This window comes from Streptomyces lincolnensis (assembly GCF_021173675.1).
In the GTDB taxonomy this organism is placed as follows: domain Bacteria; phylum Actinomycetota; class Actinomycetes; order Streptomycetales; family Streptomycetaceae; genus Streptomyces; species Streptomyces lincolnensis_B.
In genome coordinates, this window is record NZ_JAIHON010000015.1 from 166,688 (window position 1) to 248,317 (window position 81,630).

Below are 81,630 nucleotides of genomic sequence, written 5' to 3' on the forward strand. Positions count from 1 at the left end.
CCACTGCCTTTGCACAGCCCCCACACCGTCCCCTCCCCACAACTGCCCGCCTCGGACCACGGACCGGCCGCGCCGAGTTTGCTCCCTGCTTTGCGTGACGAGGCGTCAGGCGCCAGTGACAGCACCTGGTCCGCGCTCCAGCGCACCCCCTGCTGAGTCATGTCATCGAAAGTAGATCCCCCCACTGACAATCGCCCCGGGCGAGCGCGTTCGCGCAGGTCAGAACGGATTGTCAGTGGCGTGGTGCACGGTGGACACCAGATCCGAACCGGCCGAGCTGGAGGGGGCCTCAGCCATGTCTGTGTCCGTAGAGCCGAAGTCTGTCGAAGTGCCCGAGGGGGAGACCGCCGACGCGTTGCGGCCGCATGCCGAGAACGCCTTCGCGGGCGAACTCGCCGCGCTCGCCGCGCAGGACGACCGGCCGCGCCCGGCCCGCTGGAAGCTCTCGCCGTGGGCGGTGGCCACCTATCTCCTCGGAGGCACCCTGCCCGACGGCACGGTGATCACGCCGAAGTACGTGGGCCCGCGCCGTCTCGTCGAGGTCGCCGTCACCACCCTCGCCACCGACCGCGCCCTGCTCCTGCTCGGCGTGCCCGGCACCGCGAAGACCTGGGTGTCCGAGCACCTGGCCGCGGCGGTCAGCGGCGACTCCACCCTGTTGGTGCAGGGCACGGCCGGCACCCCGGAGGAGGCGATCCGGTACGGCTGGAACTACGCGCAGCTGCTCGCGCACGGCCCGAGCCGTGACGCCCTCGTCCCCAGCCCCGTCATGCGGGCGATGGCCGAGGGGATGACGGCCCGCGTCGAGGAACTGACCCGTATCCCCGCCGACGTCCAGGACACGCTCATCACGATCCTGTCGGAGAAGACGCTGCCCATACCGGAACTGGGCCAGGAGGTGCAGGCGGTCCGCGGGTTCAACCTGATCGCGACGGCCAACGACCGCGACCGCGGGGTCAACGACCTGTCCAGCGCCCTGCGCCGCCGTTTCAACACGGTCGTGCTGCCGCTGCCGGAGAGCGTCGAGGCCGAGGTCGACATCGTCTCGCGGCGCGTCGACCAGATCGGCCGCTCCCTCGACCTGCCGGCCGTGCCCGACGGCATCGCCGAGATCCGCCGTGTCGTGACCGTCTTCCGTGAACTGCGCGACGGCGTCACCGCCGACGGCCGGACCAAGCTGAAGTCGCCCAGCGGCACGCTGTCCACGGCGGAGGCCATCTCCGTCGTCACCAGCGGACTGGCGCTGGCGGCGCACTTCGGCGACGGCGTCCTGCGAGCCGGTGACGTCGCCGCGGGCATCCTCGGCGCCGTCGTCCGCGATCCGGCGGCCGACCGGGTCATCTGGCAGGAGTACCTGGAGGCGGTCGTCCGTGAACGCGACGGCTGGAAGGACTTCTACCGGGCCTGCCGCGAGGTGAGCGCGTGAACGACACCGGGCGGCACCGGAGCGTGGAGAGGAGGGGACGGCGTGACCGGAGTTGAGGAGACCGCGGGACGGTGGCCCGGGCGGGGGCCGCTGCTGCTGGGGGTGCGGCACCACGGGCCGGGGTCCGCGCGCGCGGTGCGGGCGGCGTTGGCCGCCGCCCGGCCCGAGGTCGTGCTGATCGAGGGGCCGCCCGAGGCCGACGCCCTGATCCCGCTGGCCGCCGACGAGGACATGCGGCCCCCGGTCGCGCTCCTCGCCCACGCCGTGGACGAGCCGGGCCGCTCGGCGTTCTGGCCGCTGGCCGAGTTCTCCCCGGAGTGGGTCGCGATCCGCTGGGCCCTGGAGCACGAGGTCCCGGCCCGCTTCATCGACCTGCCGGCCGCGCACACCCTCGCGTGGGGGAGCGACGCGGCCACCGAGCCCGAGGACGGGACCTCGGCCGGTGCCGACGCGCCCGTGCCCGACGCCCAGGTGCGGGTCGATCCGCTGGCCGTGCTCGCCGAGACCGCCGGGTACGACGACCCGGAGCGGTGGTGGGAGGACGTCGTCGAGCACCGGGGCGGGACAGCGGGGACGGAGGGGGACACGGGGGATCCCTTCGCGCCGTTCACCGTGCTGGAAGAGGCCATGGGAGCGCTGCGGGAGGCCTTCGGGACCGGGGGACACGACAAGGATCTCGTGCGGGAGGCGTACATGCGGCTCCAGACGCGGGCGGCGCAGCGCGAGTTCGGGGACGCGGTGGCCGTGGTGTGCGGGGCCTGGCACGTGCCCGCGTTGCGGCGCAGGACCACCGTGGCCGCCGACAAGGGGCTGCTGAAGGGGCTGCCCAAGGTCAGGACGGACATGACCTGGGTGCCGTGGACGCACCGCCGGCTGGCACGGCACAGCGGGTACGGCGCGGGCATCGACTCCCCGGGCTGGTACGGCCATCTGTTCGGCGCGCCGGACCGGCCGGTCGAGCGATGGCTGACCAAGGTGGCGGGACTCCTGCGGGAGGAGGACCGGATGGTGTCCTCGGCGCACGTCATCGAGGCGGTGCGGCTGGCGGAGACGCTCGCGGCGATGCGGGGCCGCCCGCTGGCGGGGCTGACCGAGACGACCGACGCCGTACGGGCGGTGATGTGCGAGGGCTCGGACGTGCCGCTGGCCCTGGTGCACGACCGGCTCGTGGTGGGGGACGTACTGGGGGAGGTGCCGCAGGCTGCGCCCGCGGTGCCGTTGCAGCGGGACCTCGACCGGATCCAGCGGCGGCTGCGGCTCAAACCGGAGGCGCTGGAGCGGGAGTTGGAGCTCGACCTGCGCAAGGACACCGACGCGGAGCGCAGCCGGCTGCTGCACCGGCTGACGCTGCTGGGCGTGGCGTGGGGCGAGCCGGTCGCCTCGCGGGGCAGCACGGGCACCTTCCGGGAGACCTGGCGGCTGCGCTGGGAGCCGGAGCTGGCCGTGCGGGTCGCGGAGGCGGGGGTGTGGGGGACGACCGTCCTCGCCGCGGCGACCGCCAAGGCGGAGTCCGACGCCGTCGCGGCACCGGGCCTCGCCGATGTCACTGGGCTCGCCGAGCGCTGCCTGCTGGCCGAACTGCCGGACGCGCTGCCCACGGTGACGCGGGTCCTCACCGACCGGGCGGCCCTCGACACCGACGTCGGCCATCTCGCCCAGGCCCTGCCCGCCCTGGTCCGTTCCCTGCGCTACGGCGACGTGCGCGGCACGGACACGGGAGCGCTGACGGAGGTCGCCGCGGGCCTCGCCGAGCGGATCTTCGTCGGCCTGCCCCCGGCCTGTACCGCTCTGGACACGGACGCCGCCGAGGAGATGCGCCGCCATGTCGACGCGGTGCACTCGGCGGTGGGGCTGCTGGGCGAGGCGCCCGCCGCGGCCCACGCGGACCTGCGGCAGCGTTGGCACGCGGTGCTGCGGGTGCTGTCCGCGCGGGACACCATGCCCGGCGTGATCCGAGGCCGTGCCGTACGACTGCTGCTGGACGGCGGGGAGTTGGCCCAGGACGAGGCGGCGCGGCTCATGGGACTCGTGCTGTCGCCGGGAACACCGCCGGCGGACGCGGCCGCCTGGATCGAGGGCTTCGTGGGCGGCGGCTCCGGCGGCGGGATGCTGCTCGTCCACGACGAACGGCTGCTCGCACTGGTCGACGCCTGGCTCACCGGGGTGCCGGCGGAGGCGTTCACCGACGTCCTGCCCCTGCTGCGGCGCACCTTCTCCGCGTACGAGCCGGGCGTCCGCCGGACCCTCGGCGAACTGGTCCGACGCGGGCCGGGGAGCACCAGGAGGACGGCGAGCACCGGGACGGGCATACCCGGTTTCGCTCCCGACCTCGACAGCGGGCGCGCGGACGCCGTGCTGCCGGTGCTGCGGCTGCTGCTGGGGCCGGACGCGGCGGAAAAGGGCGCCGACAACGACCTTGTGGGGGTGACGCGATGACGACCGAGAGGGAGAGGGCGGGAGAGGACGTGGCGACTCCGGGAGCAGTGGATGTCATGGAGGCAGGGGTAGCGGAGGCGGTGGAGGCAGCGGAGATCGTGAAGACCGGTACCGAGGGCTACGGGGACCGGCCGGCGCTCCGGCGGCGGACTTCCGCGTTCGGCCACGGCCCGACGACGACCGTGCCGGTGATCCCTCTCTGGGACCGGCTGCCCGTGGGGGTGTGCTGATGACGACCGAGACGAGCAATCAGGCGGACCCGGCCGGTCCGGTCGACCCCGCGCAGGAGCGGCTGCGGCGTTGGCGGCTCGTGCTCGGGGGTGAGGAGGCCGACGGCACGGGGTGCCGGCTGTCCGGGCAGGACGCGGCGATGGACGGGGCGTTGACCGCGCTCTACGGCAAGGGGGAGGGGCAGGGCCGGGCCGGGCGGGACCGTTCGGCGGGGCTGGGGTCGTCGGCGCCGTCGGTGGCGCGTTGGCTCGGGGACATCCGGACGTACTTCCCCTCCTCCGTGGTCCAGGTCATGCAGCGCGACGCCATCGACCGGCTCGGGCTGTCCACGCTGCTGCTCGAACCGGAGATGCTGGAGGCGGTGGAGGCCGATGTGCACCTGGTCGGCACGCTGCTCTCCCTCAACAAGGCGATGCCGGAGACGACGAAGGAGACGGCGCGGGCGGTCGTGCGCAAGGTCGTCGAGGACCTGGAGAAGCGGCTCGCCACCCGCACCCGGGCCACGCTCACGGGGGCGCTCGACCGCAGCGCCCGTATCAACCGGCCGCGCCACCACGACATCGACTGGAACCGCACGATCGCGGCCAACCTCAAGCACTACCTGCCGGAGTACCGCACGATCGTGCCGGAGCGGTTGGTCGGCTATGGGCGGGCGTCCCGGTCGGTGAAGAAGGAGGTCGTGCTCTGCATCGACCAGTCGGGATCGATGGCGGCGTCCGTCGTCTACGCCTCGGTGTTCGGGGCGGTGCTGGCGTCCATGCGGTCGATCACCACACGGCTCGTCGTCTTCGACACGGCGGTCGTCGACCTCACTGACCAGCTCGACGACCCGGTCGACGTGCTGTTCGGCACGCAGCTGGGCGGTGGGACGGACATCAACCGGGCGCTCGCGTACTGCCAGTCGCAGATCACGCGGCCCTCGGAGACGGTGGTCGTGCTGATCAGTGATCTGTACGAGGGCGGCATCCGCAACGAGATGCTCAAGCGGGTCGCGGCGATGAAGGCGTCGGGGGTGCAGTTCGTGACGCTGCTCGCACTCTCCGACGAAGGGGCTCCCGCCTACGACCGGGAGCACGCGTCGGCGCTCGCCGCGCTCGGCGCACCGGCCTTCGCGTGTACGCCCGACCTCTTCCCCGACGTGATGGCGGCGGCCATCGAGAAGCGGCCGCTTCCGACACCGGAGACGGCCTGAGGCCGCCTGAGACGACCTGAGACGGTCTGAGACCGGCCGACCGGGCGGAAATCGACGGGGATTTGTCGACCCACTGACGTGGACTCGGCCCAGCAAAACGGACATGAGTACGCATCGGGAGCGAGGGGCTTGCGCAACCTCGGGCGTCGCGTGCGAGGATCGGCGACCGTCAGCGGTGCGACTCGCTTTCCTCGCTCGCACCCGCGTACCTCGTTCCGCCACATGGGAGGACTCTCCCCATCTTGACCTGGGCTGCCGTGTTTCCCGATGCCGCTCTGCGCGTGATGCGTACGGCGGCCGGGCGGTATGCGCTGCGAGTGGCGGTGCTGGTGGGCGGTTTGTTCGCGCTCGGTCTCCTCTGCGGGGAGCAGGCACACGCGGTGGACGGGGTGCCGTCGGCTCCCCCGAAGACCGTGCGGTCGTCGACGACGGATGCGCTCGGCGGGGTGACGCGCTCCGGCATCACCGACCCCAAGCCGTCTGCCGTCGGCACGAACGTGGACGTCAAGGACCCTGTGCCGGGTCCCGTGGTGCGGCAGGTCGTCCGGTCCGTGGGGACCCGGGTCGTCCGGCCCGTCGGTGATGTCGCCGAGAAGGTGACCGAGGTGGTGGCCGACGCGCAGGCGAAGTTGCCGCCGTCGGTATCGCTGCCGGGCTTGCCGAGCCTGCCGGGCAAGCCGGGCTTGCCGAGCCTGCCGGATATGCCGGAGTCGAGCCTCCCGGGCTTCCCGCACGCCCCGAGCTGGCCCGAGTCGCCGAGTTGGCCGGAAGCCCCGTCCTGGCCGGGCCTGCCGACGCCGCCCGGTGCTCCCGAGCTACCCGGTCTGCCCGGTGTTCCGGCTGTTCCGGGGGAGACGTTGCCCGCGCCGGTGAGTTCCGTGCCGGTCACGCCCGCGCCGCAGCCGGGCGCGGGGGCGACCTCGCCGGGGGCGAAGGGTGAGGATTCCGGGGGGCGTTCAGCCGTAGAGGCGCCTTCCGTCCACGGGCCCCGATTCATGGACGGCGCCGTGGCGAGCAGCGGTGCGGCGTCGGCAGCCACGCACCGGGCCGCTCCCGCCGGGCCCGTCCCCGCGCCCCAGTCGCCCGGTTCCCCGGGTGGCGCCCTGCTCGGCAAGTCGGCGATGGACAGCGGCACTTCGCGGCACGGCGGTGACGCCAACGCGGTCACCCTCGATCACCGGGCGCCGTTGCGGCTCGTGCCCGGCGCGGCCGTCGGCGTCGACGCCGACGGGACCCGGAACAGGCACCGGGACATTCCGGTCTCTCCGGCCTAGGCAGGACATCCCCCGCAGCAGACCTGCCGCGCGGGGGCGGAACAGGTCTGTCCGCCCGTCCGGATCCCCCTCGATCACCGGATCACCAGATCATCGGATCTCTTGATCTCCCGATCTCCGGACGAAGCCCCGGCGCCTTTCTCCAGGCACCGGATGTCCCAGCCTTCCCAGGTCCCGAGGCCCCGACGGCTCCGCCGTGGCGCTTCGGAACTTCCGAGGATCTAAGGATCTGACGCACACCATGAACAAGAACATCCGCCGTTCCATCGTGATAGCCGCCGGTGTCACGGGCGCTTGGGCGCTCGGCTCCGCCGTGGCCAACGCGGACGAACTGCCCGCGTCCTCCCTCTCCACGCCGGACGCGACGACCGACACCGTCGGCGCCACCGTCACTGACACCGCCACGGCCACGGCCACGAGCACCGACACCTCCCGGACGGCCTCCACCGCCGACCAGGCCCGCCGTTACGTCGACGCGAAGGTCACCGCGCCGAAGGCCTCCAAGGTCAGGGGCGCCGCCGCGATCCAGGGCGCCAAGGCGGCCCGCGCGGCGCAGGCCGAGGCGGGCGCCGTCACCGCCGAGACCGTCACCGGCGTCCGGAACACCGTCTCCGACGCGAGCGCGCCCCAGGACGAGGTCGACTACCTTTTCGGCCCCCTCTCCGTCTTCGCCCCCGAGTTGGAGCAGGCGCCGGACACGGCCGTCGGCGCGGGACGCACCGCGGTCGACGCCACCGGCACGGTCACGAGCGCCGCGCACACCACGGTCACCGGCACCGTCACCGGCGCCGAGGCCCGGATCGGCGGCGCGACGGGGGCCCTCCAGGGCGAGGCCGGCACCGTCACGGGCGCTGCCACCGCCACCGTCTCCGGCGTCCCCAGCCACCTCACCGGCACCGTCACCGGCGTAGAACAGCGGGTCGTCGGCACGGTCGCGAGCGTGCCAGGGACCGTCACCCCGGTCCTCGACCAGACCGCGGCCGCGGCCGTGCCGCCGGTGGCGTACACCGCGGTGGCCGGTGCGGTGCCGGTCGCAGAGCGGGCCGTGGGCGGGGCGACCCCTGTCGTCGGCGGCGCCGCGGCCGGGGTGGCGGGAACCGCCGGGCACACCGTCGACGCCGCCGGCGCACTGGCGTACGGGGTCGTCGCCGAGGTCCAGCCGGTCGTCACCGGCGCGGTGAGCGGTGTGCGGCCGGTCGCCACGGGCGCGGTCGGCCAGGCGCGGCAGACGGCGTACGGCGTGGTCGCGGACGTTCCGCCGTACGCCACCGGCGTGGTCGCGGACGTTCCGCCGTACGCCACCGGCGTGGTCGCGGACGTTCCGCCGTACGCCACCGGTCTGGTCGGCCGGATCGCCGCCGACACCGCCGACTCGGTCCTGCCGCCCGTCGTGAACACCGCCGTGCGCGGCGTGGTCCCGGCCGCCGGGCAGGCCGTCGAGGACGCGGGCGCGCTGGCGTACGGCGTCACGCGGGAGGTCGGTCCCTTCGCCGGAGGTGTCGTCGGTGAGACGGCCCCGCTCGCGGAGGACGTCTCCGGTCACGCGACCCACCTCGGCCACGACGTCGCCGGCCACGCGACCCACCTCGGCCACGGCGTGACCGGACAGGTGCCCCCCTTCGCGGAGGGCGTCACCGGCGCCGTCCGGCCGGTCGTGGACACGGTCGTCGAGACGGTCCGCCCGGTCGTGGAGGGCGTCGGCGGCAGCGCCACGACGCTGGCGTACGGCGTGACCGGCTCCGCGACCGATCTGGCGTACGGAGTCACCGGTGACCTCGCGCCCTTCGCGCAGGGCGTCACGGGAGAGGTGGCCCCGTTCGCGTACGGCGTCGCCGGCCAGGTCGCCCCCTTCGCGCAGGACCTGACCGGGACGGTCCGGCAGAGCGCGGACCCGCTGGCCGGTCATGCCCTCTCCGGTGTGGAGGGCGTGGCCGACTCGGCCACCCCGGGCTATGCGCAGGACGTACAGAACGCCCAGGGCGTGCACCTCGGCGGCGCGTACGGCGTCTGACGCTCCCGCACCCACCCATGCGCCGCCGCCGGAGGGGGAACGACCCGGCGGCGGACGACCGACTCCATGAGGGTCCCGGCCACGGACGGCCGAAAGCCGTCGGTCTGTCCGGCCGGCACCTCGTGGACGGGACGGACTGGTCCCCATTGGGGTGGGGACCGCCCGTCCTGAGCCCCTGAGGGGCTGCTCAGGGGACCTCACCGGGTCAACCCCAACCCGGTGAGGTCTCTCCCCGACGGCACGCCGTGCCAGTGATCCCGGCATCATGTGACAGGTATCACCGCTCAGGTGTGACTCGCGATTTAGAGGCCCCCCGCAAGCAGCGATAACCTGCGAGACGGACATGCCGCGCGCTCGGACACCGTGTGCGCCACCCTTGTGACAGACAGCGGACGTCACGTTGCCCTCGCGGCACGCCCACGCAGACAACGAACCGCGAGATCACTGATAGGGACGGAAGCGCGTGGACCTGTTCGAGTACCAGGCGAGGGACCTCTTCGCCAAGCACGATGTACCGGTGCTGGCCGGTGAAGTCATCGACACGCCTGAGGCGGCCCGCGCAGCCACCGAGCGTCTTGGTGGCAAGTCCGTCGTCAAGGCCCAGGTGAAGGTCGGCGGCCGTGGCAAGGCCGGCGGCGTGAAGCTCGCCGCCACCCCCGACGAGGCGGTCGAGCACGCGACCAACATCCTCGGCATGGACATCAAGGGCCACACGGTCCACAAGGTGATGATCGCCGAGACGGCCCCGGAGATCGTGGAGGAGTACTACGTCTCCTTCCTCCTGGACCGTGCCAACCGCACCTTCCTCTCCATCGCGTCCGTCGAGGGCGGCATGGAGATCGAGGAGGTGGCGGAGACCCGCCCCGAGGCCGTCGCCAAGACGCCGATCGACGCCAACGAGGGTGTCACCGAGGCCAAGGCCCGCGAGATCGTCGAGGCCGCCAAGTTCCCGGCCGAGGTCGCGGACAAGGTCGTCAACGTCCTTGTCAAGCTGTGGGACACCTTCATCAAGGAGGACGCCCTCCTGGTCGAGGTCAACCCGCTGGCGAAGGTCGCCTCCGGCGAGGTCATCGCCCTGGACGGCAAGGTCTCCCTCGACGAGAACGCCGAGTTCCGTCAGCCGGAGCACGAGGCCCTCCAGGACAAGGACGCGGCCAACCCGCTGGAGGCCGCCGCCAAGGAGAAGAACCTCAACTACGTCAAGCTCGACGGCGAGGTCGGCATCATCGGCAACGGCGCGGGTCTCGTCATGAGCACCCTGGACGTCGTCGCGTACGCCGGTGAGGCGCACGGCGGGGTCAAGCCCGCCAACTTCCTCGACATCGGTGGCGGCGCCTCCGCCGCCGTCATGGCGAACGGCCTGGAGATCATCCTCGGTGACCCGGACGTCAAGTCCGTCTTCGTCAACGTCTTCGGTGGCATCACCGCCTGCGACGAGGTCGCCAACGGCATCGTCCAGGCGCTGCAGCTGCTCGCGGACAAGGGCGAGGAAGTCACCAAGCCGCTGGTCGTCCGTCTGGACGGCAACAACGCCGAGCTGGGTCGCAAGATCCTCTCCGACGCCAACCACCCGCTGGTGCAGCGCGTGGACACCATGGACGGCGCGGCCGACAAGGCCGCCGAGCTCGCGGCTGCGAAGTAAGGGACGAGGGACAGAACAGCCATGGCTATCTTCCTCAACAAGGACTCCAAGGTCATCGTCCAGGGCATGACCGGTGCCACGGGCATGAAGCACACCAAGCTCATGCTGGCCGACGGCACGAACATCGTCGGTGGCGTGAACCCCCGCAAGGCGGGCACGTCCGTCGACATCGACGGCACCGAGATCCCGGTCTTCGGCACGGTCGCCGAGGCGATCGAGAAGACGGGCGCGAACGTATCCGTCCTCTTCGTACCCCCGGCCTTCGCGAAGGCCGCCGTCGTCGAGGCCATCGACGCCGAGATCCCGCTCGCGGTCGTCATCACCGAGGGCATCGCCGTCCACGACTCGGCCGCGTTCTACGCCTACGCCGTGTCCCAGGGCAACAAGACCCGGATCATCGGCCCCAACTGCCCGGGTCTCATCACCCCCGGCCAGTCCAACGCCGGCATCATCCCGGGCGACATCACCAAGCCGGGCCGCATCGGCCTGGTCTCGAAGTCCGGCACGCTGACGTACCAGATGATGTACGAGCTGCGGGACATCGGCTTCTCGTCGGCCGTGGGCATCGGTGGCGACCCCGTCATCGGCACGACCCACATCGACGCGCTGGCCGCCTTCGAGGCCGACCCCGACACCGACCTGATCGTCATGATCGGTGAGATCGGCGGCGACGCGGAGGAGCGTGCGGCGGACTACATCGCGAAGAACGTGACCAAGCCGGTCGTCGGCTACGTCGCGGGCTTCACCGCGCCCGAGGGCAAGACCATGGGCCACGCCGGTGCCATCGTCTCCGGCTCCTCCGGTACGGCCGCGGCGAAGAAGGAGGCCCTTGAGGCCGCCGGCGTCAAGGTCGGCAAGACGCCGACCGAGACGGCGAAGCTGGCGCGGGAGATTCTGGCCGGCTGAGGTTTCTGAGCTGATCGTCGGTGGGTCCGTTCCCTGGGTGGGGGCGGGCCCATCGGCGCGTTCTGGGGTGCCGGGTTCGGTTGTTCGGCGGGTGCGGGTGGGTCGTGGCTGGTCGCGCAGTTCCCCGCGCCCCTTAAAAGCAGGCTTGCCACGCGCGCCCCAAGCTTTTAGGGGCGCGGGGCTGTATCAATATGCGGCTCCGCCGCGGGGCGCGACCAGCCCCCACCGGCCCGCAGCTAACGAACCAGCGGCACCAACCTCTCCGGCCCCCTCACCGCCGCACCCCGCAGCTTGGCCCTGAGCGCCACCTCCGCCTCCGACAACGGCCCCGGAGCCACCCTGGGCGGCACCCCCTGCACCGTCTCCCCCGGAGGGACCGGTGGCTCGTACTGCGTCGGCGCGGTCCGTACCGTGAGGGCCGTCGTGCCGATCAGGGCGACGGTGAAGGCGATCGCGGCCCGGGTCCAGAAGCGGGCCCGGCGTTCGCCGCCGGTGCGGACAGTAGGGGGCTTGGCGGCACGGAGGCGTTCCGTGGAGGCCAGTTCGGCGAGGCGTCGGTGCAGCTCGGAGGGGTCGGACAGGGCCGGCAGGCGGGCGGCGATCGCGGCGCGGGCGTGGAGGAGTCGGTTCGCCGTCACCGGGGTGCTCGCCTCGGTCTCGGCCGCCGTCTCGGGCAGGTCGAGGCCGACACCGTCGTAGAGCAGGAGAGTGCGGCGTCGCGGTGGCGGGAGGCGCAGGAGCGCGGCCATCAGCGCGCGGTCCGCCGCGTCCGCGGGGGGTGGCTCGGGGTGTCGGAAGCGTGGGCGGAAGCGGTGCCAGGGGGAGAGCGCGTACTCGTACGCCGTCGCGCGGACCCAGCCCGCCGGGTCCCGGTCGCGGGCCACCTCGGGCCAGCGCTGCCAGGCGAGTTGGAAGGCCCGCTCGACGGACTCGCGCGCCAGCTCGCGCCGCCCGGTGAGCAGGTACGCCTGCCGGACCAGGGCGGGGGCGCAGAACGCGTACAGCGCGTCGAAGGCCTGAGCGGGCGTCAGGGGGGCCGCGGGCGCCTCGGGTCGGGGCTCCGACGGCGGCGGCGGGACGGGCACCGGGGCCGCCGTGCGTACGGGCAGGTCGGCCGCGCCGGTCGCGAGTTCGGCCAGCAGGCTCGCGTACGCCTCCCGTTTCCGGCCGCGCGGTGTCGTACGGCCGGTCTCCCACGCGCGTACCGTCTCGCGGGCGACGCCCACCCGGGCCGCGACCTGAGCCTGCGTCAACGACCCCGCCTCGCGCAGGCGTCGGCGTTCGGTGGGCGGGGGGAGCGGGGGTGCAGGGCTCTGCGTCACCGGGTGCCCCTTCGCACAAAAAAGTACATAAAACGTATATTGAGCGACACATCGGAGGTTCGCCTGTTACGACGGGAAAGCGCGTGTCGTTGGGAGCATGGCGGGCGTGATCCAGATGACCGCTCGTCGACCGCTGTTGTCGTCCCTGCTCACCCGGATGCGCGACCGATCGCCCGGAGTGGCCGCCGGCCTCCTGGGTGGCGCCGTCGCCGCCGGGCTGGGGCTCGGTTCGTTCGCCGTGCTCGTGATGGTGCTGTGGATCAGCTCGCCGTACCCCGACAGCGGGCCGAGCGGCGCGCTGCGTGTCGCCGCCGCCCTGTGGCTGCTGGCGCACGGTGCCGAACTGGTCCGCACCGACACGCTCTCCGGCGTCCCCGCGCCCGTCGGCGTCACCCCGCTGCTCCTCCTCGCCCTGCCGGTGTGGCTCGTGCACCGGGCGGCGCGGGACGCGGTGGACGCGGCGGGGGCCGATGGGGCGGAGGCCGACGCGGCGGAGGCCGAGGGGCCGCCTCCGGTACCCGCCCGTACGGCGTGGACCGGCGTCGTCCTCGGCTACCTCGCCGTCGGCTCGGCCGCCGCGGGGTACGCCTCGGGCGGTGATCTGCGGCCCGCCTGGGCGTGGACCTGCGTCTGCCTCCCGCTGGTCGTCATGGCGGCCGCGGGAGCGGGGGTCTGGACGGCGTACGGGCGTCCGCGCGCGGCCGTCGACAGCGTGCTGATCCTGCTGCCGGGCGGCCTGCGACGGCTCCTCCTCGGGCCGGACGCGCGGGACCGGCTCGGCACGGCCGCCCGTGCCGCCGGGGCCGGGGCGGCGGTCCTGGTCGGGGGCGGGGCGGCGCTGCTCGCGGTGTCGCTGGTGTGGCACGGAACCGGCACCCGGGAGTCCTTCCTGCACCTCACCGAGGGGTGGTCCGGCCGGTTTGCGGTCCTGCTCCTCTGCCTGGCCCTCGTCCCGAACGCGGCGGTATGGGCGGCCGCCTACGCCCTCGGCCCCGGCTTCACCCTCGGCGCCGGTCACGCCGTCACCCCGCTCGTCTCCGCCCCGGCCCCCTTGCTCCCCCCGTTCCCGCTCCTCTCGGCGGTACCGGACCCGGGTCTGGCCACACCGCTGAACTGGGCGGCCGGACTGGTGCCGGTGGTGGCCGGGGTGACGGTGGGCTGGTTCACGGGGCGGGGCGCGGTGGCCAGGGCGCGCGAAGCGGCGTCCGGCGGGACGGGGGCCGCTGCCTGGTCGCGCGGGCGGACCGCGGGGGTCGCCGCTCTGGCCGCCCTCCTGTGCGCGGGGCTGGTCTGCGCGCTGGCCGCCCTCGCCGGAGGGCCCCTCGGGGTCGGTGCGCTCTCCCGCTTCGGGCCGGTGTGGTGGCAGACGGGAGGCGCGGCCCTCGCCTGGATCGCGGCCACGGCCGTCCCGACGGCGCTGGGCCTGCGGGCGTGGCGCTGCCGCGAGCGGCGAGCCCGGCGCGAGGGCGACGAGAACGGGGCGACGATCGGCAGGCCGAGGGTGGAGAAGGCGGCGGCGGAAACGGCGGCGCGGGTGCCCGGGGACGGGACAGCGGGACTGCCGGGCGGGAGCGGGGGCGAGGACGCGGCGTCGGTGCCGATGCCGGACGGCGGGGCGGCCGGGTCGACCGCGGCCGCCGGCCCGAGCGCCACCGTGCCCTCCCCGCCCTACGGGACCGACACGGCGGACCCGGCCGACCGCACCTTCGAGCCCTACGTCTCCTACGCCGCCGACAGCGCCGACAACGTCTTCGAGCCCTACGTGTCCTACGTCACCGACAACGCCTTCGAGCCCTACGACTTCCTGCCCGCCGACGCCCCCCAGACCCCCTGGGACGAGGGCGACGCCGCCAGGAAGGCCCGCTGGGCGGCACTCCGAGAAGCCTCGGGGGACCCGGCGGAGCCACCGCCGACGCCCTGAGGAGCCGACCGGAGTCGGGACGGCCTCGCCCCGTCAGGCGCCCGGTCAGGCGCCCGGCGTCCCCGTCGGGGCCGTCAGCTGTCCGTGCCCAGGACCCCGCGGAGTTCCTTCGGGAGGTGGTCCGTGCAGGCCTGCTTCGCCTCGTTGGTGAGGGCGTCGTTGGTGCAGGTGTAGTAGTCGCTGTAGACCAGCTTCGCGGCGAAGCCGGCGGCGACGAGGGTGATGGCGAGGGAGGCGGTGACCAGGCCGCTGATGGCGGCCGTGGTCTGGGGGCGGCCGGTCTGGGCGGGCGCGGGCGTGTTGGGGTCGGAGGCGCGGACCGGCTGGGCGCGCAGGGCGCTGATGGACCAGTACAGGGCCAGCGCACCGAGCAGCAGCGCCACCGAGGGCCAGCTGAAGAGGGCGAAGAAGAAGGCCCACATACCGCTCAGCAGGGCGTACCGCGCGCGCCGCTGGGCGGGGTCGGTCGGGTCCCAGCGCATACCGGTGCCGGGGCCGCCGCCTGGTCCCTCGGGACCGCCGCCCGGGGCGCCACCGCCCGGACGCTCGCCGAAGCCGCCGGGGGAGCGGCCGGGCTGGCGGTCGCTCCACTGGTTGCCCCAGGGCGAGTCACCGGAACCCTGGCCCTGGCCCTGGTCCGGGCCTTGTCCCTGGTCGGAGTCGCCGCCCTGCGGGTGCCGCGGCTGCCAGGGGCGGTCCGGTGAGCCCTCGGGGGGCGGGGCGAACGGGTTGTCGTCCTGGGTGCCCTGCGGTGTGCCGCCCTGCCCGGCGCCGCCCTGGCCGCCCGAGGGGGTGTTGTCGGACGACGCGTCCGGAGGCGAGGCGGGGCGCTCCCGCAGCAGCACGCCGCTGCGCTCCCCTCCCTGTGAGGACTGCGGGGGGAGCGTGAGGAGTCGCAGACTGCGGTCCGGCATCAAGTGAGCGTCTTCCCCTAGGTGATTCGGCTGTGTGGCCTGTCTGGTGCGAGCTGTCACTCGGGAAACGCACCGCACGACGACCGCGTTCCCGAGTCCGCTCGTCCCAGACGCTACCTTCCGGCCACGCCCCCGTCCCGTGGGGGCCGTCCGGTGTGCCGGTATCGTTGCTGACGGTCGGCCGCTTCGTAGACTTCCCCGTATCCCGGGGCGCGAAGCATTCGTATGAATGCACAGGCGTACGAGTGCTGAATGCACAGACGTACGGCTGCGCGGCCGTCCGTACACACGCACCCCCGAGAAAGGGCCCCCGCCGTGGCCGCCAAGCCCGTGGCCAAGCCGGCCAAGCGCCTTGTCGTGCTGGTCTCCGGATCCGGTACGAACCTCCAGGCGCTGCTCGACGCCATCGAGACCGTCGGATCCGAGGCCTACGGAGCCGAGATCGTGGCCGTCGGAGCCGACCGCGAGGGCATCGAGGGGCTCGCGCGGGCCGAGCGGGCCGGGCTGCCGACCTTCGTGTGCAAGGTCAGGGACTACGGGACCCGTGAGGAGTGGGACGCGGCGCTCGCCGAGGCGACCGCCGCCCACGAGCCGGACCTCGTCGTCTCCGCCGGGTTCATGAAGATCGTGGGCAAGGAGTTCCTCGCGCGCTTCGGCGGGCGGTTCGTGAACACCCACCCGGCGCTCCTGCCCAGCTTTCCCGGCGCCCACGGCGTCCGTGACGCGCTCGCGTACGGAGCCAGGGTCACGGGCTGCACCGTCCACTTCGTCGACGACGGCGTCGACACCGGACCGATCATCGCCCAGGGCGTGGTGGAGATCCGGGACGAGGACGACGAGAGCGCTCTGCACGAGCGCATCAAGGAAGTCGAGCGAAGGCTGCTCGTCGAGGTCGTGGGGCGGCTCGCCCGCAACGGCTATCGCATCGAGGGACGAAAGGTAGTTATCCAGTGACCGCCGACAGCACTGTCACGGCCGAGAGTGGCAACGGGAGCACCAAGCGGGCCATCCGTCGCGCGCTCGTCAGCGTCTACGACAAGACCGGGCTCGAAGACCTGGCGCGCGGCCTGCACGAGGCGGGCGTGGAGCTCGTCTCCACCGGGTCCACCGCCGGCCGTATCGCCGCCGCGGGCGTGCCCGTCACCAAGGTCGAGGAGCTCACCGGCTTCCCCGAGTGCCTGGACGGCCGCGTCAAGACGCTGCACCCCAAGGTGCACGCCGGCATCCTCGCGGACCTGCGCCTGGAGGACCACCGCAACCAGCTCGCCGAGCTGGGCGTGGAGCCGTTCGACCTGGTCGTCGTCAACCTGTACCCCTTCCGCGAGACCGTCGCCTCGGGCGCCACCCCGGACGAGTGCGTCGAGCAGATCGACATCGGCGGCCCCTCGATGGTCCGCGCCGCCGCCAAGAACCACCCCTCGGTCGCGGTCGTCACCAGCCCCGCCCGGTACGCGGACGTCCTGGCCGCCGTACAGGACGGCGGTTTCGACCTCGCGACCCGCAAGCGGCTGGCCGCCGAGGCCTTCCGGCACACCGCCGAGTACGACATCGCGGTCTCCTCCTGGTTCGCCTCCGCCTACGCGCCGGCCGACGACTCCCCCTTCCCCTCCTTCCTCGCCACCAGCCTGGAGCGCTCGCACACCCTGCGCTACGGCGAGAACCCGCACCAGCCCGCCGCCCTGTACACCGCGGGCACGGGCGGTCTGGCGGAGGCCGAGCAGCTGCACGGCAAGGAGATGTCGTTCAACAACTTCACGGACACGGACGCCGCCCGCCGTGCCGCGTACGACCACGCCGAGCCGTGTGTCGCGATCATCAAGCACGCCAACCCGTGCGGCATCGCGATCGGCGCGGACGTCGCCGAGGCGCACCGCAAGGCGCACGCCTGTGACCCGCTGTCGGCGTTCGGCGGCGTGATCGCCGTCAACCGCCCGGTCAGCAAGGAGATGGCCGAGCAGGTCGCCGAGATCTTCACCGAGGTCATCGTCGCGCCCGACTACGAGGACGGCGCCCTCGAAGCCCTCGCCAGGAAGAAGAACATCCGCGTGCTGCGCGTCCCGGACGGCCTCGGCCACCCGATCGACGTCAAGCCGATCGACGGCGGCGCGCTCCTCCAGATCACCGACCGCCTCCAGGCCGAGGGCGACGACCCGGCGAACTGGACGCTGGCGACCGGTGAGGCGCTGAGCGAGGCCGAGCTGGCCGAGTTGTCCTTCGCCTGGAAGGCCTGCCGTGCCGTGAAGTCCAACGCGATCCTCCTCGCCAAGGACGGCGCCTCGGTGGGCGTGGGCATGGGGCAGGTCAACCGGGTGGACTCCGCGAAGCTGGCCGTGGAACGCGCGGGCGCCGAGCGCGCCGCCGGTTCCTACGCCGCCTCCGACGCCTTCTTCCCCTTCCCCGACGGCCTGGAGATCCTCGTCGAGGCCGGCGTGAAGGCGGTCGTCCAGCCCGGCGGTTCGGTCCGTGACGAACTCGTCGTCGAGGCCGCGAAGAAGGCCGGCGTCACGATGTACTTCACGGGGACGCGGCACTTCTTCCACTGAGCCGTGCCAGTGAGCGGGCCGGGCCCTCGGACGCGCGTCCGAGGGCCCGGCCCGCTCCTCATCGGCCTACGTCGAACTGCGCAGCGCCGCCCAGGTCTTGGCGCCCACGTCCCCGTCCACGGCCAGCCCCTTGTCGCTCTGGAACAGCTTCACCGCGGACACCGTGTCCGCGCCGAACTGTCCGTCCACGCCCGAGCCGCCGACGCTGTAGCCGCGCTGGGTGAGCATGCACTGGACCTGGACGACGCGTTGGCCCTTGTCGCCGCGGGTGGTGAGTTCGGTGCCGGAGTAGTAGGTGCACTGGGAGATCCAGGGCGGGGTGGCGGGCTCGGTCGCGGTCCTGGTGGGGGTGGGACTGGGGGCGCTGCCGCCGCCGTCGCCGGTCGTGGCGGTGGGGTCGGGATCCGGGGTGACCCGTTCCCCGCCCGCTCCGGACGAGCCGCCGTCCGCGCCGGGCGACTCGTCGTCCCCCGCCTTCTCCTCGCCCGTCTCCTTTCCTCCCGTCCCCTTCTTCTCCTTCTCGTTCTGCGCCACCTTGCTCGGGGAGGCGGTGGGCAGGACCGAGGCCGCCGCGCCGTCGGGCGTGTCGTGGGCGGAGGCCGTGGGGGCGCCGGAGGCCGTGTCGGCGGGGGAGGGGCGGGTGAACAGGAAGGCGCCCGCGATCACGGCGATCACGGCGATGCCCGCCGCGACGGCCAGGTACGCCTTCCTCCGGGAACGCCGGCGGCGGCCCTCGTCGGCCGGCAGAGGCGCCAGGGGCGTGACGGGCGTGACGGGCGCGTACGGGGCGGCGGGCGTGGGCATGCCGCCGTACTGTCCGGGAGGGGTGGGAGCGCCGCCGTACTGTCCGGGAGGCGTGGGCGTGCCGCCGCCGTACGGACCGGCCGGGGTGGAGCCGCCCGCGTACGCGCCGGGCGGGACCGCCGGACCGAACACCGGGCCCGCGCCCGGCCCCGCGGCGAAACCCGAGCCGGATCCCGGACCGGATCCCGAGCCGACCTCCGAGCCGGACCCGGCAGCCGTCCCCGTTTTCGTCCCCGCCCCCGCCCCCGTCCGCTCCTGCGAGGCACGGAAGTGGTCGGTCTGCTGTGCGGAGGCGTTCTCCAGGAGGGCGGCGCCCTGGTGCCGGTCGTGGAGGCGGGTGGCGAGGGGCTCGTGCCAGGCGGGGGCGGGGCCGTGCCCGGCGGCCGTGGCGGCGTCGGTCAGCTGTCGCGGGGTGGGGCGGTCGGCCGGGTCCTTGGCGAGGCAGTCGGAAAGCAGGGCGGCCAACGCGGGGTGCACGGCCGCGAGGTCCTCCATGACCTCCGGCCTGGGCTCCTCGAAGGCCACCCGGTGCATGACGTCGACGCCGGTGCCGTCGCCGAACGGGGCGTGCCCGGTGGCGGCGTAGACGATCGAGCTCGCGAGCGAGAAGACGTCGGAGGCGGTGTCGCAGCGGCCCTCGCGCAGATACTCGGGTGACATGAAGGCCGGCGTGCCGACCCGGCTGCCGGTGCCGGTGATCGCGCTGCTGTCGGCGGCCTGCGAGATCCCGAAGTCGATGACGTGCGCGCCCTGTCGGGACAGGACGACGTTCGACGGCTTGAGGTCCCGGTGGACGACCCCGGCGGCGGCCAGCGCCGACAGTGCCTGCCCGAGCTCGCCCACCAGCCGCCACACGCCCGCCGGTTCCAGCGGCCCGCACTCCTTGACCGCGTCGGCGAGGTTCAGGCCCGGCAGGTACTGCGTCGCCATCCACAGCAGCTCGCCCTCGAACCCGCTTCCGAGCAACTCCGGCGTGTGCGGTGTGCGGACCCGCCCGTGCACCGCCGCCTCCCGCTCGAACCGTCGCCGGAACTGCGGGTCCTCGGCGTACTCGGGCCGGATCACCTTCACCGCCGCGAGCCCCGGCCGGTCGTCGGCGGGCCGCGCGAGGAAGACCCGCCCCATCCCGCCGCTGCCGAGCCGCCCGAGCGGGAGGTACGGCCCGATCCGGGCGGGGTCGGCGGGCTGCAGGGGCGTGGCGCCCGTCTGCCTCAGAGCGGCGCCACCGGCGGCCGGTGTGTACGCCGGTGGCGTGGGCCGCCACTGGTCCGTCATGGGTCCCCCGTGGTGCTGTGCTTCCGCAACGTACTGATGTGCAGGGCAAGTTGGTGCGAGGCTACCGTGTCGGGGCGGGAGAGACCCCGGAGGTTCCTGAGACGTGCGGACACTGTGACTGTGACTGTGACTGTGACTGTGACTGTGACGGAGACGGAGACGTGGGCCTCGGAGCGGGGCCGCGCCCCCGTACGCGGCCCCGCTCCGTCGTCCGAGCCGGCTCCCCCCTGGGGCGGCCCGGGGTCACGCGGTGCTCAGTCGGCGAGATCACCCTTGAACGTGTTGCTGGCGTAGTCCATGGAGACGCGGTACTTGGTGCCGTCCTTGACGTCGGTGGCGATCACGCGCCAGTCGTTCAGGTCGGACTTGGTGAACTGCTTCCAGGAGTTGCAGCTCGACCCGCCGGAGGTCGGGTAGAAGCACACCCGCACCATCAGCGGATTGGCGTTGCCCCAGCTGGTGATCCGCAGGTTGATGTCGTTGCACCGGGACGTGGTCGTGTAGGGACCGAAGCGATGCTCGGCCTCGTCCGATCCCATGGCGAAGGTCTCGCTGGTCGCGCTTCCCTTGCAGGTCGCCGCCGCCGCGTTCGAGGCGGTGCCGACCGTGAGCGCGCCGGCCGCCAGGACGAGCCCTCCTGTGACTGCCGCCAGCCGCTTCGTCGTCGTCTTCATGTGCTGTCTTCTCCTGGTGTCGGTCGCGGGTGATCGGTGAACGAGGGTGTCTCGGAAGGCTGAGCGGTGTCGGAGGGCCTGCTCAGGCGGCGTAGTCGGCCTGCACCCATGCCGTGCTCTCGAAGTAGAACCGGAACTTGGTGCCGTCCCGCACGTCCGAGGCGACGACCTTCCAGTCGCTGGTGGCCGTCGTGTAGCTGCTCTGGCAGTACGCGGGCTGCGAGCTCGGGTAGAAGCACACCTTGACCTTGCGGGAGGGCGTGATGAGGAGGTTCAGGATCTTGATGTTGATGTCGTTGCAGCGCGAGGACGTGGTGAACGTGCCGGAGCTCGGGTGGTAGTTGCTCTCGCCGGAGAAGTAGACCGCGCCGCCGTAGCAGGTCGCGGAACTGGCGGCGCTCGCGGTGGGAGCGCCGGCCAGTACCCCTCCGCCCGCGAGTGTGGCCGCCGCCAGGAGCGTGGACGCCGCCTTGCGTACCGTTCGTCTGGGCATGATGCTTTCCCCTGTTTTCGACGGAGTTGTTCCGGTCTGTGCCGTTGACCGTGCTCAGACTAGGCAACTCGGTGCCGAAGGGGTCCCTGTAACTTTTCAGGGTGCGCTGCGCAACGCCCTCCACGTCGGGGTGTCGACGACCCCGTCAGCGGTCAGGCCTGTGCGCTTCTGCAGGGTGACGACCGCCTCGTGGGTCTTGGGACCGAAGATGCCGTCCGCCTCGCCGACCCCTGTGATGCCGTGCAGATGGCGGAGCAGGCACTGGAGTTCCCGGACCTGGCTGCCGCCCTCGCCCTGCTTGACCGTGAAGTCCCAGGTGCCGCTCCAGCCCGCCGTGTATCCGCGGCCGTACCGCGCGTCCTCGTAGGGCATCGGACGCTCGCAGGTCGGCGGGGCCGAGGCGGCCGTCGCCTCCTGGTCGCGCAGGGTGTACGCGGCCGTCGCCGTCCCCAGGAGTACGGCTGCCAGCGCGGCCGCGAGGACCGGGCGGCGCCACCGCCGGGGGCGCAGGCGGGGCAGCCGGGGGGAGGGGGAGGTGCCCGCGGTCTCCTCCACCCGGCGGAGCAGCGCCTGCGTGGTGACCCGCTCGGCGTGGGTGGGGGCCAGACAGTCCCGGATGATATCCCGCCAGGTGTCCGGGAGTTCGGCGGACAGGCGCAGCTCCTCGGTGCCGCGCGCGTAACGGGCCGTCGCGTCGGTGCGGGCCTCCGTCGTGCCGCCGGGCATCGGGAAGGTCCCGGTCAGCACGGTGTGGGCGAGGACGCCGAACGCCCAGATGTCGGCCGAGGGACGGATACGGGTGCCCCGCTCGTCGATCTCGGGCCAGAGCAGCTCGGGGGCCGTGTAGTCGGGGGTGGAGAAGGCGGGGGCGTAGGCGTGGGTGCCCTCCAGCTCCGCGGCCATGTTGAAGTCGGCCAGCCGTACCGAACCGTCCTTCATCAGCAGGACGTTGGCCGGTTTGAGGTCGCCGTGCACCCAGCCCGCGTGGTGCAGCTGGTGCAGTCCCTCGCAGATCTGCGCCAGCAGGGCCGGGCCGGACTCCGGGCGGGGCTCGGCGGCCAGCAGCCGGTCCAGGGAGGCTTCCGCCTTCTCCAGGACGAGGACGGTGGCGCCGTCCAGCTCCGGGTGGTCCGGGTCGTCGACGGTGAGGGTGTCGTACATGCGGATCAGGCGGGGCGCGCGGAGTCGGGCCAGCAACTCCACCTCCCGCTCGGCCAGATCACGCAGATGACTCAGCTGACGCGGGGTGCGGGTGCCGGTGGGCAGGAACTTGAGGGCGGCCACCGAGGGCTGCCCGTCCCGCTGCCGTCCCCCGTACACGCTGCCGAACGCCCCCGCGGCGATCGGCTCGCGCACCTCCCATGCGCCGACCCGGTAGCCCTTCGGGACGGGGACGGCGTACGACTGCCGCTCGGTCATCGGGACACCCCGCTGGGCGAGGGCGAGTCCGCGGGGACGGGCGCGAGCATGACGAGGTCGTCCTCGCGGACGAGGTCGAAGCGGAGCGCCAGGGACACCAGGGACTCCTTCTTGCCGTTGACCCGCCGGCCGGGCTCGGCCGTCTCCGGGCCCGGCCGCAGGCGCAGTTTCACGGTCAGGTAGTCGATGTTCCAGTTGACGGCGGAGCTGCTCACCTCGGGCCAGCCGGACCGGAGCCGGTCCACCAGCTGTTCGGTGGTGGGCAGCGGGGCGTGCGGCTCACCGCGCAGTCGGGGCTCGCACAGAGCGGCCAGGACCGCGAAGTACCGGGTGGTGCGGTCCAGCACGAACGCCGGCGTCGTCATGGTCCCGGACAGGACCTGGCGGTCGGCGCTGCGGAAGGCGTGCCGCGGGGCCCAGACGTCGAAGGTGAGCAGGTCTCCCGCCGCGGGCAGCACCACCCGCGAGAACTCGAACGGCACCGGCGCCTCCACCCGGCCCGGCGCGACCTTGATGAGCTCGCCCGCGCCCTCCGGGTTCTCCACCACGTAGGTCTGGTCCGCGCTGAGGTTGCTCAGCAGCCAGAAGCTCCGGTGTGCCGTGATCTCCCCGGCGACGCGGGCCACCCCGGCGTGCGCGATGGTGAGGCCGTTGTCCCGCGCCGCCCGGCCGAAGACGAGCCGCTCTCCGGAAGCGATCCTGATCTGGTCCTCAGGACCCTCGCACGACGGTGGCACGACGATGACGCTGTACATGGAGTTTCCCCCTCCTCGCACGCCATGGGGGAGCTCCCCCGGTCGACCCAACGGCAGAGTAAGGGGAGCCTTATTGCAATGGCGAATCTTTCCGATGTGTCGGCGGGGCGCCGAGGGACCTCGGTCCCCGGAGCGGAACCTCAGACCTGTGAGGGTCACTTCCTGTCGGGTGGCGTGTACTCCTTGAGGTAGTGGGCGACGCGGGTGGCGTAGTCGTGGACGTTCGGGGGAACGCCACCCGCGGCGTTCACCTTCTTGGTCGAGGTGCGGTAGGCGGCGGCCAGCAGCACCCGCCGGTCGCCGGACAGGCCGGTGGCGTCCAGGCGCGGTTCCATGAAGCAGAGATAGCGGCCGACGGCGGGGATGGACTCGGCGGGGGTGATCGGGGGCCTCGGTGTCTCCTCGGCCGGGAGACCGTCCCCGCGGATGTACCAGCGCAGGATGCCGGGCGTCCAGCGGGCGATGCCGTACTCGCCCGTGCCGGGGTCGGACAGGTCGGGGTCGAAGTTGCTCTCCGCCTTCAGGATCGCGGCGATCAGCGCGGGGGTGACCTCCGGCTGGACGCAGTCGTGGGCGGAGTCGACGATCAGCCGCCGGTAGGCCGCCGGGACGCCCTTGTCCGTACGGAGTTCGGCGGCGCCGTAGGTGGCCGCGGTGACCTTCTGGCTTCCGGACCCGCCCGGCTCCTCGCCGTCCGCGCCGGAGCCGGTCCAGGCGCTGATGCCGTAACCGAGGACCGCCACGGCGACCGTCGCGGCCACCGCGGCCCCCACCGTCGTACGGCGGGAGCGGCGGTGCGGGAGCAGGGTGCGGGGCAGCCGGGGGGAGCGGCCGCTGCCGGCGGCGGCCTCCACCTGTCTCAGCAGGTCGTCGGTGGTGACGCGGTCGGCGTGCGTACGGGCCAGACAGCGGCGCACGATCTCCCGCCAGGCGGCGGGCAGTTCGGGGGAGAGCCGCAGCTCGTCGGTGCCGCGGGCGTACGCGGCGGCCGCGTCCCGGCGGGCGGTCGGCGTGCCGCCGGGCAGCGGGAAGGAGTCGGTGAGGACGAGGTGGGCGAGGACGCCGAAGGCCCAGACGTCGGCGGAGGGGCGGATCCGGCGGCCGCGTTCGCCGATCTCCGACCACAGCAGTTCCGGCGGGGTGTAGTCCGGGGTGGAGAACGCCGGCGTGTAGGCGTGGGTGCCCTCCATCTCGGCGGCCATGTTGAAGTCGGCGAGCCGGGCCGAACCGTCCTTCATCAGCAGCACGTTGGCCGGTTTCAGATCCCCGTGCACCCAGCCCGCCCGGTGCAGCTGGGCCAGCCCCTCGCAGATCTGCGCGAGCAGCGCGGCGCCGCCGGCGGGGCGGGGCGCGTCGGCGAGCAGCGCGGACAGCGACCGCTCCGCCTTCTCCAGGACGAGGACCGTGGCGCCGTCCAGCTCCGGGCGCCCGGGATCGTCGACGGTGATGCTGTCGTACATCCGGATCAGGCGGGGCCGCTTGAGCCGGCGGTACAGCTCCACCTCCCGGTCGATCAGCTCGCGCAGGTGGGCCAGTTGCCGGGGGGTGCCGGTGCCGGTCGGCAGGAACTTCAGGGCCGCGGTGCGCGGCAGCTCCACGCCGTCGGCGGCGACGGCGTCCGCGGTGCGTCCGGCCTCGTAGACGCTGCCGAACGCGCCCGTCGCGAGCGGCTCGCGGACCTCCCAGACGCCGACCCGGTAGCCGCGCGGCACCGGTACGGCGTACGGCTCGGTCATCGTGTCCCCCGGGGGGCCGGGGCGGTGAGGACGACGAGGTCGTCCTCGCGGACCAGGTCGAAGCGGAGCGCCAGAGACACCAGCGACTCCTTCTTGCCGTTGAGCCGCGGGCCGGTGTCCGCGGTCTCCGGGCCGGGCTTGAGGCGCAGCTTCACGGCCAGGTAGTCGATGTTCCACTGCACGGACGTGCGGGACGCGGCCGGCCAGTTCGGGCGCAGCCGCTCGACGACCTGCTCGACGGTGGGCAGGGGCGCGTGCGGCTCCCCGCGCAGCCGCGGTTCGCAGAGCGCGGCGAGGACCGCGAAGTAGCGTTTCGTACGGTCCACCGAGAAGGCCGGTGTGGTGGTGTCCCCGTCCCCGTACTCCTCGCCGCGCAGATAGTCGTGGCGTGGCGCCCACACCTCGATCGGCAGCAGATCGCCCGCGGCGGGCAGCACGATCCGCGAGAACTCGAAGGGCACCGGCGCGTCCAGCCGCCCCGGTCCCACCTTGATGTGCTCGCCCGCGCCCTCCGGGTTCTCCACGACGTACGTCTGTCCGCCGGAGAGGTTGCTGAGGGTCCAGAAGGCGCCCTGCGCGCTGATCACGCCGGCTCTGCGGGACACCCCGTCGTGCGGGACGATCAGGTCGTTGGCATGGCGGGTGGAGCGGCCGAAGACCAGCCGCTCGCCGGGCGCCAGTCGTCGTTGGGTCCGGTTCGGGTCGTCCTCCGTGGTCGGCGGAGGTACCACGATGATGCTGTACAAGGTGCTTCTCCCCGTGCCTGGCGGCTACAGGGGTCAGAGTAGGGCCGACGCACCAGGGCCGTGTCCCCCTCGTGCGGGTGAGACACGGCCCTTGGGCAGGAATGGCGCGAACTGTTCAGTCGCGACGGGGGGCGCTCAGTAACGGGCGCGGTTGAACCAGGCCTTGCCGTTGGCGTTGCCGGCGAAGACGGCGATCAGGATGCCGAGCACCAGGTGGACGATGCCCACGAGGGTGAACGGGTAGATGCCGAGGACCGCGGTGATGATGCCGAAGACCAGGATGGTGACGCGGGTGCCGTTGGTGCCGCTGTTGAACTTCGTCGCGAGGATCGCCGCCCACACCAGCCAGGCCAGCGCGAAGACCGCGAAGCCCCACAGCACGCCGGTCGGGTAGTCGGCGAAGGCCTCGAACTGGGCGTCGTCCTTGGCCTGGTCGATGGCCACGGCGCTGAAGGCGAACACCAGCGCGCCGATGACCTGGAGGCCCACGATCACCCACAGCAGGATGCGGGCCGTGTTCACGGTGCCCGGCATCTGCGTCATCGGGGCGCCGCCACCGTAGGACTGCTGGACCGGCGGGGCCTGCGGGTAGCCGTAGCCGGGCGCCTGGGGCTGCTGCTGCGGGTAGCCGTAGCCCTGCTGCTGCGGCGGCTGCTGGGGCTGGCCCTGCGGGCTGCCGTAGGGGTTGTTCGGGTCGCCGTAACTCATGGCGGGGTTTCCTCCGTTGTTTCCAAGTGCGGGGACGTCACGCGCGGCACCGTACGGAGGAAAGTCTTCAGATGCGGTTGTCCCCCCGATGAGCTGCCCGCGGCACTGTGCGTGCCATCGTTCTTCACGCTCGTCTTACTTGTCCAGCGGCATTCCTCATGTGTTGTGCAAGTGCAACATCACGGATCATGAGGGACAGAGGGGCACGGAGAGGGACGGGACGGGGGCAGGGGCGGGGCACCCCGGATTGGAACCGGGACCCGGTCATCCGCGAGGATGGGTCCATGACCGCCCAGATTCTCGATGGCAAGGCCACCGCAGCCGCGATCAAGTCCGATCTGACCGCCCGCGTGGCGGCGCTGAAGGAGAAGGGCGTCACGCCCGGCCTCGGCACGATCCTCGTCGGGACCGACCCCGGCAGCCAGAAGTACGTCGCGGGCAAGCACCGCGACTGCGCCGAGGTGGGCATCGCCTCCATCCAGCGCGAGCTGCCGGCCACGGCGACGCAGGAGGAGATCGAGGCGGCCGTCCGCGAACTGAACGAGGACCCCGCCTGCACCGGTTACATCGTCCAGCTGCCGCTGCCCAAGGGCATCGACGAGAACCGCATCCTGGAGCTGATGGACCCGGACAAGGACGCCGACGGCCTGCACCCGATGAACCTCGGCCGTCTCGTCCTGAACGAGCCGGCCCCGCTGCCCTGCACCCCGAACGGCGTCCTCACCCTGCTGCGTCGCTACGGCGTGGAGATCAAGGGCGCCGAGGTCGTCGTCGTCGGCCGTGGCGTGACCATCGGCCGGCCGATGCCGCTGCTGCTGACCCGGCGCAGCGAGAACGCCACGGTGACCCAGTGCCACACCGGCACCCGTGACCTGTCCGCGCACCTCAAGCGCGCCGACATCATCGTCGCCGCCGCGGGTTCGGCCCATCTGATCCGCGCCGAGGACGTCAAGCCGGGCGCGGCCGTCCTCGACGTCGGCGTCTCGCGCAACGCCGAGGGGAAGATCGTCGGCGATGTCCACCCGGACGTCGCCGAGGTGGCCGCCTGGATCTCCCCGAACCCGGGCGGCGTCGGACCGATGACCCGGGCCCAGCTGCTCGTCAACGTGGTCGAGGCGGCGGAGCGCAGTGTCGGCTGAGACGAGGCCCGAGAAGGGCGAGCGGGCGGTGGAGCCGGTGGAGCCGGTGGAGAGCGCCGAGTCCGCGGGATCCGGTGCCTCCGCCGGGCGCACCGGGTCCGTCGAGGACATCGAGGTCCGTGACCCCGTCAGCGCTCCCGACGCCGAGGGCAGGCCGCGCCGGACGACGCGCCGCTTCCCGCTGTTCACCCGGGACACCGCGCGCCCCGAGGGCGGCGGCCGGGCCGCGCCGAGAGACGCCCCGGCGCCCGCGCGGCAGTGGCCGGTTCTCGCCGTCCTGGGCATGGTCGCCGTCGGACTGCTGCTGAGCGCCCTGGACCTGTTCCGCATCGGCACCCTGCTGATCGGCGTCGCCCTGCTGGTCGGCGGTGTGCTGCGCTGGATCCTGCCGGACGTCGGCATGCTCGCCGTCCGCTCCCGCTTCACCGACATCGTCACGTACGGGGTGCTCGGCCTCGCGATCGCCCTGCTGGCGATGATGGTGCAGCCGAACCCCTGGCTGGTCATCCCGTTCCTCAAGGACACCCTGCACTTCACGGTCAGCACCTGAGCCCGCACCGCGGTCGTGCGGACGGCGGCCCGTCCTCTCCCCCGAGCAAGGACGGGCCGCCGCCGTGCGTCCACCTTCCTGCACGGTGAAGCGGCTGTTCAACCGCTGTCAGTCCGCTGTGGCACGGAGGTGACCGTTCCGCCACGGTGTCCGCGCTCCGCGACAGGCGTGATCAGGAAGGGAACCGATCGCCGCTCTCGTGTCGTCCCTCGTTCGGACCGGTGGAACCAGGACATGAACCCGGACATGAACCCGGACATGAACCCGGACATGAGGGACGCCGTGGAGGTGGGCGATGGGCGGCTGGCAGCCGTTGCCGGACGATCTGCCGCCGGAGGTGCGGCACTTCGTGGAACAGCTGCGGCTCCTGAAGGACCGCACGGGGCTCAGCCTGGTCGCGCTCGGCGCCCGCACCGCCTACAGCAAGTCCTCCTGGCACCGCTATCTCAACGCCGGCCAGCCGCCGCCCCGGCAGGCGGTCGCCGCGCTGTGCCGGATCGCCGGGCTCGCCGACACCGAGGCCGAACGCTTCACCGTCCGCTGGGAGATGGCCGTCCAGGCCTGGCCCCGCCCGGCGACGGTCCCCGCGACCCCGGGCGGCGCTGCGGAGGAGAGGGGCGACGGCGGCCCGGCCGGTGAGGAGTACGAGGACGACCCCACCCTGCCGTGGTGGGACACCCCGCCCGAGGAGAGCGCGCGCGGCAGGGGCGGGTGGCTGCTGTGGACCGCCGTGCTGCTGCTCCTGCTCACCGTCCTGGTCGGGGTCGTCGGAACCGTTGCCTTTGGGTGAGCCTGACACTGCCGTGACGGGCGTTATTTCCGGTGTGTGGTACCTGTGACGATGTATTGACAAGTTCGCGGATTTGATACGAAGCCGTTCGATATCGCCACTAGCGTGGGCTCTCTGCCGGCGGACCACTGGACCTCGACCGGGCGGGCGTGCAACGGTGCATCCCCGTGGCCACGTTGCTCCCGTGCGCCCCCACCCCGGGAACTGAGATCCTGAATGAGCGCATCCCTGTGGGTAGCCACAACGGGACTCGGCAGAGGCACCACGCACGGCTGGAGCATCGGGGACACGCGCGAAATACCAGCACTACCGGGGGGAAGAGGGGGGAAGCAATGCCTCGTTGGAGGGCCTTGCCGGACGAGCTCGATCCGCAGGTCAGGGAGTTCGCGAGCCAGCTGCGCCGGCTCGTGGACCGCAGCGGCCTCAGTATCGCGGCGGTGGCGGACCGTACCGGCTACAGCAAGACGTCCTGGGAGAGATACCTCAACGGCCGGCTCCTCGCGCCCAAGGGCGCGATCGTGGCGCTGGCCGAGGTCACCGGCACCAATCCGATTCACCTGACCACGATGTGGGAGCTCGCCGAGCGCGCCTGGAGCCGCTCGGAGATGCGCCACGACATGACCATGGAGGCCATCAGGATCTCCCAGGCGCGCGCCGCGCTCGGCGAGCTCGGCCCGCCGCCCGCCAACGCCAAGGGCAGCAGGGCGGCCCGCAAGGGCGGCAGTGTCACGGCCACGCCGGGCATCGCCGGACCGGCCGGGGTCGCTCCGACGGTGCCGCCGCAGCCGGCGGCGCCCGACGTGCGGGACTCGGCGGGTTCGGCGGGTCGCGGCGGCTCGGTGGGCACCGGCGCTGGTTCCGCGGGCGAGGCCGGGCGGGGGGCCGGGGCCGGCACACCGGGTTCCGCGGGTTCCTCGGGCGGCAACTCGTGGGGCATGGCGGGCTATCGAGGGCCGGCGTCCTCGCCCACGCCCTCGGCCTCCGCGTTTCCGTCCACCTCCGCGTCGGCGCCCTCGGCCGAGGGCGCGGGCCGGGTTCCGTCCACGGCGGCTCCGTACGGCGAACCTCCGCAGGGGCCCCGCCCCGGCGGTGACCGGTCCGGCGGGTCCGGCGGTTCCGGGGGCAAGCGGCGGCTGACGATGTTCCTCGCGGGCCTCGTCGGCGTGGCCGCCCTGGTCGCGGCCGCGTTCTTCCTCATGGACCTGGGCGGGAAGGACAAGAAGGACGCCGCCGTCCCGTCGCCCTCGCCGAGCGTCAGCACCGACCAGAACCTGCCCGACGGTGTGAAGTGCCGCGGTGCCTCCTGCACCGGCAAGGACGCCGAGAGCATGGGATGCAGCGGCGACCTCGTCACCACCGCCAAGACCGCGACCGTCGGCACGACCGTCGTCGAGGTGCGCTACAGCGAGACCTGCGACGCGGCCTGGGGCCGGATCACGCAGGCCGCGCAGGGCGACGCGGTGACGGTGACGGCCGGCACCGCCGCGGAGCAGAACGGGCAGATCGGGGCGGCCGCCGACACCATCGCGTACACGCCGATGATCGCCGTGAAGGACGCGGGAGAGGCGAAGGCCTGCGCGACGCTGGCCTCTGGGCAGAAGGGGTGCACGAAGTAGCGGGAAAAGAATCTGGGGAGACGCGCATGCCCGCCTGAATCGGGGGCACGCGAACCGTACCCCCACGGGAGTCCGGAAACGGTACCCCCAAACGGCGGCCGCCTTCGTCCCCCCTCTCCCGGACGGGCGGCCGCCTCTTCTTGTTCCCCGGTCGTCCGGGTGCCCCTCGGAGGTTTTCGCGGGTTCGTCCCGGTGGTTTCTCCCGGGTTCGCCGCGGAGGCCGGGCTCTGTGGGCTGGGCCACATGAACCCGGACGTCCGGGATCCCGGATGCGCGATAGCCTGACCGGTGGATCTCTTGATACCAAGAGATCGATCAAACGTCCGGGGCGGGACGCCCCAACGCCAGCTGTCATACGGAGAACGCCATGACCCGCACTCCCGTGAACGTCACCGTCACCGGCGCGGCCGGCCAGATCGGTTACGCCCTGCTCTTCCGCATCGCCTCCGGCCAGCTGCTCGGCGCGGACGTGCCGGTCAAGCTCCGCCTGCTGGAGATCACCCCGGCGCTGAAGGCCGCCGAGGGCACCGCGATGGAGCTCGACGACTCCGCCTTCCCGCTCCTCCAGGGCATCGACATCACGGACGACCCGAACGTCGCCTTCGACGGCGCCAACGTCGCCCTCCTCGTGGGCGCCCGCCCGCGCACCAAGGGCATGGAGCGCGGTGACCTCCTGGAGGCCAACGGCGGCATCTTCAAGCCGCAGGGCAAGGCCATCAACGACCACGCCGCGGACGACATCAAGGTCCTCGTCGTCGGCAACCCGGCCAACACCAACGCCCTGATCGCCCAGGCCGCGGCCCCGGACGTACCGGCCGAGCGCTTCACCGCGATGACCCGCCTGGACCACAACCGCGCGCTGACCCAGCTCGCGAAGAAGACGGGCACCACGGTCGCCGACATCAAGCGCCTGACCATCTGGGGCAACCACTCCGCCACCCAGTACCCCGACATCTTCCACGCCACGGTGGCCGGCAAGAACGCCGCCGAGGTCGTGAACGACGAGAAGTGGCTGGCCGAGGACTTCATCCCGACCGTCGCCAAGCGCGGCGCCGCGATCATCGAGGCGCGTGGCGCGTCCTCCGCCGCGTCGGCCGCCAACGCCGCCATCGATCACGTGTACACCTGGGTCAACGGCACCGCCGAGGGCGACTGGACCTCCATGGGCATCCCGTCCGACGGCTCCTACGGCGTCCCGGAGGGCCTGATCTCCTCCTTCCCGGTCACCACCAAGGACGGCTCCTACGAGATCGTCCAGGGCCTGGACATCAACGAGTTCTCCCGCGCCCGCATCGACGCCTCGGTGCAGGAGCTGGCGGAGGAGCGCGAGGCGGTCCGCGGTCTCGGCCTCCTCTGATCCGGAACTCCTGAGTGATCCAGAACTCCTGAGGTTCCGTCAGGACACCGCACGGGCCCTGTTCCGGTTTCGGCCGGAGCGGGGCCCGTGTTCTGTCACCGGCCGAGGCGTTTCCCGGACGTCACGGCGTGAGGCGCTTCTCGAACCAGAAGTCGCCGTAGACATGGTCGACGTACGGATCGATCTCCCGGTAGCCGCACGCCCGGTACATGGCCTGGGCCTCGGTGAGGGTCGCGTGGGTGTCCAGGCGCAGGGCGACGAAGCCGCGGGCGGCGGCCTCCGTCTCCAGGGCCGTCAGGATCCGGCGGGCCAGGCCCAGGCGGCGGGCGTCCGGGTGGACCCAGACATGGCGGATCTCGCCGATGCCGGGCCGCAGGCGCCGTAGCGCCCCGCAGCCGACGGGGCGGCCCTCCTCGTACGCGACGAAGAAGGCGCCCCTGGCCCCGGAGACCTCCTCGGGCCGTACCAGGTCGGACGTGTCGAAGCCCTCGGGGAAGCGGGCGTCGATGTCGGCGGCGTAGGCGTCCAGGCAGGCGCGGGCGTCCGGGGCGGCGCCGTCGACGAGGTCGACGGAGATGGCGGCCAGGCGCAGCAGGCGCTGGACGGTGGCCAGGGCGGCGGTCAGCTCGGTGCGCTGGGCCGGGGCGAGGCTTTCGAGCAGTCCGGCGGCGAGGGCACCCGCCCGGCGGTTCTGCTCCGTGACCTCGGTGCGGCCGTCCGGGGTCAGCTCCACGCGGCGCAGCCGGTTGTCGTCGGGGTGCACGCTCATCCGGACCATGCCCTGCGCCTGGAGCGTCTTCGCCATCCGGCTCAGGTATCCGGCGTCCAGGCCCAGCCTGCCCCGCAGTTCCCGCAGGGACGCGCCGTCGCCGATCTCGAACAGCAGCCGGGCCTCGCCGAGCGGACGGTCCTGGCCGAGGTAGTGGTCGTCGAGCGCCCCGATACGCCGGGTGAAGTAACGGTTGAAGCGGCGCAAGGCCGTCACGTGGTCCGTCGACACTGGCTCCATATTTCTTTGACCTTAGTCAAAGGATGCCGGGGAGTCCACGGGTGTGCGCGGATGTGCACGGCGAGTGAGCAGCCTCGGCATTCCGGTTCCCTGGTCCCACCCGCCCCTCTATGCTGATTGTTTGTCAACAGTGCCTTGAACAAGGGCTTCTGCACGCATCGGGGGAGACGCGTGAGCACTGCACACGTGCCGCAGCAAGCACCGTCGGCGGACGCCGGAGCGCCGCCGTCACCACCGCATCCGGCCGCGCCACCGCACGCCAGCGAGGCGACCCGGCTGCTCTGCGCGGGCACCTATCTGGATTCCGGTTACCGCGACAGGGTCATCGAGGAGCTGCATCTCAACGAACAGCGGATCGTCGCGCCCTCGCTCGGCCTCGACGCGGCCCGCGTCCTCGCGCACGCCCTGCGGGCCCGCCGCCAGGAACTGCTGTGGGCCGGGCTGATCCTGTTCCTGTGGCTGATCGGGCTGCCGCTGACCGGCGGTCTGCTCGCCGGGTTCCTCATCCCCAGCCTGCTGCTCGCGATCGCCGGCTGGATCCGAGGCGGTGCGCCCGACCCGCCGGTGTACCGCCGCCTGCCCGCCTTCCTGGTCCGCTGGTACGGCCGTATCACCTTCGCGATGTTCCTGATCATCGCCGGGTTCGTCGCCTTCGGCGCGGGTGACGACGACCCGTACGGCTCCAGCTCCTACGACTCCTCGTACTACGACGACAGCTCCAGCTGGACCGACCTGATGTTCCCGGACTTCGACGGGGCGGGCGGCCTGTTCGAGCCCTGGCGGGCCTGGCTCGCCATCGGCCTCTTCGCGGTCATCGCCGCCTGTATCGCCGCGCAGCGCGGACAGTTCGCCAAGGCCATGGACGCCGAACTGTCCCCGGCGCGCTTCCCGGACGCGGCCGCCGACCCGGCGGAGCGGGCCGAGGCGCCGCGGTTCCAGCGGCTGAAGGACCGGATCCGCGTCGAGCAGCACGCGCCGCTGGTCATGTACCACGAGGCGCGGCCGTTCTGCGGGGCCGGCGAGGCCTACGAGACCTGGGTGCTCGCCGTCGAACTGCGCCCCGACCCGATGAAGAAGCAGCAGCCGCTCAGCAACCGCACGGTCCTGGAGCAGATCCGGCCGCTGCTCGAACGGCTCCGCCTGCCCGCCGAGTTCGCCGGTCACACCGTGCGCGACCGGCTGCGCTGGCTGGAGATCGACGAGTGCGTGTTCCTGCCCGCCGAGGGCCTGCGGCGGCGCGAGGAGGCGCCGTACAACCAGCAGGCCTTCGAGGAGCACCGGGCGCGCGCGGTCGAGGAGGGTGCCGAGAAGCGGCGGCACTTCCTGCGCATCCGCGTCGGCGGCTGGGAGGAGGAGCTGGTCGTCACGGTCTTCGTGCGCATCCACACCCAGGGCCGCATGCTGATGTTGGAGATCGCCCCGCACGTGCTGCTGCCGGTGCGCGAGGACTTCAAGAACGCCGACCGTACGGCGCACACCTTCCGCCACAACAGCGTGGTCGGCAAGGCCGCCTGGGCCGTCGCCCGGGTGCCCGGGTCCGCGGTGCGGTCGCTGGTCACGCTGGGCAAGGGCGCGGCGTACGCGTGGCGGGTGCTGACCGGCGGGTACGCGGGCGCGCTGCCCGACGGGCCGGCCCTGTCGGTGCGGGAGCTGGGTTCCCGGCGCGTCGGGTCCACCTTCCAGGAGATGGACGTCTCCCGCTACCTCAAGAGCGTGCAGGACCGGGTCACGCACGGCGTCACGACCGCGCTGGCCGAATCCGGCTACCAGACCGGTGAGTTCGTCCAGAAGATCGTGAACATCAGCGGCGGTATCCACGGCGGCACCTTCGCCTTCGGCGACCAGAACACCGTGTCCTCCTCCACCACCTCCACCACGAACTCGTAAGGGACGCAGCAGCGATGACGACGAACGAGCCCGGCATCAACATCAGCGGCGGCATCCATGGCGGCACCTTCGCCATCGGCGATCACAACCGCGTCGAGAGCCACCACGGTACGGGCGTCCAGCGCGACGCCGCGGCCGAGGAACTGCTCGCCGCCGTACGGGAGCTGCGCGCCGACCTGACCCGGATGCGGGCCAGCGACGAGACCACCGCGCTGGACGAGGCGCTCGCCGAGACGGAGGACGACCTCACCCGCACCGGCCGGGCCACGCCCACCCGCCTCGATCGGCTGCGGCAGATCCTCGGGGACTCCCAGGCCCTGGTGACCCTGGTCGCCTCGGCCGGCGCCCTGACCGGCCTGCTGGGCATGTAGGGGGACGCGATGAGCGGGGGAGCGCGGTACTGGAACGAGGAGACCCAGCGCTGGGAGGACGACGACGGCACGCGTGCCCTGTCGGCTCCGCCCACCACACCACCACCGCCCGCCCGGCCGGAGTTCGCGCCGGTGGACGGGGGCGCGCCGGGTGAGGGGGCGGCGGTCTCCGGCGGCTCGTCCTCCGGTGCCCCGTCCTCCGAGGTCTCGTCCTCCGGGCAAGGCGCTGAGCAGGGCGCCGGGCCGGTACCCGGAGCGGGCGGGTGGCACGGTCCCGCGGCCGGCGGCAGCGGCAGTGGGGCCTGGCCCGCGACGGAGGTGTCGGCCGGAGGGGCGACGGTCCGGGATCCGGATGCGCCGACCGGCGAGGACGGCGGGGATGGCAAGGGCGGCGGGGCGGCGGCCGGTGGCGGGGTGTGGCCTCCGGCGTCCCTGGCATCTCCGGCGTCCCCGGAGCTCCTGGCGTCCCACGGTCCCGCCCCCGGCGGTGTGCCGGGCCCCGAGGGCGGCGGGGGTGCCGCCTGGCCCGCCGCGCCCTGGCCCGGGTCGGCCTGGCCGGCCACCGACCCGGGGGCCGCGCCCGCCCCCGCGCGGGGGATGAGCCGTAGGACCGTGTGGTCCGTGCTGATCGGGGCCGCCGCTGTCGGGGTCGCCGTGAGTCTGGTGCTGACGCTGGTGGTCGGGTCCGGGGACGACAAGAAGGACGACGCCGCGGTCACGGCGAGTTCGTCGCCGCCGGTGGACGTCTCGCGGCAGGGCGAGCCGGACGGGTCGCCGACGCCCACCGAGGAGACGCCCTCGCCCAGCCCCACCAGCCCGGACGTCCCCACGGGATACGAGCTGTTCGAGGACCCCGAGGGCTTCCGGATAGTCCGGCCGCAGGGCTGGACGCGCAGCACGGTGGATTCGCAGTACGGGATCGCCGTGGTCAACTACCGCAGCGCGGACAGCACCCGGCGGCTCCAGGTGTACCAGGTCGCGGAGGAGTCCCCGGAGGCCTCGTTCGACCTGTATCTGTCCGACGAGACCGCCAAGCCGGACGGCTTCGAGCAACTGTCCCTGGACACTCTCGACGGCTCCGCGACCGGTGACGGCTCCGCGACGGGTGACGGCTCCGCGACCGGTTTCCAAGGAGCCCGCCTGGAGTACCTGGCCGACCGCATCAGGAACGAGCCCGACGTCGGCACCTGGCACGTCTACGACGTGCGTTTCGTCGCCCAGGACGGATTCATCTACGCGATCGCGGCGTACGGTCCCGACGCGAACGGCGGGGAGGACGAGCTGGACCTCGTCACCACCGCCCTGGACGGCTTCTGCGCCCCCTACGCCTGCGATCCGGCGTCGATCGACTGACCGGGGCATGATCCGCACCGCCCACCCTTCCTGGCGTACTTTTCACCCCATTTGCCCGCATGTTCAGTGACTCAGCGCACTTTCGGCCCGGATTGCGCATGCAATCGGGGGGTGGGGGCAGGCGCTCACGGTCCCGCTGAGTCACACGCGTGTGACACAGGGGTACTGAACAGGAACGGAAGGCAATACCGATCATGGCGGACACACCAGGACTCCCGGCAGAACTCCCGGCGCGGAAGACCATCCACGTGGACGGGGAGTGGCGCGCGGCCACCTCCGGAGCCACGCGCGAGATCCTCGACCCCGCGGACGCCCTGCCGTTCGCCCTGGTCGCGGAGGGTGACGAGAAGGACACCGACCTGGCGGTCGCGGCGGCCCGGCGGGCCTTCGACGGCGGCCAGGGCGTCTGGCCGCTCACCCCGGTCGCCGAGCGCGCCGCGCTGCTGCGCCGCGTCGCCGATCTCCTCGTACGCGACCGCGAAGAACTCGGGCTCCTGGAGAGCCGGGACGCGGGCAAGACCGTCGAGGAGGGCCGCGTCGACATCGACTGCGTCGCCGACGCCTTCCGCTACTTCGCCGACCTCGTGGCGGGCGAGGCGCCGGGCCGGGTCGTCGACGCCGGCTCACCCGACATCCACAGCGTCGTGGTCCACGAGCCGCTCGGCGTCTGCGCGCTGATCACGCCCTGGAACTACCCCCTCCTCCAGGCGAGTTGGAAGATCGCGCCCGCGCTCGCGGCCGGCAACACCTTCGTGGTCAAGCCGAGCGAGATCACCCCGCTGACGACCGTCGCGCTCATCGACCTGCTCGCCGAGGCCGGTCTCCCCGCCGGCGTGGCGAACATCGTCACCGGTCCCGGCCACTCGGTCGGCGCCCGGCTCTCCGAGCACCCCGACGTCGACCTCGTCTCCTTCACCGGCGGCCTGATCAGCGGCACGAAGGTGGCGCAGGCCGCCGCCCCGACCGTGAAGAAGGTCGCCCTCGAACTCGGCGGCAAGAACCCCAACGTCGTCTTCGCCGACTCCTGCGCCACCGAGGAGGGCTTCGACACCGCCGTCGACCAGGCCCTCAACGCCGGCTTCATCCACAGCGGCCAGGTCTGCTCGGCCGGCGCCCGGCTCATCGTCGAGGAGTCGATCCGGGAGCGCTTCGTCGCCGAACTCGCCCGCCGGGCCGAGCGGATCCGCCTCGGCCGTGGCACCGCCGACGGCGTGGAGTGCGGCCCGCTCGTCTCCGAGCAGCAGCGCTCCAAGGTCGAGGCGTACGTCGACTCCGCGCTCAAGGAGGGCGCGGTGCTGCGCTCCGGCGGCAAGCGGCCCGAGCCGTCCCCGGAGCGGCCGGAGCACGGCTACTTCTACGAGCCGACCGTCCTCGACCACTGCCACCGCGAGATGCGCGTCGTACGGGAGGAGGTCTTCGGGCCGGTCCTCACCGTCGAGACCTTCCGTACCGAGGACGAGGCGATCGCCCTCGCCAACGACACCGAGTACGGCCTCGCCGGGGCCGTCTGGACCGCCGACGCCGGGCGGGCCCGCAGGGTCGCGGGCCGACTGCGCCACGGCACCGTCTGGATCAACGACTTCCACCCCTACCTCCCGCAGGCGGAGTGGGGCGGCTTCGGAAAGAGCGGGGTGGGCCGTGAGCTCGGCCCCGCCGGACTCGCCGAGTACCGCGAGACCAAGCACGTCTACCAGAACCTCGCCCCGAAGCCCGTCCGCTGGTTCGCCGGCTGACCCGGCCCGACCCACGACCTCTTCTCCCCTCGCACGCCCCCAGGAGTACCCCCATGCCTGAGCACGAATACGACTATGTCGTGGTCGGCGGCGGCACCGCCGGCTCCGTCATCGCCTCCCGCCTCACCGAGAACCCCGACGTCACCGTCGCCGTCATCGAGGGCGGCCCGAGCGACGTCGGCCGGGACGACGTCCTGACCCTGCGCCGCTGGATGGGCCTGCTCGGCGGCGAGCTGGACTACGACTACCCCACCACCGAGCAGCCACGCGGCAACTCCCACATCCGGCACAGCCGCGCCCGCGTCCTCGGCGGCTGCTCCTCGCACAACACCCTCATCGCCTTCAAGCCGCTGCCGTCCGACTGGGACGAGTGGGAGGCGGCCGGCGCCCGGGGCTGGGGCGCGGTGCCGATGGAGGCGTACTTCGCCCGGCTGAAGAACAACATCGTCGCCGTCGACGAGAAGGACCGCAACGCCATCGCCCGCGACTTCGTCGACGCGGCCCAGAAGGCGCTGGACGTGCCCCGGATCGAGGGCTTCAACAAGAAGCCGTTCAACGACGGCGTCGGCTTCTTCGACCTCGCCTACCACCCGGAGAACAACAAGCGCTCCTCGGCGTCCGTGGCCTACCTCCACCCGGTGATGGACGAACGGGCCAACCTGACGATCCTGCTGGAGACCTGGGCGTACAAGCTCCAGCTCGACGGCACCCGCGCCGAGGGCGTGCACGTACGCGCCAAGGACGGCGAGGAGTTCGTCGTACGGGCCCGGCGCGAGGTCCTGCTGTGCGCCGGCGCCGTCGACTCGCCCCGGCTGCTGCTGCACTCGGGCATCGGTCCGAAGGAGGACCTCGCCGAGCTGGGCATCCCCGTCGTGCACGACCTGCCGGGTGTCGGCGAGAACCTCCTCGACCACCCCGAGTCGGTGATCGTCTGGGAGACCCACGGACCCATCCCCGAGAACTCCGCGATGGACTCCGACGCGGGCCTGTTCGTGCGGCGTGACCCCGACCACGCGGGGCCCGACCTGATGTTCCACTTCTACCAGATCCCGTTCACGGACAATCCGGAGCGACTGGGCTACGAGCGGCCCGAGTTCGGTGTCTCGATGACCCCCAACATCCCCAAGCCCAAGAGCCGCGGCCGGCTGTACCTGACCAGTGCCGACCCGTCGGTCAAGCCGGCCCTGGACTTCCGGTACTTCACCGACGAGGACGACCACGACGGCCGCACCCTCGTCGACGGCATCCGCATCGCCCGCGAGATCGCCAAGGCCGAACCGCTCGCCGGCTGGCTCAAGCGCGAGGTGGCCCCCGGCCCCGAGGTCACGGGCGACGAGGAGCTGAGCGAGTACGCCCGCAAGGTCGCGCACACCGTCTACCACCCGGCCGGCACCTGCAAGATGGGCGCCGCCGACGACGAAATGGCCGTCGTGGACCCGGAGTTGAGGATCCGCGGCCTGGACGGCATCCGGATCGCCGATGCCTCCGTGTTCCCGACCATGACCGCGGTGAACCCGATGATCGGAGTGCTCATGGTCGGTGAGAAGGCTGTCGACCTGATCGGAGGCGATGCGTGATGAGTACGACCACCGAACTGACGCCGCCGGGCGCGGACAGGACCGAGGACACCGCCGTCTTCTCCGTCCAGGGCCTGTGGAAGGTCTTCGGCCCCAAGGCGGAACGCGTCCCGGCCGACCCCGAACTCGCCGCGCTCGCCCCCACCGAACTGCGCGAACGCACCGGCTGCACCGCCGCCGTCCGGGACGTCTCCTTCGACGTGCGCAAGGGCGAGGTCTTCGTCGTCATGGGCCTGTCCGGCTCCGGCAAGTCCACCCTCGTGCGCTGTCTGACCCGGCTGATCGAGCCGACCTCCGGCGCCGTCGTGATCGACGGCGAGGACGTGCTCGCCATGGACAAGACCCGGCTGCGCGAACTGCGCCGGAACCGCGCCTCCATGGTCTTCCAGCACTTCGGCCTGCTCCCGCACCGCACGGTCCTCGACAACGTCGCCTACGGCCTGGAGATCCAGGGCGTCGGCAGGTCCGAACGCCGCGAACGGGCCGCCCAGGTCGTCAAGAAGGTCGGCCTGGAGGGCATGGAGCAGCGCAAGCCCGGCCAGCTCTCCGGCGGCCAGCAGCAGCGCGTCGGACTGGCCCGCGCGCTCGCCGTCGACCCCGAGGTCCTGCTCTTCGACGAACCGTTCAGCGCCCTCGACCCGCTGATCCGCCGCGACATGCAGGAGGAGGTCGTCCGCCTGCACCGCGACGAGGGCCGCACCATGGTCTTCATCACCCACGACCTCAGCGAGGCCCTGCGCCTGGGCGACCGCATCGCCCTGATGCGCGACGGCGAGATCGTGCAGCTCGGCACGCCCGAGGAGATCGTCGGCTCGCCCGCCAACGACTACGTGCGCGACTTCGTCCGTGACGTGCCGCGCGCCGACGTCATGAGCGTGCGCACCGCCATGCGGCCCGCCGAGGACGGCGAGGCGACCAGAGGCGCGTCCGTCGCCCCCGACACCACCGTCTCCGAGGCCATCGAGGCCGTCGCCCGCACCGGCTCCCCGGTGCGCGTCATGGACGACGGCCGCTGCCTGGGCGTCGTCGACCACGAGCGGCTGCTCGGTGTCGTCGCCGGGGTGACCGGCCCCCGGAAGGGAACCACCGCAGGCCCCCGGAAGGAAACCACCGGCGAGGTGGTCGCCTGATGGCCACCGCCACCGCGTCCGGTCCCATACGGCTCACCGGAATCGGCGCCCTGCTCCGGCACCGCGTCGCCGCCAAGCTCCTGCTGCTCGCCGTCGCCGCGGCCGTGCTCGTGCCGATCGCCAACGCGCAGTGGGCCTCCGGCGCCTGGCCGGACGCCCTCACCGTCGACCTGACCTCGCCACTCGGCAGGGCCAGCGACTGGATCATCGACAACCGGGACAGCCACTGGCTGTTCACCCACTTCCTGGGCCACGTCTCCAACGCCATCGTGATCTCGGTGCGCGCCGTCTACCTGGTGCTCCTCGCGGGCGGCTGGGCCGGTGTCGTCGCCGGTGCCGCGCTGGTCGCCTGGCGGGTCGCGGGCGTGCGGCTCGCGGCCCTGACGGCCGTCTCGTTCGGCGTGTGCGGGCTGCTCGGCATGTGGGTGCCGACCATGCAGACGCTGGCCCTGATGGTCGTGGCCGTCCTCGCGTCCGTCGTGCTCGGCATGCTCATGGGGCTCGCCGCCGGCCTCAGCGACCGGGTCTTCCGCATCCTGCGGCCGGTCCTGGACACCATGCAGGTCCTGCCGGCCTTCTCCTACCTGCTGCCGGTCGCCCTGATCTTCGGCGTCGGCGTGCCCGCCGCGGTCCTCGCGACCGTCGTGTACGCGGCCCCGCCGATGGCCCGGCTCACCGCGCTCGGCCTGCGCGGCGCCGACAGCGGAGTGCTGGAGGCCGTGACCTCGCTCGGCACCACCGCCCGCCAGCGTCTGTTCTCGGCCCGTCTCCCGCTGGCCCGCAAGGAACTCCTGCTCGGCCTCAACCAGACGATCATGATGGCCCTGTCCATGGCCGTCATCGCCTCGATGATCGGCGGCGCCGGCCTCGGTGACCGCGTCTACCAGGCGCTCGGCACCGTGGACGTCGGCGCGGCCCTCGCGGCCGGCATCCCGATCGTGCTGCTCGCCGTGGTCCTCGACCGGGTGACGGGCGCCGCCGGTGAGGGGCTGGGCGCTCAGGCCGAGGAGGACACCTCGCCGCTGCGCGGTCGGCGCGGCTGGTCCCTGGCCGCCGCCGTGACCCTCGCCGTCGCGCTCGCCGCCCGGTTCGCCGGCCGCCTGGAGTGGCCGACGAGCTGGACCGTCGACATCGTCGAGCCGGTCAACACCGCCAAGGACTGGATGGTCGACCACCTCTACACCGGCGTGCCCGTCGTCGGCGGCACCGCCGACTGGGCCGCGCACTTCACCACCTGGGTCCTCGACCCGGTCCGCGACGGGCTCCAGGACCTGCCCTGGTGGTCGGTGCTGCTCGTCGTCGCGGCCCTCGCCTGGACCATCGGCACCTGGCAGACCGCCCTGACCGCCGTCCTCGCCATGGCCGGGATCGGCGTCCTGGGCGTCTGGGACAAGTCCCTCGACACCCTCGCGCAGGTCCTCGCGGCCGTCGCCGTCACCGTCGTCCTCGGCTTCGCGATCGGCATCGCCACCGCCCGGAGCACCCGCCTCGAACGGCTCCTGCGGCCCGTGCTCGACGTCTTCCAGACGATGCCGCAGTTCGTGTACCTGATCCCGGTCGTCGCCCTCTTCGGCATCGGCCGCGCCCCCGCGGTCGCCGCGGCCGTCATCTACGCGCTGCCCGCCGTCATCCGCATCACCACCCAGGGGCTGCGCCAGGTCGACGGCGCCGCGATGGAGGCCTCGCGCTCGCTCGGCGCCACCAGCTGGCAGCAACTGCGCCAGGTCCAGCTCCCGCTGGCCCGCCCCGCGCTGCTGCTCGCCCTGAACCAGGCCGTCGTCCTGGTCCTCGCCGTCGTCGTCATCGGCGCCCTGGTCGGCGGAGGCGCGCTCGGCTACGACGTGGTGTTCGGCATCGCCCAGGGCGACCTGGCGACCGGCATGGTCGGCGGCGTCGCCATCGTCTGCCTCGGCCTGATGCTGGACCGGGTGACCCAGCCCACGACCCGCCGTGACCATGGCGCCGGCCCGACGAAGGGAGCGTGACATGCGACGACGTACGACAGCCCTGGCGGGCTCGCTGCTGTTGCTGACCGTGACCGGGTGCGGCGCCGCCGACATGACCAAGCAGGCGTCCCCGTACGCCAACGCGGGAGGCGCCAAGACCGTGACGCTCTCCGTGCAGAGCTGGGTGGGCGCCCAGGCGGACGTGGCGGTGGCCGAGTACCTGCTCAAGCACGAGCTGGGCTACCGGGTCGACCGGGTCCAGATCGACGAGGTCCCGGCCTGGGACGCCCTCAGCCAGGGCCGCGTCGACGCGATCCTGGAGGACTGGGGCCACCCCGAGCAGGAACAGCGCTACGTCAAGGACAAGAAGACGATCACGCCCGGCGGCGACCTCGGCGTGACCGGCCACATCGGCTGGTTCGTCCCGACGTACTTCGCGAAGAAGCACCCGGACGTCACCGACTGGAAGAACCTCAACAAGTACGCCTCGCAGTTCCGCACCGCCGAGAGCGGCGGCCAGGGCCAGCTGATGGACGGCTCCCCGTCGTACGTCACCAACGACAAGGCCCTCGTGCAGAACCTCGGCCTCGACTACAAGGTCGTCTTCGCGGGCTCCGAGGCGGCGCAGATCACCCAGATCGAGCAGTTCGCCAAGGAGAACAAGCCCTTCCTGACGTACTGGTACAAGCCGCAGTGGCTGTTCGAGAAGGTGCCGATGACGGAGGTGAAGCTGCCCGCGTACAAGGAGGGCTGCGACGCCGACCCGGAGAAGGTCAAGTGCGCCTACCCGCACACCCCGCTCCAGAAGTACCTCAACGCCGACTTCGCCGAGAACGGCGGCAAGGCGGCCACCTTCCTGAAGAACTTCAAGTGGAGCGAGGACGACCAGAACGAGGTCGCCCTCGACATCGCCGACAAGAAGATGTCCCCGCAGGACGCGGCCGAGAAGTGGGTCAAGAACCACAGGTCCACCTGGCAGGCCTGGCTGCCCTGATCACCCTCCGGGCTGTGCGAGCCGTCCGGACCCGGGCTGTGCGAGGAGTCCGGCACCGGGCTGTGCGAGCCCTCCGGCGAACTGGCCCACGGCCGCCGCGGCCCACCGTTGCAGCCCCGGCCCGAACGTGACGCGCGTGGCCCCGAGTTCACCGAGTTCGGTGGGCGAGGGGCCGCCGTCGAGGTCCGCGAACACGTTGAGCGGCCCCTGGATCCCGGACCGCAGCAGGGGCAGTACGGTCGTCGGGGCGCCGATCGGATACACGCAGTCGGCGCCCGCGGCGACGTACAACGCGGCCCGCTCGAGGGCCCGTTCGGGATCGGTCACGCCCCGCACGAAGGTGTCCACGCGGGCGTTGACGAACAGCAGGTCCCCGGCGGCGTACCGCACCTCGGCGAGCCAGTCCGCGTGCTCGCGCGGGTCCTTGAGAACGCCCCCGACGGAGTCCTCCAGGTTGCAGCCGACGACACCCGCCTCCAGCAGCCGCTCGACCAGCTCCTTCGGCGGGAGCCCGTACCCGCCCTCCACATCCGCCGACACCGGCACGTCCACGGCCCGCACGATCCGCGCCACCGCCGCGAACATCTCCTCGGCCGGCGTCTGCCCGTCCTCGTACCCGAGCGAGGCGGCGACCCCCGCGCTGGGCGTCGCGAGCGCGGGGAACCCGGCCTCCACCAGGGCCCGCGCGCTGGCCGCGTCCCAAGGGCCGGGCAGGACAAGGGGGTTGTCCGGGGTACGGCCCCTGTGCAGGGCGCGGAAGATCTCTACCTCGGTCACGGCTGGTGTCCCCCCGGCGGGATCCGGCGGGCGACCATCACCCGGTTCCAGTTGTTGATGGCGGCGATCAGACCGACGAGATGGGCGAGTTGCCCCTCGTCGAAGTGCTTGGCGGCCCGTTCGTACACCGCGTCCGGCACGAACCCCTCCGTCAGGACGGTCACCGCCTCCGTCAGCGCGAGCGCGGCCCGCTCCCGCTCGTCGTAGACGCCCTCCGCCTCCTCCCAGGCGCTCAGCAGATCGAGCTGCCTCTCGCTCACCCCGTGCTCGCGGGCGATCGCGAGATGCATGTCGAGGCAGAACGCGCAGTGGTTGAGCTGCGAGGCCCGGATCACCACCAGCTCGGCGAGCGCGGGATCGCCCAGGCCCTTCTTCGCGGCGCCGCTGAGGGCGGACATGGCCTGCGCGACCGCCCCGTCCAACAGCCGGGTACGCGCCGTCACGCGTGCTGCCCCGGCTGGTAGTGCCCCGGCGCCATCCGGCAGGTCACCCCGAACCGGTTCCAGGCGTTGATCACCGCGATCGCGGCGATGACGGCGGACAGCTCGGCCTCGTCGAAGTGCTTCGCCGCGTTCTCATAGACCTCGTCGGGCACGAACCCGTCGGTCAACACCGTCACGGCCTCCGTCAGCTCCAGCGCCGCGAGCTCCTTGGCGGTGTAGAAGTGCCGCGACTCGTCCCAGGCGCTGAGCTGCACGATCCGCTCGACGCTCTCGCCGGACGCGAGGGCGTCCTTGGTGTGCATGTCGATGCAGAAGGCGCAGTGGTTGATCTGGGAGGCGCGGATCTTCACCAGCTCGTACAGCGTGTGGTCGATGCTCTTCCGGGCGGCGGTCTCCAGCCGGACCATCGCCTTGTAGACCTCGGGCGCGTGCCGGGCCCAGTCCAGCCGCGCGGGCCGTTCGGCGGTGTACTCCACGGTCGTCGGGTCATCGGTGTGTGTCGTCATGCCCTCGACCCTAGGAGTGAGGCAGCCCAGGGGTATGGTCCATTCCCATGGCGAGATCCTGGGCCACTTTGGGCGTCGACCTGCACCTGGAGCCGACCGGACCCGGCCTGCGCCGGGGCCTGACCGACGCCCTGCGCGAGGCGGTCCGCTCCGGCCGGCTCGCCCCCGGCACCCGTCTGCCGTCCTCCCGCGCACTCGCCGTCGACCTCGGGATCGCCCGCAACACCGTCGCCGACGCCTACGCCGACCTGGTCGCCGAGGGCTGGCTCACCGCCCGCCAGGGCTCGGGCACACGCGTCGCGGAACGCGTGGTCGTCCCCCCGTCCGGCACACCCCGTGCCCACCGGAACAGCGCGCACCCCACCTACGACCTGCGCCCCGGCACCCCCGACCTCGCCGCCTTCCCCCGCGCCGCATGGCTCAAGGCCGCCCGCCGCGCCCTCACCGCCGCCCCCAACGAAGCCTTCGGCTACGGCGATCCGCGCGGCCGCGTCGAACTGCGCACCGCCCTCGCCGGCTACCTCGCCCGCGCCCGCGGCGTCCGCACCGACCCCGACCGGATCCTCGTCGTCTCCGGCTTCCGCCACGGCCTGCGCATCCTCGGCACGATCCTGCACGCACGCGGGACACGGGCCGTCGCCGTCGAGTCGTACGGCCTCACCTTCCACGAACAGCAACTGACCGCGGCGGGGCTGCGCACCTCACCCCTGCCGTTCGACGACCTCGGCACGAACGTGGCCGGGCTGACGGACGAGGGAGCCGTCCTGCTCACCCCCGCCCACCAGTTCCCGATGGGCCTCCCCCTGCACCGCGACCGGCGGGCGGCCCTCGTGGACTGGGCCCGACGCACCGGTGGGCTGGTCCTGGAGGACGACTACGACGGTGAGTTCCGCTACGACCGCCAGCCCGTCGGCGCCCTCCAGGGGCTGGACCCCGACCGCGTCGCCTATCTGGGCACCGCGAGCAAGTCCCTCGCCCCCGGCCTGCGACTGGCCTGGATGGTGCTTCCGCCCGGACTGGTGGAGGCGGCGACGGACGCCAAGGGAGGTGGCGAGACCTGCGGGGTGCCCGACCAGCTGACCCTGGCCGAGTTCCTCACCTCCGGCGCCTACGACCGCCACGTCCGCGCCTCCCGACTCCGCTACCGCCGCCGCCGGGACGCCCTCGTCACCGCCCTCGCCACCCGCGCCCCCGAGGTGCACGTCACGGGAATCGCCGCCGGCCTGCACGCCGTCCTCCGCCTCCCGCCCGGCACCGAGCAGACCGTGATCCAAGCGGCCGCCTGGCAGGGCCTGGCCCTCCACGGCCTCTCCTACTTCCGCCACGCCTCGGCCGCCGCCGACCCGACGGACGCCCTCGTCGTGGGCTACGGCACCCCACCGGACAGTGCGTGGGCGGGGGCGTTGGAGGCGCTGTGCAGGGTGTTGCCGTGAGGGGAGGCGGGGGGTGCTGTATGCGTGTGGGAGTTGGGGGGAGCCCCCGACACTCCCACGTCCAGCCGGGGCGGACCCCGGCCACCGCAAGTGCCGTAGAAACCCCGGCCCATTGGCGTAATTCCGCGGCATTCACCACGTCCCCTCGTCGGCGGCCTGGATCCTGGACCGGAGCCAAGGTGCGGGGGAGGGGCTGTGACGGACGCTGCCATGCCCGAGGGACGCGGCGACGGGACGGTGTTCCTGGGACGCACCGACGAACTCGCCACACTGCGCCGCCTCTACGAGGAGGCGTCCACGGGCCGTCCGAGGCTGGTCCTGGTCGAAGGCCCCGCCGGTATCGGCAAGACGGCTCTCGTCCGGCACTTCGTCACCACCACCGCCCGCGGCCACGTCCTGACCGCGGCCGGCGAGGAGAACGAGACGGACCTCCCGTACGGCGTCCTGAGCCAGCTCCTGGGCACGGGCCGAACCCACTCGCCGGTTCCCGCCCCCGTCCCCGCGCCTGGCCGCCCGATGCTCAGCGACCCTCTCACCGCCGGCGCCGAACTCCTCGAACCCCTGGGCGAGTTGCAGCGCGACGAACCCGTCGTGCTGGTCGTCGACGACGCGCACTGGGCCGACATACCCTCGCTGCACGCCCTGACCTTCGCCCTGCGCCGCCTGCGCGCCGACCGCGTCCTCGTCCTGCTCGCCCTGCGCGAGGTCCACGACCCGCGGCTGCCCGGCGGACTGCGCCGGATCCTCACCGACGACACCGCCGTACGACTGCGCCTGGCCGGGCTCGCGACCGCCGACCTGGTGGGGCTCAGCGCCCGCTTCCTCACCGAACCGCTGCCACCGGCCGCCGCCCGGCGCCTGCACACCCACACCCGGGGCAACCCGCTGCACTGCCGGGCCCTCCTGGAGGAGGTACCGGCCACCGCGCTCCGCTCCACCGGCGCCACCCTGCCCGCCCCGCGGTCGTACACCTCCTTCGTCCTGGACCGGCTCGCCCGCTGCGGACCGGCCGCCCGTGAGCTGGTCCGGGCCGCGGCCGTCCTCGGCACCCACTGCACCCTGGCCCGCGCCGCCCGCCTCGCCGAGATCGCCGACCCGCTGCCCACCCTCGCCGAGGCCCTGACCCACGGGCTGCTCCAAGAGGCCCCGCACCACACGGCGACCGCCATCGCGTTCCCCCACCCCCTGGTCCGCGCGGCCGTCTACCACGGGCTCGGCCCCGTGCTGCGCACCGCACTGCACCTCCGGGCCGCCCGGACCGAGGACGACGAGTTCACCCGGCTGCACCACCGCGCGCTCGCCGCCCACGGCCCCGACGACGCGCTGTCCGCCGAACTCGCCGACTGTGCCCGGCGGCGCGGCACCGTCGGCCGCTGGGTGGAGGCCGCCCCCCTCCTGCGCCACGCGGCCCGGCTTGCCTCCCACCCCCGGGAGCGGGGCCGCCTCGACTGCGAGGCCGTCGAGGCCTACCTGTTCGACGGCCGGGAGGAAGAGGCCGCCGCCGTCGCCGCCGCGCTCCCCGACGCGACCGACGACGCCGTACGGTGCTGCGCCCGCGGCCACCTCGCCCTGCTCGCCGGACACATCACGCAGGCCCGGACCCTGCTGGACGAGGCATGGCGGCTGCGCACCCCCGGGGCGGACCCCGGGCTCGACGCGCGGATCGCGGAACAGCAGGTGATGGTCCACATGCTGGGCGGCCACGCCACCCAGGTGTGCCAGTGGGCCGCACCGGCCCGCCACGACGGCGGCCGCGCCCGCTCCGGCGGCACCCTGCGCTTCATCCACCTCGCCGCACTCGGCCAACTGGGCGCCTTCGAGGAGGCATTTCAGCTGGCCGACGAGCTCCCCGACGCCGCGCTCGTGGGACCCGAGGACATCGAACTCCTCATGGGCCGAGGCGCCCTGTACCTGTACACCGACCGTCCGACCCGGGCCCGCCCCGACCTGGAGCGGGCCGTGGAACTCGCCCGTCGGGGGCCTGTGCCGCTGCGGGTGATCTCCTTGACGATCCTGGCGAAGACCGAGTTTCTCCGCGGTGCGTGGGACCTGGCGGCGCTGCACTGGGAGACGGCCTCCTCGGTCGCCGTCGACCTCGGCCAGGGCTGGATCGCCCCCGTCGTGCACGCCGAGGCCGCGCTCCTGTTCGCCGCCCGGGGCGAGTTCGAGAGGGCCGAGCGGCATGTGACCCTCGCACGCGAGCATCCGGTGGTCCAGGAGTCCGCGATGGTGGAGGTCTTCGTGACCTACGGCTCCGCCCACCTGGCCTTCGTCCGCGGCGACCCGGCGACCGCGGTGACCCTGCTGCGCACCCTCCTCGCCCACGAGGACCTGGACTTCACCGCCGAGCCGGGCGTTGTGCCCTGGCGTGACCTGCTGGCCGACGCTCTGGTCGCCACCGGCCGGCTCGACGAGGCCGAGGAGGTGCTGGACGCCCTGGAACGGCGGGCCCTGCGCCGCTCGCGCGCCTCGACCCTGGCGTCCGTCTGCCGGACCCGCGGCACCCTGTACGCCGCCCGCCGCGACCCGAAGTCCGCCCGGGACGCCTTCGCCGAGGCCCTCGACCGCGCCGCCCGCGTCGGCCTGCCCCTCGAACAGGCCCGTACCGAGCTCGACTTCGGCGCCTTCCTGCGCCGCGCCGGCCGCCGCGGCCCGGCCCTGGAACACCTGCGGGCGGCCCGCGCCCGCTTCGCTCGGCTCGGCGCCGTCCCCTATCTGCGGCACTGCGACCGGGAACTGACCGCCTGCGGCGCCACCCCCGACAGCACCACCGCCCCCGCGGCTCTCCCGCGGTCGCGGGAACACCTCACGCCCCAGGAGTACGCCGTCGCCCAACTCGCGGCGACCGGGCTGACCAACCGCCAGATCGCCCGCGAGCTGGTGCTCAGCGCGAAGACCGTCGAATACCACCTGAGCCATGCCTACGCCAAGCTCGGCATACGGTCACGGGTGGAACTCGTGGCCCTGGTGGGGCCGGTCCGCGCGGGGACCCCTACGGAAGGATCATGAACATCGGGCTGACGGCGAAGGTCGCCCCCGGCTCGGTGGAGGTGTACAGGACCGACCCGTAGGCCTGCGCGAGGTGGCCCGCGTGCTGACTGAGCACGTTGCTGCTCAGCGTGAACGTGAACGGTTGCGAGGGCTTCTCCCATCCCTGTCCGTTCTGTTCGAACTGCCCCTTCACCTCGCCGGACCCGACGACGGGAATCACACTGCCGTCGCTGACATCGCGCACGACGAGCGTCACCCGGTACGCGCCCTGCTGCGCGTGCAGGGTCCTGCCCGCCTCGGCCTCCAGGACGATCTCGCCGTCCTTCTGCGGATTCAGCGTGGTGTCCGCGATGGCCGCACCCGGCTCCCGGCTGAACACCCGCACGATCTGAGCGTCGTTCGGTCCCATGACTACCCCCTGTGGTGTACCGGCCGGCTCTCCGACCGGTACGCCGAACACTAGGAAGCCGGTCAGACCCCGGTCCTCCGGGAAGGCCCCGGGGAAACCCCCGGGTCGGCCGGCGACCGCTCCCGCGGTGCCTCACCGAACCGTGCCAATGCCAGCGCCCCCGCCACGCCCACCAGGAACCCCAGCACGGCGAGCCACGCCAGCCCGTCCCGGGTACGGTCGCCCAGCCACACCACCCCCACCAGCGCGGGCCCGATGGTCTCGCCGATGACCAGTCCCGCCGTGGCGGTGGTCACCGATCCCCGCTGGAGGGCCGAGGTCAGCGAGAGGAACGCGGCCCCGCCACCCAGGAGCAGCGCGTACACCGCCGGGTCGGCTACCAGGTCCGACGGCGCGAGCGAGTCGATCAGCCGTACCGCCACCTCCACCACCCCGAACCCGAACCCGGCCCCCAGCCCGAGCAGCAGCGCCCGCCCCCGCTCCGGCAGCAGCCCGCCGCCCAGCCCGAGCAGCAACACCGCCACGGCGACGGCCAGCATCACGTACCCCAGCCAGGCCGGTCCGCTCCGGTCGCCCTCCGCTCCCGACGCCACGCCGAGCATCGCCAGCCCGGCGCACACCACCCCGACCGCGCCCCACTCGCTCCCGCGCAGCCGGACCCGCAGCAGCCGGGCCGCGACGACCGCCGTCACCGCCAGGCTCGACGCCAGCGCCGCGCCCACCGCGTAGATCGGAACCGACCGCAGCGCGGCCACCTGGAACACGAACCCCAGCCCGTCCAGCGCCAGTCCGGCCAGATACCGCCATTGCCGGACCGCCCGCAGGAACAGCGCCGCCTCGCCGCCCGCACCGGTGTCCGCCGCCCGCGCCGCCATCGCCTGCAACACCGTCGCCGTACCGAAGCAGACCGCGGCACCAAGCGCGCACACCATTCCAAAGAGCACGAAGCGACTGTAGGGGAGGAGGGCAGGGGCGGCCCGCCTGCGCACACCCTCTTACCGATCTCTAGGCTGACCGGCGGAGATGCACATCCGTAGGGCTACTGACGCCCGGGAATCCGATCAACGGGGAGACAGAACATGGCGGACGCACGTCGGCAACTTCGCTCGGGAACGGTCGCCCTCGGCGGCGTCGGCCTCCTCGCCATGGCTCTGACGGCCTGCTCCTCCGACCCCGACAAGCGGTGCGTCGACCGCGACAGCTACACCGCCGGCAAGGGCTACGAGGTCGTCGCCGACAAGAACTGCAAGTCCGGCACCAAGGTCCACGGCTCCTATTACTACGGCGGCAAGAAGAAGAGCGGCTGGGTCCAGGGCGGCTCCTTCACCAAGAAGTCCGGCAAGGGGTCGGGCAAGGGGTCCGGCAGTTCGAGCAGCAGCGGTGGCAGCGGCGGGATCGACCGCGGCGGCTTCGGCGGCGACGGTGACGGCGGTGGCAGCGGCGGCGGCAGCGGCAAGAGCTCCGGCGGCTGACCGACGAGTCCGCCGCCGACTCCGCGGACGAGTCCGGCGACCGACCATTTCTCGGAAACGGTTCAGGAAAACCCCGCATGGAACGCCACACCATCGAGCCCCGCCCCGGCTGGCAGCAGACCGTCGAGGGACAGGGGCTCATCTACCCGCTCACCCGCTACCCCGACGACTCCCTGCGCCCCTACTGGGACGAGAGCGCGTACTACGCCTTCACGCTCCCCGAGGTGGAAGCCCTGGAGGAGGTCGTCGAGGAACTCCACCGCATGTGCCTGGCGGCGGCGGACCACATCGTCACGGCCGACCGCTTCGCCGACCTGGGCATCACCGATCCGCGCGTGGCCGAGGCGGTCGCCGAGGCCTGGCACCGCCGCGCCGAACTGCCCTCCCTCTACGGCCGGTTCGACCTCCGCCACGACGGCACCGGCCCCGCGAAGCTCCTGGAGTACAACGCCGATACCCCCACCTCCCTGGTCGAGGCCGCCTCGCCCCAGTGGTTCTGGATGGAGGAGCGCTTCCCCGGCGCCGACCAGTGGAACTCCCTCCACGAACGCCTGGTCGCTGCCTGGAAGAAGCAGGCCGGCCTCCTCCCGCCCGGCAGCCCGCTCTACTTCGCGCACTCCTCCGCCGACGTGCTCGGTGAGGACCTCATGACGGTCGCCTACCTCAAGGAGACCGCCGAGCAGGCGGGCCTGGACACCGACTGGATCTCCATGGAGGAGATCGGCTGGGACCCCCTCTCCGGCCGCTTCGTCGACAACCGGCTCCGCTTCATCCGCAGCTGCTTCAAGCTCTACCCCTGGGAGTGGCTCACCGCCGACCGCTTCGCCGCCCACGTCCTCGACACCCTCGACAACGGTGGCGGCACCGGCAGCACGATGTGGATCGAGCCCGCCTGGAAGATGCTCCTCAGCAACAAGGCCCTCCTGGCCATCCTCTGGGAACTCCACCCCGGCCACCCCAACCTCCTCCCCGCCTACCTCGACGGCCCCCGCGAACTGGCGACGACCACCGGCTACGTCGCCAAGCCCCTGCTGGGCAGGGAGGGCGCGGGCGTCACCGTGCACGAGCCGCACGCCCCGGACACCGAACCCGTGATCCGCGACGAACCCTGCTGCTACCAGGAGCTGGCGCCCCTTCCCGACTTCGACGGCAACCGAGTCGTCCTCGGCGCCTGGGTCGTCGAGGACGAGGCGGCCGGCCTCGGCATCCGCGAGTCCTCCGGTCTGATCACGGACGAGTACGCGCGGTTCCTGCCGCACGTGATCCTCTGACGCCCGCACCGAGAGACGACACGGCAGGAGGCCCCTCCCAAAACCGGTTGTCCCGTCCCGGCAGGCCGCGTTACCTTCCTCGCACTCTGACGAACACGCTCTCTGGAACCGACGCCGCAGAACGGGAGCAGGCCCGCGCACAGCGCGCGACGCCATGGAGGGGCGGCACCTGATCCGGCCGACCGGCGGATCTCGTACGCCCTCCGGAGGACTCTCCCCATGAACATCGGCCTCGGCCTTCCCATCGACGACCCCGCCCGGCTGCTGACCTGGGCCCGGCGCGCCGACACGGGCCCCTTCAGCACCCTCGGCCTGCTCGACCGGCTCGTCTACGACAACCCCGAGCCGCTCATCGCCCTCGCGACCCTCGCCGGCGCCACCTCCCGCATCCGCGTCCAGACCGAGGTGCTGCTCGCTCCCCACCACAACACCGCTCTGCTCGCCAAGCAGACCGCGACCCTCGACCGCCTCTCGGGCGGCCGTCTCACCCTCGGCATCGGCGTCGGCGGGCGTGAGGACGACTGCCGCGCCGCGGGTATCGCCCTCCGCGGCCGAGGCCGCCGCCTCGACGAGCAGATGACCCTGCTGCACCGCACCTGGTCCGGCAAGCCCTACGACGAGGCCGCCGGCATCGGCCCCATCGGCCCCGCCCCCTTCCGGTGCGGCGGCCCGGAGATCCTGTTCGGCGGCTTCGCCCCGGCCGCGCTCGAACGGGTCGGCCGCTTCGGCGACGGCTTCCTCGGCGCCGCGCTGCCGCCCCAGCACATGTCCGGCCTGTTCCGCAGGGTCGAGGAGATCTGGCAGCGGCACGACCGCCCCGGCCATCCGCGTCTGGTCGCCCAGCTGAACGTCGTCCTCGGCCCGCAGACCACCGTGGAGCGCGCCCGCCGCAACCTCCGCGACTACTACGCGTTCACCGACCGCGTCGACTACATGGAGAAGGGGCTCCTCACCGCACCCCGCCAGATCCGCGAGGCGATCGGCGCCCTGCTCGACATCGGCGCCGAAGAGGTCGTTCTCTACTGCTGGGACTCGGACCCCGACCAGATCGACCGCTTCTCCGACGAGCTGTTCTGACCCGTCGTCCGAGCCCGCGGGCCCGGTCGCGAGCCGCCACGGCCGCGCTGGGCCCGCGGGCCCGGCCCCGGACGGCCCGGCCGCCCCGCCGTCGCTCGCATGGTGGACGCCACGACTTGGCCTCCAGGCGTGCCCGGTAGGCTGGCTGTCAGGCCGTGACTGGCGCGCTGGGATGGGACGGACCATCGGGGAGCGGCCTGCGAGTGTGACCAAGTGCCGTGCGCCTGGGCCGAACCGTGAACCGTGACCGTTTCAAGCCACGCAGCCCGGAGGCCGCCATGTCAGAACAGCAGCCCCTCTCTCCCGAGTCCACCGCCTTCCGCGCGGCCCTCGACGTGATCCGCGCCGTCGAGCCGCGCGTCGCCGACGCCATCGGCCAGGAGGTCGCCGACCAGCGCGAGATGCTCAAGCTGATCGCCTCCGAGAACTACGCCTCCCCGGCCACCCTCCTGGCCATGGGCAACTGGTTCAGCGACAAGTACGCCGAGGGCACCGTCGGCCGCCGCTTCTACGCCGGCTGCCGCAACGTCGACACCGTCGAGGCCCTCGCCGCCGAGCACGCCAGGGAACTCTTCGGCGCCCGCCACGCCTACGTCCAGCCGCACTCCGGCATCGACGCCAACCTCGTCGCCTTCTGGTCGGTCCTCGCCCAGCGCGTCGAGGTCCCCGCCCTGGAGAAGGCCGGCGCCCGCCAGGTCAACGACCTCTCCGAGGCCGACTGGGCCGAGCTCCGCCAGGCCTTCGGCAACCAGCGCATGCTCGGCATGTCCCTGGACGCCGGCGGCCACCTCACCCACGGCTTCCGGCCGAACATCTCCGGCAAGATGTTCGACCAGCGCTCCTACGGCACCGACTCCGCCACCGGCCTCCTCGACTACGAGGCGCTGCGCGCCACCGCCCGCGAGTTCAAGCCGCTGATCATCGTCGCCGGCTACTCCGCCTACCCCCGTCTGGTGAACTTCCGCATCATGCGCGAGATCGCCGACGAGGTCGGGGCGACCCTCATGGTGGACATGGCGCACTTCGCCGGACTGGTCGCCGGCAAGGTGCTGACCGGCGACTTCGACCCGGTCCCGCACGCCCAGATCGTCACCACGACCACCCACAAGTCGCTGCGCGGACCGCGCGGCGGCATGGTGCTGTGCGACGACTCCCTGAAGGACCAGGTCGACCGCGGCTGCCCGATGGTTCTCGGCGGCCCGCTCCCGCACGTGATGGCCGCCAAGGCGGTCGCGCTGGCCGAGGCCCGGCAGCCGTCCTTCCAGGACTACGCCCAGCGCATCGTCGACAACTCCCGCGCCCTCGCCGAGGGCCTGATGCGGCGCGGCGCCACCCTCGTCACCGGCGGCACCGACAACCACCTCAACCTGATCGACGTCGCCACCTCATACGGCCTCACCGGCCGCCAGGCCGAGGCCGCGCTGCTCGACTCGGGCATCGTCACCAACCGCAACGCCATCCCGTCCGACCCGAACGGCGCCTGGTACACCTCCGGCATCCGCATCGGCACCCCCGCCCTGACCACCCGTGGTCTCGGCACCGCCGAGATGGACGAGGTCGCGGGCCTCATCGACCGCGTCCTCACCACCACGGAGGCGGGCACCACCAGCAAGGGCGCCCCGTCCAAGGCACAGCACGTCCTCGACCCGAAGATCGCGGACGAGATCTCCCGCCGCGCCACCGACCTCGTGGCCGGCTTCCCGCTGTACCCGGAGATCGACCTCGGCTGACGTCTGCCCGGTCGGCGGACACTCTCTTGAGTTGTCAAAGATCGGCGACTCTCACAGATCGATGAGTTCCTGTCGTGGTTCCTCCCGCGGCGGTCCGGCTCCCGGCCGGGCCGCCGCGCGGCGTATCAGCCGGGTGCCGCCGGCGCCTGCCGCGAACCCCATGGCGAGCCCTGGCACCGCCCACCAGGCCCCGTCGGCCGACCACCCTCCCGGCGAGCTGTCACCTGCCCCGGCGTCCTCGCCGCCGGAGCCGTCGAGCAACCCCGCCCGGTCCACCTGATCGAGGGCCGCGCGGGGTGCCCGGTGCCAGCGGATGTCGTCGTCCCTCACCTCGGGCGCCAGGTCCGAACGCACCCACGGTGTGCCGCTCCCGTCCACGACCAGCTGGTCCTGCCGCCACATCGCCACGTCCCCGCCCGGCGCCGAGTTCGTCTGCGGCCAGCCTCCGACACCCGTCAGCCCCCACATCACCGTGACCCGCACCGGCGGATACCGGCCCTCGGACCACGCCTCCGGCACCCGCTCGGTGCCGGTGTGTGTCGGCCGCAGCAGCTCCCAGAGGCGGTCGAAGGACGGCTCCCCGGACCGCACCGCCGTCGTCCGGCCCGTACCGCCCACGACGACCACCGCCATGTCGGGAAGGTCCGGGTCGGGACCCTGCGGCGCCGCCTCCGCCGCCCACGCCCCGAACAGCGCCGACACCGCCACCGCGGGCGCGAGGACCGCGAGCCGCAGCCGCGCCGACCCCGACCTGTTCCTCCGAGCTGTCATCGGTCCCCCTCCAGGCTCGCTGCCGTCGTCCGTCCTTCTTCACACGTCCCCTCTTCACACGTCCCGCAGCTCCTGCCGCGGCCCCGGATCCCGGAGCGGACGGTCCCAGCGCATCCGTGGCACGACGGCCCGCAGCACCAGCGCCAGCACCGCTCCGGCCGCCGCGCCGGGGAGCGCCCACCACCACTGGGTGCCGTCGTCCGCCGCGGGCGTACCCGCCTGCACGACGGTGGTCGTCGTGTCCGGTTCGGTCGTCGCGCCGGTGTCCGTGCCCAGGTCCGTGCCGCTGGTCTCCCAGGGCGCGGGGAAGATCCCGGGCGCCCCCTCCGACGAGGACTCGCCCATCACGCCCAGCCGCTCCAGCAGGGCGCGGAGCCGGTCGGGTTTCTCGGCGCGGTGCCAGTAGCCGTTCACCGACTCGGGCAGGTTCGCCGCCGTATGTATCCAGACGTCGCCGGAGTCGGCGTCGGGTGACGGGAAGACCCGGTCCAGCCGCCAGGGCGAGACGTCGTGCACCATCCAGGTGACATTGATCTGCCGGCCGCCGGTCAGGGCCGCCTCCGGCGGCTTGTCCCGGGTGCCGGTGCCCGGCTCTCCGAGCAGCCGCTCCAACTCGCCGTACTCCTCCTCCGATTGGTAGAGCGAGGCCGTCTCCATGCTCTGCGGGCAGACCACGAGCACACTGGTCGGTCCACCCGCCGACGCGGTGGACGCCCCCCACACCATCAGTGTGAACGTCGTCGCCAACGCCCCTGCCAGTGCCGCAAGTTCACGACATCGGCCCTTGCGCACATCCCCGAGCCCACGCATCCGAACCCCCAACGGATCAGTCCCCGTGCGGCCCGCCGCGGGCCGCGTGTCACTTCTGGTACACCGCCCGACCCGCCGGGGTTCCCACCTCGCGCGCACTATTTCGGGGAGGTCCCGTCCGGCGCGGCGAGCGACCTCGCGATCTCCAGCGCCCGCGCCTTCGAGGCCACGCCCTCCAGCCGGAGCGTCACCTCCTCGTCGCCGGTGCCATGGGTCCACAGCAGCGTCGGCCCGGCCGTCCGCTCCTGGCGCGTGTAGCGCCTGCCGTCCTCACCCACCAGCCAGAAACTCAGCACGTGCGGCCGGGGGAACCACAGGGCGGGATCCGGCGTGCCCCCGGCGGAGGCACCGGCGGCGTCCAGCTCCACCCACTCCGGCTGCTCACGGACGGTCTTGGCGAAGGTGATGTCCAGGCTCGCCGCGAACTCGTCCAGCCGGATCACCCGACCCCGCTCACGCCAGCACAGGCTCGTCACGAACCGCCCCCGCGGCTCGCCGCTCACCGTCACCGCGTCCGGCACACCCAGCGCCCGCGGCACCAGGGGCTCGAACCCGGCCCGGCGCTCGGCCTGGGCGAACGACAGCGACCGCCCGCACCCGGGCACCTCGGCACCGGCCGAGGGCACCGCCGAGGGGTCGTAGCGCACCTCGACCCCGCCGAAGTCGAACCAGTCGACGACCGCCGCCCGCACCGGGGGCGTGAGCGCCAGCACCGTCAGCAGGCCGCACAGCGCCGCCGTCAGCGACCGCCACCGTGCCCGCGCCCAGAGCCGGGCCGCCCGCACCCGCTGCCCGGCCCCCGGCGGCTCGGCCACCGGCACCGGTACCCGCTCGGCGAGTATCTGCTCCAGCACCCGCTCGACCATCGTCTCGGACCCCGCTCCACCCGGCGGATCCAGGGACCGGCCCAGCGCCCGCAGCTCCTCCGGCAGCCGGGACGCAGGCTCGCGCGGACCCCCGGCGGCGCCGTCACCGTCGTACGACTCACTCACGCTCATCACCCCCTTCCCGGGGTTCGAAATCCGGCAGCAGGCGGCCCAGCTTCCGCAGCGCGCGGTTCAGCCGGGACTTCACCGTGCCCCGGGGCCAGCCCAGGGCCTGGGCCGTCTCGGACTCGTCCATCTCCAGCAGGTAGCGGTAGGTGACGACGAGGCGGTGCTCCTCGCCGAGCCTGTCCATGGCGGCCAGCAGGGCCGCGCGGCGCTCCGTCTCCAGCGTGGCCATCGCGGGGTCCGCCGATTCCGGTATCAGTGGCTCGGCCTCCACGAACGCGGCCTCACGGCCGGCGAGCGTGCGCTGGCGTGCCGCTGTCCGCACTGTGTTCCTGGTCTCATTGGCCACGATCGACAGCAGCCACGGCTTGAACGCCGCGCCCTCCCGGAACCGGCCCAACGAGCAGTAGGCCTTGACGAAGGCCTGCTGCACCACGTCCTCCGCGTCCGCACCCGCCCCGAGCGCGGCGGCCGCCCTGAGCGCGATGGCCGTATGGGCCCGCACCAGCTCCGCGTACGCCTCCGGCTCTCCGGCGCGTACGCGTGCGATCACCGCGGCCTCATCGACGATGCGGCCCCCCTCCCGCGTCCTCACACTCTTGGTACACCGCCCGGACCGGATCGGTTCCCACCCGTGTCCCATCTGTTTCCGGCCGGTTCCGGATCGGCCCCCGACACCTGAGAGAATGGTGAACATGGCCTCTGATCGACCCCGTGTGCTCTCCGGAATCCAGCCCACCGCAGGCTCGTTCCACCTCGGCAACTACCTCGGCGCCGTCCGCCAGTGGGTGGCCCTCCAGGAGTCCCACGACGCGTTCTACATGGTCGTTGACCTGCACGCGATCACGATCCCGCAGGACCCCGCGGACCTGCGCGCGAACACCCGTCTGGCCGCCGCCCAGCTCCTCGCGGCCGGTCTCGACCCCGAGCGCTGCACGCTCTTCGTCCAGAGCCACGTCCCCGAGCACGCCCAGCTCGCCTGGGTCATGAACTGCCTCACAGGCTTCGGCGAGGCCTCCCGTATGACCCAGTTCAAGGACAAGTCCGCCAAGCAGGGCGCGGACCGCGCCTCGGTCGGCCTGTTCACGTACCCGATCCTCCAGGTCGCGGACATCCTGCTGTACCAGGCCAACGAGGTCCCGGTCGGCGAGGACCAGCGCCAGCACATCGAGCTCACCCGCGACCTCGCCGAGCGCTTCAACGGCCGGTTCGGCCAGACCTTCACGATCCCGAAGCCGTACATCCTCAAGGAGACGGCGAAGATCTACGACCTTCAGGACCCGTCGGTCAAGATGAGCAAGTCGGCCTCCACGCCGAAGGGCCTCATCAACCTCCTCGACGACCCGAAGGCCACGGCCAAGAAGGTCAAGAGCGCGGTCACCGACACCGACACCGTGATCCGCTTCGACCCGGAGAACAAGCCGGGCGTCAGCAACCTGCTCGGCATCTACGCGACCCTCACGGGCGAGGGCATCGTGGATCTGGAGCGCAAGTACGAGGGCAAGGGCTACGGCGCGCTCAAGACGGACCTCGCCGACGTCATGGTCGAGTTCGTGACCCCCTTCCGGGAGCGCACCCAGCAGTACCTGGACGACCCGGAGACACTGGACTCGATCCTGGCCAAGGGCGCGGAGAAGGCGCGCGCCGTCGCCGCGGAGACCCTGGCGCAGACGTACCAGCGGGTGGGTTTCCTGCCCGCCAAGCACTGACGCGCACCACCGCACACGCCGTACCACTGGGCAGAGCGCTGCACATCACTCCGGTTGCGCCTGCCCACAGCACACCCATGGCCGTACAGTCGATAGCCGGACGGCCGACACCCCATCCGACAGCGACGACAAGTGACGACAGGAGACGACGTGGGGACCGTAACGATCGGTGTGTCGATCGCGGTCCCGGAGCCTCACGGCAGCCTGCTCCAGGAGCGGCGCGCGGGCTTCGGCGACGCCGCTGCTCACGGTATCCCCACGCATGTCACGCTGCTGCCGCCGACGGAGGTCGAGGACACCGGCCTGCCGGCCATCGAGGCCCACCTGACCGAGGTGGCCGCGGCCGGCCGGCCGTTCCCGATGCGGCTGTCCGGCACGGGCACCTTCCGGCCCCTGTCGCCCGTCGTCTTCGTCCGGGTCGCCGAGGGCGCCGAGGCCTGCACCTGGCTCCAGAAGCAGGTCCGGGACGCCTCCGGACCGGTCGCCCGCGAGCTTCAGTTCCCGTACCACCCGCACGTCACGGTCGCGCACGGCATCGAGGACGAGGCCATGGACCGCGCCTTCGAGGAACTCGCCGACTACGAGGCCGAGTGGCCCTGCACCGGCTTCGCGCTCTACGAACAGGGAGCCGACGGAGTCTGGCGCAAGCTGCGCGAGTACGTCTTCGGAGGGACCGTGGTCCCCCCGCAGGCGACCCACGTGGAGCGCGGCTCCCTGCCCACCAGCCAGCTGTAACTGCGACCACAGAGCTGTATAACTCCGGTTACACAGCCTGTACCTGCCGTTACAGCGGCAGTCGCCGGAACATCCCGCGCGGCACGTGCCGCAGCGCCGACATCACGACCCGCAGCACGCCGGGCACCCACACCGTCTCCGAACGGCGGCGCAGTCCCAGCTCGATCGCCGTGGCGACCGCCTCCGGTGTCGTCGCGAGCGGGGCCTCCTCAAGGCCCGCGGTCATCTTCGAGCGGACGAATCCGGGGCGTACGACCATCACGTGCACGCCGGTGCCGTGGAGCGCGTCGCCCAGCCCCTGGGCGAAGGCGTCGAGGCCGGCCTTGCTGGAGCCGTAGATGAAGTTGGAGCGGCGGGCCCGCTCGCCGGCCACGGAGGAGAGCACGACGAGGGACCCGTGGCCCTGGGCCTGCAAGGCGCGCGCGGCGACCAGTGCCGACGACACCGCGCCCGTGTAGTTGGTCTGCGCGACGCGCACCGCGGCGGCCGGTTCGCGCTCGTCGCGCGCCTGGTCGCCGAGGACGCCGAAGGCGAGCAGCACCATGTCGATGTCGCCCTCGGCGAAGACCTTGCCGAGGGTCGCCTCGTGGGAGTCGGCGTCGAGCGCGTCGAAGGCGACGGTGTGCACGGCGGCCCCCTGGGCGCGCAGGTCCGCGGCGGCCCTCTCCAGGGCGGGCGAGGGCCGTCCGGCCAGCCACACCGTGCGGGTGCGGCGGGCGACGAGCCGGCGGGCGGTGGCCATCGCGATCTCGGACGTACCGCCGAGGACGAGCAGGGACTGGGGGAGGCCGAAGGCGTCCTTCACGTACAGCTCCTAAGACGAGGGTCCGGGGGCGTGGAAGCCCCCTAGAGGGCGAGACGGCGGGCCAGGTCCGACACGAACACCCCGCGTGGGTCCAACTCCGCGCGCAGCGCCCGGAAGTCGTCGAGGCGTGGATACATCGCGGCGAGCAGCTCGGGCCGCAGCCGGGAGTCCTTGGCGAGGTAGACGCGCCCGTCCGCGGCGGCCACCTCCTGGTCGAGTTCGTCGAGGAAGCCGCCGAGGCCGGGCAGCCCCGCCGGGATGTCCAGGGCCAGTGTCCAGCCGGGCACGGGGAAGGAGAGCCAGCCCGGGTCGGCGTCCCCGAAGCGCTTGAGGACGGCCAGGAAGGACGGGCACCGCCGCTCGGACACCCGCCGCACGATCCGGCGTACGGCGTCCTCCTGGCCGTGTCCGACGACGAACTGGTACTGCACGAACCCGCCGCGGCCGTAGATCCGGTTCCAGTGCGGGACCCCGTCGAGGGGGTGGAAGAACGTGGAGATCCGCTGGAGTTCGCCGGTACGCGCGCGGGGGGCCATGCGGTACCAGAGCTCGTTGAACGCTCCCACGGTCGTGCGGGTGAGCAGTCCCTCCGGGAGGAAGGCGGGGGCGGCCGGGAAGCGGGAGGTGCGGAAGGCGAGCGGCTCCCTCCGCGCGCGCGTGCCTTTCGGAAGCGCGTCCAGGGGCGCGTGGTCGCCCCGCGTCAGCACCGCGCGTCCCGTCGTCGCGCCGCGCGCCAGCAGGTCGATCCACGCGACCGAGTAGCGGTGGTGGTGGTCGGTGGCGGTCAGACGGGCCATCAGGTCGTCCAGGTCACGGGCGCGTTCGGTGTCGACCGACATCAGCGAGGTGGCGACCGGCTGGAGCCGGACGGTCGCGGTCAGGATCATGCCGGTCAGGCCCATGCCGCCGCAGGTCGCGTCGAACAGGGGGGTGTCGCGGCCGACGGTGCGGATCTCGCCGTCGGCGGTGAGCAGTTCGAGCGAGAGGACGTGCCGGGAGAAGGAGCCCGACACATGGTGGTTCTTGCCGTGGATGTCCGCGCCGATCGCCCCGCCGACGGTGACATAGCGGGTGCCGGGCGTCACCGGCACGAACCAGCCGAGCGGCAGCAGCACCTCCATCAGCCGGTGCAGGGAGACGCCCGCGTCGCACAGCACGATCCCGGCGGCCGCGTCGATGACGTGGATCCGGTCGAGCGCCGTCATGTCGAACACCGCGCCGCCGGCGTTCTGTGCCGCGTCCCCGTAGGCCCGCCCCAGGCCCCTGGGGATGCCCCCGCGGGCCCCGCAGTCCCGGACGGCGGCCGCGGCCTCCTCGTACGTCCGTGGACGGATCAGACGGGCGGCGGTGGGAGCGGTGCGGCCCCAGCCGGTGACGGGAACGGTGTCGGCAGGCATGGCGACGACCGTATCGCCCCGCTATGAGCGATCAGTTATGGGACATCCGAAACATTAACTCTCTCCCCGAAATGGGTGATTAATGGGATGTCGCTCAATATTGCCGGAGTTCCGGGAGGGTGGGCGTGAACAGTGAGTCCCCATGGACCACATGGATCACATGGACCGGATGGATCGGATGGATCGGGTGGACCGGCAGATCCTGTCGGCGTTCCGTGCGTACGGCGGCGACCCGCGCGTGGCCGGTGCCGCGCGCGCCCTGTCCTGGGCGGGCGAGCACGGGGCTCTGTGGCTCGCGGCGGGCCTCGCGGGAGCCGCCGTGGACGGGACGCGACGCGGCGCCTGGCTGCGCGGCACGGCGCTCACCGCGGGCGCGCATCTCGTCAGCATGGGGGTGAAGAGGGTGGTGCGCCGCCCGCGCCCGGCGCATGTCGCGCCCCTGGTGCGCACCGCGGGCCGGCACTCCTTCCCGAGCTCGCACGCGACCTCCGCCGCGGCCGCCGCCGTCGCCTTCGGCGCGCTGGGCGCGTACGCCGTCCCGCCGCTCGCCGCCGCGATGTGCCTCTCGCGGCTGGTCGTCGGCGTCCACTACCCCTCGGACGTGGCGGCCGGTGCCGCGCTCGGAGCGCTCACGGCACGCGCCGGAGCGCGCTGGATGAGAAGCGCGCCGGCCGGGAGGGGGCGCGCATGACCGAGACCGCGCCGATGGCGACCAGCGCCCGCACCCGGGAGCCGGCGCTGCTGGAACAGCGCACGCCCCCACGCCGCACCACCCCGCCGGCTCCCAGGGGCACGCTCCTCGGCGGCCTGCTCAGGACCGCGCGCCCCAAGCAGTGGGTCAAGAACGTCCTGGTCGTCGCCGCCCCGGCCGCCGCGGGCCAGCTCTTCTCCCGGCACGCCCTCACCCAACTCGCCCTCGTCTTCGCCCTCTTCACCGCCTGTGCCGCCGCCGTCTACCTGGTCAACGACGCCCGCGACGCCGAGGCCGACCGCGCCCACCCCACCAAGCGCCGCCGCCCGGTGGCCGCCGGACAGGTCCCCGTACCGGTCGCGTACGCCGTCGGAGGCGCCCTCGGGGTCCTCGCACCGGCCACCGCGGCCTGGCTGGTCTCCCCGGCCGTGGCCGCGCTGCTGACGGCTTACCTGGCCATGCAACTGGCGTACTGCGTCAGCCTCAAGCACGTCCTGGTCGTCGACCTCGTCGTCGTCACGACCGGCTTCCTGATGCGGGCCGTGGTCGGCGGCCTCGCCCTCGGCATCCCCCTCTCCCGCTGGTTCCTGATCACGACCGGGTTCGGGGCGCTGTTCATGGTGTCCGCCAAGCGCTACTCCGAAGCGGTCCAGATGGCCGGGAAAGCGGGCGCCACGCGCGCGTTGCTCACCGAGTACACCACCGGCTACCTGCGTTTCGTCTGGCAGCTCGCCGCCGGAGTCGCCGTCCTCGGCTACTGCCTGTGGGCCCTGGAGGAGGGCGGCGTCCCGCACGCCAGCGTGCTCCCCTGGCGGCAGCTGTCCATGGTCGCCTTCGTCCTCGCCGTCCTGCGCTACGCCGTCTTCGCCGACCGCGGCACCGCGGGCGAACCCGAGGACGTCGTCCTGCACGACCGCGCCCTCGCCCTGATCGCACTGGCGTGGATCGCCATGTACGGCCTGGCGGTGGCCAATTGGTGAGCGCCCCGCCCCGGGACGAGCTGCTGTCCTTCGCTGCGGCGGGCCTCCTCGCCTACGCCTGCGACCTGGCCCTCTTCATCTGCCTCCGCGGCCCCGGAGGGCTCGACCCGCTCACCGCCAAGGTGCTCTCCTTCGTCGCCGGCTGCTCGGTGGCGTACGCCGGCAACGCGCTCGGCACCTACCGGCACACCCGGCCCAGGGGCCTGCGCCCCTACGCCGCGTTCGTCGCGGTGAACATCGCCGGCGCCGTCGTACAGCTGCTGTGCCTGGCCGTCAGCCACTACGGCCTCGGCTTCACCTCGCGGCGCGCGGACACCGTGTCGGGGGCCGGAATCGGTATGGTCCTGGCCACTGTCCTGCGGTTCTGGGGCACCCGGACATTGGTCTTCCGCAACGAGGGCAGAGTCGGATCATGGACTGGCTGAAGAAGCTTCCCGTCGTCGGGCCCCTGTGGACGCGCCTGACGGCCACGCACGCGTGGCGGTCGTACGAGCGGCTGGACCGGGTCAAGTGGACGCGGCTGGCCGCCGCCATGACCTTCACGAGCTTCGTGGCGCTGTTCCCGTTGCTCACCGTGGCCGCCGCGATCGGCGCCGCCACGCTCAGCACCAAGCAGCAGAACGACCTTCAGGACAAGATCGCCGAGCAGGTGCCCGGCATCTCCGACCAGCTGGACCTCGACGCCCTGGTCCAGAACGCCGGCACGGTCGGCCTCATCGCCGCCGCCGCGCTGCTGTTCACCGGCATCGGCTGGGCCGGTTCGATGCGCGAGTGCCTGCGCGCGGTGTGGGAGCTCCCCGATGAGGAGGAGAACCCCGTCCTGCGCAAGGCCAAGGACCTCGGCATCCTCGTCGGCCTCGGCGGCGCCGTGCTCGTCACGATCGCCGCCTCCGCCGTGGCCACCGCGATGGTCGGGTGGATCACCGACCAGCTCGGCATCGACCGGGCCGGCTGGGGCAGCGTGCTGCTGCGGATCGCCGCGTTCGGCGTCGCCGTCCTCGCCGACTTCCTGCTGCTCCTGTACGTCCTCACGCTGCTGCCGGGCGTCGAGCCGCGCCGACGCCGCCTGGTCGTGGCCGCGCTGACCGGCGCGATCGGCTTCGAGCTGCTGAAGCTGTTGCTCAGCGGCTATATGCAGGGCGTGGCCGCGAAGAGCATGTACGGCGCGTTCGGCGTGCCGGTCGCCCTGCTGCTGTGGATCAACTTCACGTCGAAACTGGTCCTGTTCTGCGCCGCGTGGACGGCGACGCAGAGCAAGGAGGTCGAACTCACGGACGAGGGCGACGACGTACCAGATCCGGCAGCGGCCAGCGGCGGTTGACCAGGAACGCGGCCCCCGCGAGCAGCACCAGCACCCCGCCGGTGATCGCGAACGCGATGCCCATGCCGCCGGAGCCCGTCCCGGCCGTGGAGCTCGCCACGGGCTTCGAGGACGCCCCGCCGGTACCCGCGCCCCCGGCCTCCCCGGAGGGCGTGGACCCCGGCTGGGCGCTGGGCTGCACGGCGCTCCTCGGCGGCACCAGTTCACCGACCGGCCGTACCTTGCCGGCCGCCTTGAAGCCCCAGTCGAAGAGCTTGGCGGTCTCCTTGTAGACCTCGTTGTGCTCGTCCTTCGCCGGGTTCATGATCGTGACGAGCAGCACCTTGCCGCCCCGCTCGGCGACGCCGGTGAAGGTGGCGCCCGCGTTGGTGGTGTTTCCGTTCTTCACACCCGCGATGCCCGGGTAGACGGAGAGGCCGGAGTCGCCGGTCAGCAGCCGGTTGGTGTTCTGGATCTCGAAGGACTCCCGGACGGTCTTGCCCTTCTTCTTCGAGGTCTGGCCCGGGAACTTCGCCCTGACCGTGGAGCTGTACTCGCGGAAGTCCTTCTTCTGGAGCCCGGAGCGGGCGAACAGCGTCAGGTCGTACGCGGAGGAGACCTGGCCGGGAGCGTCGTAGCCGTCGGGGCTGACCACGTGCGTGTCGAGGGCCTGGAGCTCCTCCGCGTGGGCGTTCATCTCCTTGACGGTGGTGTCGACGCCGTCGTTCATCGCCGACAGCACGTGCACGGCGTCGTTGCCGGAGCGAAGGAAGACACCGAGCCACAGGTCGTGGACGGTGTACGTCTCGCCCTCCTTTATCCCGACCATGCTGGAGCCGGCGCCGATGCCGGCCAGGTCGGAGGGGAGCACCTTGTGCTTCTCGGTCTTGGGGAACTTCGGCAGCACGGTGTCCGCGAACAGCATCTTCAGCGTGCTCGCCGGGGGCAGGCGCCAGTGCGCGTTGTTCGCGGCCAGCACGTCACCGGACTCGGCGTCGGCGACGATCCACGAGCGCGCCGTCAGGTCCTTGGGCAGTACCGGCACCCCGCTCGCCAGATCGACCTGCGGCCCGGCCTGGCCGAGCCGGGCACCGCCCACGCTCGACATGGTCGCCGGGGGAGTGGCCGACGGACTCGGCGACGGGCTTCCCGACGGACTCGGCGACGGCTTGGGAGCCGCGACGGCGGGCAGCGCGGGCACGGCGGTCAGCGCGAGCGACGACAGGGCGACGGAGGTGACCAGCAGGGATCGCCTGGCGGTCTTTTTCGGAGCGGACACGCTCAGGAACGTACATGGCACGGGGCGTGAAGTCCCGCGCCCCCTCCCACCCCGGAATCGGAACAGGACACCGGACGGCGATACTGGAGCCATGAAGCTCAGCCGCCCGGTCTCCTGGTTCCTGCTCGCCTTCGGGGTGTGGAGCTGGTTCATCTGGGTCACTTTCGTCAAAAACCTGATCAAGGACGGCAGCGGGCTCGCGTTCGACGACGGTCACCCGACGGCGTACTTCTGGGTGCATCTGACGCTCGCCGTCGTCTCCTTCGTATTGGGGACGGTCATCGGGGGCATCGGGTTGCGCGGAGTACGCGCACTGCGGCGGAACTCATAGCCGGTCCTCAGGAGTTAGCACACCGTGGTCATCGTCTTCGCGCTCCTCGCGCTGGCCGTCCTGGTGACGGCCAACTGGTATCTGTGGCGCCGCCTGTTCCGCGACACGACTCGCGGTCCGGGCTGGGTGCGCCGCGGGGGCGCCCTGCTCATCGCCGGCGGCTGGGCTCTGGCGGTCGTCGCTCTCGTCGCCGAGCGCACCGGCGCCCCCTTCTGGCTCCAGCGCGTCCTGGCCTGGCCCGGCTTCCTGTGGCTGGCCTTGTCGATCTACCTGCTGCTGGCCGTCGTCGCGGGTGAGGTCGTAGGACCGCTGCTGCGGCGGTTCCTGGAACGGCGGGACCGGAGCCGGGCGGCGGTCGGCATCGCCGTGGCGCGGCCGGAGCCCGCCACGGCCGTGCCGCAGCCGGAATCGGTGCCGGCCGGGGCCGTGTCGGAATCCCTGCCGGAATCAGTGTCGGCCGGTGCGCGGCCGGAATCCGGGACCGCCGGGGCGCAGCCCTCGTCGGCCGGGGCGCCGCCCGAGGAGCCGCCGTCGGCCGGGCCGCCCGGTCTGTCGGCCGCGCCCTCCCGGCGTCTGTTCGTCTCCCGTGTCATCGGAGGAGCCGCGGCGGCGGCCGCCCTGGGGACCGTCGGGGTCGGCACCTACGGCGTCCTGAACGGGCCGACGGTCAAGCGGGTCACCGTCCCGCTGGCCAAGCTCCCGCGCGCGGCGCACGGTTACCGGATCGCCGTGGTCAGCGACATCCACCTGGGCCCGGTGCTCGGCCGCGGCTTCGCCCAGACGGTCGTCGACACGATCAACTCCACCCAGCCCGACCTGATCGCGGTCGTCGGCGACCTGATCGACGGCAGCGTGAAGGACCTGAGACCCGCGGCGGCACCGCTGTCCCAGCTCAAGGCCCGGCACGGAAGCTATTTCGTCACCGGCAACCACGAGTACTTCTCCGGCGCCGAGCAGTGGGTCGCGGAGGTACGGCGACTCGGTCTGCTGCCCTTGGAGAACGCCCGTACGGAGCTGCCGTGGTTCGACCTGGCCGGGGTCAACGACATCGCCGGCGAGAGCGAGGGCCAGGGCCCCGACTTCGCCAAGGCCCTCGGCGACCGGGACCGGGCACGCGCGTGCGTGCTCCTCGCCCACCAGCCCGTCCAGATCCACGACGCCGTCGACCACGGCGTCGACCTCCAGCTCTCCGGCCACACCCACGGCGGGCAGCTCTGGCCCGGAAACTTCCTCGCGGCGGCCGCGAACCCGACGGTCGCCGGCCTGGAGCGGTACGGCGACACGCAGCTGTACGTCAGCCGCGGCGCCGGCGCCTGGGGCCCGCCGACCCGGGTGGGGGCACCGTCGGACATCACGGTGATCGAGCTCGCCAGCAAGCAGGCGTGAGCCGAGAAGCAGGCCGGCCGGAGTCACAGAGGAACGCGCGCACCGAACTCGCGGGGGTGCGCGCACCGGGCGACCGAGCGCACCGCGAAACATGGCCGAAACGCGGCGCGGTAATGTCTTGACCAACTCCGCAAACCCTCTCTTCCCCAGGTGAAACACCTGTGATTAGGTGATCCGCGCCACTAGGGGAGTGGCTTCTGTGCTGGGGTCCGCGAAGGGCCCGGGGAGGGCAAAACCGATGCGCTCGGTTCGGGTGCGGATACTCGCGACACTGCTGGTGCTGGCGGCCATAGGGATCGGCGGCTGGCAACTGCTGCCGGCGAAGGGGGACGAGGGCAGGACCATCACGGTCGGCACCTCGGACACCGTCACGTCCCTGGATCCGGCCGGTGCCTACGACGCCGGCTCCTGGGCCCTGTTCAGCAACGTCTTCCAGTCACTGCTGACCTTCGAGCCGGGCGGCTCCTCGCCCGTGCCGGACGCGGCGGAGAAGTGCGCCTTCGTCGGCAGCGGCCTGCGCACCTACCGCTGCGACCTGCGCGAGGGACTGACCTTCCGGAGCGGCCGCGAGGTGACCGCCGAGGACGTGAAGTACTCCTTCGACCGGGTCAAGAAGATCAACTCCGATGTCGGTCCCGCCTCCCTGCTGTCCACCCTGAAGTCGGTGAGCGCGAGCGGCCGGACCGTCACCTTCCACCTGTCCGCGCCCGACGCCACGTTCCCGTTCAAGGTCGCCACCGGTGCCGGCTCGATCGTCGACCGCACCAAGTACCCGGCGGACGCCCTCCGCGACGGCGACGGCGTGGACGGCACCGGCCCGTACGACCTGACCGCGTACACGAAGGGCACGAAGGCGGTCCTCGCGCCCAACAGCCGCTACAAGGGGGCCGTCAAGGACGCCGGACGGCCCGTCGACCTCCGCTACTACGCCGACGGCGACCAGCTCGACGACGCCTGGAAGGCCAAGCGGATCGACGTCGCCACCCGGACCCTGCCGCCGAAGGTCCTCGCCGGCCTGAACGCCAGCGACCCGAGCCAGCGGGTCTCCGAGGTCGACAGCTCCGAGACCCGCAACCTCTACCTCGACACCCGAGCCGGCTCCCCGCTGCACGACAAGCGCGTCCGTCAGGCCATGGCCTGGCTGATCGACCGCGAGCGACTGGCCGCCACGGTCTACGACGGCACCGTCGACGCCCTGTATTCGCTGATCCCGACCGGCATCACCGGCCACACCACGTCGTACTTCGACCTCTATCCCAGGCAGAGCACCGACAAGGCGCGCCGACTCCTCACCGAGGCCGGGGTCACCCTGCCGGTCCGCTTCACCTACGGCTACGGCACCGGCCGCGGCGCCGCCGCCGAGGAGGCCGCGGAGATCAAGCGGGAGCTGGAGGCGAGCGGTCTGTTCAAGGTGACCGTCAAGGGCTACGAGTGGACCGACTTCCAGAAGCGCTGGGCCACCGGCAAGCTCGACGCGTACGCGGTTGGCTGGGTGGCCGACTATCCCGACCCCGACACCTTCGGCGCCCCGCTCGTCGGCACCGACGGCACGATGAACACCGGGTACCGGAGCAGGACCGTCGACCAGCTGATTCAGGACAGTCAGCGGTACGCCGACCGGGGTGAGGCGGACCAGGACTTCCGTGAGCTCCAGCAGGTCGTCGCCGCCGACGTGCCGGTGATTCCGCTGTGGCAGGCCAAGGAATACGTCGTCAGCAACGAGGACGTCGGCGGCGGACAGTACCTTTCGGACGGCACCGGCGTCTTCCGGCTCTGGCGGCTGACGTGGATATGACAGCGGCCAGGGATCGGCGCCCGCAGATCTGACGCGATTGCGCGGTACTGACCTTCGCCGGAGTGACGCCGGTCGGCGCCTCGACGCAGCACCATGTGACGGAGGTGTGTGCGGGGTGAGGAGCAAACGTGTTGAGACGCAACTCCTTCCGGCTGCCCCGGCATCCGGCTTCCGTCGGTATAGCCCGGCGCCGGGTCCGGGACCATCTGGCCGACTGGGGGCACGGTGCGGACGACCCGGCGCTCGCCGACGCGGTGCTGCTCGTGTCCGAGCTGGCCACCAATGTCGTACGCCATGGGCCGCTGCTGGAGCGGGAGTTCGAGGTGGCCGTGACCGCGCTCGCCGACGGCTCCTGTCTGATCGAGGTCTCCGACGAGGGCCGGATGGAGCCCCGGCTGCGGCTGGTGGGGGAGTGGGAGGAGACCGGCCGGGGCCTGCACCTGGTGGAGAACATCGCCGCGGCCTGGGGGGTGTGGGGCAGGGGCCGGCACGGCAAGACGGTGTGGGCGCTGGTGCTCGCCCCCGCGAACACCTGAGACCTCCCTGAGCCCCGCGTGGGAACCTCGCCGCCTGCCGCCTGCCGCCTGCCGCCTGCCGCCTGCCGCCTGCCGCCCGCGGCTCCTGCCCGGTGTCCGCCCTTACGGCTGACCGACCCGGCACCCGGTCTCACGCCTCCCCCGGCGCCCCCGCGGGCAGACTGACCGTCACCGCCAGTCCCTCGCCCGGCGCCGTCCGTACCGTCACCTCGCCGCCGTGGGCCCGCACCACCCCCTGCACGATCGCCATGCCGAGCCCGCTGCCCGCGCCGCCGCCCGCCCGGAAGAACCGGTCGAAGACCCGCGCCGCGTCCTCCGCGCAGAGGCCGGGCCCCTGGTCCGCGACACACAGCCGTACGTGCCCGTCCGCGCGCTCCACGCCGAGCCGCACCGGGACGTCGGCGGGCGTGTGCGTGCGTACGTTGGCCACCAGGTTGCCGAGGACCTGCCGCATCCCGGACTCGTCGGCGCGCACCAGCAGCGAACCGGCCGCGTCGACCGCTATCGGACGTTTCGGCTGCTGCACCCGCAGGTCCTCGGCCGCGTCCCGCACCAGCCGGCTGATGTCGACGTTCCTGAAGCGCAGTTCGGGTTGCTGGTCGAGCCGGGCGAGGGTGAGCAACTCGTCCACGAGCCGCCCCATGCGGTCCGTCTCCGCCAGCACCCGCACCCAGGCACGCTTGCGCTCGTCCGGGTCGGAGAGCATCCCCCGGTCGTAGAGCTGGAGGTAGCCGCGTATCGCGGACAGCGGGGTGCGCAGCTCGTGCGAGGCGTCGGCGACGAAGCGGCGCAGCTGGGCCGCGCTGCGCTCGCGTGTGCGGTACGCCGATTCCACCTGGTGAAGCATGGAGTTGAGGGCGACGCGCAGTTGTTCGACCTCCAGGGTGGCCTCGCGGCTGGAGGGGACGCGCCGGGTCAGATCGCCCTCGGCGATCGCCGACGAGGTCTCGACCATGTCCTCCAACGGCCGCATCCGGCGTCGGACGCCGAACAACGTCAGACAGGCCAGCACCGCGAGCAGCAGACTGCCGATGGCGAGGTCGAGCCTGATGGCCTTGGCGACCGACTCGTGGACGGCCTCGGTGGAGGAGGCCATCAGGATGTGGGTGCCGTCGTCGAGCCGGGTGGCCGTCGCCCGGTAGGGGGTGCCGTTGACGGTGACGTCGTGCGGTTCGGGGTCCTGCAGGAGGTCCTGAGGGTCGTCGACCGCCGCCGCCAGACCGCGTTGGGCGTCCGTCGGCTTCAGGTCGAGGAGGCCGATCGCCTCGCCCCGGTCGTTGATCGGGGTGAACAGCGTGTCCGGCCTGCGCGGGCCGTCCGACTGCTGGTTGAGGGCGTCGCGGACGAATCCCAGGAGCCCCAGGGAGTCGATCGACCGGATGGTGAGCTCCGAGCCGCCCAGTGAATGACGGGTCCGGTTCAGTTCGGTGTCGATCTGGTCCAGCAGGTAGTACCGCATGCCCATCACGCTCACCGCGGTCGCCGCGACGACGCCGATGGCGAGCAGCGCCACGGTCGCCAGCGTCAGTTGACCGCGCAGCGAGTGGACACCGCGCGCGTAGCGTCCTCCCGCCTGCGGCCGCGGCCGCAGGCGGGACGGCCATCGTGGCACCGCTCGCCGGAGGGTCATGCCAGCCCGTATCCCACGCCCCGCCGGGTGGTGATCACCGGCGGTCCGAGCGCGTCGAGCTTGCGCCGCAGATAGCTGATGTAGGTCTCCACGACGGTCGACTCGGGCGGCGCGTGCTCGTACTGCCAGACGTGGCGCAGGAGTTGCTCCTTGGGCACGATCCGGCCGCCGTTGCGGACCAGGAAGCGCAGCAGGGCGTACTCGGTGGGAGTCAGCTCGACCGTGCGGCCGTCGCGGTGCACGGAGTACGTCGTCTCGTCCAGCTCCAGGTCGCCGTAGCGCAGCGTGGGGCGCTGCGGGATGACGTCGGCCGGGCGGGTGCGGCGCAGCACGGCCGTGATCCTGGCGACGACCTCATCGATGTTGAACGGCTTGGTGATGTAGTCGTCGCCGAAGCCGAGGGCGCCGACGATCTCGGCGGGAGAGTCGCGTGCGGTGAGGAAGACGAGCGCCAGGTCGGGCCTGTCGGCGCGGAGGTGGCGGCCCAGGGCGCGGCCGTCGCCGTCGGGCAGCATGACGTCGAGCAGCGCCACGTCCGGGCGGGTGCGCTCGGCCAGAGCGCGCGCCTCGCGGACGGTGCCCGCCGTCATCACCTCGAACCGGTGGTAGCGCAACGCGATCGCGAGGACGTCCGCGATGCTCTCCTCGTCCTCCACGACCAGCACGGTGCCTGGAGCTGTCGTCATGGCCCCAGTATCGGCGCGACCACTGACAGTCGGCCCCGGTTCGCGCTTTGGAGTTCCTTGAGAGTCATGGGCGTCCCGTGTCCACGCCCGCGCCGCACCCCGATTCTGTTGCGCAGGACCTGGGGGACCGACCGACGACCGACTGGGGTGTGGAACGTGGCGGTATTGGCACGGTGGTGCTATCGGCACCGGCTGGTGGTCCTGTTGTTGTGGGTGGGGGCGTTGTTCGGGCTCGGGGCGGCCGGTTCGGCCGCCGGCACGGACTACGCGAACGTCTTCTCCCTTCCGGACACGGACTCCAAGCGCGCGTACGACCAGATGACGAAGGCGTTCCCGCAGAGCGCGGGCGACACCGACACGGTGGTGTGGAAGGTCGAGGAGGGATCGGTGCGGGACGCCTCCGTACGGTCCCGGATCGAGCCCGCGCTGGAGGAGATCGGCGCGATGCGGGGCGTCGGTGAGGTCACCGATCCGTACGCGGCGGACGGCGCGGCGCAGATCAGCGGGGACGGGCGGATCGCGTACGCCCAGGTCACCTTCGCCGAGCAGGCGAACGCCGTACCCAAGGAGCTCATCGAGGACGTCGTCGACACGGCGAAGTCGGCCGAGCGGGCCGGTCTCGAGGTCGAGTTGGGCGGGCAGGCGATCGCCCGCACCCAGGAGCCCCCGATGGGCACCGCCGAACTGGTGGGCATCGTGGCGGCGGCCATCGTGCTGTTCCTCGCCTTCGGCTCGCTGTTCTCCATGCTGCTGCCGCTCGTGGTGGCGATCGCCGGTGTCGGCACCGGCCTGATGTCGACCTCGCTGCTCAGCCATGTCACGGACATGCCCGAAGTGGCCCCGCTGCTGGGTTCGTTGATCGGACTCGGTGTCGGCATCGACTACGCCCTGTTCATCGTCACCCGGCACCGGCGCGGCATCCTGCGCGGCACGGATCCCGAGGAGGCGGCCGTCACGGCCCTCAACACCTCGGGCCGGGCCGTGCTGTTCGCGGGCGGCACGGTGTGCATCGCGCTCGCCGGCATGCTGGTGATGAACATGCGCTTCCTCGACGGCGTGGTCATCGCCACCTCGCTGACCGTCGTACTGAGCGTGCTGGCCGCGACGACCCTGCTGCCCGCCCTGCTGGGGCTGCTCGGCATGCGGGTCCTCAGCCGCAGGCAACGGCGCCGGCTCGCGGCCACGGGCCCGGAGGCGGACGAGGCGAGCGGACTCGCGGCGCGCTGGTCGTCGTACGTCCAAAAGCGCCCGCGGTCGGTCGCCGCGCTGGCTCTCGCGGTCATGATGCTCCTCGCGCTGCCCGTGCTGTCGATCCGCCTCGGCGCCACCGACCAGGGCAACCACCAGGAGTCGCAGACCACCCGGCAGGCCTACGACCTGCTCGCCGAGGGCTTCGGACCCGGCTTCAACGGCCCGCTCCAGGTGGTCGTCGTGGAGGGCGACGCGGCCGGGCTGGTGTCGCGCATCGAGTCGACCGAGGGCGTGGCCCAGGTCGCCGCCGCCCCGCCCTCGAACGGCGTCTCGGTGATCCAGGTCGTCCCGACGACGTCACCGCAGTCGGAGAAGACGGACCAGCTGATCGACCGGCTGCGCGACGACGTGATCCCCGCCTCCGGCACCGAGGCCCATGTGGGCGGTGTGACGGCGGTGTTCAAGGACTTCGCGTCCGTCACCGGCGAACGGCTGCCGTACTTCGTCGCCGCGATCATCGGCCTCGGCTTCCTCCTCCTGCTGATCGCCTTCCGCTCGATCGTGGTGCCGCTGACGGCCGCCCTGATGAACCTCGTCGCCGCCGCCGCGTCCTTCGGCGTCCTGGTCGCGATCTTCCAGTGGGGCTGGGGGACGGAACTCCTCGGCGTCGGCAAGGAGGGCCCGATCACGGCGTTCCTGCCGGTCATCATGCTCTCCCTGCTCTTCGGCCTCTCGATGGACTACCAGGTGTTCCTGGTGAGCCGGATGCACGAGGAGTGGGTGCACACGCGTGACAACGCGCGCGCGGTGCGCGTGGGCCTCGCCGAGACCAGCCGGGTCATCAACTGCGCGGCCCTGATCATGATCTGCGTGTTCAGCGCGTTCGTGCTGAGCGGCGACATGGAGGGCGCCATGGCGGGCATCGGCCTCGCCGCCGCCGTCGCCCTGGACGCCTTCATCCTGCGTACGGCCCTGGTGCCGGCCGCGATGCATCTGTTGGGCGACTCCAACTGGTGGCTGCCGGACTGGCTGGAGAAGCGGCTGCCGCACCTGGCCGTGGAACCGAAGGAGGAGGCCGTGGCGCCTGCGTTGGACAATCCAACGGACGGTCCCGCGTCGGTCGTCCACGGCTTGGTCCGCACGGCGGACGGGGAGCCGGTGGAGGGGGCGGCGGTGTCACTGCTGTCGCCCGGGGGCCGTCGACTGGACCGGGTCCTGTCGCTGGCCGACGGCTCCTACATCCTCTCCGTCCCGGCCCCGGGGACGTATCTGCTGTCGACCGAGGACGCGTCGTACGGCTCACGCACGCGGGACATCGTCGTGGGGGCCGGGCCCCTGGTGTACGACATGGAGCTGACCGAGGTCTCGGAGGACGAGGTGGACGCGGTCAACTGACCGGCCGGGTCCTGGATCAGGCGGGGCGCTCGTGCTCACCCTGGATGGGCGCGGGCGCCCCCTGCCGTGCCGCCGGGTCCGGCATCATCTTCGTCATCCCCGGCAGGAAGTCCGTGAACAGCTCGTGCACCTCCCGGACGAGCGGCCGCAGCACCCGGAAGCGGGCCAGCGAGACGCCCCGGGCGGTGAGCCGGGCCCCGCGCGCGGCGAGCCGGTAACTGCGTTCACGTCCCTCGGTCCGGTCGAAGATCCAGTACAGGACCAGGCCCATCTGGGAGAGCCACATCAACTCCGGCAGGATGTCCCGCAGCTCCTCCGGAACCTTGGTTCTAGCCCCCCGCAGCACCTCCCGGTGCACCCCGATCGCCTCCACGCGCGCGTGCTCCGACTCGGGGGAGAAGGGGCTGAGCGGGCTGTCGGGGTCGGCGGCGTTCTTGAAGAACTGCACCGCGAACTCGTGGTACGGGGTGGCCACGTCCAGCCACACCCGCAACACGCCGGCGAGCCGCGCCTCCAGATCGGTCTCCCGGTCCAGCACCTCGCGCACCGCCGCCCGGTGCTCGGCGGCGAGACGGTCGTAGAACCCCTGGATCAGGTGTTCCTTGCCCTCGAAGTAGTAGTACGCGTTGCCGACGGAGACCCCGGCCTCCTTGGCGATGGCCCGCATCGTCGTCTTGTCGTAGCCCCGCTCCTGGAAGAGCCGCATCGCCGTCTCCAGGATCAGCGCGCGGGTCTGCTCGGACTTGCTCGGGGTACCGACCGCTTCGGGGCCGTCTTGGTTCGCAGGCACGGGACGAGAGCCTAACGAGTGGTGGGGACCCCGGCCGTCGCGGGCGTCCCGTTCCTGAACGCGTTCAGCGTGTCCTGCCGAACGCGTTCATCGGGTCACCGTCTCGCGAGCTCGGGCCGCTTGCTGTAGTCGGTGAAGCCGACGACGTTCCCCCAGGGGTCGGCGAACTCGACGGTCCAGCCGGTGGCGACGGAGGAGGGCTCGTCGAGGAGCGGCACGCCGACATCCCGCATCCGCCGGGCGGCGGCCCGGGCGTCCGGCACCTCCAGCCACAGACGCGGTGAGGGCCACGGCGGCGGGCGGTGCCCGATCTCCTCCTCCTGCCGCAGCAGGATCCCCGGCGTCTCCGGCCCGACCTTCAGTTGCGCGAGCCCGCCCTCGTCGAAGCGGAACCCCACCGTGAAGCCCACGCGCTCGTAGAAGGCGACGGCCTCGGCGAGGTCCCCGACGGCGAACAGGACGTTGTCGAAGCCGAGCAGTTCGTACGACTCTTCGTCTGACATACCGTCAGAATAGGCTGATGATCCGCCGGATCCCTGGATTGTCAGTGGTGCCTCGTACTGTCGGCGGCATGGGAATCGTGATGTTCGTCGACGAGACGACCAGCGGCGGCCGCACCGACGGCTGGGGCCTCGAGATCGCCGAGGAGCGGCTCGCCGTGCGCGAACTGATCCGGCGCCGGGTCTTCCAGGAGGTCGCGGAGTACAACGCGCGCACGCCGGGGATCTTCAAGGGCCTGGTCCAGCCGACCGACGCCGAGCGGGTGCTGAACGGCTACGCGCTGCGCACCCCGCGCCGCATAGACCCCGAGAAGCAGACCGAGCTGGCGCTCAGGGCCTTCGCGGGCAACGGCTTCCTGGTTCTGGTGGGGGACCGCCAGGTCACCGACCTCGACGAGGAGATCGAGCTGGTGCTCGGCACCGAGGTCACGTTCCTGAAGCTCGTGCCGCTGGTCGGGGGCTGACATGGCGTACATCCAGACGTACAAGGAGCTGGTCGCGCAGCGGATCGCCGAGGACGACCCCGACGCGCTCGCCGTCGACATGATCAAGGCCGCGTCGATCAACGACGGCAACTGGTCCGGTCGCTGGACCCAGGTCCTCGACCGGCTGCGCGAGCTGCCCGCGGACACGCGGAAGTCGCTCGCCGACGCGCTGGTGGAGCAGTACCACGCGGACCGGTCCGGACCCGTCGCCCGCGGCCATGTCCTGACCCTGCTGGGCATCGTGGCCCGGGACCTGCCCGAGGATTTCCTCTCCACCGAACGGCTGGAGAAGCTCGACGAGCTGTCACGGCTTCAGTCCTTCTGGCACGGCTCGCGCTACGAGGCCCTCGCCGAGGCCGAACTGGCGGCCGGCCGCGCCCTCGCGCCCGCCGTGGTGGCCGTGATCCGCCGCTCCGCCATGGACTCGTACAGCCAGGCGCCCCTGACCGAACTGGCCGCGAAGCTCACCACCCCCGCCCTCAACGTCGGCGAGGAATGGGCCGAGCAAGCCGTACGGGAGGCCGCCGACCCCGACTGGCAGGCACTGCTCGCGCACGCCGCGACCGCCACCGCGGCCAGGCCGCCCACCAAGTGGAACACGCGTGCGGCCGCCCTGATCGACGCCCTCGGCGCGGACCGCGTCCGCGAGACGATCCTGCCTTGGCTCGCCCTCGTGGGCCGCCCCCGCACCTTCCCGCTGGACCGCGACGTCTACCAGCCCGACATCAACAACGCCTACGACCCCTACAACGCCAACGCCCTGCGCGGCCTCACCTGGATCCTCGCCCTCCTGCCACCGCACCCCGACACCCCGCGCGCGCTCGGCGCCCTCGTCGACACCTCGCTGAAGAAGGTCGCCGGACTGGGCCCGCGCAACCCCAAGGTCGCCAACGCGGCTGTCAACGCCCTCGCCCGCCTCGACGGCGAGAGCGCCCTCGCCGAACTGGCCCGCCTCGCCACCCGCGTCACCTACAAGGGCACCCGCAAGCTGCTCGACACCGCCCTGGACACCCGAGCCGAGGCGATGGGCCTCAGCCGCGAGGAGATCGAGGAACTGGCCGTCCCCGCCTACGGCCTGACGGAGGGCGGCCGCGCCGAACACCGCCTGGGTGACGTCACGGCCCTGATCGGGGTCCACGGCACCAAAGCCCTGCTGACCTGGCGCAACGCGGCGGGTAAGCCGGTGAGGTCCGTCCCGGCGTCCGTCCGGCGCGACCACGCCGACGACCTCAAGGACCTCAAGGCGGCCGTCAAGGACATCGACAGGATGCTCCCGGCCCAGAGCGAGCGCCTGGACCGCCAGTTCCTGGCCCGCCGCACCTGGCCCTACGCCGCCTGGCGCGAGCGCTACCTCGACCACCCCCTCGTCGGCACGCTGGCCCGCCGCCTGCTCTGGACGGTCGACGGCACGACGGTCGGATACGCCGAGGGTGCGTTGCGCACCCTCACGGACGACTCCGTCACCGACGGCCGGGAGGTACGGCTCTGGCACCCGGTGGGCCACGACCCCGCCGAGATCGTCGCCTGGCGCGACTGGCTGGAGCGCCACGAGATCACCCAGCCGTTCAAGCAGGCCCACCGCGAGGTCTACCTCCTCACGGACGCCGAACGCACGACGGCCACCTACTCCAACCGTTTCGCGGCCCACTTCCTGCGCCAGCACCAGTTCCACTCCCTGGCCGCCGTCCGGGGCTGGCACAACAAACTCCGCCTCTCCGTCGACGACGAGGCCCCGCCGGCCGTCCGCGAACTCCCGCAGTGGGGCCTGCGCGCCGAGTACTGGATCGAGGGCGACGGCGGCGAGGACTACCAGGACATCACCGAATCCGGCAGCTTCCTGCGCCTGCGCACCGACCAGGTCCGCTTCTACCCGATCGACGCCCCCGAGAACTCCGCCCACTGCTGCGGCGGCGAGTACCACATGTGGCTCCGCAACGGCGAGGACCCGGTCGACCCCCTCCCCCTCGACTCGATCCCACCGCTCGTCCTGTCCGAAGTCCTCCGCGACGTCGACCTCTTCGTCGGCGTCGCCAGCGTCGGCAACGACCCCACCTGGCAGGACGGCGGCCCCGACGGCCGCTTCCGCGAGTACTGGACGTCCTACGGCTTCGGCGAACTCAACCAGAGCGCCGAGACCCGCCGCGTCCTGCTCGAACGCCTCATCCCGAGGCTCGCCATAGCCGACCGCTGCACCCTCGAAGGCCGCTTCCTCCACGTCAAGGGCGAACGCCACACCTACAAGATCCACCTCGGCTCCGGCAACATCCTCATGACGCCGAACGACCAGTACCTCTGCATCGTCCCCAAGTCCGCCCCGGGCACCGCCCCGCAGGCCGGCTACCTCCCCTACGAGGGCGACCGCATGCTGGCGGTCATCCTGAGCAAGGCGATGCTCCTGGCGGACGACACGAACATCACGGACCCGACGATCCTGAGCCAGCTGTGACCCGCGGGACGAGCCGAGCGTGCCCCTCCGGGGGTCACGCTCACCCGATGGCGATCCGTATCGGCCAGTAGGCCGACTTCCCGATGATCTCCGTACCGGCCCCCGCCAGCGCGGCCCTGCCACCCGCGTGGAACCGCACAGGACCGTCGGCCCGTACGGCCCAGATGTCCGGGATGCCGTCACTGTTGGCATCGGGCGTGCCCATCAACAGCGGGACGCTCGCGCTCGACCAGCCGGAAGCGCCGTACTCGATGTCCAGTCCACCCGAGGAGTTCGCGGCGGACGACAGAGACGCGAGGTCGGTCCCGCCACCGCCGGCCGCGATGCCCTTGCGGAGCAGCAGCCGACCGGACGCGCCGGTGCGGTAGACCATGTCGGCGACACCGTCACCGCTGACGTCCGCCACGATCGCCAGGTCGCGCTCGCTCCAGCCGGAGGACAGACGAATCGCCTGGTCGACCGTGGCCCCGTGGTAGCCGGTCAGGGCCCACAACTCGTCGCCCACGGTGGCGAGGAAGTCGGTACGGCCGTCGCCCGTGATGTCGCCCGTGGCCAGGATCTGCGTCAGTGAGGCGGGAGCGGGGGCATCGGCCGGCAGCAGGATCTCCTGACGGCGGTCGATGTTGACGGCGCCGTAGCCGTCCCCGGGATACACCCAGAGCTTGCCCCCGACGCGGACCACGAGGTCCTGGAGGCCGTCGCCGCCGTAGATGTCCCCGTTGTGGGTGATCAGCGAACCCTTGAAGTGACCGCCCGGCGCGGCGACATAGGGAGGCAGGTCGTCGCCGTTGGGATCCTTGTCGCGGTTGATCTGGTAGGCGCCCGACATCGAGTAGTCCAGGTCGCCGGTGCCCTTGGCGGTGTCGGTGCTCAGTGGAGTGACCCCCGGGATTCCGACACCTGGACGCTGGATGTTTCGTCATCCAGGGGAAGTGATCCATGGTGGCAAAGCGGAAGAATTACCCCGAAGAGTTCAAGCGGGACGCAGTGGACCTGGCGCG

General features: G+C 72.4%; 71 protein-coding genes, 1 pseudogene and 1 riboswitch (1 of these 73 running past the window's edge). Of the genes and pseudogenes, 43 read left to right on the forward strand and 29 right to left on the reverse strand.

Features of this window, described 5'->3' with window-relative positions; translation table 11 throughout:
• On the reverse strand, positions 1–161 hold the start of the coding sequence (locus K4B79_RS37715; protein ID WP_232031916.1) for an SWIM zinc finger family protein. Its footprint begins 1,195 nt before the window's first position; 161 of the gene's 1,356 nt are visible here — the first part of the coding sequence; it begins with the start codon at positions 159–161; the stop codon falls past the left edge of the window.
• A 134-nt stretch (positions 162–295) separates the two neighbouring features.
• Between K4B79_RS37715 and K4B79_RS37720 the strand changes: the two genes are divergently transcribed.
• From K4B79_RS37720 to sucD, 8 genes are all read left to right on the forward strand, one after another.
• On the forward strand, positions 296–1,426 hold the full coding sequence (locus K4B79_RS37720; RefSeq protein WP_232031917.1) for an ATP-binding protein: 1,131 nt from the start codon (positions 296–298) through the stop codon (positions 1,424–1,426).
• Between the two features lie 42 nt (positions 1,427–1,468).
• Positions 1,469–3,862: a DUF5682 family protein gene (locus tag K4B79_RS37725; protein WP_232031918.1), complete on the forward strand. Its 2,394-nt coding sequence runs from the start codon at positions 1,469–1,471 to the stop codon at positions 3,860–3,862.
• 56 nt (positions 3,863–3,918) lie between these two features.
• Positions 3,919–4,092 (forward strand): hypothetical protein, encoded by a 174-nt coding sequence (locus tag K4B79_RS37730; RefSeq protein ID WP_232031919.1) that lies wholly within the window; start codon positions 3,919–3,921, stop codon positions 4,090–4,092.
• Entirely contained in the window at positions 4,092–5,285 is a 1,194-nt protein-coding gene (locus K4B79_RS37735) for a vWA domain-containing protein (RefSeq protein WP_232031920.1), read from the forward strand. The genes K4B79_RS37730 and K4B79_RS37735 overlap by 1 nt, the downstream gene beginning before the upstream one ends.
• Positions 5,286–5,527: 242 nt before the next feature.
• On the forward strand, positions 5,528–6,559 hold the full coding sequence (locus tag K4B79_RS37740; protein ID WP_232031921.1) for a hypothetical protein: 1,032 nt from the start codon (positions 5,528–5,530) through the stop codon (positions 6,557–6,559).
• Positions 6,560–6,800: 241 nt separating this feature from the next.
• Positions 6,801–8,570 (forward strand): hypothetical protein, encoded by a 1,770-nt coding sequence (locus K4B79_RS37745; RefSeq protein WP_232031922.1) that lies wholly within the window; start codon positions 6,801–6,803, stop codon positions 8,568–8,570.
• A 463-nt stretch (positions 8,571–9,033) separates the two neighbouring features.
• Entirely contained in the window at positions 9,034–10,212 is a 1,179-nt protein-coding gene (gene sucC, locus K4B79_RS37750) for an ADP-forming succinate--CoA ligase subunit beta (RefSeq protein WP_232031923.1), read from the forward strand.
• A gap of 21 nt (positions 10,213–10,233) precedes the next feature.
• Positions 10,234–11,118, forward strand: a complete 885-nt coding sequence (sucD, locus tag K4B79_RS37755) for a succinate--CoA ligase subunit alpha (RefSeq protein ID WP_232031924.1) — start codon at positions 10,234–10,236, stop codon at positions 11,116–11,118.
• Positions 11,119–11,354: 236 nt separating this feature from the next.
• Here the strand turns inward: sucD and K4B79_RS37760 are convergent, their stop codons facing one another.
• The gene (locus K4B79_RS37760; RefSeq protein WP_232031925.1) at positions 11,355–12,440 is read right to left on the reverse strand and encodes a helix-turn-helix domain-containing protein; all 1,086 of its coding nucleotides are present in this window, start codon (positions 12,438–12,440) and stop codon (positions 11,355–11,357) included.
• Positions 12,441–12,537: 97 nt separating this feature from the next.
• Between K4B79_RS37760 and K4B79_RS37765 the strand changes: the two genes are divergently transcribed.
• Entirely contained in the window at positions 12,538–14,361 is a 1,824-nt protein-coding gene (locus K4B79_RS37765) for a cell division protein PerM (RefSeq protein WP_232031926.1), read from the forward strand.
• Positions 14,362–14,435: 74 nt separating this feature from the next.
• On the opposite strand, the gene K4B79_RS37770 is transcribed toward K4B79_RS37765, so the two are convergent.
• Positions 14,436–15,275: a hypothetical protein gene (locus K4B79_RS37770; protein ID WP_232031927.1), complete on the reverse strand. Its 840-nt coding sequence runs from the start codon at positions 15,273–15,275 to the stop codon at positions 14,436–14,438.
• 315 nt (positions 15,276–15,590) lie between these two features.
• Between K4B79_RS37770 and purN the strand changes: the two genes are divergently transcribed.
• Together purN and purH are read left to right on the forward strand one after the other, a co-directional pair.
• Entirely contained in the window at positions 15,591–16,229 is a 639-nt protein-coding gene (gene purN / locus K4B79_RS37775; protein WP_232031928.1) for a phosphoribosylglycinamide formyltransferase, read from the forward strand.
• Complete coding sequence (gene purH / locus K4B79_RS37780; protein WP_232031929.1) at positions 16,226–17,818, forward strand: bifunctional phosphoribosylaminoimidazolecarboxamide formyltransferase/IMP cyclohydrolase; 1,593 nt, start codon at positions 16,226–16,228, stop codon at positions 17,816–17,818. Before purN ends, purH begins: the two co-directional genes overlap by 4 nt.
• Positions 17,819–17,884: 66 nt before the next feature.
• Here purH and K4B79_RS37785 read toward each other — a convergent pair whose 3' ends face one another.
• The 8 genes from K4B79_RS37785 to K4B79_RS37820 form a co-directional block, all read right to left on the reverse strand.
• Entirely contained in the window at positions 17,885–19,897 is a 2,013-nt protein-coding gene (locus K4B79_RS37785) for a protein kinase domain-containing protein (protein ID WP_232031930.1), read from the reverse strand.
• A gap of 254 nt (positions 19,898–20,151) precedes the next feature.
• Complete coding sequence (locus K4B79_RS37790; RefSeq protein WP_232031931.1) at positions 20,152–20,571, reverse strand: hypothetical protein; 420 nt, start codon at positions 20,569–20,571, stop codon at positions 20,152–20,154.
• Positions 20,572–20,653: 82 nt separating this feature from the next.
• On the reverse strand, positions 20,654–21,064 hold the full coding sequence (locus tag K4B79_RS37795; protein WP_232031932.1) for a hypothetical protein: 411 nt from the start codon (positions 21,062–21,064) through the stop codon (positions 20,654–20,656).
• 96 nt (positions 21,065–21,160) lie between these two features.
• Positions 21,161–22,483, reverse strand: coding sequence for a protein kinase domain-containing protein (locus tag K4B79_RS37800; protein ID WP_232031933.1), 1,323 nt, complete (start codon positions 22,481–22,483; stop codon positions 21,161–21,163).
• Positions 22,480–23,238, reverse strand: coding sequence for an FHA domain-containing protein (locus K4B79_RS37805; RefSeq protein WP_232031934.1), 759 nt, complete (start codon positions 23,236–23,238; stop codon positions 22,480–22,482). The genes K4B79_RS37800 and K4B79_RS37805 overlap by 4 nt, the downstream gene beginning before the upstream one ends.
• A gap of 155 nt (positions 23,239–23,393) precedes the next feature.
• A complete protein-coding gene (locus K4B79_RS37810) occupies positions 23,394–24,974 on the reverse strand; it encodes a serine/threonine-protein kinase (protein WP_232031935.1) in 1,581 nt (526 codons plus the stop codon).
• Positions 24,971–25,720, reverse strand: coding sequence for an FHA domain-containing protein (locus K4B79_RS37815; protein ID WP_232031936.1), 750 nt, complete (start codon positions 25,718–25,720; stop codon positions 24,971–24,973). Before K4B79_RS37815 ends, K4B79_RS37810 begins: the two co-directional genes overlap by 4 nt.
• A 135-nt stretch (positions 25,721–25,855) precedes the next feature.
• Positions 25,856–26,428 carry a hypothetical protein gene (locus K4B79_RS37820; RefSeq protein ID WP_232031937.1) on the reverse strand — a complete coding sequence of 191 codons (573 nt, stop codon included), beginning with the start codon at positions 26,426–26,428 and terminating at the stop codon, positions 25,856–25,858.
• A 284-nt stretch (positions 26,429–26,712) separates the two neighbouring features.
• Between K4B79_RS37820 and K4B79_RS37825 the strand changes: the two genes are divergently transcribed.
• From K4B79_RS37825 to K4B79_RS37845, 5 genes are all read left to right on the forward strand, one after another.
• Positions 26,713–27,567 carry a bifunctional methylenetetrahydrofolate dehydrogenase/methenyltetrahydrofolate cyclohydrolase gene (locus tag K4B79_RS37825; protein WP_232031938.1) on the forward strand — a complete coding sequence of 285 codons (855 nt, stop codon included), beginning with the start codon at positions 26,713–26,715 and terminating at the stop codon, positions 27,565–27,567.
• A 46-nt stretch (positions 27,568–27,613) separates the two neighbouring features.
• On the forward strand, positions 27,614–28,117 hold the full coding sequence (locus K4B79_RS37830; protein ID WP_374208565.1) for a DUF3017 domain-containing protein: 504 nt from the start codon (positions 27,614–27,616) through the stop codon (positions 28,115–28,117).
• 295 nt (positions 28,118–28,412) lie between these two features.
• Positions 28,413–28,907: a helix-turn-helix domain-containing protein gene (locus K4B79_RS37835; protein ID WP_232031939.1), complete on the forward strand. Its 495-nt coding sequence runs from the start codon at positions 28,413–28,415 to the stop codon at positions 28,905–28,907.
• A gap of 332 nt (positions 28,908–29,239) precedes the next feature.
• Positions 29,240–30,523, forward strand: coding sequence for a helix-turn-helix domain-containing protein (locus tag K4B79_RS37840; RefSeq protein WP_232031940.1), 1,284 nt, complete (start codon positions 29,240–29,242; stop codon positions 30,521–30,523).
• A 367-nt stretch (positions 30,524–30,890) separates the two neighbouring features.
• The gene (locus K4B79_RS37845) at positions 30,891–31,880 is read left to right on the forward strand and encodes a malate dehydrogenase (RefSeq protein ID WP_232031941.1); all 990 of its coding nucleotides are present in this window, start codon (positions 30,891–30,893) and stop codon (positions 31,878–31,880) included.
• A gap of 121 nt (positions 31,881–32,001) precedes the next feature.
• On the opposite strand, the gene K4B79_RS37850 is transcribed toward K4B79_RS37845, so the two are convergent.
• Entirely contained in the window at positions 32,002–32,889 is an 888-nt protein-coding gene (locus tag K4B79_RS37850; RefSeq protein WP_232031942.1) for a bifunctional helix-turn-helix transcriptional regulator/GNAT family N-acetyltransferase, read from the reverse strand.
• A gap of 171 nt (positions 32,890–33,060) precedes the next feature.
• Between K4B79_RS37850 and K4B79_RS37855 the strand changes: the two genes are divergently transcribed.
• From K4B79_RS37855 to K4B79_RS37890, 8 genes are all read left to right on the forward strand, one after another.
• Positions 33,061–34,776, forward strand: coding sequence for a hypothetical protein (locus K4B79_RS37855; RefSeq protein ID WP_232031943.1), 1,716 nt, complete (start codon positions 33,061–33,063; stop codon positions 34,774–34,776).
• Positions 34,777–34,790: 14 nt separating this feature from the next.
• Entirely contained in the window at positions 34,791–35,147 is a 357-nt protein-coding gene (locus tag K4B79_RS37860; protein ID WP_232031944.1) for a hypothetical protein, read from the forward strand.
• Positions 35,148–35,156: 9 nt separating this feature from the next.
• Complete coding sequence (locus K4B79_RS37865) at positions 35,157–36,500, forward strand: hypothetical protein (RefSeq protein ID WP_232031945.1); 1,344 nt, start codon at positions 35,157–35,159, stop codon at positions 36,498–36,500.
• A gap of 194 nt (positions 36,501–36,694) precedes the next feature.
• A complete protein-coding gene (locus tag K4B79_RS37870) occupies positions 36,695–38,233 on the forward strand; it encodes an aldehyde dehydrogenase family protein (protein WP_232031946.1) in 1,539 nt (512 codons plus the stop codon).
• 53 nt (positions 38,234–38,286) lie between these two features.
• Positions 38,287–39,810 carry a GMC family oxidoreductase gene (locus K4B79_RS37875; RefSeq protein WP_232031947.1) on the forward strand — a complete coding sequence of 508 codons (1,524 nt, stop codon included), beginning with the start codon at positions 38,287–38,289 and terminating at the stop codon, positions 39,808–39,810.
• The gene (locus tag K4B79_RS37880) at positions 39,810–40,940 is read left to right on the forward strand and encodes a quaternary amine ABC transporter ATP-binding protein (RefSeq protein ID WP_232031948.1); all 1,131 of its coding nucleotides are present in this window, start codon (positions 39,810–39,812) and stop codon (positions 40,938–40,940) included. The genes K4B79_RS37875 and K4B79_RS37880 overlap by 1 nt, the downstream gene beginning before the upstream one ends.
• Entirely contained in the window at positions 40,940–42,925 is a 1,986-nt protein-coding gene (locus K4B79_RS37885; RefSeq protein ID WP_232031949.1) for an ABC transporter permease, read from the forward strand. The genes K4B79_RS37880 and K4B79_RS37885 overlap by 1 nt, the downstream gene beginning before the upstream one ends.
• Before the next feature lies 1 nt (position 42,926).
• Complete coding sequence (locus K4B79_RS37890) at positions 42,927–43,880, forward strand: ABC transporter substrate-binding protein (protein WP_232031950.1); 954 nt, start codon at positions 42,927–42,929, stop codon at positions 43,878–43,880.
• On the opposite strand, the gene K4B79_RS37895 is transcribed toward K4B79_RS37890, so the two are convergent.
• The 3 genes from K4B79_RS37895 to K4B79_RS37905 are packed head-to-tail and all read right to left on the reverse strand — an operon-like array spanning position 43,881 to position 45,606.
• Positions 43,881–44,657 (reverse strand): isocitrate lyase/PEP mutase family protein, encoded by a 777-nt coding sequence (locus tag K4B79_RS37895; protein ID WP_232031951.1) that lies wholly within the window; start codon positions 44,655–44,657, stop codon positions 43,881–43,883.
• Entirely contained in the window at positions 44,654–45,100 is a 447-nt protein-coding gene (locus K4B79_RS37900; protein ID WP_232031952.1) for a carboxymuconolactone decarboxylase family protein, read from the reverse strand. Before K4B79_RS37900 ends, K4B79_RS37895 begins: the two co-directional genes overlap by 4 nt.
• Positions 45,097–45,606, reverse strand: coding sequence for a carboxymuconolactone decarboxylase family protein (locus tag K4B79_RS37905; protein ID WP_232031953.1), 510 nt, complete (start codon positions 45,604–45,606; stop codon positions 45,097–45,099). Before K4B79_RS37905 ends, K4B79_RS37900 begins: the two co-directional genes overlap by 4 nt.
• A gap of 47 nt (positions 45,607–45,653) precedes the next feature.
• Here K4B79_RS37905 and pdxR point away from each other — a divergent pair, with 47 nt between their 5' ends.
• On the forward strand, positions 45,654–47,039 hold the full coding sequence (gene pdxR, locus K4B79_RS37910; RefSeq protein ID WP_232031954.1) for a MocR-like pyridoxine biosynthesis transcription factor PdxR: 1,386 nt from the start codon (positions 45,654–45,656) through the stop codon (positions 47,037–47,039).
• A gap of 195 nt (positions 47,040–47,234) precedes the next feature.
• Entirely contained in the window at positions 47,235–50,048 is a 2,814-nt protein-coding gene (locus K4B79_RS37915) for a LuxR family transcriptional regulator (protein ID WP_232031955.1), read from the forward strand.
• Here the strand turns inward: K4B79_RS37915 and K4B79_RS37920 are convergent.
• Together K4B79_RS37920 and K4B79_RS37925 are read right to left on the reverse strand one after the other, a co-directional pair.
• Complete coding sequence (locus tag K4B79_RS37920) at positions 50,032–50,439, reverse strand: hypothetical protein (RefSeq protein ID WP_232031956.1); 408 nt, start codon at positions 50,437–50,439, stop codon at positions 50,032–50,034. The two genes, K4B79_RS37915 and K4B79_RS37920, sit on opposite strands and share 17 nt — an antisense overlap.
• Before the next feature lie 62 nt (positions 50,440–50,501).
• Positions 50,502–51,371, reverse strand: a complete 870-nt coding sequence (locus tag K4B79_RS37925; RefSeq protein ID WP_232031990.1) for a hypothetical protein — start codon at positions 51,369–51,371, stop codon at positions 50,502–50,504.
• Between the two features lie 147 nt (positions 51,372–51,518).
• On the opposite strand from K4B79_RS37925, the gene K4B79_RS37930 reads away from it, so the two are divergent.
• The 4 genes from K4B79_RS37930 to K4B79_RS37945 all read left to right on the forward strand — a co-directional run bounded on the left by K4B79_RS37930 (position 51,519) and on the right by K4B79_RS37945 (position 55,989).
• Positions 51,519–51,911, forward strand: coding sequence for a hypothetical protein (locus K4B79_RS37930; protein ID WP_232031957.1), 393 nt, complete (start codon positions 51,519–51,521; stop codon positions 51,909–51,911).
• A gap of 77 nt (positions 51,912–51,988) precedes the next feature.
• Positions 51,989–53,182, forward strand: a complete 1,194-nt coding sequence (locus K4B79_RS37935) for a glutathionylspermidine synthase family protein (RefSeq protein WP_232031958.1) — start codon at positions 51,989–51,991, stop codon at positions 53,180–53,182.
• Positions 53,183–53,401: 219 nt separating this feature from the next.
• Complete coding sequence (locus K4B79_RS37940; RefSeq protein ID WP_232031959.1) at positions 53,402–54,259, forward strand: LLM class flavin-dependent oxidoreductase; 858 nt, start codon at positions 53,402–53,404, stop codon at positions 54,257–54,259.
• A gap of 145 nt (positions 54,260–54,404) precedes the next feature.
• A riboswitch (ZMP/ZTP riboswitch) is annotated at positions 54,405–54,496 on the forward strand.
• Between the two features lie 41 nt (positions 54,497–54,537).
• A complete protein-coding gene (locus K4B79_RS37945) occupies positions 54,538–55,989 on the forward strand; it encodes a glycine hydroxymethyltransferase (protein WP_232031960.1) in 1,452 nt (483 codons plus the stop codon).
• Positions 55,990–56,040: 51 nt separating this feature from the next.
• Here the strand turns inward: K4B79_RS37945 and K4B79_RS37950 are convergent, their stop codons facing one another.
• The 4 genes from K4B79_RS37950 to K4B79_RS37965 form a co-directional block, all read right to left on the reverse strand.
• Complete coding sequence (locus K4B79_RS37950; RefSeq protein ID WP_374208562.1) at positions 56,041–56,760, reverse strand: hypothetical protein; 720 nt, start codon at positions 56,758–56,760, stop codon at positions 56,041–56,043.
• Positions 56,761–56,814: 54 nt separating this feature from the next.
• Positions 56,815–57,507 (reverse strand): hypothetical protein, encoded by a 693-nt coding sequence (locus tag K4B79_RS37955; protein ID WP_232031961.1) that lies wholly within the window; start codon positions 57,505–57,507, stop codon positions 56,815–56,817.
• Between the two features lie 161 nt (positions 57,508–57,668).
• Entirely contained in the window at positions 57,669–58,568 is a 900-nt protein-coding gene (locus K4B79_RS37960) for a hypothetical protein (RefSeq protein ID WP_232031962.1), read from the reverse strand.
• Complete coding sequence (locus K4B79_RS37965) at positions 58,555–59,115, reverse strand: RNA polymerase sigma factor (protein ID WP_232031963.1); 561 nt, start codon at positions 59,113–59,115, stop codon at positions 58,555–58,557. The genes K4B79_RS37960 and K4B79_RS37965 overlap by 14 nt, the downstream gene beginning before the upstream one ends.
• 142 nt (positions 59,116–59,257) lie before the next feature.
• On the opposite strand from K4B79_RS37965, the gene trpS reads away from it, so the two are divergent.
• Both trpS and K4B79_RS37975 read left to right on the forward strand, forming a co-directional pair.
• The gene (gene trpS / locus K4B79_RS37970) at positions 59,258–60,271 is read left to right on the forward strand and encodes a tryptophan--tRNA ligase (protein WP_232031964.1); all 1,014 of its coding nucleotides are present in this window, start codon (positions 59,258–59,260) and stop codon (positions 60,269–60,271) included.
• 150 nt (positions 60,272–60,421) lie between these two features.
• Positions 60,422–61,006, forward strand: coding sequence for a 2'-5' RNA ligase family protein (locus tag K4B79_RS37975; RefSeq protein WP_232031965.1), 585 nt, complete (start codon positions 60,422–60,424; stop codon positions 61,004–61,006).
• A gap of 49 nt (positions 61,007–61,055) precedes the next feature.
• Here the strand turns inward: K4B79_RS37975 and K4B79_RS37980 are convergent, their stop codons facing one another.
• Both K4B79_RS37980 and K4B79_RS37985 read right to left on the reverse strand, forming a co-directional pair.
• Complete coding sequence (locus K4B79_RS37980; RefSeq protein ID WP_232031966.1) at positions 61,056–61,811, reverse strand: decaprenylphospho-beta-D-erythro-pentofuranosid-2-ulose 2-reductase; 756 nt, start codon at positions 61,809–61,811, stop codon at positions 61,056–61,058.
• 41 nt (positions 61,812–61,852) lie between these two features.
• A complete protein-coding gene (locus tag K4B79_RS37985) occupies positions 61,853–63,208 on the reverse strand; it encodes an FAD-binding oxidoreductase (protein ID WP_232031967.1) in 1,356 nt (451 codons plus the stop codon).
• A gap of 169 nt (positions 63,209–63,377) precedes the next feature.
• On the opposite strand from K4B79_RS37985, the gene K4B79_RS37990 reads away from it, so the two are divergent.
• Genes K4B79_RS37990 through K4B79_RS38005 form a run of 4 tightly spaced genes read left to right on the forward strand, consistent with a single transcriptional unit; the run spans position 63,378 to position 66,200 of the window.
• The gene (locus K4B79_RS37990; RefSeq protein ID WP_232031992.1) at positions 63,378–63,899 is read left to right on the forward strand and encodes a phosphatase PAP2 family protein; all 522 of its coding nucleotides are present in this window, start codon (positions 63,378–63,380) and stop codon (positions 63,897–63,899) included.
• On the forward strand, positions 63,896–64,879 hold the full coding sequence (locus K4B79_RS37995) for a decaprenyl-phosphate phosphoribosyltransferase (protein ID WP_232031968.1): 984 nt from the start codon (positions 63,896–63,898) through the stop codon (positions 64,877–64,879). The genes K4B79_RS37990 and K4B79_RS37995 overlap by 4 nt, the downstream gene beginning before the upstream one ends.
• The gene (locus K4B79_RS38000) at positions 64,873–65,304 is read left to right on the forward strand and encodes a GtrA family protein (protein WP_269464426.1); all 432 of its coding nucleotides are present in this window, start codon (positions 64,873–64,875) and stop codon (positions 65,302–65,304) included. Before K4B79_RS37995 ends, K4B79_RS38000 begins: the two co-directional genes overlap by 7 nt.
• Positions 65,292–66,200 (forward strand): YihY/virulence factor BrkB family protein, encoded by a 909-nt coding sequence (locus K4B79_RS38005; protein WP_232031970.1) that lies wholly within the window; start codon positions 65,292–65,294, stop codon positions 66,198–66,200. Before K4B79_RS38000 ends, K4B79_RS38005 begins: the two co-directional genes overlap by 13 nt.
• On the opposite strand, the gene K4B79_RS38010 is transcribed toward K4B79_RS38005, so the two are convergent.
• Positions 66,148–67,458: a D-alanyl-D-alanine carboxypeptidase family protein gene (locus tag K4B79_RS38010; protein WP_374208563.1), complete on the reverse strand. Its 1,311-nt coding sequence runs from the start codon at positions 67,456–67,458 to the stop codon at positions 66,148–66,150. The two genes, K4B79_RS38005 and K4B79_RS38010, sit on opposite strands and share 53 nt — an antisense overlap.
• Positions 67,459–67,549: 91 nt before the next feature.
• Here K4B79_RS38010 and K4B79_RS38015 point away from each other — a divergent pair, with 91 nt between their 5' ends.
• The 4 genes from K4B79_RS38015 to K4B79_RS38030 all read left to right on the forward strand — a co-directional run bounded on the left by K4B79_RS38015 (position 67,550) and on the right by K4B79_RS38030 (position 71,506).
• Positions 67,550–67,789 (forward strand): SCO4848 family membrane protein, encoded by a 240-nt coding sequence (locus tag K4B79_RS38015; protein ID WP_232031972.1) that lies wholly within the window; start codon positions 67,550–67,552, stop codon positions 67,787–67,789.
• 24 nt (positions 67,790–67,813) lie between these two features.
• Positions 67,814–69,175, forward strand: coding sequence for a metallophosphoesterase (locus K4B79_RS38020; protein ID WP_232031973.1), 1,362 nt, complete (start codon positions 67,814–67,816; stop codon positions 69,173–69,175).
• 238 nt (positions 69,176–69,413) lie between these two features.
• A complete protein-coding gene (locus K4B79_RS38025) occupies positions 69,414–70,970 on the forward strand; it encodes an ABC transporter substrate-binding protein (protein ID WP_232031974.1) in 1,557 nt (518 codons plus the stop codon).
• A 128-nt stretch (positions 70,971–71,098) separates the two neighbouring features.
• Positions 71,099–71,506 carry an ATP-binding protein gene (locus K4B79_RS38030; protein WP_232031975.1) on the forward strand — a complete coding sequence of 136 codons (408 nt, stop codon included), beginning with the start codon at positions 71,099–71,101 and terminating at the stop codon, positions 71,504–71,506.
• Positions 71,507–71,636: 130 nt separating this feature from the next.
• Here K4B79_RS38030 and K4B79_RS38035 read toward each other — a convergent pair whose 3' ends face one another.
• Both K4B79_RS38035 and K4B79_RS38040 read right to left on the reverse strand, forming a co-directional pair.
• On the reverse strand, positions 71,637–73,136 hold the full coding sequence (locus tag K4B79_RS38035; RefSeq protein ID WP_232031976.1) for a sensor histidine kinase: 1,500 nt from the start codon (positions 73,134–73,136) through the stop codon (positions 71,637–71,639).
• Positions 73,133–73,822: a response regulator transcription factor gene (locus K4B79_RS38040; RefSeq protein ID WP_232031977.1), complete on the reverse strand. Its 690-nt coding sequence runs from the start codon at positions 73,820–73,822 to the stop codon at positions 73,133–73,135. The genes K4B79_RS38035 and K4B79_RS38040 overlap by 4 nt, the downstream gene beginning before the upstream one ends.
• A gap of 165 nt (positions 73,823–73,987) precedes the next feature.
• Here K4B79_RS38040 and K4B79_RS38045 point away from each other — a divergent pair, with 165 nt between their 5' ends.
• On the forward strand, positions 73,988–76,408 hold the full coding sequence (locus K4B79_RS38045) for an MMPL family transporter (protein ID WP_232031993.1): 2,421 nt from the start codon (positions 73,988–73,990) through the stop codon (positions 76,406–76,408).
• Positions 76,409–76,424: 16 nt separating this feature from the next.
• Here K4B79_RS38045 and K4B79_RS38050 read toward each other — a convergent pair whose 3' ends face one another.
• Both K4B79_RS38050 and K4B79_RS38055 read right to left on the reverse strand, forming a co-directional pair.
• Complete coding sequence (locus K4B79_RS38050) at positions 76,425–77,198, reverse strand: TetR/AcrR family transcriptional regulator (RefSeq protein ID WP_232031978.1); 774 nt, start codon at positions 77,196–77,198, stop codon at positions 76,425–76,427.
• A gap of 95 nt (positions 77,199–77,293) precedes the next feature.
• Positions 77,294–77,701: a VOC family protein gene (locus K4B79_RS38055; protein WP_232031979.1), complete on the reverse strand. Its 408-nt coding sequence runs from the start codon at positions 77,699–77,701 to the stop codon at positions 77,294–77,296.
• 68 nt (positions 77,702–77,769) lie between these two features.
• On the opposite strand from K4B79_RS38055, the gene K4B79_RS38060 reads away from it, so the two are divergent.
• Together K4B79_RS38060 and K4B79_RS38065 are read left to right on the forward strand one after the other, a co-directional pair.
• Complete coding sequence (locus tag K4B79_RS38060; RefSeq protein ID WP_232031980.1) at positions 77,770–78,162, forward strand: hypothetical protein; 393 nt, start codon at positions 77,770–77,772, stop codon at positions 78,160–78,162.
• Position 78,163: 1 nt separating this feature from the next.
• Positions 78,164–80,629 (forward strand): DUF4132 domain-containing protein, encoded by a 2,466-nt coding sequence (locus K4B79_RS38065; protein ID WP_232031981.1) that lies wholly within the window; start codon positions 78,164–78,166, stop codon positions 80,627–80,629.
• A gap of 40 nt (positions 80,630–80,669) precedes the next feature.
• Here K4B79_RS38065 and K4B79_RS38070 read toward each other — a convergent pair.
• A pseudogene (locus K4B79_RS38070) lies at positions 80,670–81,500 on the reverse strand (DNRLRE domain-containing protein); the annotation flags it as partial.
• Positions 81,501–81,630: the final 130 nt, after the last annotated feature.

What these genes read in the sequence shown, in the direction of transcription:
- K4B79_RS37720 (WP_232031917.1), top strand. Translation starts at nt 296, where the DNA reads ATGTCTGTGTCCGTAGAGCCGAAGTCTGTCGAAGTGCCCGAGGGGGAG.
- K4B79_RS37730 (WP_232031919.1), top strand. Translation starts at nt 3,919, where the DNA reads ATGGAGGCAGGGGTAGCGGAGGCGGTGGAGGCAGCGGAGATCGTGAAG.
- K4B79_RS37735 (WP_232031920.1), top strand. Translation starts at nt 4,092, where the DNA reads ATGACGACCGAGACGAGCAATCAGGCGGACCCGGCCGGTCCGGTCGAC.
- K4B79_RS37745 (WP_232031922.1), top strand. Translation starts at nt 6,801, where the DNA reads ATGAACAAGAACATCCGCCGTTCCATCGTGATAGCCGCCGGTGTCACG.
- sucD (WP_232031924.1), top strand. Translation starts at nt 10,234, where the DNA reads ATGGCTATCTTCCTCAACAAGGACTCCAAGGTCATCGTCCAGGGCATG.
- K4B79_RS37765 (WP_232031926.1), top strand. Translation starts at nt 12,538, where the DNA reads ATGGCGGGCGTGATCCAGATGACCGCTCGTCGACCGCTGTTGTCGTCC.
- K4B79_RS37770 (WP_232031927.1), bottom strand. Translation starts at nt 15,275, where the DNA reads ATGCCGGACCGCAGTCTGCGACTCCTCACGCTCCCCCCGCAGTCCTCA.
- K4B79_RS37785 (WP_232031930.1), bottom strand. Translation starts at nt 19,897, where the DNA reads ATGACGGACCAGTGGCGGCCCACGCCACCGGCGTACACACCGGCCGCC.
- K4B79_RS37790 (WP_232031931.1), bottom strand. Translation starts at nt 20,571, where the DNA reads ATGAAGACGACGACGAAGCGGCTGGCGGCAGTCACAGGAGGGCTCGTC.
- K4B79_RS37795 (WP_232031932.1), bottom strand. Translation starts at nt 21,064, where the DNA reads ATGCCCAGACGAACGGTACGCAAGGCGGCGTCCACGCTCCTGGCGGCG.
- K4B79_RS37800 (WP_232031933.1), bottom strand. Translation starts at nt 22,483, where the DNA reads ATGACCGAGCGGCAGTCGTACGCCGTCCCCGTCCCGAAGGGCTACCGG.
- K4B79_RS37805 (WP_232031934.1), bottom strand. Translation starts at nt 23,238, where the DNA reads ATGTACAGCGTCATCGTCGTGCCACCGTCGTGCGAGGGTCCTGAGGAC.
- K4B79_RS37810 (WP_232031935.1), bottom strand. Translation starts at nt 24,974, where the DNA reads ATGACCGAGCCGTACGCCGTACCGGTGCCGCGCGGCTACCGGGTCGGC.
- K4B79_RS37820 (WP_232031937.1), bottom strand. Translation starts at nt 26,428, where the DNA reads ATGAGTTACGGCGACCCGAACAACCCCTACGGCAGCCCGCAGGGCCAG.
- K4B79_RS37825 (WP_232031938.1), top strand. Translation starts at nt 26,713, where the DNA reads ATGACCGCCCAGATTCTCGATGGCAAGGCCACCGCAGCCGCGATCAAG.
- K4B79_RS37835 (WP_232031939.1), top strand. Translation starts at nt 28,413, where the DNA reads ATGGGCGGCTGGCAGCCGTTGCCGGACGATCTGCCGCCGGAGGTGCGG.
- K4B79_RS37840 (WP_232031940.1), top strand. Translation starts at nt 29,240, where the DNA reads ATGCCTCGTTGGAGGGCCTTGCCGGACGAGCTCGATCCGCAGGTCAGG.
- K4B79_RS37845 (WP_232031941.1), top strand. Translation starts at nt 30,891, where the DNA reads ATGACCCGCACTCCCGTGAACGTCACCGTCACCGGCGCGGCCGGCCAG.
- K4B79_RS37850 (WP_232031942.1), bottom strand. Translation starts at nt 32,889, where the DNA reads ATGGAGCCAGTGTCGACGGACCACGTGACGGCCTTGCGCCGCTTCAAC.
- K4B79_RS37860 (WP_232031944.1), top strand. Translation starts at nt 34,791, where the DNA reads ATGACGACGAACGAGCCCGGCATCAACATCAGCGGCGGCATCCATGGC.
- K4B79_RS37865 (WP_232031945.1), top strand. Translation starts at nt 35,157, where the DNA reads ATGAGCGGGGGAGCGCGGTACTGGAACGAGGAGACCCAGCGCTGGGAG.
- K4B79_RS37870 (WP_232031946.1), top strand. Translation starts at nt 36,695, where the DNA reads ATGGCGGACACACCAGGACTCCCGGCAGAACTCCCGGCGCGGAAGACC.
- K4B79_RS37875 (WP_232031947.1), top strand. Translation starts at nt 38,287, where the DNA reads ATGCCTGAGCACGAATACGACTATGTCGTGGTCGGCGGCGGCACCGCC.
- K4B79_RS37880 (WP_232031948.1), top strand. Translation starts at nt 39,810, where the DNA reads ATGAGTACGACCACCGAACTGACGCCGCCGGGCGCGGACAGGACCGAG.
- K4B79_RS37885 (WP_232031949.1), top strand. Translation starts at nt 40,940, where the DNA reads ATGGCCACCGCCACCGCGTCCGGTCCCATACGGCTCACCGGAATCGGC.
- K4B79_RS37890 (WP_232031950.1), top strand. Translation starts at nt 42,927, where the DNA reads ATGCGACGACGTACGACAGCCCTGGCGGGCTCGCTGCTGTTGCTGACC.
- K4B79_RS37905 (WP_232031953.1), bottom strand. Translation starts at nt 45,606, where the DNA reads ATGACGACACACACCGATGACCCGACGACCGTGGAGTACACCGCCGAA.
- pdxR (WP_232031954.1), top strand. Translation starts at nt 45,654, where the DNA reads ATGGCGAGATCCTGGGCCACTTTGGGCGTCGACCTGCACCTGGAGCCG.
- K4B79_RS37920 (WP_232031956.1), bottom strand. Translation starts at nt 50,439, where the DNA reads ATGGGACCGAACGACGCTCAGATCGTGCGGGTGTTCAGCCGGGAGCCG.
- K4B79_RS37925 (WP_232031990.1), bottom strand. Translation starts at nt 51,371, where the DNA reads ATGGTGTGCGCGCTTGGTGCCGCGGTCTGCTTCGGTACGGCGACGGTG.
- K4B79_RS37930 (WP_232031957.1), top strand. Translation starts at nt 51,519, where the DNA reads ATGGCGGACGCACGTCGGCAACTTCGCTCGGGAACGGTCGCCCTCGGC.
- K4B79_RS37935 (WP_232031958.1), top strand. Translation starts at nt 51,989, where the DNA reads ATGGAACGCCACACCATCGAGCCCCGCCCCGGCTGGCAGCAGACCGTC.
- K4B79_RS37940 (WP_232031959.1), top strand. Translation starts at nt 53,402, where the DNA reads ATGAACATCGGCCTCGGCCTTCCCATCGACGACCCCGCCCGGCTGCTG.
- K4B79_RS37945 (WP_232031960.1), top strand. Translation starts at nt 54,538, where the DNA reads ATGTCAGAACAGCAGCCCCTCTCTCCCGAGTCCACCGCCTTCCGCGCG.
- K4B79_RS37950 (WP_374208562.1), bottom strand. Translation starts at nt 56,760, where the DNA reads ATGACAGCTCGGAGGAACAGGTCGGGGTCGGCGCGGCTGCGGCTCGCG.
- K4B79_RS37960 (WP_232031962.1), bottom strand. Translation starts at nt 58,568, where the DNA reads ATGAGCGTGAGTGAGTCGTACGACGGTGACGGCGCCGCCGGGGGTCCG.
- trpS (WP_232031964.1), top strand. Translation starts at nt 59,258, where the DNA reads ATGGCCTCTGATCGACCCCGTGTGCTCTCCGGAATCCAGCCCACCGCA.
- K4B79_RS37985 (WP_232031967.1), bottom strand. Translation starts at nt 63,208, where the DNA reads ATGCCTGCCGACACCGTTCCCGTCACCGGCTGGGGCCGCACCGCTCCC.
- K4B79_RS37990 (WP_232031992.1), top strand. Translation starts at nt 63,378, where the DNA reads ATGGATCGGATGGATCGGGTGGACCGGCAGATCCTGTCGGCGTTCCGT.
- K4B79_RS37995 (WP_232031968.1), top strand. Translation starts at nt 63,896, where the DNA reads ATGACCGAGACCGCGCCGATGGCGACCAGCGCCCGCACCCGGGAGCCG.
- K4B79_RS38005 (WP_232031970.1), top strand. Translation starts at nt 65,292, where the DNA reads ATGGACTGGCTGAAGAAGCTTCCCGTCGTCGGGCCCCTGTGGACGCGC.
- K4B79_RS38015 (WP_232031972.1), top strand. Translation starts at nt 67,550, where the DNA reads ATGAAGCTCAGCCGCCCGGTCTCCTGGTTCCTGCTCGCCTTCGGGGTG.
- K4B79_RS38025 (WP_232031974.1), top strand. Translation starts at nt 69,414, where the DNA reads ATGCGCTCGGTTCGGGTGCGGATACTCGCGACACTGCTGGTGCTGGCG.
- K4B79_RS38035 (WP_232031976.1), bottom strand. Translation starts at nt 73,136, where the DNA reads ATGACCCTCCGGCGAGCGGTGCCACGATGGCCGTCCCGCCTGCGGCCG.
- K4B79_RS38040 (WP_232031977.1), bottom strand. Translation starts at nt 73,822, where the DNA reads ATGACGACAGCTCCAGGCACCGTGCTGGTCGTGGAGGACGAGGAGAGC.
- K4B79_RS38055 (WP_232031979.1), bottom strand. Translation starts at nt 77,701, where the DNA reads ATGTCAGACGAAGAGTCGTACGAACTGCTCGGCTTCGACAACGTCCTG.
- K4B79_RS38060 (WP_232031980.1), top strand. Translation starts at nt 77,770, where the DNA reads ATGGGAATCGTGATGTTCGTCGACGAGACGACCAGCGGCGGCCGCACC.
- K4B79_RS38065 (WP_232031981.1), top strand. Translation starts at nt 78,164, where the DNA reads ATGGCGTACATCCAGACGTACAAGGAGCTGGTCGCGCAGCGGATCGCC.